Source organism: Exiguobacterium sp. s40 (assembly GCF_018617905.1).
Taxonomy (GTDB): domain Bacteria; phylum Bacillota; class Bacilli; order Exiguobacteriales; family Exiguobacteriaceae; genus Exiguobacterium; species Exiguobacterium mexicanum_A.
The window spans coordinates 1-115,343 of record NZ_JACSLC010000002.1 but is presented as its reverse complement, the minus strand read 5'-3'; the positions used below and the strand labels follow the sequence as shown (position 1 = coordinate 115,343).

The window sequence follows — 115,343 nt, the reverse complement described above, 5'->3', positions numbered from 1 at the left end:
CCCCGTTCAATCTCGGTGTCGCGTCACGGAAATCACACGCCTCGGTCGTGCAGCCCGGCGTCGCGTCCTTCGGGTAGAAATAAAGGACGACTTTCTGACCACGATAGTCCTCGAGCGAGATCATGTCCCCGTTTTGGTTCGGTAATGTGAATGTCGGTGCTAACATGTTATTTCCTCCTTATCCGAACGACGGGTCGACGAGATTCTCGTCATAACCGTCGATCGCTTGTTCTAATTTTTGTTTGAGCGGTTCGAGCACTTCGAGATACTCGACCGGATCTTCTGTTGCAGCGGCCTTTTTAAGTGCCGCCTCATTGTCGGTATACCACGTCCGGTACGCCTCGAAGTAGTTGGCCATCGTGTCTTGGTTCTCTGGTACGGTGAGTGTCTCAGACATGAGCAAGAAGACGTTATTGTCGGCCTCGAGCGCGACGTAGTCGGTTTGGGCGTTCACTTGGTCATAAATCGGGCCAGCCTCGTCTTCCGGCACTTCGGCGAGACGGGCGTTCGCTTCTGCATTCACGCCGTACTCGTTCGCCTCGATTCCCGTCAACATGTCGCCAACTTCCCCAATCACGTCGGCCGGGATAAGAGCCGGGGTGACGACGAGTTTCCAGTCCTCCCCTTCTTTGATAGCGACTTTCGAGAGTCGGTTCGGCAGTTCATTGCCGTCCGCGTCCTCCATCTCATGGACGATGAACGCGACGTCCCCGTCCTCGTTCACCCAGCTCTCGTACATATCGCCTGGTGTGAGCTCGCGCGTCTTCGCGCCCGTTGCCGGGATGTCAGTCAACTCGCCCGCATAGTCGATGGCTTTGAGTGCCGCCGCATCACCGTTTTCGAGCGCTTGTTGGTATGACGTATACAAGGTCTCGACCGCTTCCGGGAGCGGCGTTTTCGTCTCTTCGGCCGCCTCTTCCGTCGGCGTTTCGTCTGCCGTCCCGCATCCCGCGAGCAACACGGTCAGCGCGAGCGGCATCATCCACTTGTTCATTCAATCATTCCCTTCGCAAGTCGTCCTGTACCCTCATCCTACCACGACTCGATTTCGAGCGAAAACGACACGCTTTTCTGGAAAATTGTTTCACTAGGATTTCACCAAGATTTTCGATACAATACAGACGTAAGCGCTTAACTGCTTGATCACTTTTTAAGGGGGAACGAGAATGATTCCATACAAACATGAACCATTCACAGACTTTACAAACAAAGAGAACGCCGCAGCCATCCAAGCGGCAATCGAGAAGGTGAACGGTGAGCTCGGGAAAGACTATCCGCTCGTAATCGGTGGGGAAAAAGTTACGACGGAAAGCAAAATCACGTCTTACAACCCAGCTAACAAAGAAGAAGTCATCGGACACGTCTCGAAAGCGAACCAAGAGCTCGCGGAGCGTGCGATGCAAGAAGCGCTCACTGCGTTCGACTCATGGCGTCACGTCGACCCGGCCGTCCGTGCCGACGTCTTGTTCAAAGCGGCGAACATCGTCCGCAAGCGCAAGCACGAGTTCTCAGCTTACCTTGTCAAAGAGGCAGGCAAGCCGTGGAACGAAGCAGACGCGGATACAGCGGAAGCGATCGACTTCATGGAGTACTACGCACGTCAAATGCTCGAGCTCAAACCAGGTAAAAAAGTCGAGAGCCGTCCGGGCGAATACAACCGCTATGACTACATCCCACTCGGGGTCGGGATTGTCATCAGCCCTTGGAACTTCCCGTTCGCGATCATGGCAGGGACGGCCGTCGCGGCCATCGTCGCCGGTAACACGATCCTCTTGAAACCAGCTTCGACGACACCGATCGTCGCTGCGAAATTCGTCGAGGTCATGGAAGAGGCAGGCTTGCCGAAAGGCGTCCTCAACTTCATCCCGGGACCAGGCGCTGAAGTCGGTGACTACCTCGTCGACCATCCGAAGACACGCTTCATCAGCTTCACAGGTTCACGTGATGTGGGCTTGCGCATCAACGAGCGTGCCTCGAAATTGAACGACGGCCAAATCTGGCTCAAACGCGTCATCGCTGAGATGGGCGGAAAAGACACGATCGTCGTCGACGAATCAGCGGACCTCGAACTCGCGGCCCAATCGATCGTCAAATCAGCATTCGGTTTCTCAGGTCAAAAATGTTCGGCTTGTTCGCGCGCCGTCATCGTCGACAGCGTGTATGACACGGTGCTCGATCGCGTCGTCGAATTGACGAACGAACTCTCGGTCGGCAACACGGAGCAGAACGAACATTTCATGGGACCGGTCATCGATGCGGCCGCGTTCAAGAAGATCACATCATACTTCGACGTCGCCAAAGAAGAAGGCAAAATCGTCGCCGGTGGTAAAGCCGACGACTCGACAGGCTACTTCATCGAGCCGACGGTCGTCGCTGACGTCGCGCCGAAAGCACGTCTCATGCAAGAAGAGATCTTTGGACCGATCGTCGCCTTCACGAAAGCGAAAGATTTCAAAGAAGCAATCGACATCGCCAACAACACGGAATACGGCTTGACGGGTGCCGTCCTCACGCGTGACCGCTCGAACCAAGAGTACGCGCGTCAGAACTTCCACGTCGGCAACTTGTATTTCAACCGTGGTTGCACAGGCGCCATCGTCGGCTATCAGCCGTTCGGCGGGTTCAACATGTCAGGCACAGACTCAAAAGCAGGCGGACCGGATTATATCCAACTCCACATGCAAGCAAAAACGACGTCTGAGACGTTTTAATCCAAAAGCCCGGCTCATTTGAGCCGGGCTTTTCACTACATAAAGGAGCGCCGACGCAACCGTCAGCGCTCCTTTTGTCATGCCCTCACCCGAGCGCTACATCTAAAATCATCATGATCGTGAAGCCGAGCATCAATGCCATCGATGCCATATCTTTATGCCCGTTCTCTTGCGACCCAGGGATGACCTCTTCGACGACGACGAAAATCATCGCCCCGGCGGCAAAGCTGAGCGCGAACGGCAACAGCGGCTCCATGACGAGCACGGCCCAGACACCGACCAAGGCAGCCGCCGGTTCGACCATGCCCGATAACTGACCGTAGAAAAAACTTCGGCGCCGGGAGAGCCCGTCTCGCCTGAGCGGGAGCGACACGGCGGCACCTTCCGGAAAGTTTTGAATGCCGATCCCGATGGGCAACGCGATGGCACCCGTCAGCGAAGCGGACGGGAAATCGGCCGCGACCACCCCGAAGGCGACGCCGACGGCCAGTCCTTCCGGAATGTTGTGCAGCGTGATCGCCAAGACGAGCAACGTGCTCCGCTTTCGTTTTTGCGGGCGGATACCTTCCGCGTCCTCAATCGGAGATGTCGGATGCACGTGCGGGATCAGTTTATCGACGACCGCCAAAAACAGACCGCCCGCTAAAAAGCCGACGGTGGCCGGCAACCAAGCCGGCATCGCGTCTTGCTCCGCCATCTCGATGGCTGGCGCAAGGAGTGACCAAAAACTAGCGGCGATCATGACCCCGCCGGCAAACCCGAGCATACTGTCCATCAACCGCGCGTTGATCGACTTCGTCATAAAGACGATGGCCGCCCCAAGCGCGGTCATCCCCCACGTGAACATCGTCCCGAGCAGTGCCTGCATGGCCGGGCTCAGTTGAGCCACCCATTCCCACATCACCGTCGCCCCCTTTTCACCTTATTCTTTTCCCGGGACACACGCGTTGCTAACGACAAAAAAAGAGGAGAGCCGATTCGCTCTCCTCCATACTATTAAAACGCGCGCATCAAGTTCGCCATCTCGATGGCCGCCGTTGCCGCTTCCCAGCCTTTGTTCCCGGCTTTCGTGCCGGCGCGCTCAATGGCCTGCTCGATCGTCTCGGTCGTCAAGACGCCGAAGATGACCGGTACTTCTGACTGATAACTTGCTTGGGCGACACCTTTCGCCGCTTCGCTGCAGACGTAGTCGAAGTGTGGCGTCGCCCCGCGGATGACGGCACCGAGTGTGATGACGGCGTCATATTTCTTGCTCATCGCCATCTTTTTGGCGACGAGGGGGAGTTCGAACGCTCCCGGGACGAATGCGATCTCGACGTCATCTTGTTCGACGCCGTGGCGCTTGAGCGCATCTTTCGCCCCGTCCAGCAAGCGCATCGTGATGAGATCATTGAACCGTCCGACGACGATTCCGACTTTCAAGCCTTTTCCGACCAAGTTTCCTTCAAATGTATGCATCATGATTCTTCTCCTCCAAAGTGGTTCATTTTTTGTTGTTTCGTCATTCGGTACTTCTCGTTCGCCGCATGGGCGCCGACGATAATCGGGACACGTTCGATGACCGTGATCCCGCACGCTTCCAAGGCTTCGACTTTTTCCGGGTTGTTCGTCATGAGCCGGACTTTCGTGATCCCGAAGTCACGAAGCATCGCCGCGCTGACCCGGTAATCGCGTAAATCGGCGTGCAGACCGAGCGCGACGTTCGCCTCGACCGTATCAAGCCCTTGTTCTTGTAGTTCGTACGCCTTCAACTTGTTGAGCAGACCGATGCCGCGCCCTTCTTGTCGCATGTACAAGATGACACCGCCTTCGGCTTCCACTTTCGCCATCGCTGTGTCGAGTTGTGGCCCGCAATCGCAACGATAGGAGCCGAACACGTCGCCGGTCAGACACTCGGAATGGATGCGGACGAGCGGCGCATGTTCGAGTTCACCTTTCAGGAGTGCGACGTGCTCTTCCCGGTCGAGGACGTTCCGATACCCGATCAATCGGAAGTCCCCTTTCACCGAGGGGAGCGATACGTCCGCCTCTCGACTGACGAGGTCCGTCTCCATATAGCGGACGAGCGCCTCGATCGTGATGAATTTTAAATCATGCTCTTCCGCGACGCGTGCGAGGTCCGGCACCCGGGCCATCTCGCCATCCGGGCGGATAATCTCACAGATGACGGCGACCGGTTCACTTCCGGCGAGTCGCGCCAAATCGACCGACGCTTCCGTATGTCCACGTCGTACCGAGACGCCACCTTTTTTCGCGATGAGCGGGAAGATATGTCCCGGACGTTGAAAATCAGCCGGACGGGCGTTGATGTTCGCGAGTTCGCGCACTGTATGCGCCCGTTCGCTCGCCGAGATGCCCGTCGTCGAATCGATGTGATCGACGCTGACCGTGAACGCCGTCCCGTGTGGATCGGTGCTGTTTGCGACCATCGGCTGCAAATCGAGCCGGACGGCCACTTCTTCGGCGAGGGAGGCGCAGACGAGCCCTTTCCCTTCCGTGATGAGGAAGTTCATCGTCTCAGCCGTCATTTTGTCCGCGAGGACGACGAAGTCCCCTTCGTCCTCGCGGTCCTCATCGTCGACGACGATAATCGGTCGTCCCATCTTCAAGTCTTCGACTGCTTCTTCAATCGTGTGGAACATTACCATCCCGCCTTTCCATACCCTTGCGACGCCAGCGATTCGAGCGTCATCGGTTTTTGACTTACGAGTTTTTCCATATATTTAGCTAACATGTCACATTCCAAATTGACCGCGTCTCCGGCCTGTTTCATCCCGAGTACCGTCTCACTGTACGTGTGCGGGATGAGCGACAACGTGAACCCGCGTTCGGTGACATCAAACACCGTCAAGCTCGTCCCGTCGACCGAGATCGAACCTTTCGGGACGATGTAGCGGAGGAGCGACGGTTCGCAGCTGATGTCGACATAGACGGCGTTCGCGAGCGACCGTTTTTTGACGATACGTCCGACGCCATCGACGTGACCCGAGACGAAATGGCCGCCGAAGCGTCCGTTCGCGGGCATGGCCCGCTCCAAGTTGACGTTCGTGCCGGGGCGGACCCCGTCAAAACTCGACGCCTTGAGCGTCTCCGGCATGACGTCGACCGAGAAACTGTCGCGATCGAACGTCGTCACGGTGAGACAGATGCCGTTGACGGAGATGCTGTCGCCGAGCTTCACATCCTCGAGGACGACCTTCCCGCTCAGCGTGAGCCGAAGTGACGGACCGTTCCGTTTCACTGCCTTGACACTGCCGATCTCTTCAACGATTCCCGTGAACATCGGACCCCTCCTTTCGCATGATCAGTTTGATGTCGGTACCGACCGTCTCCACCGTTTGAACGTCGAACCGCTCAACTGCATCGAGCGGACCGTCATGATGCGAGCGGTAGAAACCGCCCTTGCCGCCGAATACGCGTGGCGACTGGTACATGACCCACTCGTCGACGAACTGTCCGTCCAAGAGTGAAGTGACGAGTGTCGGTCCCGCTTCGACGAGCATACGACCGACGCCGCGTGCGTAGACGTCTTGCAGGACAGCTTCGAGCGATGTGTAGTCGGGGATTTCGACGCCATTCGCTGTCAGCGCGTCACGTTTTGTTTGGTCGTCCGAAGTCGTGTACAGAAGCACCGGTACGTCGGTCGCCGTTCGGACGAGCTGACTCGAGAGCGGCGTACGCAACTCACGGTCGAGCACGATTCGGAGCGGTTGTGTCGTCTCACGGTCGAGCCTGACAGTCAGGGCCGGATCGTCGACGAGGACGGTGCCGACACCGGTCAAGACGGCGTCGACCGTCGCCCGCAGTTCATGGACGTCCCGTCTCGCTACTGTCCCGGTCACCCACTTGCTGTCACCGTGATCAAGCGCGACTTTGCCGTCTAGGCTCGTCGCCGTCTTCAAGATGACGTATGGCCGCTTCGTCTCGAGTGAACGCAAGAACGCCGTATTGAGCGCCCGCGCCTCACGCTCGAGCAGCCCGACCTCGACGTCAATCCCGGCCGCTTTCAATCGAGCGATGCCGCGCCCTGAGACGAGCGGATTCGGGTCTTCCATCGCGATGACGGCACGCTTGATCCCGGACTCGACGAGCAGGTCGGCACACGGCGGCGTCTTGCCGTGATGCGAGCACGGTTCGAGCGTGACGTACATCGTCGCGCCATAGGCGGCGGCCCCGGCCATGCGGATGGCGTGCACCTCGGCATGCGCTTCCCCAGCTTTCAGATGAGCGCCGAATCCGACGACCCGGCCGTCTTTGACGACGACGGCGCCGACGCGCGGGTTGATGCCGGTCGATGAGGCGGACTTGGCCAATTGGATGGCTTGTTGCATGTACTGATTCATAATCTCCCTCCTTGTTTCGCACAAACAAAAAGACCTCAAGGAATGATCCTCAAGGTCTCGGTGGGAGGTGTCGGTCGTCATTTGGGCAAGCCAAATAAGCGTTTTCTTTACAGAAAAACGTACGACGAACTACAGGTCGCGCGGACCTGTTCTGTTTCCTTCTCCCATCCAGACTATACTGTCGGCTCTAGAATCGCACTAGATCCACCGTTCGCACACGTGCGCCCGGGTCACGGACTTAAGGCTCGCGCCCATCACCGCCGGTTGGGACTTTCACCCGACCCCGAAGGAATATTTGTTTGTACACCTTCACTTTAGCGCAAAAATAAATCGATGGCAAAACGAAATGCGCAAAAAAGGCGCCGCTCGTATGAGCAACGCCTTGAAAATCAAGCCAAGAATAGGACGACGAGGAGACCGACGATCCAGCAATAGAACGAGAAATACTTGAGCTCGCCTTTTGCCATGATGTGTTGGAACCATTTGAGCGAGATGGCCGTGAGCGCGTACGAGGCGATGAACGCCAAGATGAGCGGTCCGAACAGTTCGCGCGTTTCCGGATTCGTGAACAAGGCGGGCCCATCTAAAATCATCGTCCCGAGACTGACCGGGATGAATAAGAAGAACGAGAAGCGGAGGGCCGACTCTTGCTTGATGCCGAGGAGCATCGCCATGACGATTGTGGCGCCGGAGCGGCTGATCCCTGGAATGAGTGCGACCGCTTGAGCAAGTCCAATCAAAATCGCGTCGCGGAGCGTGATGCCGCCGTCGCCTTTGTTCCCGCGCATGTTGCGGATGAACCAGAGCGCAAGCCCAGTCAAGATGAGCGTGTAACCGACCGTGGCGACTCCACCGAGCGTCTCCCCGATCCAATCACCAAACAAGACACCGAGCAAACCAGCCGGGACGGTCGCGATGAGCAAGAGCCCGATGAACTTAACATCAATCATCGTTTCGTCACTGCGATCTTTCTTAAATAAGAACGTCCACAGACTGACGACGAGACGGACGACGTCTTTCCGATAAATCGTCAAGACGGCGAGGAGCGAGGCAAAGTTCACGAATATCTCGAACGAGAGTCCCGGCAGTTCGATATCGAACAGCTCTTGGAAGATGACCAAGTGACCGCTTGACGAAATCGGGATCGGCTCCGTGAAGCCTTGAATCAAACCGAGCAGTAAGTAGAACAACCATATTGTCATATCGTAATATCCTCTTTTCTTTTTTACATCAATTCCATTATTTTAGCAGACCGCCTATTCCACTGACCACCCTTTCAAAAAAAATCGTTATTTTCAAAACTTTCATTGATTAGTCTGAAAATTAAATTTATTATAGAAGAGTACTCAACTGGTGCAACGGTGATGACCCCATTGGCCAGTTGGGTACTTTTTCGTACAGAATATGACATTTCAGCCACCATAAAACTTTTTGTTTACAATTGAACCCATTTAATATTAAATTTTTAATAGAACTGTTACCATTTTTTCTAATTTCATACCAGACCTTAGACCTATCCCATTTCAAATTTGGTATGAAAAACTTGAAAAATGCACTTATAAATTGTAAAAACTGGCCGATAGTATGATTGTAGAAGCAATTTCGTAATCTTTGTCGGTTCAGATATGAGTCCATGGAAGGAGGAACCATCATTGAGTCAAACGCTATCCACTAAATCCCACCACTTGTCCACCGAGCAACAGAGGATGATTCACTGTATCCGTCTACTCGGCGACTTGTTGAAGGAACGTCCACGTCGCTCTGTGTATCGTCGCTTCGCGATGGAACAAAGCTGGCCATCTCCCGAGTCGATTATCCGACAGTTCGGGTCATGGGCCGAGGCGCTCGCCATCGCCGGCTACGAATGGCATGGAGAGGCGACCGTCGACCTCCCGGATAAAATGCCGAAGTACACGCGCGAAGATATCATCGAGACGCTTGCCCTCTACTCGCGTGACATGGGATCGATTATCACGCTCAAAAAATATCAGGAATGGCGCAAGCTTCATCCGAAAGCACCGAGCCATTACCATATCGTCAAGACGTTCGGCTCATGGCACGATGCGTGTGCCGAGGCCGGACTTGAAGCGAGTGTGACCTACTCCAAATCCGAGCTCTCGAACGCACTTCGTGAAGCGATTCACGAGATGGGCTTCTCTCTTTCCTTTGAAGCGTATCGCGAATGGGCAAAACGAAACAACAAACCATCCACGAAAGCCATCCTTCATCGTTACGGCTCGTGGTCGGCTGCGATTCACGCGGTCGAGTCAGAAATCTTCAATCAGAAATTATAATCTTTCATTCATAAGGAGGACGCCGGGTATCCGGTGTCCTCCTTTATTTTGTAGGTGTACCGTTGTCGCTCGTCCTTTCGGCGCCCACGCTTTCTGCAGGCAATCCCGGAGCCGCATCGCTTACGCTGCTGGGTCTCCGTCGGATTGCTGTTCTGCAAGAGTCGGGGCGCCGAGGGACGAGCGAATCGAATTCGATTTAACATTCGTTCAACGGCGCCTAGGCCGGTGCCCGAACTCCTAGGGGAGGGCGATGCAAGGATGACCCCGTAAAGCGCGGCACGCGCTGCGGAGGCATCCGCATCGCCCCAGGAACGGAGGGCATCGGCCCAAGCATCGTTCATGTTGATCAGACAAAAAAGGAGAACACCGATGAGCCGGTGTTCTCCTTCATCATTGAATCCGTTCCGTCGACGTGTCGCGGTAATGGGCGACCCGGTCCCGTCCATTGAATTTCGCACCGACGTACATGGCCCGGTCGGCGTGGCGGAGCAATGTATCGAGATCCTCGTACTCGTGGATCGTCTCGATGCCGATGCTCGCCGTCACCTGGACGCGAATCCCTTCCAATCCGAACGGATGGTTGCGGAGCGCTTGACGAATCTTCTCCCCTGTCACGATGGCCGCGGCCTCATCCATCCGTGGGAAGACGAAGACGAACTCTTCGCCGCCGTAACGGGTGACGAGGTCCCCGCTTCGGATGAGACGCGTAAACAACACGCCGGCCTCAATCAACACCTCATCCCCGAACGCGTGACCGTACGTGTCGTTGATCGCCTTGAAATGATCGAGGTCGACCAAGAACACCGACAACGGATACGATGCGACATCGTTCAACCGCTCTTTCGTCCACCGCTTGAGCGCCCGCTGGTTCGGGAGTCCCGTCATCGGATCGGTCAAACTTTCATGTTGGAGACGGTTCCGTTCGTCGATCCGTTCGAGCGACCAGGACAGTGTCTTCAACAGGCGATGGAGCTCGACGGCGATCGCCCCGTCGTAAGCCCCGTTCGCCGTCGTCGAGATCATACAGCTGACCGCGTTCGTCGTGCTCGACACCGGTTGGATGACGAGTGCCGAATGATGGAGCTCGGTTTGATGTGCCTGCAGGTCGGGATGCCACTCATGAAGCGAATCATACACAAAGTACGGTTCTTCCGCGTCGCGGTGCCGTTCGAGTGTGGAGGCGTCGGCGACGGGGGTGGACGTACGGCCGCTGATATCATAAAACGTCCGGTGCCCGTCCCGATTGACTTGAAGCCAGCCGCGCTCGAGCTCGACGACTTCCCGGAGCCCGTTCCAAAACTTCTCGATGAGCAGTTGCTCGTTGTCGACGCGGTACAGTTGCTCTTTCAACCGTTCGACTTGATCGATTTTCGACTGCGTCTCTTCGGTCTCCGTCGCTTTCGATAACCCCATCTTGAGGAGCGACAGGATGAGGAACGTCGCCATCAGCCCCGTGTATCCGAACAGTTGGAACGCCTCGATGGCGACCATCGTGAACAACAGCTCGAGCGAGATGACGAGCCAGTCAAAACGGAGCAAACGCCACATGATCGGGAGCGGGATCCGTTCCCCAATCAAGAACCGCGATAGCAGGAAACTGAAGCCGAGGACGAGGAACAAGACGGCAAAGAACCCAATCAGCGCCGTACCTTGTTCGAGCAGATGAACGTTCGGTCCAATCTTTCCGCCGAGCCGCAAATAGACGAGCCCCGGCAAGACGAGGAGCATCGCCTCAATCAACGTATTGAGCGGATAGAAATGCAAAAAACGCCGACGTCCGACTTTGTTCGTGAACGTCCGGGCCTGAAACGTGAGTAAGAGGAGCTGTCCCATCAACAAGGCCGGCAACAGGCCGTACAAGAAGAACGTCATGAAGACGAACATCTCATGGAACGTAAAGTGAAGGTGCCGCCGCTTGAGCGGGTTCATGACGAACAGGGCGCCGAGCGTGAAGATGAACCAAAATAACGACCAATCAAACGTACCGATGCCGAGCCACATGTAGGCGAGGATTCCCATGAAGACGAGCGACCACGAGAACCAGCTTCTGATGAGGTACTTCCGAAATCGCATCGTCTCCCCCCTTTTCATTATCATTCCTACATAGTATGAAGGGTTTTGGTGGAAGATTCCAGCCGTTGTTTGAAAGTTGTGACAATGAAAAAAGATCGCGACTCGCGTCACGATCCTGTCATCACTTTGCTTTTAAGAACGAAAAACCGATCGAGCCTGACCCCGTGTGGGCCCCAAGGAGCGGTGCGAGTGTGTCGACCCGAATTTTGGCTTTGTCGCCGAGCTCACGTTTCCACGACTCGGCCAGTTCTGGCACGTTCCCGTGGAAAATCGAGACGTCCGTGCATTCACCCGAATCGATGACTTGACGGAGCGCTTCGAACAACTGGGCTTGCGCCTTCTTATACGTCCGAACCGTTTGATACGGAACGATAAGACCGTCTTCGAAGCGAAGCACCGGCTTCAATTGCAACATATTCCCGATGAGCGCTTTCGACTTCGAGATACGGCCGCCTTTTTGCATTTGTGTCAAGTTTTGCAAAATCAATTCGATGTGGACGTCCTCGGTTCGTTGTTTCATATATGCTTCGACGTCCTCGAGCGTATCTCCACGCTCGACGCGTTCAATCAACTCTTCGAGCATGAGCCCCATCGTGTAGATGCCGGCCCGTGAGTCGATAGCGAGCAGTTTGAACTCGGCGATCTCTGCGCCTTGAACCGATGCCGAATACGTCCCGCTCAAGTCCGACGACAAGTGGACGGCGATGCCCATATCATATTGATCTTTGATGCTCTCATACAAGGTGACGAAGTCGCCGATGGCCGGTTGGCTTGTCGAGACGCGTTCACCTGCGTCGATCCATTCGTATACAGTCTTGGCATCGACCTCGACCCCATCTTTATACGGCTGGTCGCCTTTGACGACGTAGAGCGGAACGATATGGATGTCCGGGTGGTGTTGAATCGAATCAGGAAGGACGACCGTGCTGTCCGTAATATAAGCAATTTTCATAGTAGGATTCTCCTTAAATCAAGATTAGTACCTGGTAATATTATTTTATCACAGGTGAAGCGGTTTCACTATTTTTTCAAAATTGAAATCCTATGAAGTTTCACATATTCCCGTCCGCGATGTGCTCGAAACGGGTAAAAGATAACATCGGACAAAGGAGGAATCGGTATGATTCACATTCAGCACGTCAATAAAGTCTATAAGACCGGGGACATCGAGACCACGGCGTTGAAAGACATCGATTTGACGATCAATGACGGGGCCTTCGTCGTCATCCTCGGCCCGAGCAGGAGCGGCAAGAGTACGCTGTTGAACGTCATCAGCGGCCTCGACACGGTGACGTCCGGGACGATCACGTTCGGTGACACCGTCTTGACGGACTTATCGTCCGAGCAGATGACAGCGTTTCGACGCGACCATCTCGGCTTCATCTTTCAACAATATAATCTACTCCAAAACTTGACCGTCTACGAGAACGTTCAAATCGGGGCCGATTTATCGACCGACCCGCTCCCGATCGAAGAGTTGTTGGATCAAGTCGGGTTAGCGGCTGCCCGCGACAAATACCCGTACCAATTGTCGGGCGGCGAACAACACGCGTCTCGGTCGCCCGGAGTCTCGCCAAAAATCCGTCCATCATCTTCTGCGACGAACCGACGGGCTCGCTCGATGAGGACAATTCAAAACGGGTGCTCGAACTGCTCGAGCGCTTGAACGAGACGTACAACAAGACGGTCGTCGTCATCACGCATAACACGGGCATCAGTGAGATGGCCGATGACGTCATCAAAATGAACTCGGGACGGATCGTGGAGTACACGCACAACCCGGTCCGAAAAGCCGCTTGCGACATCCACTGGGGGTGAGACAGATGCTGTATAAAAACGTATGGAAGACGCTCGCCGGCAAATGGATGCAGCTTCTTGCCATCGCCGTCATCATCGTCATGAGCTCGCTCACGTATACGATGATGTTTTATGGCATCAGCGGCATCGAAGTGCCGACCGAGGAGTATCTCGCCTCATCGAATCAAGAGGATTTTGCCGTCGAGATGCTGAACCGGGTCACGGAAGAAGAGGCGGCCTTGCCTGAGTTGGCGGACTTCATCGCCTTCGGCCGCTACACGCTCTCGGACTTGCGACGTGTCGACGAGGCGGCGTTCGATGACTTGATCGCGGCACGCATCGACGCCGTCGAGGGCGAGATGGACGGCGCGACGCTTGAGCTCCGCGCCTCGAAGCTTTTGACCTACCCGTTCGGCTCGAGCGAACACCGCGGACTCGTCTTGAAAGAAGCGGACACGATCAACGTGTCTTATCTCGAGGCTGGCAAGCGGCCTGAGCAAAACGATGAGATCACCATCAATGCGAAATACGCCGAGAAGAACGGGATTGAAATCGGTGATTCGCTCGACCTCGGTACCCCTTTCACGGTGAGCGGATTCGTCTTGTTCCCGGACTACACGCTCCCGCTGTTTGATGAGAACTTCTTCAATTTGGATCCCGGCACGCAGACACTCCTTTTGATGACGGACGCCGCCTACGACGAGGTGATTGGAACCGAATCGTTCCGCCTTGCCGGTGTCACTGACGGGACGGTCGTGACCGACGTCGAGCTCCCGTTCGTCATCTCGGTCATGGAAACGGAAAACATCATGCGCAGCGGCGCCATCTATAGCGAGATCTCATCTGGTAAAGCGATGGCGCTCGGCTTGAGCCTGTTCATCGTCTCGATTGCCGTCATCATCGTCGCCATCCTGATTTCGAACATGCTCGAGGCCGAGCGCGGACAAATCGGGCTCTTGAAAGCGATTGGCTACAACCGCCGTCAAATCGCGGTCCCGTACCTAGTCTTCATCTTGTTGTTCGCGACGCTCATGCTCGTCATCGGCTATTTCCTCGGGCTCTACTTCGCCGAGCCGCTCAAAAACCTGTATCTCGATTTCTATCTATTGCCGTCCATCACCATCGCCCAAAGCCCGCTCGTCTTTCTCACGGCCGTCTTCGCCCCGCTCCTGTTCTTCGCGCTCGTGGCGGGAGCCGTCATCTATAAAATCATGGGCGAGAGCGCTCTCGCTTTGCTGTCGCCTCGAGACAACGCCTCACTCAATCGACTGAGCCGCATCGTCAGCCGTCTGCTCCGGAACGCCCGCGGCAAGACGAAATTCAAATATTTATACGCCGTCAAAAGCACGGGCAGCTTCATCATCTTCTTTTTCGGTATCCTATTCTCGACGCTCCTCATCGTCTTCGCCCTCATGATGAACGGGGCGGTCGACCGGATGACGGTCGGCGAGTTGAACGAGGCCGACTATGAATATGAGGCGTACACGACGACGCAACCTGTGCTCGAAGATGGACAAGAGCCGTTCCTCACCTACCCGTTCGCCTTCGCTCAAGACAACCTTGTCACGTTGAAAGGGCTCGATGCGACGAACACACTCTATCCTCTCGAAGACGAAGACGGGAACGAACTGGTACCGAAAGCGGATGAGATCATCGTCAACGCCTCGCTCGCCTTGAAGCTCGGCCTCGAGACCGGGGACACGCTTGACATCGAACTCGACAACGAGACGTTGTCGTACCCGATCGGAGGTATCGCCGACGAATATGCGGGCGATGTCGTCTACCTGCCTCGGGCAACGCTCAGCGAACAATTATCGGGCGGGACGACACGTGATTTGTTCAACGGGATTTACGCGACCGAACGGCCGGACGAGACGGACTATCCGACGGTCATCTCACGAAGCGGTCTGATTGAGCAGTCCCAATCGATCAATGAGTACATGAACTTGATGATGAACGTCATGATCGGCGGATCGGCCTTGATCGCCTTCAGCATCCTGTTCGTCTTGACCGCACTCACGGTCGAGAAAAATTATTACGTCATCTCGCTCTTGAAAGTGATGGGCTACGACCGGCGCGAGGTCCGCTCGATGATTCTCAATAGCTACTTCATCTACGCGCTCATCTCGGCCCTGCTCAGCATCCCGATCGCCCTCGTCATCTTGCGGGTCATCATCGTCGTGTTCGCGGAAGATTATGGACTCGTCTTGCCGCTCGAGTTCGAGTGGATTTATCTGCTTTATACACTCGGTGCGGTGACGCTCCTCTTCTTCGCAAGCACGTTCATCAGCCGTCGCAAGATCGATCAGATTCCGCTCCAAGAAGTATTGAAGACGTATCAAGAATAATTTTTCGCCAAATAGGGCATAATAAGAGAAGAGACCAGGCCTCTCCCTGTGAGAGGCCTGACTATTTGAAGAAGAGGATGATTCTTATATGAACCGTACACAAGTGTTGCTCGCCATTCCAGGAAACTGGTCATCGGCCGAGGCAGTCAGCGAACAAATCAGTTTACATAGCGAAGGCTACACGATGGCTGGCCTACTGCTGTTAGAAGATGAGACCGGAAAAGCGTTCACGGTCGAAGTCGTCGAGCGCGACCCGGCTCTCGCCGAAGCGATGATTCATGCCAGCTCGGGCGGTTTCACGCCGAAAATCGCGAAAGGGCTTACCCGCCACACGCATATCGTCTATTTGATCGTCGACGTCAATGACGTGACGGACATCGCGGCGGCCCGCCGTGCGGCCAATGCCATCTTGAACGCCGGCGGACTCGGCGTCATGGTCGAGACGGCTGGTGTCGCCTACTCGAAAGACGAATGGCAAGAGTCGAAAGAAGAAGACCTCGCCCTCGACTACTCGCTTCTCACAGCCATCACGGAAGAAGAAGACGCCTACGTCTCGTGGGGCATGAAAGCGTTCGGTCACGCCGACGTCGCCGTACCGGCCACGCTCGAAATTGAAGACGCGATTCACGTCGTCCATTCGTTCAACTTCCACCTCATCTCGGGTGGATCGATGTTCGGGGACGGGGACAGCTTCACGTTCGAAGATGGCAAGACGTTCACGGTCGAGATGGGTGAAGACGAGCGGACGTCAATCGACAACTTGCTCCATAACCCGTTCGGCTTGATTTACCTCGTGCCGCAGACAACTGAAGATTGAACATGGCGATCGATTCGGACTCCCGTCCAAATCGATCTTTTTTGATTAATCGATTATAATCGATTATAATTAATCTATACAAATAATAGATTAGAGGTGAATCATATGAAAGAGTCGCCTACGGTTGAGTTCAAGCGAGAACTTACAGACGCTGTCGTTCACGAAGTGATTGCGTTCGCCAACACGCAAGGTGGTGTTCTTTATATCGGTATAGAAGATGATGGTACCGTCCTCGGTGTCCCTAACGCACATAAACAACTCGAAGCAGTATCAAACAAGCTACATGACAACATCCAACCAGATATTCTAGTCCATTTATATTTAGAAGTGGTTGAGCTCGACAAAAAAGAGGTCATAAAGATAGCTGTGGCCCGCGGAACGAGACGCCCTTATCATTTGAAGAGAAAAGGCATGAAATCGTCGGGTGTTTTCATTCGGTACGGTACGTCTGTCACAAATGCCTCTGAAGAAAACATCCGCCAAATGATTATCGAATCAGATGGGACGAACTTTGAAACGATGCGTAGTTTGAAACAGGAACTGACTTTCGAGGAAGCTTCTCACTTTTTTGCTCAAACGAACATCAAATTTGGTGTCGAGCAACAACGTACACTTGGCCTGATGACAGATGATGGCTATTACACAAATTTAGGGCTCCTTCTTTCTGACCAATGCGAACACTCAATCAAATGCGCCCGCTATTTAGGGAACGACAAGCTTGAATTTCAAGATCGTAAAGAATTTAGTGGCTCCATTCTCGCGCAAGTCGAATCCGTCTATGAATACCTTAGTCTGAACAATGCCACGTCAGCACGCTTCGTCGGTCTAAAACGGCTCGAGACCGAAAGTTATCCTAGTCCTGCTTTGCGAGAAGCTCTTGTAAATGCCGTTACACATCGCGATTATAGTTTTAGCGGTAGCATCTTGATTCATTTATTCCAAAACCGAATCGAAATCGTCTCGGTGGGCGGACTCGTGAAGGGCTTAACGATCGAGGATATCAATTTAGGTATTTCTCAGAGCCGTAATCCAAAACTAGCCAATGTATTGTATCGTCTGAAATGGATTGAAAGTTATGGTACCGGGTTACAACGAATCAAAGAAAGCTACAAAGAAAGTCTCGAACGACCATTCTGGACTACGAGTCCGAACGCCTTTGTCGTGACGTTGCCTAAACAACAGCTAACGACACCAGACTCTGACGAAAACGAACTCGAACAATGGCTTAGTCAACAGTCCGAATTTACGACAAGAGAACTCGAAGCCTATTTGAATAAAAGCAAAGGGACTGTCCGAAAACTGATCGAACAGTTGATAGCCGAACGAAAAGTGACCCGTGTCGGAAACGGTCGAACGACGCGCTACCGTACGTTAAACTAAACAAGAGCTCACAGACTTTCGTCTGTGGGCTCTTGTTTTGGTTGCGCCGGCATATCGAGCGGCAAGAAATAATGTGCGCGCCCTTCCCACCCGAGTCGATCACTCAACAGGTCGAACGACGTCCGGAAGAAGGCTTGGATGTCATCTGCCCGACTCACGTTCTCAATCGACAAAAAACATTCGCTCATCTTGGCGTCGTAGTAGGCGTCCACAGGTTGAAGCCGCTCCGAGCCGAGGTCGGTGTATTGAAACGGATACGGCAAGATGAAGAACGTCGGCACGTCGACGGACTCGTCGCCGAGCCAAAAGCCGAACTCGATCATGTGCTCGTCGAACGCCGCCTTCTCGATCACCTTGGCCTCGGGGAACGGCTCGAATTTTCCGTAGACGATGAGCGATGACACGTCGAACGTTCCCCAAAACAAGGCCGGCTTCACTTTCCGGCATCGGAGCGGGGCGAGAAACGCCGCTTCTTCCCGCGCCGCGTACTGGAACAGGCGCACCCCTTTCAGGGCCGTCGATGTGTCATAGGCGAGCGGGGTCTCATCGCGGTCGAGCCACCAGATGTCGTGCATCTCTTGCGATTTCGGGTTAATGGTGACGGTGATGCCGGATGCATGGAGTGCGTCGACCATCGCCTCATAATAGGACTTGATCGGCTTCCCGTCCGTCAGCGGAATCACGGTCGTAGCGGTTTCGACCTGCACCGTGATGACCGAGGCCGTGACGTCGACGTCAATGTCGAACAACGTCTCCCCGCTCCAGAGCGGCCCCGTCGAAAATCCATTCACGGTGAGCGGTAACGTGACGTGGGCCCATTGCGGCTCTTGCGGGGCGAGACCGAGTTTGATTTTGCCTAGAATTTGCGACACGAGATGGAGCGTGAGCTTCGTGTCCGCCCATTCGGAGTGGCGTATGATTTCCATCAGCGTTTCCTCATTTCTTCATTCGAACAAGTGACGCAGCTACTCTCCTGATTCCCCTTCCTCGACGCAAACAACCAAAAAAATCCACAGACGAGTGTCTGTGGATTTAACCGCGCATCTCTTGGAGACGCTCGAGTTGATAGGTCAGCTCGCCGATTGGGACGAACCGGGCCCGGCGGAGCGTCTCTCTGCCGTCGAGGAAAAACAGGACGACCGGGACGGTGAAAATCGAGTAGGCTCCGGCAATCTCCGGCACCTGATCCGAATCGATGGCGACCGCCTCGATATCGGGGAACTCCGTCAACATCTCCTCGACTTGCGGTTTGAGCGAGTGGCAGACGCTACAGGTCGGATGCGAGACGTAGACGAGCAATTGGTCTGTATTCGCGATCCGGTCGTGTAACGCCGAAAGTGTGGTGACAGCTTCCATCGAACTCCCTCCTTTTTTGATTACGCGTCGAGCCAAAGCACCCCGACCGTCTCAAAGCCGGCGTGGACCGCGATCGATGGGCAGAAGTGCGTCTTGACGACTTCAATGTCTGGCAATTTCGCCTGGATGAGCGCGACGAGATTGTCTTGCATCTCCGGAGCGAGTGCCGTCTGGACGAAGACACGGTTGTTGTGAATCCCGTTCGCGGCGTGGCGGCGTTCAAGCTCGGTTACCATCTCAGCGTACGCTTTTTTGAGCGACCGTGCTTTTTTGAACGGGATGACTTTTCCGGTCTCATCGAGCGTGATAATCGGTTTGATGTTCAAGATGTTAGCAAGGAACATCTCACCAGACGAGACGCGACCGCCGCGGCGCATCGTTTCCATGTTCCCGATGATCATGAAGAAGTTTTTCTTGTCACGCCACGCTTCGAGCAAGGCGACAATCTCTTCGACCGACTTACCTTCAGCCTCAGCGGCGAGACCGAGACGGACGAGTTCTTGCTGCGCCTCGAGCGCTGCGTGCGAATCGACCGTATATACTTTGAAGCCGGCCGCTTCGGCCGCTGCACTCGAGTTCTTCACGGTCGAACTCAAGCCGTTCGAGCAATGGACGGCGATGGCGCAATCATATCCTTCTTCTTTCAAACGTTCATAGCGGGCGATGAAGTCGCCGAAAATCGGCTGTGACGTCTTCGCCTCTTTCTTTTGGTCGATCATATAGCGGTGCAAGTCTTCGAGCGACAAGTCGACTTCGCTATAGCCGCTGCCGTCGACAATCAGTTGAATCGGGACGATATCGACACCGAGACGGGCCGCCTCTTCCTTCGAGAAATTGGCCATACTATCGGTAATCCATGCGATTTTGGTCATAACAAAAATCCTCCAATGGTCGTTCAATTTTTTCCTTTCTCATTATACCTTATTTTCCGGATTCGTTCCTTTCCGACTCATTCGCACGAAAAAAGACAGCCCGACTCGTCGTCGCGCTGTCTTCGGCTTCGACTCATCGTGTCGAAATCAGTTTCGTATGAGCAAACTCATCATGCGGCAATTCCATGTTCTTGCCCGACTTGATCTGTTGCAGCGCTTTTAACAGCGGCAGACCGAGCGTGGCCGGATAGACGACGTCTTTATATAGCGTCCGCTTCACGACTTGTTCGAGCGAGAGCGAGCGCCCGTCTTGACTGACGACTTTAATCCCAACGACCTGGTCGCCGATTGTTTGGCCATTTTTATTGAGCAGGAAGTATACTTCCCCGGCCATCGTCACGAGCGTCGGTAAATAGTAACGTTTCACTTCTTTTCCAGGAAGCAACTTCTTCCGAATCGTCTTCTCGACAAGTTTCGCTGGTGTTTGAAGAATGAGTTGGTCGATTTGACTGGCGACGGCACGTTTCCAAATTGGGACTGCCACGTTCATCATCCTCTCGTTTCGGTTCTAGGCTTTAGATTCCTCTTTTGCCTTCGCTTGAAACGCCGAAAACGGACAACCCGAGCGCGCGAACAAGTTCGGCGTCACAATTTTGTCATCATAGTGGCGGTGGAACACGTGCGTCGCGGCCGGAGACAGCGGTGGGATGAGCCAGCTCCATTGCCCGGTCACGTCGCGCCCGGCGTCCTGCTCGTTCTTCTCGAACCGTTTGAACTGTTTCGCCGCCGTATGGTGGTCGACAATCGTCACGCCGGCCCGTTCGAACGACTGCAAGACGGCGACGTTCAATTCGACGAGGGTCCGGTCGCGCCAAAGCGTCCGCTCTTTCGACGTGTCGAGCCCGAGCGATGCGCCGACGAGCGGCAACAGGTCATAACGGTCCGTATCGGCCAAGTTGCGCGCCCCAATCTCGGTCTCCATATACCAGCCGTTGAACGGGACCGAGGTGAAGCGCAGCCCACCAATTTCCAGTTCCATGTCGGCGATGGCCGGAACAGCGTGCCATTTAATCGGCCGTCCGCCGAACAAGTCGTACGCCTCGTGCTGAATGTCGACCTCGAATACCGCATCGTCCGGCAATTCATAGAGCCGAACGTCACTCCCATCCGTGATCAGGAGCGGCAAGATGTCAAACGCAGTCCTAGCCCCGCTCCAACCGAGCCGTTCGGCCTGACGCGTCATCGTCAAAGACAGTGGATCGCCGATGATGCCGTCTTCTGTCTCATATGCCGCATACCGGATGAGTTGCGTGTTCAAGAGACGGAACTCGTTCGGGAGCACCGTCATCGTCGAGCGGATTTTCCCGCCGTTCGTCGCGTAACGCAAGTGGTCGATGAGTGCTTCGAACACATCGTCGAACGTCTCCGCGCCGCGGGCATCCCGGACGGTGAGCGTCTGCCAAAACAGACGGCCGATGCATCGGTTTGAGTTCCGCCAGGCGAGTTTCGCGCCCTCGGTCAACTCGTCGGTCGTGAGCGTATACGTTCCCGTACGGTCGATTTCTTTCGCAATCTCATCGAGCCGGTCCGTCTGATCGCCTTTTAGTTGTGAGAAAAAGTGTCGGGCTGCCTGAATGTCCATCTCATGTATCTCCTCTTTCGTTCTGTCCCTCCCATCTTAAGGGAAACCACACCCGTTTTCTACCCGGACGCGATTAAAAAAAAGCAGGACGATGTGCGGGCTGTTCGATTGAACAAGCATGGGAATGATTTTTCGGAATCGCACATCGAACCGGATGGACATATAAAAAAACCAGAGGTCGTTTGACCTCTGGTGAACTACTTAGCGTTGTTTCACGACGACCGATCCGTAGGCCGGTACATCGACCGTGCCCGAGACGCGTTTAATCGTCTTCGTGCCCGCTTGTTTCCCATCGACGATGAGGTTCCATTGCCCGCTCGGCAATTTCACTTTAACCGTCTTAGCGTTGGCGTTGTGCGTGATGAACAAGTCTTTCTTCTGTCCTGGCGCTTTGTCATCGATCGAGTAGCTGATGACGTTCGCTTCGGCTTTGTAGAATTTCAAGTTTTTCTTCACGTCCACCGCTTTCGTCATGCGAAGACCTGGGTTGTCTTTACGCATCTCGATCAAGCCCTTCATGTACTGGACGTCCGCCTTACGGTCAGCGGCCCGTTTCCAGTCCATTTGGTTGAGGCGATCCGGTGATTTGTACGAGTTGTGGTCGCCTTCTTTCGTGCGCATGAACTCTTGACCGGCATGGATGAACGTCGTTCCTTGGCTCGTCAAGAGAATGCTCGACGCGAGACGGTGCATCTTCGTACGGTCCGCTTCCGACGTTTCTGGGTTCGTGAGTTCAAGCTTGTCCCAGAGCGTGTGGTTGTCGTGCGCTTCGACGTACGTGATCGCTTGCGTCGGTTCTTTCGTGAAGCCTTTGATGTCGGCGCTATAATCGATTTCACCGACGATGCCTGTCTTGATGCGGTTCTCAAGGCCGGCTTTCCCGTTGATGAAGCCGTTGTCCGTGTCGATGAAGACACTGCCTTTCAAGCCGTCGCGGATGTTGTCGTTGAAGTGTGCGACGCCTGGCATCTTGTAGGCGTTCTTCTGGTTCGCTTTTTTCGCCGGGTCGAGTGGCGTGCTGAGGTCCCAACCTTCGCCGAAGACGAGGATGGATGGATCCACTTTGTTCAACGCCGAACGGACTTGGTTCATCGTCTTGACGTCATGGATGCCCATGAGATCGAAACGGAACCCGTCCCAATGGTACTCTTGCGCCCAATAGACGACCGAGTCGACGATGAGCTTCTGCATCATCTTGCGTTCAGACGCAGTGTCGTTGCCGACGCCCGTTCCGTTCGCGAAGTCGCCGCCCTCTGTGTAACGGTAGTAGTAACCTGGGACGATCTTATGCAAGTTCGACGCCTGCGCATCAAACATGTGGTTATAGACGACGTCCATGACGGCGCGCAAGTTGTTGTCATGGAGCCCTTGAATCATTTGTTTCATCTCACGAATCCGGACTTTCGCATCATATGGATTCGTCGAATACGAGCCTTCCGGCGCGTTATAGTTTTTCGGGTCATACCCCCAGTTGTATGATGCATCCGGTTTCGTCTCATCGACCGAGGCCGTGTTATAGTCGTACACCGGAATGAACTGGACGTGTGTGACACCGAGGTCTTTCATATGGTCGAGGCCAGTCTTTGTGGCTGTCTTCTTGCCGTTGACGAGGAGACGTGTGCCTGGCTCGACGACACCGAGATATTTGCCTTTGTTTTTAATCCCTGAATCGTACTTGTCTGACGTGACGTCGAAAATCGACAAGTCGCGGACGTGCGTCTCATAGATGATGGCGTCTGTCCGTTTCGCCAATTTCGGCTTCATCGAGTTCCAACGTTTCGGTTTCGTCTCGTTCAAGTCGACGACGACCCCTTGGTCCCCGTTCACACCGACTGCTGTCGCGTACGGATCGACCGCGCGGACGCTGCCTGACGCGTGCTTGACGTTGTACGTGTAGCCGATGCCGTCCAAATCGCCACGGACGTCCGCGACCCATGTGCCGCGCTCGCCACGCTTCATCGAAATCGTCTTCTTCAAGTCTTTATCTGAAGCTGGACGCGTTTTCGGCATGTTCCATAGTTCGAGCTTCACGTCTTGTGCCGTCGGGGCCCAAAGGACGAATTGTGATTTTGACTGCTTGTAAGTCACGCCGAGTTTGCCGTCATAGGCATACTTCGCATCGAACTCCGGTGACCGAAGGACGTCGCCCGCTTGGAGTACTTTATCTCCGAACGTCGGGTGCTTCGCCGTGATGACCGCCGCCAAATCGATGTCTGCACTGAAACGGACGGTGACCGACTTGTCGCCTGACTTCTCAACCGATTCAACGGTCGCACCTTCGACCGTCAATTCGCTCAAGAACTTATTGTCGATGACGCGGTTGAGCGTGAGCTCCGCTTGACGGAACGTATCCGCCTCGAATGAGACGATTTTCGGTGAACGATCGATTTCTGGTTCTGAATAGTAAATCGTCGAATCCCCTTCGACGAGCCAAATCTCTTTCGCCGTGCTGAGCGCGAAACGGTCTGTGCCGTCTTTTTCGGCCCATTCGCCTTTTTTCGTGACGAGTCCGATGAGTTTCTTCGCGTCCGGGTTGGCAAACTTCACGTTCGCGACACCGCCGAAGGCGTCCGTCTCATCGAAGTTGATGTTTTGACCGTCGCCACCGTCTGGCCATGTCCAAAGACCCCAGTCCGTGTATGTATTGTCGTAACGGAAGTAATGAACTTTCATATCTACGTCCGTTGCTGCCGTCTCCCCGTCTGGGTTCGACGTATAGATTTTCGAGTCCCCTGACTTGATCCATACTTCGGCAACGCCGTCTTTGATCATATCGCTCGTGATGAAGCGGTCGTTCTCCGATCCTTTATCTTTCTCCCAGTTGTCCGTACGGACGACGAGACCGAGCTTTTCAGGTGAATCGACCGGGAATTCGTAGGCCGCCACCTTTCCGAAATCGTCCTCGCCGTTGAAGGCGAAGGCTTTATTCGGGAAATAATCTGGGTTATTCGCCCAAAGCCATAAGTTCCAATCCGTTTGATTGTCCGGGGCCTCTTGATAGTGAACGACGACGAGCGTCGACTTGCCTTTATCGAGAGCGGACGATGACATCGGAAACATTGAGAACACTAGTGCAAACGTTAGCACAACTGCCCATGCCTGTTTCCATCGCTTGTTGACCATGTGGGTCCCTCCTTGTAGCATGATTTTAGGAAAACGCTTACATAAAAATTGTAAACGTTTCCTTTTCGGAATTCAATGTTTTTATATATACACCTAACACCTTCCACTTTGCGCCATCGGTTGGGAAACCCCCTCTATTTTCCATTTGAAAAACGATTGCATTATTGGTCGATTGGACTGTATATAGAAGTTAGGGGAGGAATTTTAAATATATGTCACTTACGAACCTCATTAACAACTTGATCGCCAACGCCAGTCTGTTGCTGGTCGGCCTCTATATCATCTCGCGCCTCACGAAGCTGGGCGTGACGACGAAGCTCCCGCTCCGGCGTCAAGTCACCATCTCCTTCTTACTCGCCGGGCTGTCGATTGTGATCACCCTCCACGGCGTGTTGTGGAACGCGCAAGCCGACTTTCAATACGGGTTTGTCCCCATCATCATGTCGGCGCTCTACTTCGGCCTGCCGGGTGTACGCATCACATATGTCGCGAGCATTCTCGTTTTGCCGTTCATCTTGACCGAGACGCTTTTGTTGATCACGTTTCTCGACTACACTCTCGCCGCATCGGTCGCTGTCGCTTTCCTATGGTTCCGTGAACGAATCAAGCCGGCGCGGGACATCCGAATCGTCAATGCGATCAGCCTCGGATTCATCTCGTTGTTCTCATTGTTAAACGTCAGCAATTATAATCAAATCGAAACGTATGTGATGACGCTCCTCGCCTTCATCACCATCGGGTACTCGGCCGGATTCCTGCTCCATATCGTCTACGGGGGCATCCATAAAATCCAACGCTCGGAACGGCTCATCTCGAAATATAAAGAAGCGGCCTTCACCGACGCATTGACCGGACTTGGCAATCGCCGCCGCTTCGAGGAAGAGATGAAGCGCGTCGACGAAGAAGTGATCAATGGAACGCAAGACGTCGCCTTGCTCTTCCTCGACATCGATCATTTCAAATCGATTAACGATACGTACGGCCATGATGCCGGGGACGCCATCTTAGTCGAATTAGGTACTCGCTTGACGAAGACGGCGCGGACCGATGACATGGTCTGCCGCAACGGCGGCGAAGAATTCTCGGTTTTATTGGCTGACTGCACGTTGTCGCAAGGGTTCGTCATTGGCAAACGCTATTTGCGGCAAATCGCCGAAACGCCGTTCTTATTGCCGGACGGATCCTTCATTGACGTCACCGTCTCGATTGGGATCGCGAGCACGTCAGAAGCGAAAGTTGTCACGTCAAGCCAATTGGTCAAAAAAGCCGATATCGGACTATACGTCGCCAAGCGGAGCGGACGGAACCGACTCGGCAAGTGGAATGAAAAGAAAGCGAACTAGCCCTTGACGCGCAGCATCAAGGGCTAATTATAGTTTGTTCCATTCGTCAAGTGCTTCCAAATACCATCGATAGCTCAGCTTGAACTCTTCATCGGTCACATCCGGCGGCCACAACGCGCGCGGAATCAGCCCCGTGAACTTTGCCGCTCCTGTATGCGCATAAATATAAGAGGCGACTTGGGTCGACATATCTCTCGTCAAAAAGCCTGTCACGAACTTTCCGTCCTTGCTTTCGAATATGATGTCGAGTCGGCGTCCTTCCATCTCGTCGAGGATCAACTGATTGTATCGTCGATGCGCCTCGTCTTTATGTTTGTACACCATCCCACGTCGTGCGTTATCGTCACGTTCCCAACGGTGGTCTTTTTTCTCCTTCGCTGTAAAAATCTTATCGAGTATACGCGGATCATCAATCGTCAAGCAACAGAAGATATGGTCATACGACAACTGGTCGTCGTTCACCAAATCCATGATGTCTGCTTTTGGGATGACGCGTGCCTTATAGCGGACCATCACCCGACGGACGACCTCCTCCTTCTCAAAGATGAGCCACTGCTTTCTCCGTTCGAACTTCTCATGTAACAGCTTATAGTTCATCTGATTCACCTCATGATTCAGCATACCAAAAAACGGCGTCCGAATGGTTCGGACGCCGTCTGTGTTAGTTCCCGTATTTTTTAAAGAGTTGATAATTCTTGTTCCCACCTGACAAGTTGTAAACGTCGGTGAAACCGAAGTTACGGAGCACGTTTTGGGCCGCGTTCCCCGTCACCCCGCCATTGCAGTACACGACGGTCGGCTTGTCTTTGTCCATGTCCTTGGCGGCTTCGCGCAAGTTACCGAGCGGGATATTGACGGCGCAGTCGACGCACGCCTTCTCGAACTGCGAGGCTTTGCGTGTATCGATAATCTGCATGTCTTCACCCGCATCGATCCGCTTCTGCAGTTCGGCTGGTGTGATGAGTCGCGCCGATTGATTCATACTGTTCGCGAGCGCCATGCCCGTGTACATGACCGGGTCTTTCGTCGTCGAGAACGGCGGCGCGTACGCGAGATCGAGATGGAACAAATCATCGACTTTCGCCTTGAACGTGATGGCCGTGACGAATACGTCGATGCGCTTGTCGACACCTTCAAAGCCGACAATTTGAACGCCTAGCAGTTGGCGTGTCGCTCGGTCGCCGATTGCTTTAATCGTCATGTCTTTCCCGCCCATATAAGCCGGCTTGTCCGGCTTCGTGTTATGGAGCACTTCGACGTCATACCCGAGCTCGCGGGCCTCACGTTCCGATAGACCGGTCTGCGCAACCGCTTGGCCGAACACTTTGAAAATGCCCGTCCCGAGGATCCCTCGATGTTCAAGATCGCCTCCTGTGATGAGGTCACCGAGAGCGCGCCCCATCTTGTTCGCCGTCGAACCGAGCGGACGCCAAATCGGTTTACCCGTGACGAGCGAGAAGCTTTCGGCGACATCGCCGGCCGCATAGACGTTTTTCACGTTCGTCTCCATGCGCTCGTTGATGGCGATCGCACCCGTCTCCCCGATTGTCACCCCGATCGACTTCGCGAGTTCCGTGTTCGGACGGACGCCGACCGACAGGATGACGAGGTCGGTGTCGATCGTCTTGCCGCTCTCCGTGACGACACGTTCGACGTGGCCGTCACCGATGAGTTCCGTCACCGTCTCGCCGAGCATGAGCTCGATGCCGTTCTTCTCGAGGTGATCTTCGACGCGGCACGCCATGTCTTTGTCGAGCGGCGGCATCACTTGTGGGAAACGCTCGATAATCGTCACATCGATGCCGCGCAGTTTGAGCTGCTCGGCCATCTCGAGGCCGATGAAGCCGGCGCCGATGATCGTCGCGTGCTTCGGATTCGTTGCGTCGACGAAGTTGCGTGTCGCTTCCGCGTTCTGGATGTTACGGATCGGGAACACGTTGTCCGAGTCGACACCCGGGATTGGCGGGATGATGCTCGAGGCGCCTGTTGCGAGGACCAACGAATCATAGCTGTCCGTGAACGATTCGCCTGTCTCGAGGTTCTCGACCGTGATCGTCTGTGCGTCGGCATCGATTGCCGTCACGTTATGTCGTGTCATGACGTCAAGTTGATAACGTTTTTTGAAGAACGCCGCGTCACGAGGCGTCAAATCGTCGCGCGACTCGACTTCACCGCCGACATAATACGGAATGCCGCAACCTGAGTACGAGATATCGTAGTCGCGGTCGTAAATCGTAATCTGTGCGTCTTCGTTGTTACGACGTGCCTTTGCCGCGACCGACGTACCGGCGGCGACTGAACCGATGATGACCAATTTCATAATAAACACTCCTTAGTAAAGTATTAGGCTGATGTATAGTCCAAGCAAGGTGATGGCGAGCGTCGGAATCGTCAAGATGATCCCGACTTTAAAGTATTGACCCCAACCGATTTTAAGCCCTTTCGTACGGAGCACGTGAAGCCATAGCAGCGTCGCGAGCGACCCAATCGGTGTAATCTTTGGACCGAGATCGGACCCGATGACGTTCGCATAGATGAGCGCTTCCCGAATCTGACCGGTCGTATTCGTCAAATCGATGGCGAGCGCGTCAATCATGACGGTCGGCATATTGTTCATGACTGATGATAAGATGGCGGCCAAGAAGCCCATCCCGAACGTGGCGCTGAAGGCGTTCACGGCGAACCAGTCGATGAAGTTGGCGAGCACTTGCGTCAGTCCCGCGTTTTGCAGACCGTAGACGACGATATACATCCCGAGCGAGAAGAAGACGATTGCCCATGGCGCCCCGCGTAGGACGGACCGGGTCGGCACGGCCGGTGAACGGTTCGCCATGATGAGGAAGAACAACGAGATGACGCCTGCGACGAGCGAGACCGGGATGCCGACGATATCGCTTGTGAAGTATCCGATGACGAGAAGTGCGAGCACGACCCACGACAAACGGAACATTTTGTGGTCTTTGATGACCGAGGCCGGCTCGACGAGTTTCGATAAATCGTACTGCTTCGGAATGTCCTTTTTGAAATACAAATACAAGACAAGTAAACTTCCGCTGACGGCGAAGACGTTGACGAACACCATCCGCGCCGCATATTCGGCGAAACCGATGCCGAAGAAGTCGGCCGAGACGATATTGACGAGGTTCGAGACGACGAACGGCAGACTCGCCGTATCAGCGATGAACCCAGACGCCATGACGTATGCCAAGACGACCGCATCCGGAAGCTTTAGCGCCCGCACCATGGCGAGGACAATCGGCGTCAAGATGAGCGCCGCCCCGTCATTCGCGAACAACGCCGCGACGATCGCACCGAGCAACGTGATATAGACGAACAGCTTGACGCCGCCGCCTTTGGCGATGCGGGCCATATGTAAGGCAGCCCATTCAAAGAATCCAATCTCGTCCAAGATGAGCGAGATAATGATAATCGCGATGAACGTGAACGTTGCGTTCCAAATGATGCCCCAGACAGTACCGACGTCATCCAAATTGACGACCCCAGTGAGAAGGGCGATGACCGCCATCCCCATCGCCGAGTAACCGATGCCGAGGCCTTTCGGTTGCTTGATGATGAGGAAGAGCGTCACCAAAAAGATGATACTAGCAATCCACTGCACAATGAGTTCCTCCAATAATTCTCTATTTTTTTAACAAGTCTGTTGTAAGCCGCGAAGCACGAGGCTGACGCCGTCTTCTGTCGACTCGACGTCGAGCGTAACGTTCTCCGCCATCGCTTCGGCATCTTTCGCGACGGCGAACGTGAGGCCGTCAAAATCTTTCACATCATCTGTCGTTTCCGGAGCCGCGACGACGAGACCGAGTGTCGGGCCACAGCACCCGGCTTCCGTACAGATGCGAACCGATTTTATTTCCTCTTCAATCAGTGCGTCTTTCATAAAATCGATGGCTTCATTCGTAACGTTCATGTAACTTCCTCCTTGAGTAGTTGTGACAGTGCCGGATAACCGACCGGCAGCTGTTCTTGCCACGCGAGTAACGTCGGGCGCGGATAGGCGTTCACACGCTCGAGCCAAGGCGCCTCGCTCGCGACTTTCGCCGTAAGCAGCTTGCTCGTCACATCGAGCGGTGTGAACGATTCGTTGACGACCCAGGCGAACGGTTGAATCTCGGCCCGTTCCAAGTCAGCGACGAGTCGCTCAGCTTCATACACCGGTGTCGCTTCAGGCAGCGTCGTGATGATGACGTGCGTCTGTTTCGGGTCGCGCAGTTTTGGTAACAGGTCGCGAACCGCTTCCGGGACGACCCCTGTCGACCGTTCGAGTTCGCGGTGATAGCTCTCGGTCGCATCCAAGAGGAGAAGCGTGTGACCCGTCGGCGCCGTATCGATGACGACGAAGCGGTCTTTCGCTTTCGCCACTTGATCGGCGAAGGCACGGAAGACGGCAATCTCCTCGGTACACGGCGAACGCAAGTCCTCTTCGAGCATCATGCGCTGCTCCTCGTTCATATCCCCCGCTTCCCGGAACACATCCATCCGGTACTTCTCGATCTCGACTTTCGGGTCAATCGCATCGACGGTGAACGTATCCGGGACGTCCAGACCGATTGTGAAAGCCACATGTGCAGCCGGGTCCGTCGTCGTCAAATGGACGGCGTGCCCGCGCTCACTGAGCGCGACGGCGACGAGCGAGGCGAGCGTCGTCTTGCCGACCCCGCCTTTCCCCATCGTCATGATGACGTTTGGTCCGTCCATCTCGATTTCGTCGACGAGACGATCGATGGATCCGTAACGGTTCGTGTCATGACGTGTGTCCGGGACGGCGACCGTCTCTCCGTTCACAAAACGGCGGAGCGCCGGGACACCGACGAGGTTCTCATAGGCATATGGGAGCGTGAACGTCTCGAGGTCGGCGACGCCGTCTGGAAGTTCGCGGAGCGCTTGTTGTTGACGCTCGATGAACCGTTTCGTATAGCGGTCCGTCCCTTCTTCGACTGCGACGATGCCGTTGATGACGAGTTGCATCTGTTCGATCCCGATCGCGTGAAGTTCGGTCGCGGCTCGCGCCGCCTCGACGAGCGTCGACGTCTCGGGACGGGCGACGAGCAACAACGTCGTTTCCTCGCCATCGGTGAGCGTCTCGACGGCCCGTTTGTATTGCAGTTGCTTATCGGCTAGGCCGGCGAGCGGACCGAGGCACGACGCACCGGTCGTGTTCGTCTCTAAAAATTCGTCCCACGCACTCGGCAACGTCAACAACCGCAGCGTGTGACCGGTCGGCGCCGTGTCAAAGATGACGTGATCGTACGTCTCACGTGCCGACTCGGACGTCAACAGCTCGGTGAACTGGTCGAATGCCGCGATTTCGACCGTACAGGCGCCGGACAGTTGCTCTTCCATCGACTGGATGGCTACGTCCGGCAACACGCCGCGATATGGTCCGACCATGCGTTCCATGTATTGTTGCGCCGCCTCTTCCGGGTCGAAGTTCGCGATGGCGAGACCTGTATCCGGGACGAGGCGCGGTGTCTCGTCAAGTTCCATCTCGAACACGTCTTGAAGGTTGCTCGCCGGATCGGTCGAGACGAGCAAGACACGTTTTCCGCGGTCAGCGAGCGTCAAGGCGAGACTCGACGCCGTCGATGTTTTGCCGACACCGCCTTTCCCGGTCAAAAATACGTAACGGGTCGGCTCGATTGTCGTGAAGTCAAAGCGATTCATGATGACGCGCCTCCTTATTTTTTGAGCGTGATGCGAACTTTTGGTTTCGCGCCGTCTTGTGTGGCGAACGCCTCGACCGGGAGTTCTGTCAATCGGGCGATCTCTTCGTTCGTCATATAGGCGCCCCGTTTGACGATTTCACCGTCGACGACGGTAAGTGGAAGCGTCTCGAGCCCGTTCGCGATTTCAGCTTGGACATGAGCGTTCTCGACGAACCGGTTCGGCTCAGAGGCGAGGTTATAACGGGCCACATCAAAGCCGCGTTGTTTCAATACGTAATGGATGGTCGCAATCCGCGTCAGCTCCGGATCGATTGAAGGACCACACAATCCGGTCGGACAGCACATGGCTGGTTCGAACACTTCAAGTTTCATCGTTGACTCCTCCTTAAATCGCACAGTCCGTTTCGCAGTCACAATTCGCCTCGACCGTCTCGATTTTGTCGAGCAAATCGATGACGATTGAGTAGAATGGGCTCGTCTCATTCAACCGATAGTGAATCCACTGCTTGTCGCGGCGTTCCAACAACAGTCCCGCTTGGCGCATCATCTTCAAATGACGGCTGATGGCCGGCTGCGAGATGTCGAAACAGTCGACAAAACTGCAGGCGCACTGCTCTCCTGCCTGCATTTGCTTGAGCATCGTCAAGCGGGTCGGGTCGGCGAGCACTTTGAGCACTTTACTTAAATCATCTACCGTATGCATCGTCATTCTCCTTCTCTGTATAACAAATCCGTTATATAACCTTTACGTTATGAAATTACCATAGTTTTTCATTCGAGGCAATTGTCATTTCAGAAAAAGTTCGGTATGATGAAACACGTTGTGAAACCATGTGTCGGTCGAACGACTTCTTTCATATAATGCGGCGTTTGATCTTCGTGAGACTCGGAGATCAAAGTCAAAAATATATAGAGAGGTGTGTTCTTTTGGAAAAATTGAATACGATTAAACAAGATTGGCTCGGCAACGTCCGGGCTGACGTCCTAGCTGGCTTCGTCGTCGCGCTCGCACTCATCCCTGAGGCGATCGCGTTCTCACTCATCGCGGGAGTCAACCCGATGGTCGGACTGTATGCCTCATTCATCATCGCCATGGTCATCTCGATCGCGGGCGGTCGTCCGGCCATGATTTCGGCCGCGACCGGTGCGATGGCCCTCGTCATCGTCTCGCTCGTCGCCGACTACGGGTTACAATATTTACTCGCCGCGGGGATTCTCGCCGGAATCATTCAAATTGCGCTCGGCTATTTCGGCATCGCCCGGTTGATGAAATTCATCCCGCGCGCCGTCATGGTCGGCTTCGTCAATGCGCTCGCGATTTTGATTTTCCAAGCGCAATTGTCGAACTTTGAAGGCGAGAGCTGGATCATCTGGGCCATCGTTGCCGCGTCACTCGCGATTATCTTCTTATTCCCGCGTGTCACGAAAATGATCCCGGCCCCGCTCGTCGCCATTGTCGTCATGACGGTGCTCACCATCACGCTCGGTCTCGATACGAAAAACATCGGTGATATGGGAACGATCTCAGCAACGCTACCGGAATTTTTATTCCCGAACGTCCCGTTGACGTTTGACACGTTGATGATCATCCTTCCTTACTCGATTTCCCTCGCCTTCGTCGGATTGATCGAATCGCTGTTGACGGCACAAATCGTCGATGACATGACAGGTACGGACTCGAACAAAAATCGTGAGTCGCGCGGTCAAGGGATCGCCAACATCATCGCTGGTTTCTTCGGCGGGATGCCAGGTTGTGCGATGATTGGCCAATCGGTCATCAACGTCTCGTCAGGTGCTCGCGGCCGACTGTCGACGTTCGTCGCTGGACTCGCGTTATTTATCATGATCATGACGATGAGTGATGTATTGATGCTCATCCCGGTCGGCGCCCTCGTCGGTGTCATGTTCTTCGTCTCGTATGCGACGTTTGACTGGGGCTCGCTTAAGGCGATGCGCACCGCTCAAAAATCAGATACGGTCGTCATGCTCGTGACGGTGCTCGTCACGGTCGTCACCCACGATTTGTCACTCGGTGTATTCGCTGGGATTTTGACGGCAGCGATTCTCTTCGCCGCAAAAATCTCGAAAGTCGAACTCGATCGCAGTGTAGACGCCGATCGTGCCCGTTACATCGTGAACGGTCAGCTCTTCTTCGCCTCGACGTCTGAGTTCGTCAATCAGTTCGATGTGACCGAAGACGCCGAAGCCGGTGTCAAACACGTCACGATCGACTTCTCGAACACCCATCTTTGGGACGACTCGGCCATCGGTGCCATCGATAAAGTCGTCTTCAAGTATCGCGAAGTCGGGATCGAGCCGAAACTATTGAACTTGAACAAAGATTCAGAGAAACTGCTCAATACGCTCGCGCTTCACTTGAAACAACAAGAAGCAAACGCTGGCCATTGATTTGGTCTCTACGGGAGTCGACATTCGCGTTCACTCCCATTTTTTATCCATGGCTCTACAAAATCGCATATACTAAAAATAGATTGTGTGAAAGAGGAGGACGTTTTTATGGGAAAGGTATTTTTAGCGGCAGACGGGTCTGCCCACTCGAAGCGGGCGCTTGAGAAAGCGATTCAGCTCGCCAAGGCATCAGACGCATCGATCGACATCGTTCATGTCGTCAGCGCCAAAGAATCGAAAGAAGCCGCGCTCAACTCGACCGGAAAACTCGATCTCGAAGCGAAGCGAAAATTGATGTTACAACCCCTGTTCGACCAAGTGGTCGCGGCCGGGCTCGAATATGAATATATCGAACTTCGCGGCGAACCCGACGTCGAACTCGTCAAATACGCGAACCATCAGCCGTACGAGTACGTCGTCGTCGGTTCACGCGGACTGAACACGTTCCAAGAGTTCGTGCTTGGCAGCGTCAGCCATAAGCTTGCTAAACGCGCTCTCGCCCCGGTCATCATCGTCAAATGATCGTCACCCTTTCTTTGCGGAGAAAGGGCTTTTTTCTGTTCCATACAGGAAATAAGTCCTATGTGTGGAATGGGATAGTGAACTCATTTATGAAGGAGGAACATACTTGGATATTGCCAATGACTCAAATTTATTGCTCATTTTATTGCCGTTCCTCATCCTACAACTCATCTTGCTCGTCGTCGCCTTGATTGATTTACTGAAGCGACAAGAGACGAACGGACCGAAATGGGTGTGGCTTCTCGTCATCCTGTTCATCAACATCCTCGGCCCAATCATCTACTTCCTATGGGGACGGACGAAGCGATGAACGTCACCAAACTGACGAAACGATTCGGCACGTTCACCGCGCTCGACGACGTCAGCTTCTCGCTCCGACCGGGTTGCACGTCGCTCCTCGGTGAGAACGGGGCCGGAAAGACGACATTGCTCAACATGATTGCCCGCGTGACGACACCAACGTCGGGTCAAATCGTCGGTCATGATGCCATCCGCATCGGCTATCTACCACAGCGTCCGGCGCTCTACCCATCGCTCACACCGGTCGAGACGATTCGTTATGCGGCCGAGTTGACCGGGGTAACGGGTGTCGATCCGGTCCATCTGCTGAAACGGGTCGGGCTCGAGCCCGTCGATCGGCCAGCAGCGCACTTGTCCGGTGGCATGCGGCAACGGCTCGGCATCGCTCAGGCACTCGTACATGATCCGGAGTTGTTACTGCTCGATGAGCCGGTGTCGGCGCTCGACCCGCGCGGCCGCCGGGAAGTGCTCGACTTATTGAGCGACTTGAAGCAGGAGCGGATGATTCTCTATTCGACGCACGTGCTCCCTGACGCCGAGGAAGCGAGCGACTGGGTGCTCTTGCTCCGGCAAGGGCGCCTGCTCATGGAAGGGACCGTGACCGATTTGCTCGGTTCGAAGTCCTCGATCCAAGTCCGTCTGTTCAACGACGTCTTGACGGAAGAGGAATGGCGGACGCTCCCCGGTGTCAGCCACGTCACCCGCTCCGGGACGACGTGGGAACTCGAGACGGATGCGAAAGACGTGACGGAACGGGCGCTGCTCCAATTGCTCCTCGAACGTGGTCTCCGGCTCCAATCGCTCCATGTCGGGCATCCATCGCTCGAGTCACTCTTCTTGGAGGTGAACGACTGATGAAACTGGCCATCTTCAAACAAGAGTGGAAAGAGTCATGGCGCAATAAGCGGATGATTTGGGTACCGATCGCCTTGATGTTGCTTGCGGCGATGCAGCCGCTCACGCTCTATTTCCTCCCGGACATATTAGCCTCAGGCGGCAATTTGCCGGACGGTGCGGTCATCGAGATCCCGACCCCGTCACCGGAAGAAGTACTCATGTCGGCGAGCGAACAGTTGCGGCAAATCGGACTGCTCGTCGTCCTCTTGTCCGCCATGCATACGTTCAGCCACGAACAGTCGCTCGGCACGCTCGCCTGGCTCAAATCACTGAAAATTCCGGCCACGCGGATCGTCCTCAGCAAATGGGGACATTATTCGCTACTCGCCGTGATCGCGATCGGACTTGCCCAACTGAGTGCCGCCTACTACACGATCGTCTTGTTCGATTCGTTCGATATCACCGACTTCTTGCTCGCGACCGGACTGCTCATGCTCCATTTCGTCGTCCAGCTGTCGATTTTCTTCATGCTTGCGGCGTTGCTCGAGAGCGGACTCGTCGCCCTCGTCATCACGCTCGGTCTCCACTTCATCATGTCGTTCCTCCTCGGTTGGCTCGAATGGGATTGGATGCCATGGCGGCTCGGCTCGTTATCGGCCGAAGTGCTCATGGGCGAGAGCTTACTCGTTTGGCCGATTGTCAGCGGCATCTTGTTGATCGCCGCCACGTTGTTCATCGCCTCGAGACGGTTGTTGTTCATCAGCCGTTCGTCCTGATGTAGCACCTTCTCAAAATAGTCCTTTAGCCGTCGAGTCAAGGCGGCTTTTCTCATGTATACTTAATTTACAAAATAATACCAATTTTTCAATTCGATTGTGGAGGAACGACTATGAAGTGGAGTCATGTAGGGGCAGGTTTGGCCATCAGTATGAGCATCATGCTCAGTTACGACCATGTCTATGCCGCGGCCGGGTTTCAAACGACGGCGACGGGAACAGTCTATACGACAGAAGACGGCACGGTGCTGACCGGCTGGCAAGTGATTGATGGCAAGACGTACTATTTCGCAGCAGATGGGACGATGGCCGTCGGTTGGCAGGCCATCGATGGCGCTACATATTATTTTGAAACAGACGGTGCGCTCGTCACCGGACGCTATTCGATTGACGGGGCGACCTACTTGTTCGCCGCCGACGGGAAGCAGCTGAAAGGCTGGCAACAACTCACGGACGGTCTCTATTATTTCAAATCGAACGGCGTCATGGCGACCGGCTTTTTAACCGTGGACGGGAAACGCTACTTGTTCTCTCTTGAAGGGAAACAGTTGAGCGGTTGGCAAACCGTCAACGGCGTGAAGCATTACATATTCGACAACGGGACCATCCAGTCGGGCATGTACACAATCAACGGCAAGAAATACTTGCTCTTGAAAGATGGCCGCGTCGCGACCGGGTGGCAACAAATCGAAACCCGTCATTATTATTTCGGTCCGGACGGTGCGCGTTGGCATGGCTTAAAAAAGATTGGAACGAGTGTGTATGGACTCCATGAAACGTACGGATATCGCCTCTCGGGCGTACAAAAAGTTGCAAATCGCTATTTCTATTTCGCCTCGGATGGGAAGCGCCGGTACGGCCTACAGACGATTGGGGGCAAAGTGTACGGATTCCATCCCGTCTACGGCTCCCGGTTACATGGGAAAAATAAAATCGGAAGCTATTATTATCATTTCAGCTCAACTGGCCTCCGTGAGACCGGTTGGAAATATACGACCCAATACGAGTATTACGCGCCAACTTTGAAGAAAAAAACGGACTGGCAGGTCATCAACGGCAAATGGTATTACTTCAATCCATCGGGCGTCATGTATAAGAACAAACGCATCGGCAACGCTGCATTCGACGCGCGCGGTGTCTATAGCAATCCGCTGTCCTCTTATAAGATGAGCGTACCACTCTATCGTCAATTCCAGATGGGCTATCCTTCCGGCTGTGAATTCTTCTCGCTCAAAATGGCACTCGAGAAAAAAGGACGCGTCGTCAGCGCCGGGACGCTGTATCGGGAGATGCCGAAAAGCATGTGGAACGCTCGCTATGAGAACCGGCTCTATCGCTGGGTCGACCCGAACGTCATGTTCACGGGCGATCCGAAAGGCAAGCTCAGCAAATATCGCAACTATGGGATTTATCCGAAAGGCATGATTACCTTCTCGAGCAAGTACCGGCCTGTGAAAGACTTGTCCGGCCAAGGGCTCGGGTCGATCGAGCGCGAGCTGTCACTCGGCAACCCGGTCATCGTCTGGGCGAGCGTCGACTTCAAACAGCCGTACGGTCACTTCAATTGGTATACCGCGTCGAACCAAAAGTTCACCGGTTTCGCCAACTATCATGTCATGCTCGCGACGGGCTATGACAAGAATAACCTCTACATTAACGACCCGTATCGCGGTCGCCTCGTCATCCCGAAAAGCCAAGTCAGCTCTGTCATGGGCGCGACGGGATGGAAAGCACTCGCGGTACGCTAAGCATCTAGCCATCAGAGAAATCTGATGGCTTTTTAGGTACAATGAATCAAATATAGAAATAAAATTTCCTATTTCAGTTACTTTATCTGGTATAAAGTACGCGTCGGCACGAAGACGGGTTATATTTTAGCGAAGCACGTCACATTTAGAGCACCGGCGAGCGGCGTCTTGGGTGAGACGAATGAAGAGCGCCAGGCGGCCGGTTTGTCAGCGCTCTCCGCGTCGAGCGAGGCGAACCGCGTCGCCCAGGTCCGGGCCGACGAGATGGCACGGACGGGACAGTTCTCCCACCAGCTCCGTGAGAACGGAAGCCCAGGGAATACGCTCGACGCCTATAACGTCAGCTATCGCGGTTGGGGTGAAAACATCTACATGGGGTCGAGCGACCCCACGCAAGCCGTCAGTGCCTGGATGAACTCGACAGGTCATCGCGCCAACATCTTGAACGGAAACTTCACCCACCTCGGTGTCGGCGACGCCAAGAACGCACAAGGGTCGACGATTCACGTCCAAGTCTTTTTGACGAAATGAAAAACCGGGAAGTCGCATTGATCGCGATTTCCCGGTTTTTTTAGCGGCGTTCGTCTTTCAGGCTTTCAAGGTTTTGTTGGGCCTGGCCGGTCTTCTCTTTGGCCGTCCCTTTCACTTGGTCTTTTTGTCCTTCACGTTTGAGCGATTGATTGTCCGACGCTTTGCCGACCGCTTCTTTCGCTTTGCCTGCCGCCTTATCGATTAAGCCATCGACTTTTTTGTTAAGTCCGTCTTTCATGTGAATCTCCTCCTCGTGATATCATGTCTAATTCATATACCACTGTGAGAAAAACTCAAACATAGTGCTCTTTGACGAGCACCCGGAAACGCGGTCGGACGGTAAGCTCGATCGTCGTCACCGTGCGGTTACGATCCTCGTTCATGACGATCAACAGCTCACCATGGTCGCGCCGATCTTCGAGCACCTCGACTTTCCCGACCGTGCGGAGAAGCTGATAATACAGCAACTCCCCCGTCGCGTCTTTCACGTTCACCTCGAACTCGTGATAACTTGGTGAGATTTTGAAGTAGAACGACTCTGCCCCGTTCGAGAAACGGAACACCGACTCGTCGTAATAAAACGGGAGTGTCGTGTCCATCCGTTTCGGCTCGACCGTACAAAACAACGCCCACGCCATCTCATCTGGAAACTTCTCACTCGACTCTTCTTTATTAAACTGCCACTTTTTCATCGCGATCCCCCACTTCGACTTCCATTAATTGTCTGAATAATTCGACTATTATATTTCATTCGGCAACGGGTTCGGAAATTCCTGCAAACGGGAACAAAACCTTGTACGCTATTTCACGTTCTGGAGTTGAAAGGAGTTGCGTCCACGTGTCCATCATCGCCCTCGATCACGTCACAAAACGGTTCGGTGAGACGATTGCCTTGAACGACTTTTCACTTCACGTCGAGGCCGGCGAACTGTTCGGCCTGCTCGGACCGAACGGGGCCGGCAAGACGACCGCCATCTCGGTCATGCTCAACCTATATCCGGCCGACAGCGGTTCAATCAAAATCTTCGATCACGCGATGCCGAAGGACGAACTGACGATCAAACGGCGCGTCGGCATCGTGCCGCAGCACGTCTCCGTGTACGATCAGCTGACCGTCTTTGAAAACATCCAATTTTTCGCTGAGCTATATGGCTTCAAGCCGTCTGAAGCGAAACAAAAGACCGAGGCTGCCCTCGACTTCGTCGAACTCACCGCGCACCAAAAGAAACGTCCGCCGGAACTGTCCGGGGGGCTCCTTCGTCGTCTCAACATCGCCTGCGGCATCGTGCACGAGCCCGAACTCATCTTCATGGATGAACCGACCGTCGCCATCGATCCACAGTCTCGCAACACCATCCTCGAGAACATCCGCGAGTTGAATCGACGCGGGGCGACGATCATCTATACGTCCCACTACATGGAAGAAGTCGAGATGCTCTGCGACCGCGTCGCCATCGTCGATGAGGGACGGATTATCGCCGAAGGGACGCAAGATGAACTGAAAGACCAAGTCATGACGCTCGAGACGGCCCGCATCAAAGTCGACGCTCTCACCCCTGGCCTCCTCGAACGGCTCGAATCGCTCGAGCGAGTGAAGAAAGTCGATTACGAGGAACCGTTCCTCGAAGTATCGCTCGAGAAAGACACCCCGCTCGCCCCGCTCCTTGACGTGCTCCATGACGAACGGGTCCGTTTCACCTCGATTACCGTCGACCGTCCGTCCTTGAATACCGTCTTTCTGGCTCTGACCGGCAAGACACTTAGGGAGTGAGTCCGATGAAACTATGGACGTTCATCAAATACGATGTCAAACAGCAACTGCGGGACCGCTCGACCTTGTTTTGGATGCTCATCTTCCCAATCATTCTCATCTTCGGGCTCGGCACGATGCTGTCGGCCATCTTCAACAGCAACTTCTCGCTCCCGGTCACGGACGTCGCCTACGTGGAACAGTCGACCGACGACTATCGGGTACCGCTCGAGACGTTCCTCGCCGACGATGACATAAAAGAGTTTATCCGTCTCGTCCCGTATGACAGCCTGGCCGCGGCCGAGACCGGCGTGAATGACGGTGATGCCGACGTCATTCTCCACTTGGACGGTCCTGACGTGCGCTTACTGTACGAGGAACCGTCGACGATCGAGTTCGATGTGCTCGAGGCCGTGCTCCGGCAATATACGGACGTCGCCAATCAGCAAATCACACTCGCTGAGGCGGGCGTCTCCGCCCCGTTTACGCCTGAGTCGTTCATCGACAGCGAGAGCGTCGATTTGTCGGGGCGGACCCCGACGTCACTCGAATATTTCACCGTCACGATTTCCATCATGACAGCGCTGTTCGGTGCGTTCTACATCACCGGCATGCTCAGTGAGGAGCAACCGATGACCGGAAGCTACCTTCGGATCCAAGCCGCTCCCGTCAAACGAATCGAATATCGCCTGGCCCGCAGCTTGAGCCGATACACGCTCATCTTCCTGCAACTTGTGCTCGTGTTTTGGTTCAGTCACTTCGTCTATCGCAGCTTCTCGCTCGACTACGTTCACTTCAGTCTATTGTTCGTCTCTTGGCTCGCCCTCGCTTTATACGGTACGGCGTTCGGTTTCTTCATCTCAAGCTTACCCCGTCTCTCGCGCGCGACGAAAGACGCGATCGTCAACGGGTTCGTCGCTATCATCATGATTCTCTCTGGCGGCTATGTCCCTGGTTTCGACCAAGTGACGCTGAGCGTCGTGCCGTGGGCTAAGTACGTCTTCATGCCGATCTTCATGCGGGAAGGGATGCTTCAGGTACTCCTGCGCGGCGGGGACACGTTCGTGTTTTGGCAAAGTCTCGGTTGGCTCGCCATCCATCTATTCGTCTTTGCCGGAATCAGCCTGCTGTTATGGAAAGGGGTGAACCGCCGTGGTGCTATTTAGACATGTCGCCAAACGTATGCTCCGGAAAAAAGGGCTATGGGTGTTCACGTTCGTCTCCGTGTTCGGGTTCGCCCTCATCCTGTCGTTCCTCAGTTCGACGTCCGCCTTGAACGCCTCGATTGGCATTCTTGACCGCGACGGCGGAACACTCGCCGGTCGCGTGATTGAAGAAGCGGGACGGTTCGGAGCGGTGACACCGCTTGAGACGGATGAGACCGATGAAGCGTTGCTACAAGGACAAGATATCGTCTTAGTGATTCCGGACGGATTCAGCGAGGCGCTCTTGAATGGTGAGACGCCGCGATTGTCGTTCAGTGCGACCGAAGGGAGTGATGCCGCATTGATTGAACAAGCGCTCAATTCACATTTGTCCCGTGAGCGACAACTATTGATCGCAAGTGAGTTTGACGAGGAACGGTTCACCGAGCTCGCCGAACGTGAGACGGAAAACGGCTATACCCTCTCGAGCGAGCCGTTCCAACAGAGCGTGGCGACGACGGCGCGGACGCAGGCGTTCCTCGGCCTCTTGTCGTTCGTCATGATGTCGGCGTTCCTTCAGTTCATTCCGTTGTTCGTCGCCGACGACCGGGACGAGAAGATTTATTCACGCCTATTTGCGGCCCCAGTCACGCCCCGGCGTTACATCGGTTCGCTGTTCGTGTCGTTTTGCGCGGTCGGACTGCTCTACGTGCTCATGTTGCTCGCCTTCAGCGCTGTCCTCTATCGACAGGATGTACTCGCGCACCTACCCGTCCTCACGCTGTTGTTCATCGTCTATTTGTTCGTCTGTCTCGCCATCGGGTCGCTCATCGCCATCCTAGCGACGAACCGGGAGAAGGCGAATATTTGGCAGACGTCCATCACGATGGCCGCTGCCATCACCGGCGGCGCCTTCATCAGTCTGACATGGCTACCTGATACGCTCCAGGTCGTCGGACGCTTCTTGCCGACGTACTGGTTCAATTACGGGGTCGCCCAAATGTACGAGGACCATTTCCCACTCCAATCTGTCTTCATCATGCTCGGGATGGCGCTCGCTGTCTTTCTCCTCAGCGCCTGGGCGTTGAAGAAACGGCCGCTCATATAAAAAGGAGAGCCATCGCGGGCTCTCCTTTTTATATGAGTCGATTAACGTTGCAACGTCGGCACGACTTTCTTGAAAAACACCTCGACGAGTTCCGGGTCGAACTGCCGCCCCGCTTCTTCTGCGATGACCGCGAGCGCTTCGTCGAGCGTCTTCGCTTTCCGATACGGGCGTCCCGTCATGATGACGTCGAACGTGTCCGCAATCGAGATGATGCGTGACGCGAGCGGGATCTGCTTTCCGCTGATCCCTTTCGGATAACCGTTCCCGTCCCATCGTTCATGGTGGGCGAGCACGATTTCGGACAGCGGTCCATACTCCGGCACCGTGCTCAAGATGTTGTAGCTCACTTCGGGATGACGTTTGATTTCACGCCATTCGGACTCGGTCAACGTGCCCGGCTTGTCTAAAATCTCATTGCTGATTGCAACCTTGCCGATATCATGCAGTGTCGCCGCCGTGACGAGTTCGTTCACATCAGCACTCGTGAACCCCATCGCCTGTCCGAGTTGCCGCGACAGCTCGGCGACGCGTTGCGAATGTGCTTCTTCGCGCGGGATTTTCTCGTAGAGCGTTCGCATGATGAGCTGAATCGAATGATGGCGTCGGCTTTGTTTCTCCGACACTTTATGGTGATACATCCGGTCCTCGGCCAAATTGAACACTTCCGCGATGGAGAGCGCGTCATCGTCCTTCACCGCTTCGCCGAACGATGCCGAAATTGGCAGCCCTTCGATCGATTTGGCGAGGAACAGTTGACTCAGGCGATCGGACAAGCGGTTCGCCTCTTCAAGTGACGTATTCGGCATGATGATGACAAACTCATCCCCACCGATTCGAGCGACCGTATCCTTCCCTCGAATCTCACGTTTGAGCGTCATCGTCGCCTCAATCAACAAGCGATCCCCGACGAGATGACCGAACGCGTCGTTCGTCAGCTTCAACCCGTTGACGTCGACGACGATTAAGGCGAGCGGATAATAGTCCGGCTCGTCGTACGTGATGAGCGCCTCATCGAAGTAACGGCGATTCCTCACCCCGGTCAACTGGTCGTGATAACTCAAATACTCGATTTCCATCTCATATTTCTTCTTCTCGGTCACGTCACCGATATAGCCGTGCCAAAGGACATGCCCTTCATCAAGCTTCTCTGGACGCGACGATCCTAAAATCCACGTCGTCCGGCCGTCGGGCGTCAGGACACGAAACTCCGCATCCCAAATCGTCAAGTTCTCGTACGACGTCTCAATGCTCGCCATCACGTTCGGATAATCTTCGGGATGGATTTTTGAGAACACGAGACCCGGGTCTTGTTTCATCTCCTCGAACGTAATACCAGTCAGCACCTCGAATCCTCGGCTAAAGAATGGGAAGTGGAAGCTGCCGTCCGGGCGCCGCTCGAACTGATAGATGGCACCGGGCACTTGATCGGACAGCTTCGTGAGCAATCGGTCCCGCTCGGCGAGTTCTTCCTCGAGTTGGACGCGTTCCGTCACGTCTTTGGCGACGGCGTAAATATAGTTGCCGTGGACTTTTGAATGCCACTCGATTGATCGATAGTCTCCATCGATCGTCCGGTATCGGTTGACGAAACGGAAGATGTCCTTCCCTTCTTCGAGCAAGGCGAACGCTTCATTCGTCTTCCCGACGTCATCGGGATGAATCAGGCTCGTGAAGTCCATGTTCTCGAGTTCTTCGAGCGGAAACCCGAGCACACGCTCCCACGCCACGTTCAAATGGAAAATCTCATGATTGGTCAGGGACATGATGCACTCCAAGTCGACGGTCGCGAACCCTTCGAACATCGACTCTTTCGCATCCCCGATTTGCCGGTCCGCTTTCGTCATCTGTTCGAGGATGTGCACGATATACAATTCGACGAGCCCAAGGCGGCTCGCCTCTTTATTTCCTTGCATGACAATCGTCAAATCCCCGTAAAAGACACCGTCCTTCTCGATTTTAAACAAGACGACTTGGCCAAGGTCAAAAATCCGTAAAATATTTTTGATCAGTCGTTTCGGCAACACCCCGTCGACGAGCGGTAAAATGTCGTCGAACACGATTGGGCTCGGTGCCTCGAGTAACTTGGACCGTTTCGGGCTCATCGGCCATTTGCGGCCGACCGGATGGAAGCCTAGCACATCGAGACTGCGCTCGAGCAGTTCATCAATGCCCGAGAGCGCCACGGTCGAGTACGTCTGTCCATCATCGTCGACTAAATTGAGCGTCACGGCCTTGGCACCGGTGAACCCTCGAATCTGGTCTAGGAAATGTTGGTTCATCAACAATTCTCGTCCGGTCGTCACGAAGCGGTGCGACACGTTGACGAGTTGTTTCAGCGCATTGTTCTCTTGGACGTGCGGTGTGATGTCGTGGAACAGCGTCGACACATGACCCGGACGCTCGCTAAAGACAGACAGTTCATACCAGGCCTTGTTGCGACGTGAGAAATGTTCGAACGTGATGGTTTCGCCACTACTGACAGCACGCGCGACTTGGACGATCCATTCCCGTTCGCTGTATTCAAAATCTTTCAACTTGTCGGTGATCCGTCCACCGAGAAACTGTTCGCGCTTTGCTTTCATGATGCGCTCGAACGCTTCGTTCACTTCATGAAATTCGTAATCGACGGGCTCCCCCGCCTCATCGTAGAGCACTTTAAACTCGACGTAGCCTTGGGGCATATGGCGCAACAAGGATTGAAATTTGGTCTGGTCTAAGTCTGCCACGTCGGTCCCTCCTCCGTTCAATTCTACTTTTCAGTTTACCTCATTTCTTACAAATTCCCTATATTTTCCGAATCGATTCTCGCCAATATGCGCACATTAAGTTTTTGTAAATGACACCTCTCGGCTTGCACCTCCCCATCTCGATTGTTAGTATGATTACGAAAACCGATATCGAAAACCGATTTTAAGGAGATGATGCACGTGGAAGACCGCGTTCTTCGAAAACTGTTTCTCGGTTTTATCCATATCCATATTTTGCACCACGCCTCTGAACACCCGGTGTACGGAGCATGGATGGTCGAGGAGCTCCGCGAGCACGGCTACTCGATCAGCGCCGGCACGCTCTATCCGATTTTGCACTCGATGGAACAAGACGGTCTGCTCGTCCGGACGAACGAGCTCGTCGAGGGTCATATCCGGAAGAATTACACGACGACCGAAAAAGGCCTCGTCGTCTTGGCGGAAGCCCGTCAAAAAGCGTATGAACTATTCAAAGAAATTAAGGAGTGAAGCACATGTCCAACCAACGCGTAACGTTCAAAACGTTACTTGAGATTTTATTCGTATCAACCCGGCTCGGCCTGACCTCGTTCGGCGGACCGGTCGCCCACCTCGGCTATTTCCATGAGGAGTACGTCCGCCGTCGCAAATGGATGGACGAACGCGCCTATGCCGACCTCGTCGCCCTCTGTCAGTTCTTGCCGGGTCCGGCGAGCAGCCAGGTCGGTATCGGCATCGGTATCGTCCGTGGCGGCATCCTCGGCGGGATCACGTCGTTCATCGGGTTCACGGCCCCGTCCGTCATTGCCCTCATCTTATTCGCCTTGCTCGTCTCAGGACTCGACGTCTCCGATGCCGGCTGGCTTTATGGATTGAAAGTCGTCGCCGTCGCCATCGTCGCCCACGCCATTCTCGGAATGGCCGGTAAATTGACGCCGGACGCGAAGACGCGGACAATCGCGTTCTTCGCACTCGCCGGAGTCCTGTTATGGCAGACGACCTATAGCCAAGTGCTCGTCATCTTGCTCGCCGGACTTGCCGGGTTCTTGCTGTTCAAACCGCAAAACCTCGACGTCAAGTCGGCTTCGTTCCCGCTCTCGAAACGACTCGGGGCGACGCTCCTCGGCCTGTTCGGGGCGCTCCTCGTCATCTTGCCGATCTTACGGGAGACGATCGAGAGTCAATCGGTCGCCATGTTCGATAGCTTTTACCGCGCGGGGGCCCTCGTCTTCGGCGGCGGCCACGTCGTCTTGCCGCTACTCGAGCGTGAACTCGTACCGGCCGGTTTCTTAAGTGAAGAGGCGTTCCTCGCCGGTTACGGGGCCGCCCAAGCTGTACCGGGACCGCTCTTCACATTCGCGTCTTATCTCGGGACGGTCATCAATGGCGTCCCGGGCGGACTGCTCGCCACGCTTGCCATCTTCTTGCCGGCGTTCCTGTTGATCCTCGGTGCCTTGCCGTTTTGGGATGCGCTCCGTCGTAACCCGAAAGTCGCCGGCGCACTCATCGGCGTCAACGCTGCCGTCGTCGGGATTTTGATCGCCGCCTTCTATCAGCCGATCTTCACGAGCACGGTGAACGGTGCGGTCGACTTCGTCTTCGCTGCTTTCTTGTTCGCCATGATCGCATATTGGAAGATGCCGCCTTGGACGCTCGTCATCGTCGGGGTCATCGGTGGGATGATCATCGGCACGTTATAACACGAAAAAGGGACTTCATTGCGAAGTCCCTTTTGTCATGGCCGCCATTTCCAGCGCATATAATTGATGAATAGTTTCACGTACGCCAGCTGCTCGCGGACGACGTACTTCAGTTTTGTGGCCGTCGGCGTTCTCGCATACAGTGCGTCGGTCGAGAGCCCAAAGTACAGGCGTCCGACGAGCCGGGCCCGCCTCACATGAAAGTCGTTCGTGACGACGGTCAGACCAGACTCCCCACTCCAAATCGGACGGCTGAACAGAAAGTTCTCGTACGTCGACGTCGACTCCGCCTCGATATGGATTCGCGCCGCGTCAACGCCACGTGCCATCAACTCCCGGGCAATGACGCGCGCTTCCGCCATCCCTTCGTCGGGTCCTTGTCCGCCGGAGGCGATCAGCTCGATGTGTGGATATATGCTTGCATATGCGGCCGCCGCTTCAATCCGGTGCATCAAGGCCTGGGACGGTTGAATCCCGTTCACTTTCGCACCGAGGACGAGAACGTATCGATACGTTCCATCTGCAGTTTTTCTCATTGTAGGCTCCTTTATGCTTGAACATGAGGAAAGGACCTAACTATACTTTCCTTAGTCAGGTCCCTTCCTCATCCTATAATTACTTCAGGTTTACTGCTTGATGTCGACAATTCGCCCTTCAACAGTCGGTGTGACCGTTTGAAGTTTCACGAGATAATCACGCATGATTTCCCAGTCAATAATCCCCAAATCATTCACACGACCCTCTTCATATGCCTTTTTAAACTCAAGGTAGTTGTCCCCACCTTTTGCAGCAAAGAAGTTCGTTGCAATCTTATAATTCTCATTTGTTACGACGTCCACATATTGTCCATTACGAAGCACTTGCGCCTTCACAATTCGGTTATTTGCTGCTTTCGAACTATCAAACTCAATCTTCATACCTGACATATGCAAGAAACCGCCACTCTCAATTGGGTAGACGCTCACGCTACGCTCAAGGGCTGATAACAGTTCGCTTCCTTGCAACGTCATGACCGCTAACGTATTTCCGAACGGAAGTGTTGTCAATACTTCACCTGCCGTCACTGGGCCTGCATTGATTGACGCACGGATACCACCAGCGTTTTGAATCGCTGCGACAACTTCGCCGTCGACTTGTTTTGCACGATCCAACATGCCGTCCGTAATCAAGTTCCCTAACGCCGTCTCATTTTTACGAACGCTCGGTTTGTTGACATCCCCAGCATCACGCGGGTTGTCAAATGCCGCAGTCGTCGTCGCACCAATCTCGGCGTTACGGATGCTTTCAATTTCTTTTGCAAATGGAGCAAGTAAGCTGACCGCCGTCGGATCAGCGGCATAGCCTTTGATGTCAATCAACTTACCTTGGTGTGCAACAACTTTCCCCGTGTGGTCAAACTCGACATCGAGCGTACCGAGGAATTCCCCATATTGATACGCTTGTACAATTACAGTTGGCTCTTCTCCATCAACCACCACGACTGGTGCGTCTAAACGAGAATGCGAGTGACCACCAATAATGACATCAATTCCTTCTACGCGTTTCGCGAGTTCTAAATCATTATCGATTGCCGGATTGTCGTCGAACCCTAGGTGCGAGACGGCTACGATTTGATCGACACCGCGCTGTTTAAACGCTTTGACGGCTTTCTCGGCTTCTTCAACATAGTGTTGGAATTTGATTGGTCCTGGACTAGCGATGTTCGCCGTGTCTTCCGTCGTCAATCCGAAGAATCCAACTTTCTTCCCGTCCACCACTTTGATGACGCCTTCGTATAATTTTCCATCGTACGGCTTTCGCTCAATCTCATCCGAGTAAAGACTGCTCAAATATTGATCAGCACTATAATCCACGTTCGAACTGACGAACGGGAATTTGGCGTTTTGAATAAAAGTTGCAAATTCTTGGTGCCCCGCCTCTGTGCCAAGGTCAAATTCATGGTTGCCCGGTACCATCAAGTCATAGTTCATGTAGTTCATGAGTGTCAAATCAGCTAGTCCTTTGAACTCGTTGAAGTAAAGCGATCCTGAAAAGACATCCCCGGCATCAATCAACAAACGTTCGGCATTTTCTTGTCTAAGTTGATTAATCGCCGTAGCACGCTTAGGTGCGCTATCAAGCGAGGCATGTGTGTCGTTTGTGTGCATCACAGCCAACTTGAACCCCTCTACTTGATAAGGGATGTCCACAGTCACGCGCTCTCCCTTGTGGGTATACGTCGCTCGCGCCGTAAATTCACCGATTTTCGCGGTTGACAGGTTCGACAAATTCACAGGCTGTTTTCTCACTTGCTGACCAATTTTTACGTTGAAAATACGATGTTTTCCTGTAATTTTTTCTCCCTGCTTGAACACAAGCGGTGACTCAGGCAACAAGATTTCAATCACCTCAGACTTCTTCGCCTCGTATGTATTCTTAGAGCCCTGCTTCGCTTCAACTGAAACAGCTGGTGCGATTGCTGATACGGCCAATGCCGCAGCAATCATACCGGTGAATAAATGTTCCGACTTAGATGAAAACATGTACTTTTCCCCTTTCGAATTTCCCCAAATTCAGCAACAGGACAACTTGCATGGCCGAGAGCCTATTAAAAAAATCTCTCTCCTTTAAAATATAGGACAACACCGTCAGAAACAATCTTTTTTTGTAAATATTGTTTGAATTTTGCGCATTGCTAGGAATCCGATAAAAACAAAAACCGGATGTGGTGCGTCACACCCATCCGGTACGTTCATTCTTTATCTAGTGGATTCTTTATAAAAATATTCAATGACTCGCGAAGTCGCGAACCCAGGTTCCTCATCATACCATTGCGAAGCCCAGTTCAAATCACCATGGGAATCCCGTTCAATACAATCGACCAAAGCATCTATAGTTTTCACAATCGGCGCATCGATGAGTGTCTCATAGTCTTTGACGACTCCAGGAACAATAGCGTACGCTTCAAAATCAGGGACGAATAGCGCCACCTTCGTACGAAACAGACAGGCCTCGAACGGAATAGACGAATAGTCCGTGATGACCCATTCCGCCTTGATCAAATACGGCATGATTGACTCATGCGATTCAATGAAGTGTACGCCTTCACAAGGGACCGATATCTTTACCGCGGGGTGAAGCTTCACCATAAATTGAAAACCTCGCTCAGTCAACGCTTCTTGCATGTCCTGAATATAAGAAATCACATCAAAATCGGTGTTCTCACGATACGTCGGTGCATAAATGACGAGACGGTCTTTTTTCATCGGTTGCAAGTGATACCAATGATCGGTCCGCGGCATCCCTAACGAGACAAAGCGGTCAAGAGGTAAGGCATGTGCTTCGGAAAATTGTTCCGCGCATTTCATACCAGGAACGACGAACTGTCCATAGTGTTGGTAGACACTACGAAATCGTCGGTTCGCGCACTCGCCTCGTACTTGGTTTTGTGTAGCATGAAGTCCAAACGACTTTAGCGCCCCTGCTGCATGCCACACTTGAAATCGTTTTGTACCGCGACGAATCGGGAAAGCTGCCAACTCCACGACATAGTTGTCCATTATCGCGTGAGAAGAAGTCGCCATAAGGAAAGGCAACCGAAGCAAGCGATTAAACAAGTTCATCGGTCGATAGATGATATGCTGATGGCTCGGCGCCTCCTTCAGCATTGCTTTTTGCTGATCATAAAGGATATATACGCGATTCCCCTCACTGCCTAACTGATTGGCAATCGGCCAAACGTTATCTCCATATGTTACGATGCAGGTTGTTTGCGATTTAGGAGTAAATAGTAAGCAGGCGGCGTAAATCGTGCGGAGAAGAAACAAGTAACAAGAAATGACATAGTCCTTCATCATCTTATTTCCTTAGCGAGCATCTCCACTACGTTTGCGGCAGCATGCCCATCATCAAATTCACAGAACCGGTGATGGAACTGCTCCATCTTGCCTTGGTACATTGCTTCAATCGACTCCAACTCTTCCAACGTCTGGTACAACTCTTCTTCGGTCCGGACTAATGGCCCTGGTGCCTCTTCGGTGAAGTTCATATAAAAGCCACGAATATCGTCACGGTACTCCTCTAAGTCGTACACGTAAAAGAGCATCGGTCGCTTCAAATGAGCGAAATCAAACATGACGGATGAATAGTCCGTGATCAATACATCGCTGATTGTATAGAGTTCTGCAATATCAGGATAATGCGACACGTCAAGCACATGAGGCGAGACGTTGCTCAAGTCAAGGTTCTCCGAGACGAGATAATGGAAGCGAACGAGCAGGACATAGTCGTCTCCAAGCCTTGACACAAAGTTTTCAAAATCTAATGGAAGCGTTAAGCGGTATTGTCCTCTTCCTTCGTTTTGTTGGTCACGCCAAGTCGGCGCGTACAAGATGATTTTTTTATCATTCGGCAACTCCAACTTGTCTTTGACGCGCTTTGTCACTTCTCGTAATCGGGTTTGGTGATAAAATAGATCATTGCGCGGGTAACCAACCTCTAACATCGTTCGATGAAAGGCGAACGCACGTTTAAAAATATTTGACGAGTAACTATTCGGAGAGATTAAATAGTCCCATTTACTCGACTCTCGCGTGAAGGACGACTTATATCGCTCCGTGTCTGTACCCGGCATATGGACTGTATTCATATCCAATGCCAATTTTTTGAGCGGTGTCCCGTGCCACGTTTGTAAATAAATCGTGTTCTCGTCCTTCGGGATCCAGTTGGGAAGACGACTATTTGAAACCCACACGCGAGCTCGTGCCATGTAGTACACCCATTGGAATGAGAGACGTCGAACCGTTTTCACACCTGCCGGAAGTTCAATCGACGTCCGAGAATCGAGACTCCACACTAATTCATCATGCGGATACTTCCGACGCCATTCTTCAAAAATAGCTTTTGGACTGTCACTGTATTGTTTACCTAAAAAACTTTCAAACATTACAATTTTCTTTTTAGGAAAATGATATAACAATTTAAATATAATAATGTAAACCTTTTCACCTATCCAAATTTTTATATTCATGAAAAACCTCTTCTTATAAGTGACATATTCGGGTATTTTTTTGTTGAAAACCAGGATATATTTTAATCTTTAAAAGAACTTTCAATTAATTCATCCCAAAGATGCTTTATATTTTCATATGCATATGTTGAAACCGTTTTTTGGCTATTCAATACCATTTGCATTCTTAAGTCTTTACTTTGCATCAGTTTTTTCAATTTCTCAATATATTCTTCTTCTTGATCTTGTTCAATTATAAATCCATTTTGACCATTTTCTATTAATAGATTCGGTCCTTTAGAAGCGTAACTAATACACGGTAATCCGGCTGCCATAGATTCTACAATAACCATTCCAAAAGATTCATATTTTGATGTTAAAGCGAAAATTGATGCTTTTGTCATTTCTAATTCCAATTCCTTGGTTGGCGGTAGTAGCTTAATATGTGAACCCATCCCTAAATTATTTATTAACGTTATTATTTTTTTCCTTTCTTCACCGTTACCAAATATCTTTAACTTCCATTCAGGAAATTCCGGATGAACTTCAGCAAAAATCTTCACTAATTTGTCAAATGCTTTATCTTCTGTAAGTCTACCTGCAGTAATTATATATGGATTTTCTAAAGTTGACCTTTCTTCATTTACTAAGGCCGCATTTGGAATAATTTTCACGTTAATTTTTTCAACTACCTCTTTATAACGATCAGCCTCTTCTTGAGATAGACAAGTGAGAATATCTAACTTCGAATATTCTTTTTTTATTTTTGATTGTAAAGCGTCAGAATAGACATCGTATTGTGAGTGTTCTTGCCCGATTTTAAAACATTTTTTTGGCACATATTTTATATTTAATAAATTTATAGATGGGAACGTAGAAATTACTACATCCGAATCTATCTTTTTTAAGGCTCTGTATAATTTTAAATCGATGAACAAATTAAATTGTTTGTATAAGTCCTCACTCTTATCAATTAATATACTAGGGACTTTCAGTAGTAACCTCTTGAACAATTTAAAAATCTTGTTTGACTTTGGATGAAATACTTTTCCTCGTCTAGAATCAAACAATGGAATCAATTTTACAGACGGCAAAAGGGGGAATGTCGGTACTGCAGAAGTTCTTTTAACAGAGTAAATTTCAACTTCGTGTCCTAATTCGCTTAACATATTAGCCGAATGCACGGTGGTACGTACCGTACCACCGACCCCGTAAATATTATATACGATGAAAGCAATCTTCATATTCTTCTCTCCTCAATTGTCCGACAATGACATAATGGACTCAAAGACTCTCTCAGAGTTGTTTTTGTCTCGATAAGAAATATACTTTTCAATTTTCTTTTCACTAATCATATCAATTGAAAAGTTATTTTTAATACAATCTGTTATCCCCAGAATTAAGTCACTTGGATTATTATATGACTTACCGAATATGTCATCCTGTAGGTCAATGTATGAACCACGTTTAGACAAATAGTCATTTAAATCGAAGTGGAAAAATAATACTGGCTTATTTAAATAGGCGTAATCAAAAGCAACACTAGAATAATCGGTAATAAGTGCGTTACTTTTTCGAATCATGTCTCCTATAGAAACTTCCATCGGATTGACCATTACAATATTGGATTGAGTTTCAAATTCAAATAAGTCTGAGTATTGTTTTTGTATTTCGAAATGAGGTAGGAATAAAAGTTTAGTATTATTGTCTTTAAGTACGTCATTTAATTTGTTATTCGTTAGTAATTCTACATAGTTTTTATAAAATGAAGACTTTTTAAAAAGTTCTCGGTCATTCGATAACCATTCTCTCCATGTCGGCATAACAAAAATAATTCTTTCCTGAGAGCTTTCCGAACTCAAATCGTTCAATTTGTCATATCTTGCTAATCCAGTTACAGAAATTTGATTTTCTTCAAATCCCATTTTCTCAGTCATGATACTTTTCTCATGATCTGAAGATACAATAAATCGCTTTATTTGATTATTATAAGAATTTTTTTTGAAGAATAGTCGCTTCATAGCAATGATTCCATGTTGAAGATAAATTACAGGAAGAGGGTTGCTTGAAAATTTATTGTGCATATAGCTTGGTATGACATCTCTAAGACCATGTGCTACTATTGCGTACTCAGCTTTATGATACAGATAAATATGCTTAAAAGAATCGTAATATAACAAGTTTTTCTCGTAAGGAAATAATTGATTCATATTTTTATTGTCACGTTTTGTAATGTAATAAGTATAAGGTTTCTTTCGTTCATTTAAACAGTATTCAAAAAACGCAAATCCGTTGTCCTGCGCGACTTCTCCTAAATTTTCTCCAATGAGCCATATATGTTTATTAGAGAAAATTAGATTAGAAACTTTAGCTAAATATTTCGCGATATGAAACTTATATTTATATATTTTTTTTTCGGTTTCTTTTAATTTTCTTTGTTCAATACAAATATCATTATGCTTTACATCCACAAAAAGTGAAGATTTCACCCCATTATCTTCACTATAAAATATTCCTTCTTTAAATGACGTAGCAAGTTGATGGGGTGCCATAACTTTGATATTTCTATAAATCGATTGATTATGTTGATTACGAAACTCTAAGACCAATCTATTTGTAGCGACAATATTAACGTGTAACAAGTTACTTAGTTTAATCAGAATATTGATTTCTCCATTGTTATATAAATAATCACATTTAATTTTATTTTCTCCAATGACAAGAAAAACGTTATTAACATATGAACCATTTTTAACATTTAAATCGTCCGATTTAAAACTAATGAATAATGTATCATTTTTTAAATGAACATCATATCCTAAAATGTTATTCAAAATTCTTGTATATAAAAAAACATCCCCATTTTTTCTGATACCTACTCCTAAAGTATGTTCTTCTTCATTGACAAAAAACTCCTTTTTAGGGTAAAGGTTAGCGGAATTGATATCTATTAAAGAGTTAAGCTTCAGTTTAAAATGTTGATGATTGAATTTATTTTTCAAACACAAATTCAATCCAAAAGATTTTCCAACCATATTTATTTGATGAATATTTTCAACAAGATCTTGTCCAATTTCAAACTGAATGATCCCGTGCCCATTAGTTGTTATTTTTGATGAAAATATGACGGGAATCTCTCTATTATAAAACTCATTAAACAATTCTATACTCACCGGAATATTTTTTTCTAAAATCATCGAGTCTACAATATAATCAATACACAACTTCGATTCACTCGTCAGTACTTGATGAATATTACCGTCCACTCTTTCTTTAGAGAAATGAAACCCATATTGAAATTCTTTAGTTCGATACGGATTGATTTTATACAGTTCCTCATTTATTTTTATGGTAGCTGGATTTTGCATTAAATATGTTTCGTTAATTTCATGAAATTGAGTTACACTACTCATTTTAATTAATGTTGTACCTAATGAAGTACTTTCTCCGAATAAATGCCAATAGCCTTCCGGAACAACTGTAGCTTCCCCAAAATTAAATCTTATTAATTTCGCTCCATCTGCTTGATTTCTAATTTGATCAGCACTTATTTTTAAACCGCTTTTTGTATGTCTCAAGTAAATATTGCTAAATTCCCCAATCGAATTATCAAATTTCAATGACAGACTTAAATAGTTTGATAATCCTTCATCATTGTGATTTAAAGACAATTCGCTTATTTTGTTTTCATTGCTTAATGCACTAGTATTGATACGGTACAATAAAAATCGTTTAGATGTGCCATGCAAAACAAAGGACTCATCATTCACTTCAAAAACTCTTAATTTCTCGTCTAATTTTTTTTTATCCTTTAAGAGGCTACCTAATGTTGATTTTTCGTTCAGTACAGAGAATAGTAGCGCATTAAAGTGTCTTCTTTCTCCTTTGAATTTTATATAATCATGTATAGATAACTTAAATTCTACTCTATTTAGCTCCTTAATTAATCTTCCCTTATATACTTTTACATCTTTATTTGAATAGATTTTGAGCTCGTACTCATTTAATCTCGCTGACAAGTCAATAATTTCATAGGTAAGTAAAATTTCACTTTCATCTGAATCAAAGTCGACGGCATTTAATTTATATTCAAACATCGATTTTTCGCTCCTTCTCTATGCCAAGTAAAAACTCCACCCATAATTCCCCAATTGAATGAATAGAGAATTCTTGAACACTTTCTTTAGAATGTTCACTCATAGACTTTAATAATTCTGGGTTCTCGATTACGTGTAAAAGTCCCGATTCCCAATCTTCGATTGAATTCCCATCCAGCAATACTCCATTTTCGTATTGCCTAACTATTGCTTTAGGACCAGTAGACGCAAAAGCAATTACAGGGGTCCCAACTGCTAAAGACTCAACAAGCACCATACCAAAGGATTCATGATGAGAGGGTAGTGCAAAGAGTTTAACTTCAGCTAATTTTTCTTGAATATTGTCTGTTGCTTCTTTCAAACTAATAAAATTTTCAGCATTTAGTTTTCGAATTAAGTCATCTAATTCATCTCGCGCTTTTCCTTTTCCGTATATCTTCAAGTTCCAATTCGGATGAAGATTGTGGACTTTCACAAACGCTTTTATTAATGTATCATAATTTTTTTGTTCAACTAGCCTACCTGCTGATATTATAGTATTCTCTTTAATTGAAACTCTAGGTAGTTTATCGCCCTCGTGAAATACTGGATTTGCAATAGTTTTTATTGTTACATTAGGAATATTTAATTTTTTATAATTATTCTTTTCTTCATTTGTCAAACAAACTAGATAATCTAATTTTTTATAATTGTTCTTTATTTTCAATACTAATTTTGGACTGTATTTTTTGATTGACCTGTGCTCTTGACCTATTTTTATTATTTTTTCATCACAATATTTAGCAGATAATATATTGAGTGAAGGAAGAGTTGTAATAAGAATGTCTGTTTTTAATTTTTTCAGAAATTTAATTACTCTCAAATCAATTAATATATTTAATGAAGGCCAAAATTCTTCATCTCTATGAAATAAAATGCTTGGAAAACTTCTTAAAATTTTTAGTGAAACTCTTTTTATCAATGTGAGTTTTCTGCTTCTATTTTCATACAAATAATTTACTTGAATTTTAGGATTGATATAAAAAAAAGATTTTGCTCGAGTTTTTTTTATTGACACAATTGAAACGTCGAATCCATTTAGCACTAAAAAATTCGCAAGATTCAATGTTGTTTTAACAGTTCCACCCATTCCAAAAATGTTAAATACTAAAAATGTTACCTTCATAATCTACACTCCTAATAAAATAGCAAGGATTCAAATCCATTTTTACGAATTTAAACCCTTGCCACTTTTGTATAAAAATTAGACAACCCAAGAACCTAGTATAATCGTCAATACGAGAAGCGTCATAGGGAAGATTGAATCAATGAGCTTAAATGAATTTTCAGATTTCACTTTCTGTTTCAAAATTTCAGTATGTTTTTCCTTTTTGGCTTGACTGTATTTTCTTTGTTCATCTATTGACATCGATTTATATTGATCTAAAAAAAGTTTATATTTTTTTAAAACATCAGTAACAGGACCGTCGTTGATTATTTTCCCGTACTCCAACCATATAACTCGTTCACAAAAACTTTCGACTTGTGACAAGTTATGACTAACAAATATAATTGTTTTACCTTCTTCTTTAAAAATATTCATCTGATCAATACACTTACTATAAAATGTTTGATCACCCACCGAAAGTGCTTCATCAATTACTAAAATATCTGCGTCCGTATTAATAGCAATTGCAAAACCTAATCTTGACTTCATACCACTCGAATATTTCTTTATTGGTTGGTCTATGAAATCACCAATGTCCGCAAAATCGATAATGTCTTCAATCCGGTTATCAATTTCTTGCTCAGTCATTCCCAACATTAGGCATTTCAATCGTATATTTTCTCGCCCGGTAAGAACTGATTTTAACCCTTGAGATACTGCAATAATCGCAACATCTCCATCCACTGAAATTACTCCCGAAGAAGGGAATAGTATGCCTGAAATTATATTAGATAATGTTGATTTTCCCGATCCATTAATTCCTAATAAACCGACTACTTCGCCTGGTTTTATAGTCAAAGTAACGTCGTTAAGTGCTAGGAACTTTTTGCTATTTTTTTTAGGAGAGAGTAGCATTGTTAATTTATCTTTTGTAGTAGTAACCATATCAAATGTTTTATAAACATTACTAAGCTTTATCACACCCATAATTATCCCTCTCTTTATACAAGTTCGCTAAATGAATTACGGAACTTAATATGAATCTTTGCTCCAATTACAAAAATAAAACTTGTAACTGCCCAAAAATATGCGGTATAGATCAAGTTCTCATAAAAGAACGTACCATTGATTAGTGAATCTCGGTATCCTTCTACCAGATACATTATAGGATTAAGCATTAACCATCCATGCAGATAAGCAGGAAAAGAATCTACAGTCCATAAAATTGGAGTGACATAAAATAGCATCCTTAATACAGACTGCAATAAAGGATGTATATCTTTGACAAGAGTGATTAAACTCGACAAAAATAATGATACGCTGTAAACAAAAATAACGGTTGCAAAGAGAAAGTACGGCAATTGAATGACCGCAATAGGTAATGTCTTTACAGATAACACTGTTAGCAGAATAGTAATACCAACCATCGCAAAGTGCTGATATAACCTTGAGGCTATAACGTAGGATGGAATAACACTAAGCGGAAATTTCATTTTCATCAACATTCCTAAACGAGTATTTATTGAATTCGAGCCTCTTAAAATTGAATCATTTATAAAAAACCAAGGTGTTAACCCAACTATCAACCAAATAATAAAAGGTACTTCATTAACTTCTGAGTTTCCTCTTAATCCCACACCGAATACAAACCAATATATTAGTACTTGCAAAGTTGGATTTATCAATTCCCACAGTATTCCTAATTTTTTTTCAGCATTACTAGATTTCACTTCATATCTTGCAAGCCTACGTATTAAAGTGAATTGCTCCACCTGTTCTTTAATAATAGTACTAACACCATTTAACATAGGGAACTTCCTTCCAAATAATTATTCATATTTATTGAGCAGTGATATATTAAAAGCACAGATTAGATTATACCACTTCTATTTTTTTCGCAACATACATTGAGGTAACAATTTATAAACAATGTTAAAAGTATATATTATATTTCTTTACTGAATGCTATTATCACAATAAAAAAAGGTGGAATTCAATTATGAAGAAAGTCATTACTTATGGTACGTTCGATTTATTGCACTGGGGCCACATTAACTTATTAAAAAGAGCAAAATCTTTAGGAGATTATTTAATTGTGGCTGTCTCTACAGACGAGTTTAATGCAATAAAACACAAACAAGCTTTTCATAATTACGAAAACAGAAAACTAATTCTAGAAGCGATTCGCTATGTCGACGAAGTGATTCCTGAAAATGACTGGAATCAAAAAGTGACAGATGTTCAAGAACATGATATTTCAATTTTTGTGATGGGTAATGATTGGGAGGGAGAATTTGATTTCTTGAAACCTCACTGCGAAGTCGTATATTTACCCAGAACCACAGGAATATCAACTTCAGCCATTAAAGAACAACTTAAACATAATGAAGAGGAGAACTAACTATGTTCAAAGTCATGACTGTTTTCGGAACACGTCCAGAAGCAATAAAAATGGCGCCGCTCATTAACGAATTAAAGAAGTATAAGGATATCCAAACAATTGTTGTAGTTACGGCTCAACACCGTGAAATGCTGGATCAAGTACTAGAATTATTCAGTATTTCTCCTGACTATGACTTGAATATTATGAAAGAAAATCAGACCCTGAGCGAAATTACAGCACGCGTTGTGAATGGATTAGACAATATAATTAAGAAAGAAAAACCTCAATTAATCTTAGTTCATGGTGACACAACGACAACGTTTGTTTCATCACTGGTTGGTTTCTATAACCAGATTCCTATCGGCCATGTTGAAGCTGGGTTACGAACAAACAATAAATTTTCACCGTTCCCTGAGGAAATGAACCGTCAGCTCACAGGCTGTTTAGTAGATCTTCATTTTGCACCAACCAATAGAGCAAAAAGCAATCTTTTAAAGGAAAACAAACCTTTAGATACAATATTTGTAACTGGAAATACTGCGATTGATGCACTAAAAACAACAGTTTCCTCTGACTTTCAAAATGATTTACTCAATCAAATTGCAAGCAAAAAAAATAAAATGATTCTACTTACTACCCATCGTCGTGAAAACCTCGGTGAACCCATGCAGAATATTTTTATGGCTATTAAACAAATTGTTGACACACATAAAGATATAGAAGTCGTATTTCCCGTCCATATGAATCCGTATATTAAGGAACTATCTTCTGCCTTATTATCTGATGTAGAAAGAATACATTTGATTCCACCTTTAGACGTTCTTAGCTTTCATAATTTTATAGCTCGGGCTCATATCATTCTTACTGACTCTGGAGGTATCCAAGAAGAAGCCCCATCTTTAGGGAAACCCGTTCTAGTTTTAAGAGAAACAACAGAACGTTCTGAAGGCGTTGACGCCGGCACTTTAAAATTAGTAGGGTGGGATCAAATTCATATTGTTGAAGAAACGAGGCATCTATTAACTAATCAAAAAGCCTATAATCAAATGTCACGTGCCTCTAACCCGTTCGGGGATGGGGATGCTTCTGTTAAAATTGTAGAAGTAATTCGAAAACGATTTTTCTTAGATTAAAAATGAATATGCAATAATTTCTTTCTATAACTCTTGAAAACAAAAAATAAAATCTTAGGGGCATTTTCTCTCTAATTTGTAGAAAGTTAAAATTCAAAAAATCCGTCTGTCAATCGAAGGTACTAAAAACCTCCACTCTATCCGAGCGTGAAATGAAAATAGGCGATTAGACCGGTTCCTGTCGATACAATCGCCCTTTTTCAATGCTTTTAACCTGTTTTTTCTTCTTGAAGGGTAGATGATCTGCTTCAGTTGCCCCGGCTTGAATAGGACCCGGCGCCCACGATATGGCCGAACTCCCCCCTACTAGCTAATCTTTCTCGACAAGCTTTTTCAGCTGACGTCCTCCGACGCCTCGCTAGACGTGATGACAACAGCCATGATGATACCCCTTCCCCGTCATTACGACATGATGTTTTTGCCAAAAAATGATGATTCTGCGTTTTTATACGCGGTCTGCACATCAAGACCTTGGAGACTTGATGCTCGACTTGCGTATCTTCCGCAAACTCACGGTCACGGTGATGAATAGGAAAACGAAGCCTCACTATCACCTCTGTAACCTATTTGCGGGTTAGCATCGATGCGATTCGAAATATTTATATCCATCATCAAACAGATTAAAACAATTAAACGTTCAACTCATGGCCGAATTGAGCTCAAACTATTGAGAATTAAAATTTTAAGCGCTACTTATAGCTTGTTATTTTTATGAATTTTAAATTCTTACGTTCATAATTAAAATCGACTTGCTTTATTAAAATTGAAGAAGAGCTATTCTCTACCCATTGTTGAAATTAAAGGAAACTACAATTACCGTTTTGAACTGAATCCCGAATGATAGATGCTTGTAAAAAGTGTTCCATTTGAACTGAACCAAAAAAATTAGACACTAAATAATTTTGTTAGGCGACTTTTAGAACCTGCGTCCGGTATTCAACCGGGCTCAGGTTTTTTAGTCGTTTCTTGATGCGACGATGATTGTAATACTCGATGTAGCGCACGAGCTCCTGTTTGAAATGAGGCATGTCCTTAAACTTCCTGAGATAAAGGAGCTCGGACTTGAGCACGGCGAAGAAGCTCTCGATGGCCGCGTTGTCGAGGCAGTTGCCCTTTCGGGACATACTTTGGGTGATGCCGTGTTCGTGTAGCTTGGCCGTGAACGCCCGGAATTGATATTACCAACCCTAGTCAGAATGGAGGATTGGACTTCTATCACTGTCGAGTCTTGTGATGGCTTGGTCCAACATCTCGCTGATGAAGGGATACCTAGGCTTATCGGACATCGAATAGGCAATGATTTCCATGTTTGCCAGGTCCATCATCAGTGAGAGATAGAGTTTCTCCCCGAAAAGATGGAACTCGGTGACATCGGTCACCCACTTCTGGTTTAGGCCTGTGGCCTGGAAATCTCGTCCGAGGAGATTCGGTGCGATCGTTCCGACCTCTCCCTTGTAGGACCGATATTGGATGGGCTACACTCAATTGGACATAAATGAAGAGGTCGATTAGACTGAAACAAATTATGAACATGAGGAGAACATCAAACATGACAAAGAGAGCGCCCCGCGTTTACACAGATGAATTCAAAGAACAAGTCGTCCAGCTCTATCTTAACGGGAAGCCGAGGATCGATATCGTTCGCGAGTACGATTTGACACCATCAACACTGGGACGTTGGATCAACCAGAGCCGTGCGACCGGTTCGTTCAAGGCAGAGGACAACCTGAGCGACGAGGCCCGTGAACTCCGTGACCTGCGCAAGCAAGTGAGGCAACTCGAGATGGAGAATGACATTTTAAAGCAAGCCACGCTGATCATAGGACGAAAGTAACTGTCATCAAGAACAATATGCACAAATACTCGGTATCAGCAATGTGTAAAGTCCTGAAACTGTCAAGAAGTACCTTCTACTACGAATCCAAGAGGCGACCGGCGGTCGACGACGTGACCGGTGATGTCATCGAGATCTTCCGTCGCAGTCGTGACAATTATGGGATGCGCAAGATCAAAGTCGAGCTACAGCGTCTAGGGAAGCGTGTCTCACGCCGACGCATCGGACGCATCATGAATGAGCAGGGACTCGTGTCCTCCTACATCGTCGCACAATTCAAACCGAAACGAAGCAATCCTAACGAGTCCACGGTGAAAAACGAGCTGAATCGTGAGTCCCGTCAGGAAAAGGAACTGTCGGTCATCGTGAGTGATTTGACGTACGTCAGGGTCCAAAACAAATGGAACTATGTATGTGTATTTGTCGACCTGTTCAATCAGGAAATCATCGGACATAGCGTCGGCGAACGCAAGGATGCGGACCTGGTGGCCCGGGCGATCGCAACAATTCCAGCTGATCTCCGTCGGGTGGCATGTTTCACACCGACCGTGGGAGCGAGTTCAACAACAAACTCGTGAGCGACACGTTGCGCAGCTTCGGGATCCGTCGTTCGCTCAGTGACAAGGGCTGTCTTACGACAACGCAGTGTCAGAGGCAACGTACAAGGTCCTCAAAATCGAGTTCGCAAGAAGCAGACTTTCCCGAATCTGACAGTTCTCGACCGTGAATTAAGTGATTACATACATTTGGTCCAATCACATCAGAATCCATGGGACATTAGGTTACCTGACACCGAAAGAATATAAAAAAAGAGACCTCTTAAAAAATGTCTAGTTAAGTGTTGACAATCCATCATCCATTCGGACCAAGGAAGTGTCTATACCTCATATGCCTTTCAAGATTTCGTTAAGAGGAGCCATCTGACGAGCAGCATGTCTCGAAGAGGCAACTGTTGGGACAATGCGGTGATCGAATTATTCCATTCGAACTTGAAGTCTGAGGGCTTCCAGTACGTCAAGTTCAACTCGTTAAGCGACCAGGAAGTGCATGAACGGGTGAACCATTACTTGACCTACTACAACGAAGACGTATCCAAGAAAAATTAGGCTACCTCACACCGATAAAATACGGTGGGATGGCAGCCTAATTAGGTGTGTTTATTAGTGTCTCATTTCGCTAGGTCAGTCTAAAGTTGGATTTTTATGTCCAACTTTTATGGGGCAGTTCACATTCAGGGTTTTTCGCATGTGTACGAATCACTGTGATGAACCTATTCATTCAGACGAGAGAAACAACCATGAGTAAAATCATCTTCAATATCCATCAAATTGATCAGCTTGAGTCGAATCCCAACGTCGCATCGGTTTCAGAACGCTCGATTCAATATACGGGTGAATTTAAAGTAAAGGACGTGCTTGAAAACATGGATGGCAAGAGATCCCAACAGATTTTCACGGCTGTAGGATTCGACCTGGCGTTGATCTGCAACAGCAAGGCGAAGGCAGCATTGAAACGATGGCGAAACATATCGAAAAGATGGAGAAGAGGGTCTCCCGAACGACAAACGTGGAAAGACTCCGGGTAGTGGACGTCCTAAAAAAGACGAGTCGATGGAGAAACGGTTAGCGAAGGCAGAGGCACGGATCAAATACCTGGCGGCAGAGAATGAGCTTTTTTAACTAGAGAAGTTAGAAGGGCAAACGAAACACACTAACTGACACCAGCAGCGAAATATCAGGCCATCAACACCATCATCCGCACAGCTGAAGAACCTCGTCCGTCCACTATGTGAAATCGTGGCGCACAAGCTATCCGCAAGCCTTCACATGGACTTCGTCTTTCATAAGATAGAAAGGAAATCACCTCCAAGGAAATCTAGATTCCGAGGCAATGATCCATTCTGATCAAGGCTTCCACTATACAACTTCAGGACTACCAACAACTCGTTCGCAGCCTTGGACTGGTCTAGTCCATGTCACCAAGCAATCGTGTGGATCGATCGAGCAGGTCCGAGAAATGGTCGGGGACTATATCCTCGCCATCTGATTGCCGTATAGGACGTACGGGCTTTTTATTAAACTGTCCATTTTACGGAGCTCAGGTCATTTGTAACCTACCCACCCTTCACAATTTCATATCACCGAACGTTTCCTAAACATTCAGGCGGCTTGAGTCCTTTCGAATTCAGGACTCCACCCGCCTAGGTCGGTCTTTATTGTTTATCTTGTCTAGTCGATAGGGAACAAACCACATTTATTGCGCACTCTTTGCTATCAATAACCGTTTCATCTAAATATATTACAAAAAAACTTTTTATGTGAAAAATTAGTTTAAAAGTCATTTTCACAAATTTAACTGTCAGAACCATAGAATATTTGATTACCCATAAAATCAAAAGACCATTAGCCTACATTTTTTACTGGTAAATCTGATTCTTTTTTCAGAACTTTAGGAACAGATCTTAACTTCCCAATAACATAGCTACTGCCCGGTACTAAAGAAAGTAACTTTACAATTAACATTGATATAATAATCGAAGTTACAAATAATACAATAATAAAAGTTATAGCAGATAAAGTGGTGTTTGCTTCGATTATCGGTGCAATTATCCTTTGGACTTGCCAGTGTAACAAGAATATACCAAACGAATAATTACTTATATAATCTACAAGCTTAAAGTTAGATACTGATGATCCGATACTTAAAATAGCAAGTGTCATAAATATAGTCAACGGGAACATATCTAGCCTTCTCGAAGAAACGTCCGTGTATCCCGCTTGATATGAAGCGAATATTAACATTACTGAGAAAAATAAGCCCACCATTACTAAACTTTTATATTTAATTAAATAGGGTTTCAACTGATCGTAGTGCTTGCCTAAAAGAAATGCTACCGTAAAATATCCAATCCAAGTTGGAAAACTAATCATCTGAATATTTAAAGAGTCTTCAAACAAATTTAAATCCTCTTTCAACAACCAAAGTGAGCAGAACATAATTAAAACACTTAAAAAAATCCACTTCTCAAGTTTAATTCGATATTTCACTACAACATAATGCAAAATATAAAATTGAAAAATTCCTAATAAAAAATATCCTAAATAATGCCCTTCAAGATTTCTAGAAAACTTTTCAAACACATCTACTGGATTTGAACTTATATAATTTACAACGAGTGCGTCAATCAAGGCAAAGGAGACGAAAGGACCTAAAATCCATTTAATCCTCTTCTTAAAAACTCGTTTGGTATTGAATTCGAATATTTGTTGGCAAGTACTATCTCTGAAAGCACAATAAATGTTGGAGTTGCCTTACACAATAAAATACGAAAAAAATGTAAGTCAGCTATCTCACTATAGCCAATCGACCTCCCGACATTTGTAGTACTGTGTAAAAAGACTATACTTAAACATGCAATTGCTCTTAAAAAATTCCATTCTTTGACCAATACTTTTTCTCCTTTTTCGCTTTTGAATATATATATATCAACAATAATAACATTACTTTCCCTTTCCCTTTCCTAATATTACAATTCAATAAAAAATCATCATATAAATATAAACAAGCGTAAATACTCTTAAAATTAAATCACTGTATAATACGTATAGGTATTACATTTAGCTCGAGCATCATTAGTAATGACTTTTACATTTTTCATAGAGCAATTTTTATAAATACCTGAAATTCTTATTAAATATTCGACAACTTAAACCTATGGTAAACTATGATAACCAGTTAAGTTATCACACAAGGAGGACTAAAAAATGAACAAGAAAAAAATAACAAAAGCAATCATCCCTGCAGCAGGATTAGGAACTAGGTTTTTACCTGCCACAAAAGCCTTACCAAAAGAGATGCTTCCCATCTTAACAAAACCAACAATTCAATATATCGTGGAAGAAGCGGTCGCCTCAGGAATCGAACAAATCATTATCGTCTCTGGTCGCAACAAACGGGCAATCGAAGATCACTTTGATAGAGCTCCTGAACTTGAACAAAACCTTGAAGCGAAGCAAAAGCATGAATTGCTGGAGCTTGTCAATGCGTCTACAAACATGGCTGAAATCCACTATATTCGTCAGAAAGAACCTAAAGGACTAGGACATGCTATTTGGAGCGCACGTCATTTCATTGGTGACGAACCGTTCGCAGTCTTATTAGGAGACGACATTTTTGTTTCTGAAAAGCCAGGATTAAGCCAATTAATTAATGAATACGAGAAAATCTATTCTTCAGTTATCGGTGTACAAGAAGTTCCTGATTCAGAAACTCATCGCTATGGCATAATCGATCCTCTGTTTAACGAAGGTCGATTATATCAAGTAAAACGTTTCGTTGAAAAACCTGCTCCAGGAACTGCCCCTTCAAACAAAGCTATTATAGGTCGCTATGTATTGACTCCTGAAATTTTTGATTTTCTTGAAAAACAAGAACTGGGTGCAGGTGGGGAAATTCAATTAACCGATGCAATTGAAAAATTGAACTCGATTCAGAGAGTATTTGCTTACGATTTAGAAGGTGATCGATTTGATGTGGGTGAAAAACTTGGTTATGTCGAAACCACGTTGGCATTTGCACTAAAAGATCCGGAAATCAGTGACCAAATCACTGAATTGATGAAATCTTATTTAGAAAACGTAGACAATTGATTCTTAGTATTTTCAACACATGGAAAGTAACTTTTTAAGATTTTAAAAGAGAGCTTAGTATACTCGGTATCGAGTAATACTAAGCTCTCTTTTTATGCAGACATACATATTTAATTCTTAATAACAATATTTTTTCGCGCGGCGACCATCTTTAACGTGTACAAGCCCTGCTGCATAAAATCATTGGTCGAGACGAATTTATTTAACTCACTCTGACTATAATGAACAGGAACTAATTGCTTAATTTCAAGTGCACGGTCTTTTGAATATACATGTTTGATGGTTTCTTCAAATGATTCTTCAAGTTCTACAGATGCCGTTATCCCTATCTCGAAATAATTCTTCTCTAAAAATACATCATAGATTCGCTTCTTGTTTCTAGTGTGTTGAATCCCAATTTCCTCTTCTATGGCCCTGTCAATTACATTACTCACATGTATAAGATCTTTTTCACCTACTCGATCGTGGAGCGTAATGCCTTCCATGGCAGTTGAATTATATTTCTCTGCATTTTCCCCATGCGCACTTCGGTGAGATCGTTGCGATAAGACGACACTTTGTCCATCATCCATTATTAAAATAACATTTACTCCAATTGAAGTTAGAAACGGTCTAAGGTTCCTTAATTCTTGAGCGTCAAAGGAACGCTCTTTTGTGAAATAGATTTCTTTCTCTACTAATTCTTTATACACTGCTTTCATGATGCGATGTGTATAGTAATCTGTATGATATAAAAAAATATGTATCGCATTGTTTTCATTTTGTCCTACACCAAACTCTTCTCGAATTTGATACACACCTAACTTGTTGCCGTTAAAATGAAAACCATTCCTTCGATGAATAAAATCGTCCGCGATTGACTCCCGATATTTCTCAATCAGAGGAACCACATACTCTCTCAGTTCAGATGGAAATAGTTCAGATAAATCCGTATTATCAGTGCCTTGTTTAGAAAAATAGGTTACTTTATGAAAATTAAAGTTCTCATATTGTGTATTGATTTGATCGATTTTATGATCAGGAAACGCTAGGTAAAAAGAATGATCTGTAAGTTGTAATTGTAAATCTGAATTTTTATATTCCGGATCAGCCGATTGAATGGTATCAATGTTTAATTTTGTTGATTGCCCAATAGATTTGATTGCTAGTTTTTGATTTCTAGATCTCCAATATTGTTTTAAGCCATCATAAACAAATGGCAATCCAGCTCCAACTAAAAGTAATACCATGTCCCACCACACACCTAGCGCATTCTTAATTGTTTCAAGCAAAATAAGACCCCCTTTAATTTCGTTTACGTATTGGGACTAACCTTTTCAGTAGTCATACACTAATTATATAGAAAACCACACCTAAAAAAAACATCTAATTCCAGGGAAAATATTCTCTCTGAAAATAAGATGTTTTTCATTCAACACATGTGGATGCTAGTTTTCGTTAATCATCGTCGCTTGACCACCTTGCCACAGCCACGTATCGCCCTCTCTTATATAAAGATGCAATGCCCAAAAGCGCCCTTCGTACGCGTTCGTCCCAAGGATAAAACGTTCTTCTAACAACACGTGGACGATAGCCAGTTCGCCTTTTATCGTCTCATTAAACGTGACAGTTTCTTGAGCAATCCATTGAATCGATTCAGGATTAACAAACTGATCTAAAAACGTTTCTTTATCAAACTGACGCCCACTCGAATCAACATAGCGGAACGAATCATGCATCATTACCTCTAATGCTTTCATATCACCATTGATTTGATGAGTTGAACGACTATCGGAAATTTGTTTCATAGTAATTGTTTCCATAAATGCATCTTCCTTTCCTCGCGTATCATACCATACACCTCAAACGTCCGACATAATACACATCTGAAATGATTTAAAAATCAATTTGCCTCCTCATTAAAAATCAAATCAATTAATTGCTTCGACTAGCTATACTAATAAAGAATGCATTTCCAAATCTTATTCCATAACAGAGGTGTACACAGTGAAACGAGTCCTTAGTTTATTATTCATGGTTTTATTAATTACTATTTCCCCTGCACATGCAGAACAAACGAAAGTTCTTCTATTGGCTGGAACGACGATTTTTACCGACCAACAAGAAACATCTGAACTACAACTAACAGAGCGCCATCAGATTGTCTTGCTCGAGACGTCGACTGATACCCACTCAAAAATCAAGACAGACGACATCGAAGGCTACGTTCGGAACAGTGACATTCGTCATGCTTCCGCCATGTATCTGACTAATGAGACAACTACCAAAAACGACAAGGGTGAGAGCGTCACCTCGTTAGCGTTTGGAGCCGTCGTTCACGGGTTCGATATAGACGCCCAGCCGCTTCTTCTCACAGCGGAAGGTACATGGATCGAGCGTTCGGCTGTATCCACCACTCCGATTCAACCTAAACCCTATTATACCAAAGGAAAGGTAATCGTTTACGCATCACCAAATGGAGAAGTATCGAGCAAAACGACGATGGGTCAATCACTAGTCGGGTATGGCATCATGGATGGATTTTTAAGAGTCCAGCAAGGCGATCGATACGGCTTCATCCGAATCAGCGATGTCAGTGAACAGCCTGTCAAAACCGGGCAAGTCTACGCGCTGACGACTTCAGTCTACTATCAAGATTTAGGCATAACAAAGTTAGGAACACTTCCAAGGGGACAACTGCTTCACGTCTATGGGATCGAAGGGAAATATACTCGAGTTCTTGTAAATAGACGTTTTGTTTTTGTCAATAGTACTTCACTTGCGAATCAAATGCCTTCATATGGCAAATCCGGCTCTCGCTTTGCCCAACAAAACGCTCCAATTTACCGGGATGTCGATAAAAAAGAAATCGTTGGCTCACTGAAACGATCACAACAAATCAACGTCTACGGGACGCAAGGCCGCTTTACCCGTGTTTACGTAAATAAGCAGTTTTTCTTTGTCGAGACAAAATTGCTCGGATCAAAACTTCCGCCCTATTTATCAACCGGAAAGCGGTACATGTTAAAGAATACGCCTCTTTATTCAAAAGCTACAACTCAATCGAAAACGACATTGTCATTTAAGCGCGGCCAATATGTACACGTCTACGGGACATCTGGTGCATTCACACGTGTTCTCGTAAACGGAAACTATTACTTCGTTTCTACAAACATGACCGGCACGAAAAAACCACCGCTTTATGATTCAACGGGGAAACAATACGTCCGCTACAATCATGTAAGTATCTATTCGGCGCCATCGACGTCAACACGTGTCACGCGCCTGAAGCGTGGACAAGTCGTCGAGACGTTCGGGACATCAGGGTACTATTCGCGTATTCTCGTAGGCGGCTCGTATCGCTACATCGCGACGAACTATTTAACATTGAACAAACCGACAGCCAAACTGAAAGCAGGCACCGTCTTTTATGTTCAATTGAACGACACACCGTACTTTCATACCGATGTCACGTATACGAAACCTGCCGGCACGCTGAAGCGAGGGACAAAATTAATTGGCCTCCGGTCAATCGATGACGACTTTTGGTATGCGAAGCTTCCTTCTGGAAAGAAAGTCTACGTATTAAATCCTTACATTGCTCAGACCAAACCAAAATCAATCAAGGTGCAACGTGTGAAGCCAGCGTTACATTACGCCACAACTAAACGTACCGCATTCTATGCGAACGCGAACGACAAAACACCTATCGGATACCTCGATGCAAATATTCGGGTCTACCCTCGCGGAAAAAGTGGAGACTCTTACTTGATTCAATACGATTGGCGTCCGGTATACGTAAAAACAACAACCATCCGGGTCAAACAAGACCCTCTTACAATTAAGCGTGGCAATTCACAAAAAGAGCGATTCATCGCAGCAGCTGTCAACCAGTTAGGGACGCCTTACACATGGGGTTCGCAATCACCTCGAAACGGCGGCTTTGATTGTTCAGGACTCATACACTATGCTGCGAATCAGGCTGGGAAGATTGGCGGTCGTGCCAATGTGTCGGGATACTGGTACGGGAACCATTTCAAACAACGGAGAACAAGTTTCACAAGTGGTAAACGGGGCGATATAATTTTCTTCGCGGGCACATATCGGAACGGCCCATCACACATCGGAATCATGCTCAGTAATGAGTTCTTTATTCACGCCGGTGGTGAAACGTTGCAAATCAACTCAATCCATGACCCGCAATGGCGTCCGTATTTCCTAGGCTACAAATCACTTTAAGTTCGCATCTTGACATTCTTGCTTCATCCCGTTAAAGTAACGATAACATTCATACGAACTCGCGACGAGAAAGAAGAGTAGCGTGAAGATACGTCTCCAGAAAGCCGGTGGTCGATGCGAACCGGTGACGTGTCTCACGTGAATGGGCTTTTGAGCGTTCAGACCGATACGTAGGCTCTGACGGGTCCTCCCGTTACCGAGGACAGCGAATGATGGTTCGCGATGAGAGGGGAGGCGCGAAGTCTCTCAACGAAGGTGGCAACACGGGGAAATCTCCTCGTCCTTCATGTCCGATCGGGCATGAGGGGCGGGGAGATTTTTTGTTTGATTGCTTGGAGGTGTTCGGGTGATGTCCCGCGGATATAGGCACCACGGTCATCATAAACAAATAGTATATGTCCTGCTTCCTGATGAATGAACTGAACGGCAGGATACGACATGGCCCAGCCACGCAGTTGTGGTCTCAATGCTTGAAAGTCTTGGTGACAAATCGCCTCCAACAAACGAGACATCCTGATCTGGTCTCGATCAGCAATCGGCACGATATACGTCCAGAGCGTCTCCTCCTCTTCTTCGGAACGAATCAACGCTGTCTGAAAGCGGAGCGATTTGTCGCGAATCAATCGAAACATACCGGTGTTGCCCGGGTGATCACCATAAACATGATACACGAGCGTGAAGCCCTCACCGTTCGGAAACAAGGTGTCGAACAACCCCTTCGCTTTTCGTATCACGGCATCGAAATACGCTTGATTCAACTCATCCGATTGATCGAGAAACGGACTTAATTCTTCTTCTAGCTCGATGTGCTCAGTGAGCGCATCTCCTGAGAACTGATTCGGTTTTAAGATGTGCACCATAGTTTCCCCTTTTCTCTCAAATTATAAGGAGGTTATCGATATGAAACAACTCATCATCAATGGCGACGAACTGACACCGGTGGCCATTTTTCATCGATTAACAGGCGAACGGAAAGTGTTGCTCGAGAGCCGCGCCGAAGGCAAGCACGGCCGCTACTCGATTATCGCTTCGAACCCGGTCGAGACGATTCGCGCCAACGGCAACGAAGTGACCGACGCATCCGGCACGATGCATACGGACGACCCCCTCGCCTTGTTATCGGAACTGGTTGCGCGAGACACACCGGACGCCCCCTATCCGTTCATCGGCGGTGCCGTCGGCTATATCGGCTATGACATGCAGCGGGTTTACGAGCCGATTCCGAATACCCCGAGTGAGACGCGTGGTTTGCCGGACGCCTTGTTCCAACGATATGAGACGGTCGTTCTCTATGATCACGTCGAAGAGCAGGTCATCGTGATTGACACTGGAAATGATGATGCTGAGAAGCGACTCCACCACGCCAAACGGTCGCTCGAGACGGCGAAGACACACGAACTCGCACCCGTCGTCCGTACGAGTGAACGCGTGTTGACCGGCAAAGATGAGTTCGTTGAACGCGTCTTAAAGGCGAAAGAAGCCATCCTCGCCGGTGAAGTGTTCCAACTCGTCTTGTCCCAACGCATCGACGCGACGTTCACCGGCGATCCGTTCCACTTCTACCGAACGCTCCGGAAACAGAACCCGAGTCCGTACTTATTCTATATCGATCTCGGCGAGGCGATCATCCTCGGGGCGTCCCCGGAGAGTCTCGTTCGCGTCGAGGGAAATCGCGTCTCGACGAACCCGATCGCCGGCACCCGCCCCCGTGGCAAGACAATCGAAGAAGACGTGCGTCACGCTGCTGATCTGATTCAAGACGAGAAAGAACTCGCCGAGCACCGGATGCTCCTCGACCTCGGTCGCAACGACATCGGCCGGGTCGCCAAAGTCGGCTCGGTCACGATTCCGAAACAGATGGAAATCGAGCACTTCAAAAACGTCATGCATCTCGTCTCCGAGGTCGAAGGTGAACTGCGCGACGACTTGAATCCGATTGACGCGCTGCGGGCCTGTCTCCCGGCCGGTACCGTCTCGGGCGCCCCAAAGATTCGAGCGATGCAGCTGATTGACGAATTGGAAACGGTGAAGCGCGAAGTATATGCCGGGGCCGTCGGCTATCTCGACGTCCGGGGCGGCTATGATTTCGCCCTCGCCATTCGGACGATGGTCGTTCAAGGTGACACGGCCTATGTCCAAGCCGGTGCCGGCATCGTCTACGACTCGGACCCGGTGTCAGAATATGAAGAGACGTTGCATAAAGCCAAATCACTCTTGGAGGTGTTCGCATGATTCTACTCATCGATAACTACGACTCGTTCACGTATAACGTGTATCAAGATGTCGCCCGGTTCAGCGACATCTTGGTCGTCCGCAATGACGAACTGACAATCGACGCGATTCGCGACCTCAATCCGGCTGGAATTATCATCTCTCCGGGTCCAGGTGGCCCGCTGGATGCCGGTGTCTCGCTCGATGTCGTCCGCACCTTGTCCAGCACCATCCCCATCCTTGGCGTCTGTCTCGGACATCAAGTCATCGCCGAGGCGTTCGGTGGCACGGTCGGTCGGGCCGAACAGGTCATGCATGGGAAGACGTCCGTGATCGAGACGACCCCGGGCGTCTTGTTCGACGGGAGTCCGAGTGAGGTCATGCGCTACCATTCGCTCGTCGTCTTGGAGACAGACCTCGTCGTGACCGCTCGCACGCATGACGAGGTCATCATGGCGCTCGAACATCCCGAGCACCCGACATATGGTGTCCAGTTCCATCCCGAATCGATTGGAACGCCAAACGGACGTGACGTGTTCAAGCGCTTCGTCGACTTGTGCCATGCAAAAAGACCGAGGAACACGTCCTCGGTCTGAGCGTCAGGCCTTCAAGAAATCTTCCATTTGGAAGTCATGTTTGTCGAGCATGATTTGGTCCGGCGTCACGCCATTTTGACGCAATTTGGCAATCGTCTCATGCAAGAAGTCATCGCTGCCGACAAGGTAAAACAGTCCGTCTTTGTCTGCGGCGAGCGTCTCGACCAGCTGGTAATAGTCCGGACGATTGTCGACGAACTCGGCCGTGAATCCATTCGTTGACGCGAACACATCGTTAAACAAATATTCTTTCGACGAGTCGACGTTCAACGAGTGGAGGTGCGGCACACCTTCCCCGTTCGCCAAATACGCGAGTACGAGCGGGCGGAACGTCGCAATGCCGACCCCGCACGATAACAGATAGACGTTCTTCCCTTCCCGCTTCAATGGCACGTTCGAATGCGTCTTGAAGATGGCGACCTTGTCCCCGATGTTCATGTCACGCAAGATTGATTTGAACGTCGAACATTCCGGTTTGACCCGGGTCGTGATGCCGATCGCACCTTCATGCGGCAACGTCGAGATCGACATATGACGAATCAACGTCCGGTTCGGTCTATCTTCTTGATTGAAGCCCTCGAGCGCGAAGTGCGTGTGCGCGCCTTCTTCCCATGTGAAGCCAGCCGGTAGCTCAAGCTTGAACGTGTAAGTGTCTTTTGCTTCCTCTACGACTTGTTGAATCGGTGTCCAGTAAATCAGCATCGAATCCCGTCCTTTCTTTAATAGACTGCGATCGGTCCATACGGCCCTTGAATGATCTCCAGTTTCGTCTCAAAAATGTCAGATAGGATGTCTGCGTCCATAATCTCTTCGACCGTACCAAAGGCGGCGATGTTCCCGTCTTTCATCGCACAGATGCGGTCCGAATATTTCGCCGCGAAGTTGATGTCATGGAGCACCGTGACAATCGTCCGTCCAAACTCGTCGGCGACGTGCCGCAAGTATTCCATCATCTGGACCGAGCGAGCGATATCGAGGTTGTTGAGCGGCTCGTCGAGGAGCACGTAATCCGTTTCCTGACAGAGCACCATCGCGACGTACGCCCGTTGGCGCTGCCCGCCCGACAGTTCATCGAGATAGCGATGCTCGAGCGACGTCAGATCGAGGAAGTCGATATATTTCGAGATGATCCGTTCGTCCTCTTGCGTCAACCGCCCCTTCGAGTATGGGAAACGTCCGAATCCCGCGAGCTGACGGACGGTGAGACGCGTCACGAAATGATTCTCTTGCCGTAAAATCGTGACGATTTTCGCCAAGTCTTTCGATTTCGTGCTTGACACGTCCATGCCGGCGACTTGGATTTGACCCGCGTCTAAATCGAGCAAACGGCCGATCATCATGAGCGTCGTCGATTTCCCAGCCCCGTTCGGTCCGATCAACGACGTGAACCCAGCCTTCGGGATGTCGAGATTGATTGGTCCGATTTGGACATTATCCGAATACGATTTTTGTACTTGTTCTAATTGAATCATAGCGACCTCTTTCGTGAACTAAACTGAATCATAGTGACCTCTTCCGTGAACTACTTACCACTTGTTTGCTTCGCAACTTGAGTGGGAGCTTCTTGGGAAGACCGTGCTTTTGTTAGCCACGGTTGTTGACCAAGCTCGTCGGACAGTCCCTGCCCTGATTTTTTTCAGTCAGCGAGATGCAACAGGTTGAGACTCGCGTTGACGTCACGGTCGTGGTGCGCGAAGCACGCGGCGCATGTCCACTCGCGGATGTCTAGCTCCTTCTTGCCGCCGTTCTCGCCGCAGGCCGAACAGACTTGAGTCGAGGCAAACCATTGGTCGACAAGGATCAACGTGCGTCCATAGAACCTGCATTTGTAGGCGAGCTGGCGGGCGAACTCGCCCCACGCGGCGTCCCCGATTGATTTTGACAGGCGACAATCCTTCATCATCTCCATCGGTTTCAGCGTCTCGATCACGACGACTTGGTTCTCGTCGACGATGCGTCGCGACAGCTTGTGGAGGAAGTCGTTGCGCCGATTGGCAACCTTCTCGTGTTTCTTCGCGAGGAGGAGCCGGGCCTTCTCGCGGTTCCTGCTGCCTGACTTCTTGCGGGAGAGCGCACGCTGCGCCCGTTTGAGCCGCGTCTCGGCCTCGCGCAGGTTGCGCGGGTTCGGGACCTTCTCCGTGACAAGCTCGTCGTTCGTCATGACTGCGAAGTGTCCGAGGCCGAGGTCGATCCCGATTTTGTGCTCGGCCGGGACCCATGGCTCGTCGTCCTGCTCGACGAGGAGCGACACGAAGAACTTGCCCGTTTTCGTCATCGACACGGTCGCCGACCGGATTTCTCCTTGGAAGCCTCGGTGCTGTGTGAAGCGGACGAACCCGACCTTCGGCAGACGGACTTTTCCCGCCTCGATGCGGATCGTGCCGTGCTGGTTGTTCGTCGTGTAGGAGGCACGCGCCTTCCGTCTCGACTTGAACACCGGGAAACCGGCCGTCCCGGCGAAGAAGCTCGCGAACGCCGCGTCGAGGTGCAGCTTCGCGTTGGCGAGCGCGAGGCTGTCCGCCTCACACAGGAACGGGAATAACGGTTTGTAGGAGGCCGGTGTCGGCGGTTTTCGCTTCGGTCCGTCTCCGAGCTTCGCCTCCTCGTAGATGGTGATGCGGTCCTCGAGCAGTTTGTTGTAGACGAACCGGGCGCAGCCGATCGTTCGAATCAGGAATTCGGCTTGCGCAGCCGTCGGATGGAGCCGGTATTTGTAGCCCTTCAGCACGTCTATCCCTCCCCTCGGCAGAAAATCGTGATGTGCGTCTTCCTCATTTCATACCCGCGGAGGAGGAGAGGAAATCTGACAGAAATACGAACTTTCGTTCGTTATATCTGTCACAGGTTGGCTGAAGGATTCAAGGCTAATCGATTCATCTCCTACCTACGCTAGACTGCGCCTTGGACGCTTAGAGGAGAGAGAATTCTCGTTTGATTTTGTTATAATCAGTGCTAAGAAAACCATGCCGCCGAACAGTTCAATGATGACGGACACGACACTCGGTGTATTGAGAATGTGATACATAAAGAAATACGCGCTCGTCAGAACGAAGAAGCCAAGCGCGAACGCCATCGGAAACACGTATTTATGATCGTATGTCGCCGCGACTTGATAGCTGAGCGTCGCCACCAAGAATCCAAAGAACGTCAACGGTCCAATCAGCGCCGTCGATACCGACATGAGAAGCGAGATTAAGACGAGCGTAAAGATGACGCTCCGGCGATGGTTCACCCCGAACGATGTCGCCACGTCTTTCCCGAGTGCGACGACGTTCAAGCGATTGGAGAAGCTATACAACAAGATTCCGACGACAATCACGATCGGGATAACAATCGGGAAGTAGGCGGCATCGGCATGCATGACCGAACCGAACAGACGGGCCTGCAGGACGTCGAACTCGGATGGCGCGAGCATGCGTCGCATGAACGAGGACACCGAATTCAATCCCGTCCCGATGATAATCCCGACGAGAAGCATCAGTTGCAGGTTTCCGTATTTCCCGGACAAGAGCCAGCCGTACAAGAGCAGACTCATGAGCACCATGAGGCCAACTTGGGTCAAAAAGGCACCGGTTCCCGAAAAACCGATTAATGCCCCTGCACCGAAGAAGAAGATCATGCTCGTCTGAATCGTCGAGTAGAGCGCGTCGAACCCGAGCAACGAGGGTGTGATAATGCGGTTGTTCGTCACCGAATGAAACGCGACCGTCGCCAAACTCTGACAGAGCGCGGCAATCGCCATCGTGATGACGGCGACGACCCGACGTTCGACGACCGGGATGAACGACGGTGAATCAAACGGGACCGGATTGTTATAGACGAGCAACCCCAACGCACAGAGCAATCCCCCGACAATGAAGAAGGCCAGGAACAACCAATAGCTGCACTGTTCTCGTTTGGAACGAAACGCCGTCGCACACCGATCGTCTGTATGCACGGACCGACCATCAACATCGTATGCTTCCCGATGCTTCGTCTTATTTTCAATAAGTGTGCTCATCGTACCCCTCCCGTCTTCCGCTGTCTCAAGAGAATTACGATAAATACGATTGACCCGACCGTACCGAGAATGAGCGATACCGGCAATTCAAACGGCATGATGATCGTCCGCGAAATCAAATCGCTGACGAGGACCGTTCCCATCCCAATGACGCATACCCACGGCAAGTTGCTGCGGAGGTCATCCCCGCGAAACATCGAGACGATGTTCGGGACGATCAGCCCGAGAAACGGCAGATTGCCGATGACCGTCGCCACGACCCCGACCGCGAGCGCGATCAATCCCGTCGCAATCAAAATCAAACGGCTGTAGTTGACGCCGAGGCTCGTCGCGATGTCTTCTCCGAGTCCAGCGAGCGTCAAGCGGTTCGCGAGGATGAAGATGAAGAACGTGACGAGGATGATGAGCCACAGATATTCATACCGTCCGACCTGCACCGATGCGAACGACCCGACGAACCAACCTTCGATCGTCTGGCTGGCTTGAAAGAATAGACCGAGAAACGTCGATACGGCCGAGACGACCGCCCCGAGCATGAGTCCGATAATCGGGACAATCAACGACGAGCGGAGTTTGACCGAACGCAGAAACCAGAAGAAGACCATCGTTCCGATGAATGAAAAGACGATTGCCCCCGTCATCCGCATCATGAGCGTCGGAGCCGGGACGAGCAGATACACAGCGAGCAGGCCGAGCCCCGCCCATTCGAGTGTACCTGTCGTCGTCGGTTCGACGAGACGGTTCTGTGTGATCAGTTGCATGACTAGCCCCGACATCGCCATGGCGGCACCGGTCAACATAATGGCGACCGTGCGCGGGACGCGGGTGATCCAAAACATGTCCGACCCGCCTTCTTGACGAATGTCATAGACGCCGGTCACGAGCGAAAGGCCCGCCAATATGAACACCACGAACATTGCTACGATAAAGGACTTCGTCCATATGTTAGAAAAGGAGGGCTGAGACAATGTCTCAACCCTTGCTGTCATTGGTTTTTGCACAACGTGACTCCCTTATTTCGAAAGCGCGGCTGCGATATCGTTGAATAGTTCAGAATAAGTTTGAATCGATTCGTTGATGTACGTATCGTTCGGCGCATATACGATTTTTTCGTCTGTCACGGCTTTCGTTTTTTGGAGCGCCGGTGCGTTATCGATCACGTCCGCTGCAGGCACTGCGTCTTCCATGCTTGAAATGGCCGCATCACGGTCGAGGACGAACAACCAGTCCGGGTCACTCTCGGCAATCGCTTCGACCGAGACCTCATCCCCTTGATGGTCCCCTGTCGTTTTCGCTACTTCGAGGGCTGGTGTCCAGTCAAAGATGTCATACATCGGTCCGAAGACACGTCCTGTGTTCGGTGCCGAGAAGCCGATATTTCCGCCTGAGACGATGACTGACATGACCGTGTCTTCACTGTCGTATGCCTCTTTCACACTTTCAATCGATGCTTCGAAGCTCGCGATGAGCTCATCTGCTTCCGTTTCTTTTTCAAAGATTTGTCCGAGTGAGCGCGTCGTTGTCTCAAAGCCTTCGACCAAGATTTCACCTGGCGTGCCCGCATCTTCCGGGAGCTCGATGTTCAAATCGATGACGGCCGCTTCCGGAACCAACTTTTTAATGTCGTCGTAGTAGTCGGCGAATCGTTGACCGACGATGACGACATCCGGATCCACACCGGCAATCGCTTCTAAGTTCGGTTCATTGTGCATCCCGACGTCAACGATGTCTTTGTCGTTTTTATAAGGCAAGTCCGCTGGAATTAATCCGATTGGTGCGGCGACCAAGTCGATTTCCCAATCTGAGAGCGTCTCGAACGTTCGGTTGTCGAGCGCGACGACCTTCTCCGGGTTTACAGGCACATCGATTGTTCCATGTGCGTCCGTGATTTCAACTGTCTTCGGTGCCGTCTCCGCTTCCGCGCTTCCTGCGTCTTTCGTCTCATCCGTGCTACCGCATGCGGCTAGCGTGAAGACGAGTGATGTGAGCATGACTGCTGCTTTCCATTTCCCCATTCTTTCCATCTCCCTGTGTATCTGTTTTTGAATGACGACCTTCTCAGTGAGTCCGCAACCGTTTCACGATTCTGCTCTATGTATGGATACTGACGCTTTCTAACTGATAATGATTATCATTGTCGTTTTCATTGAGAAGCATAACAAACAAAAAAAGGTTGTGCAATGCCAAATTTTCAAATTGGAAATGGAAATATTATTCTCTCTATCTAATGCGAACAAAAAAAGAAAGCAGCTTGTGTGGCTACTTTCCAGATTATACGGCTATTCTTTTTCTCGTTTTCTTTTTCGACCCCAAATGCTGTAGGTGATAAATAAAACAAGTGTGTATGTGAATGAGAAGACGATGATTTGCAAAATACCGTTCGGAAGAATTTTTGAGATGAACATGAGTGAGAACAAGATAGACATAATCATATGGGGACCGCGCCTATCTTCTGGCAAATCGCGCCAATAAATCAAGACAAGCGCTAATGCGAGCGGTCCGCACAATGCGAGCAAGATGAAAAACGGAACAGGACGCATCAAAAATGGCACGTTTGATTTATCACCCCTCATGCTTCCGAAATCCCGTTAGCGAGCACCAACAAAAAAATCCAAATCGATAGCGGCACGATCAACCCAAGATTCCCAACGAGGCTGAACACGCGTACCATCTTCTCTTTCGAGAATAGGCCCCAAATCAATGTGGCGATCAAGGCGATATCTAAAGCGATATACGCCCAGATGGCCGTCATCAAGTCCAAATTCGGAAAAAAACGAGCGTTCACAGTGAACAGCGCCACGATTGTCAGGATCGAAAGTCCAAACGTTACGTAGAGCGGCGCATAGCGGCGTTGTGTCATGTGGTCACCTCACTTTTCTGTTGAACCATCTGGCGGCAACGAAGGATGCACGTCTCGACGTAACCATCGAGCTGGTGTGGCAAAAACATCGTATACGTCCCTTCCTCTGTTGCCTCCGCATCCCGCTCGACTTTCACGACGAGTTCACGTAGTTCATTCGTCGCATGATTTTTCAACGAAGTGAAATCGAAGACACCTAGTCGTTGAGCTAGGCGTGCATTATACGCATCAAAATCGGCATAATACATCGCCTGCTTTTCCGGGTCATTCGTGATAACTTGCTTGAGCCATCCCTTGTAGAAACCTTGTAGCCAAATCTCGTCCGCGACGAGATGGCAATAATAGCCGAGGCGGAACGATTGATTCTCGTCCACACTGTCCACCCAATATTGATTAAGGTCGAGCCGTCTTGTCATATCCTCATGCCGCCCCGCGTAATAGTGGGTGTTTTGTTTAGAAGTCGTCGCATCGGGCGCAAGATTCCCCAACAAAAAAGCCGTGCGATCGACATCTGTCAAATACGCCCACACCTCATTCGCGATGACGAGATGCATCAAATGTGAACCCATCCTCTTTCCCCCCTTTTCCTAATTATCCCATTCAAGTATTCATCTCGACACCCCACCTCTAGTCTGACACGCTCACTATACTGACCGTTCAGTATAGTGGGGAGGAAACACATGAATAAAAAACAACTGTTACTGCGGACCGCCGCACAAATCATTCAAACCGAGGGCATTCAACAACTGTCGATGGACCACTTAGCCAAACGCGCCGGTATCACGAAAGGCGGCGTCTTATACCACTTTGAAAGCAAGGCTAACCTGTTGCAGCAGATGAATAGAATGGCGCTCGATGAATTTGAAAATCGAATCGTCCATCATCAAACGGGGTTGGATGGTCCTTATCCGTTCACACGCGCCTACGCCCTCGCGACGCTCGATTATAGCGAAGGTGATGCTGACTTGATTGCCGTCTTCATCTCATCCCAAGAAGATGCGAGTGGAAAGCTTTGGAATGACGCCGCCAAACGTTGGGATGAACAGTTCGCCGTGGATGGTCCTGACGCTGATCGCGTGCTCGAGCTTCGACTGCTCTGTGACGGGTTTTGGTTCGCGTTGACATATGGCTATAGCGCTGCGTTCAAAGACCGTGCCGCCCGCATCATCCGACAAAAGTGCGACGCGCTGTCAAAAGGAGAATCGTAACATGGGCTTCGTCTATCTCGTCGGTGCCATCGTCTCTGAACTGTTCGGTTCGAGCATGTTGAAGCTGAACGCGACGACAACGAGCCGCCTGCCCGTTCTCGGTGTCGCCTTCGGTTACGTGACGGCATTTTACTTGTTGTCGCTCGCCCTCCTCTCGATCCCGCTCAGTTTCGCCTATGCGTTCTGGAGCGGGGTCGGCACGGCCGCGACGGCGCTGATCGGCTTCCTCGTCTTCAAGGAACAAGTCCGGATTCAGACCGTTGTCGGCATCGGGCTTGTCATCATCGGGCTCGTCTTGATGAAACTATGAGGAGGGAAATCATGAAATCATATGGAATCTTACTCGTATCGATTGCGTTCGAAGTGCTCGGGACGTCGATGTTGAAGCTGTCGGACGGATTCACCAATCCGTTCCCGAGTCTCGTTCTCTTAATCAGCTTCGCCATCTCGTTCACGTTGATGGGCATCGTCTTGAAGACCATTCCCCTCAGCATTGCCTATAGCGTCTGGGCGGGGCTCGGCACGGTCGCGACCGGGCTGATCGGGGTGTTCGTGTATGGGGAAATGCTGTCGACCTTGAACAGCATCGGCCTGATCGTTATCGTACTCGGCGTCATTGTCATGAATCTTGGAAAACAGGAGGAGCAACCACATGCTGGCTGACTTGATCGAACAACAGGAACGGGCGTTACTGACGACCGAAGTGCGCACATCGCCTGAGCACTTGCACCGTCTACTCACGGATGATTTTTTTGAAATCGGCAGTTCGGGGCGCATGTTATATCGGACGGCATCTGCCGCCACGATGGACCTCGGCGAGATTCACATCACCTTATCCGACTTCTCACTGGAGAACGTTCAAGACGACGTCGTCCTGGCCACGTATCGGACCGAAGACCACTCCACCGGACGCATCGCCTTGCGCAGTTCGATTTGGGTGAACGTTGATGGCCAATGGAAGATGCGGTTCCATCAAGGAACAATCGTTCCGCCTTCTCGACACTAAATACGTCACCTCAAAAGGGAGTGTCCCAATCGACACTCCCTTTCATCGTACCTGGTTCATTTTTGTACATACCCATCATGTTCATTTTGCTTATAATCAAGCCATCCGATGAGGTGAAAGGAAGATGAACATGAGTCAACACACAAAAAAGCAATGGTTTCAATCCGTTCGTCCGAGGCGTTCCGTAGAAGAACAGCTGGCCCTCAAAAGGTCGCGCGAAGCGAAATTGACGTTCGAGCCGACCATCCCGCTCGATGCCATCCGTAAAAAGAAACCGACCGTCACCGCCACGTTCACGGTCGGCGGCTTCGGCGTCCATAACGAGTCCAGTTTCTCATTTTTTGAAGATGGCGCGGTCAAACGAGAAGTCATCTGGCGTGAAGAGTTCGATTTATGCACGGCGATTCCCCGTTCCGGTTGGTACAACGAAACAGATGCCTTCCGCGTCCATGAGCGATTCGTGTCGCTCGTCTCCCATCGCTGGCCTGACGTATTCGAGGAAAAAGGGTGTTTCACGATGGACGGGACGCAATGGAACTTCACCGTGAACCGTCACGGCAAACTGTTGCACCAGCATAGTGGCAGCAACGCCTATCCTTCCAATTGGAAAGCTGTCGTCGAACTGTTCGGCATCTCTTGAACGAAAAAAAGAGCACCCACTGTGGGCACTCTCCATTTAGAGGGCTTGAATCATCTCGACTCGATTGCCGAACGGGTCGCGGAACTCGAACCGGTCGAATCCGGGAATCGGGATACCCGTGAGCCGCTCGATGCCTTCCGCCTCAAGTTTCTGTCCCCATTCCGCTAAATCGGTCACAGCATAGGCGACATGTCCTTTCGTCGACAGTCGGTCAAACCCGTCCTCGGTGCCGACGTGGACGCTACGGTCGCCGACCTCGAGCCAAAACCCGCCCCGTCCTTGAAGTGACGCCGGTTTCTCGATTTCTGGAAGACCGAGCACGCCACAATAGAACGCACGGGCTCGTGTTTCCTCTCCTTTCGGAATCGTGATTTGCACGTGATGGATGCCTTGAATCATGTCGTTTTCCCCTTTCGATACGTCAAGCCGACGAACTGAAGTTTTTGGTTGAACAGGCGCGGATACGCCAGATAGCCGACCATGACCGCCGAAATCGATGCGGTCGTCAAGATCAGGAATAAGATGAGCAACTGATACAACACCGCCTCCATCGGGTCGGCCCCGCCGATGATGAGTCCGCTCATCATACCCGGTAGTTGGACGAGCCCCATCGTCTTCTGCGCCTCGACGGTCGGAATCATGCTCGTGCGGATGGCGCTCTTCAAACTGCGCTCAATCGCTGCTTTCGGTGTGCCGCCGAACGACAAGATGAGCTCAATCACTTCATCGCTCCGCTCGACCTCGTCTTTGAACTTGTTCAAGAACAGGAGCGACAACACCATACAGTTCCCGATGACCATGCCGCTGATTGGGATGACTTTCTCCGGCTCAAACGGGATGATGCCTAGCCCGAGCATGAGACCCATCGTCAACGTCTCGACCGTGACGAGCGTGAGCAGAATCATCCATGTGATGCCGGGGATGCCGTCCCCTTTTTTGATGATGTTCTGTGTCGCCGCCCCAATCATGAGCAGGATCATGAGCAACATGAACACCGGGCTGTCGCTCTCGAAGACGAACGTCAAAATATAGCCGATGATGAGCAACTGAACAATCGACCGCACCGTCGCAATCAAGATGTCGCGTTCGAGCCCAAGTTTTAAGAACAGCGCCAAACCGAGCGGGATGGCGACGAAAACCAACGAGGTCATCAGTTCGATGAACGTCATAGTTCTTCCCCCCTCACGAAACGACCGATCATCGGGTTGTCCGACTCGTCGATGAACGTCGCGTCGCCGAACTCAATCAGTTCCCCGTTTCGCAAGAACCACATGTCATCACTGACACGACGGGCTTGATCGAGGTCGTGCGTAATCCAGACGACGGTGACCCCGAAGTCTTTTTGCAGTCTCACAATCAACCGCTCGATTTCTTTCACGGTCCGATAGTCGAGGCTCGCCGTAATCTCGTCCAATAACAGCACGTCCGGCTTGTTGACGAGCGTCCGGGCAATGGCGACACGACTCCGTTCCCCGCCCGACAACGTCTTGATCGGTTGGTCGAGCGAGATCCCGCCCAAGTCGACTTTCTGCAACAGGTCCGCCGCCCGTTCCCGTTCGAGCGTCTCGCCGAAGATGGCTTTGGGCAGGTTCATGTTGTCGTACACCGTCCCGTCAATCATCGGCGCGCTTTGGAACGCCATGCCGATTCGTTGGCGCAGTTCGATGACGTCGATCGAATCGATATTCTCCCCTTTGAAATAAATCGCGCCGGTGTCCGGCGATAACAGGCCGTTGATGTGCTTCAGGCACGTCGTCTTACCGGCACCGCTCGGACCGACGAACGTCGTGATCCGTCCTTCCCGAAAATAACCCGTCACGTTATGTAAAATGTCTCCATGACTCACGTTTTTGAATTCGATAATCTGCATCGGTGTCGTCCTCCATCATGTCATGCTGTCTGTCTCAAGCAATGAATACATATATAAATCGTCGTACTTACCACGTGTGAACTCATACCCCCGCAGCAACCCTTCTCGCGTAAATCCGACCCGCTCGAGGAGCTGTTGTGACGCGGTATTCGCCGGCTCGACGAGCGCCTCGATACGATGGAACCCGAGTTGGCTGAACCCATGATGAACGACCGCGCGGAGCGCCTCACCGGCAATACCTCTTCCCCAATAATCCGAGCTGAGCTCAAACCCAATTTCGGCTCGCTGGTGCTTCGCTGACACGTTCAAAAATCCGCAACTGCCGATGACCTCGTTTTGCCCGGTCAACGTGATTCCCCAGCGGACACCTGTCCCTTCCTCGAGAATCGAATCGTACCAGGCAATCTCTTCTAACGCATCCTCTAACGACGTGAACGGGTCGAGTCCCATATGGCGGACGACCTCAGGTTTCGATAAATATGCCAACAGGTGTGGTGCATCGTCCGCTGTCACCCGCCGTAACGTCAGCCGATTGGTGCTGAGTGACATCACGATCGGTACCCTTCCTCGACCACAACATCACCATTCGCATCGAGTAGCGGAGTGATGCCTCCACCTGTCCCGACCCACGTCTGGATATAGTTCACGCCGGTGTCCGTATCGACGAGGATGGTGATTTGTCCAAGTTCCGGCAGTTGTTCCGTCAACTTGACGTGAAACCGTTTCGATCCTGCCGCTTCTTCTGCTATTTTCTTTTTGAATAACATCCTACCCCCACCTTTCTACTTCTTTTGGAATTACTATCTAAAATCCTCTCTTGTGACATCCTGCCGTAGATTTATAGAATCCTTCTTCCTTTATTCTGACACTCTAAGCACTAGGTGGTAAGGGTCTAAAGTACAAGGGCTTCCAACGACACTCGAAAGTATAGGAGACTAACCCTTTTCCATTAGACTTTCACCATCAAACCTCTGAGCAGGGTTTTGTAATGGCATAGGACGCATGTCAACATCCTGTTATTACTTATTAGATAATATTCATTTTTTTACAACGTTTAATCTCAATGTGATGTTTCGAAAGGAATTCTTCAAAACGGCTGATACATTTCTCTTCATTGTAAGTCTGTAAATCATCATTAATATTCATGATTAGGAAGGCCGAATACAAGTCTCTTTGGACTTGGACGCCGTTAAAATCATTCCACCGTTGTGATAATTCTTTTTTCGTAAAGGTTTTATTCAAATGATTATACTGACTTGCTTTTACCAAATGGGTATGAATTTTGATTAGGGAGTTTCCATGGTATTGTAGTTTGCGATTGATGATTTCTAACAACATAGCCGGCAATCTGTTGGCAATAGACTTGCCGAAGCGTTTCTTTTTATTGAAACTGTCGGTTCGTTCATTAACAGTAGTGTTTTTTTCCGTTTTGCTAAATCTAAAAAATTCATGGTCTCAACATAAATTTTATCACCCATTGCGACAATTTCGTTTGCCAGACATTCGTGTTGATATTTGCGAACTGCTGCCTGTTTTCGATAGATTTCTCGAACTTTTCCTTGATAGGATAAGTAATGCTTGGATTTTTGCCATTCTTTGTTCCGAATAGACTTAACGGTTCCATCGGGATTGAAATACGACGGGTTCATTGCACGTCTGGAACGATTCATTTTCCGTAGAAGCAGCCGTTTTTCACCTTCAAAAGAACGGACTCGATCGGCCAACACCAGCAGTTTCACTTTTTTCTCACTGACAATTGCAAGTGTGCTCAGACCAATGTCCAATCCAACGTCACCCGAACCAGTAGTTCGTTTGAAGTGTCCCGTTTCTTTATTCCGTTTAGCTGGCGGTATCCCTTTAAAAACAATTTGGACATAAAATTTATACTTTTTACGAACCCACTTTCTCACAACCCTGCAATAAGCAATATCATTTTGAAAAGCCTCGAGTTCGTAAGAATTGTTTTGATCACAAATGACTTGAAGTGATAAACCATTCCATAACAAATACCCATCCTTGTATCGGATGCCTGCTTTATTCGTCTTTCCTTCTAAGGAATTAAATTCACCGAATTTCTTGAAGTGAATTTGTTTCCCATTACCATACAATAACTCATCAAAAGCTTTCCATAATCGAGTAGCAATCTTCTGAGAAGTGTTGGAGTCGATATTTTTTTAAAGTGATGTTGCATAGGCTTAACATCTTTGTGGAACTCATATTCTGAAAGACGATATTCCTCACACAATTCTTTAAAGGCTTCATTCGCTTCACGTTTATTAGCCTTATGCAGCTCTAGTGCCTGTCGATAACGTTGGGTTTTAATCATTTCCTTGTAACGCTTGAGGGTTATATTGGCAAGGCTGTTGTAGATGTTACGCCCAATTTCGAAACGGTTATTTAACACATTATTTTTATATATTTCTGATATCGTTGGAAATTCCACAACTAAATATGTCAACGTGAACCCTCCTCTTTTTTATAAATAACAATCGAATCCTAATTCATGAATATGTGTTTAATCCATTCCTATCACCATTAGAATAGCAAACTACTTAGTCTTAAATTCGGTAATTGCATTGAACTACCCACATCTACACTTTCTAGGTATTTATACCCAAAAAAAGGTCGTGGCGATTCATTACCCACTTACGCCAGGTCCTCGTCCAAACCGTTTAGAAACGGGCGTAGTTTCGTCGTTTTTTGATAAAAAGAGATTTTTTGAGGTTAAGCCGAAAAAAAGAAAGAAAAGTGAAAATCATTCTATTCATGGCAATGATTCTCACTCGTCTTTCCTAATAGACTCGTTTTCGTCATAGCTGGAAATGTTGTTTGATTCGTTCGGCGACCGTCGCCGCATCGAGATATGTGTTGTTGATGCGCAAGTAGTTGTCGACGTCGAGTTCCCCGTCCTGTGAGTTCAATCGGTATAGCGTCGCCGTCTGCTTCAACTCACCTTCCGACCAGGCGATGTCCCGCTTCGTCGGCTTATGGGTCAACCGGTTCTCCGTTTGGTTGCGAATGAGGCGCTCTTCGATGTCCGCTTCGAGCTCGACATAATAGATGTCGGCCCCGTTCGACTCGAACAGGTCGGTCACTTGTTTGATATACGCCCAGTCCTCTTCTAAATCGAACGCCCAGACGAACGTGAAGATCATCCCGTCCAAATCACTTTTCGCGACCGCGCCGAACAGCTCATGGCGGAACAGCTGGACGAGGCGACGCCCTTCCGGTGTCCCGTAACTGAAGAACGGACTGACGAGATCAATCGTCATATGGTTATGGAACAGCTTTAAGTCGGTAATACTGGCGAGTTCTTGCCCGACCGTCATTTTGCCGACGGCTTGTGGACCAAATAATACGACGAACTTCATGTCTAATCCCATCCCTACTGTCATTTTCAATACCATATCATATCGCTCGACTCGTCCAATAGGAACTTGTTCATATCCGCAATGGCTACATCTCACAATCAAGGAAAGTCACCTCATATCCATAGATTTGGATTCATCCTAGTCATCTCAAAAAAGCACTCATCATTCAATTCCCTATTTCCACTTCTAAACCTGGTCAATTATTGTTTACCCCTTCCTCATATGAGGAATAGACATATCATCTATGTTTATAAAGGAAGGTGTCATCCCGTGACTTGTCCACACTGCGGAGCGAAGACCCGCTCGAAAACCACTGTTTGTCCGACGTGTGGCCATCGCCCACGTCGCTTGAAATGGATTGCTGTCCCTATCGTCATCGCACTCATCGCGTTCGTCTCGTTTTTGACGAACGCCTATCTCACCGACACTCCGCGCTCGAGTGAATCGCTCGCCGACAAAGTCGATTTGAACATCACCGAAGATACGGTCTCGGCTAACGGGGCTAACACCGTCGACCTCGAGACGTTGCAAGATAGCTTATATACGATTGGAACGGGCTCCGGCTTTTTGATTAGCCCGCAAGACGTGTTGACGGCGGCCCATAACGTCGCCGGCATCACTCGCGTCACATTGAAACAAGGTGACGAGACCGTGAACGGTACCGTCGTCGGGCGGACCGACGCCATCGCCGTCATCCGCATCGAGAAAGTGAAGGCGACCCCGTTCTCGTTCAGCCACGCGATTGTCGGACCCGACGAGCCGGTGTTAACGCTCGCGCCAGATGAACAGATCGAAGGAACGCTCACGTTCGAAGAAGACAGCTATAAGCGGGAATTCGATTTACCAAATCGCGCCGTCGGTAGCCCGATCGTCACGGCCAATGGACGAGTGCTCGGCATCCACTTGGTGACGAAGACGCTCCCGGTCGCCTTGTTCGAACAAGACGTGTTGTCGTTCCTCGAGTCTGACACGCCGGCACCGCCACCGACGAAAAAACGCAGTACGCCGGCCGCTGAACTGGCACCGGTCGCACCGATCACACCGGTCCCAAAACGAGAAGAGCCGGCAGAACCCGCTCCAGCTCCAGAACCGGAACCGACACCGGAACCAGAAGCTGCTCCCGAAGCTCCAACTGAAACCGAGGAGCCAGCAGAAGAACCGGTACCGGTTGAAGAGGAAGCACCAGCCGAGCCGGAACAACCGGCCGAAGAACCTGAGACGCCTCCCGTCACGGAACAACCGACCGAGCCTGACGTCCCTGTGACCGAACCGGCGGAACCGGTCGAGCCAGAGAAGCCAGCCGTTCAGGAGAAAGAAGCGGAAGCACCGGCACCGGTCAAAAAGCAAGACAAACCGAACACAAAACCAAAGGCAGATCAGCCCGACACAAAACCGAAACAAGACAAGAAAGACAAACCGGCACCACCGCCCGTCACCGAGGAGAAACCGGACGCAACTGACGCGACCGAGGATGTCCCGGACGAGCCGTCAGAAGACGAAGAAAGCACGCCATCTGAATGATGACGTGCTTTTTCATGTGTCTTTTCGAGAGCGCCGCTGCACGTTGCCGACCGCGGCCCCGAACAACAGCAGGATGATCGACAACATCCAAAACGGCATCACGTCCTGCAACAACCAGACGATCAGCGCACTGATGGCGATGACGACGCCCATCCATAAGAAATTCGACTGTCCCATTCAATTCACCTCGACACCATCATAGCACATCGATTCGATACGCCGTCGCCTGGGGCGGCAGCGAACGGGTCATCTTCTCATCATGCTCGACGCGCACCTGTTGCCCGACGGCGAGCGGTGTCTCGTCCTCTCGCAACGGCTCCTCCCAGTGAAATACGATCCCATCGAACGGCTCGGCATCCAAGTTCGGCGCGACTCGAATCCGCGTTGGCTCGAGCTCGACGATATACCCTGTGAACGTGACCATCTCCATTCCTCCCTTTCCTCGGAAATCCTTCCCTTTTCTTTTCCCATTTCTTGAAAAAAATCTACTCGTCCGTCCAATTGCTCGGTATAATGAAGCCACACTCATGAACTTGGGAGGGACCCTCATGAAACACACCATCGATTTACACCATCCAGACTTTCAACGCACCTTCCTCGAGATGATGCTCCTTGAAGAACTGATTGACGATTATAACGCCGAGTCCATCGAGTCGCTCATCGTCCGCGGCGAGACGCACTTTCCCGAGGACCCGTTCTTCCCGGCGATGCGGGCGTATCCGCTCATCCGCGAAGGCGAGTTCGGCCGGGCCCGCGCCGCGCTCGAAGCAGCGGGCGAAAAAGGTGACCATTACATGATCCACTGCCTCCATGGCCTCTTGAGCGATGATACGAATTTCACGTTCGAGGCCGAGCAGCATTTCCTCCGTGCCGTCGAACGCTATCCGGACGTGCCGATGGTCCAGCGCGCGATTGCCGTCCATTACTTCAACCGCAAGTTTTACGGGGAGGCCGGCCTCCACTTGATGCATTACGTCCGGCTCGCCGGGTTCAACGAAGAGACCGTGCCGATGCTGCTCGAATTCTTCCAAGCGTTCGATGAGATTCCGCTCGAGATGAATGATGAACTGCTCAAGGTGGCCATCGGGTACTTGAACGCGAACCCGCACAACCCGCGCGCCCACTCGCTCTATGCGTCGATTTGCAGCCATCGGGTCGAGATGCTCGTCAAGCGGTTGCCGGAAGACAATCATCAGCTCGATGACGAGACGATTGCGATGCTGCTCGAGGTCGAAGAGCACGGCATGTGGAGTGCGACATATGACGACAGTGAGGACCATATGTTCCGCGCCATGTTCGCCGATTATATCGACAACGTCGTCTTGCCGAACACGTCCAGACTGTATGTATATCGCTTACGTCTTCGCTACTGGTACCATCGGCTCACGCACCGCTTGACCGGGGGTTACGGGGACTCGATGCGTTCGTCGTAAACGTAAACAAACAGCCCGAACTTTTTGAAAGAGTTCGGGCTGTTTGCTGTCGTCAAATTAATCAAAGTGGTGATGAGTTAATTTCTATATTATTGGCCAACTGTTGAATATCCATTTGCTCTGTCGCTACTCGAACACATAATTCGATTGCAAGAGACGACTCTAATACGAGCGCAAATCCGTTACGGGCTAAAAACAATTGAAGTGCTCCATAAGCAGTGCGTTTGTTGGCATTAATAAAACAATAGTTGTTAATCAATGAGTGGAATAAGGCAGCCGCCTTTTCAAATACAGTAATATAAGCATCTTCACCAAACGCAGAGTGGTTCATTCTTTGAACAGACGAGCTTAATAAACCTCTGTCTTTTATACCAATTGGTTCTTCAGGTGAATACCTCAGTATCATTAAACGATTGATAGCAATCACTTCTGTTTCCGTTACATACTGAATCAACGATCTACTAATCCTTTAAATGTCTCATCGTGCTGACTCATAATTTGCTCCATTTCTTTAAAGAAGTTCGGAGCGATATCCATGTTAGGAGGAATTTCAATCTTATTAGTCGGTTTGATTAAAATGCCCTCATCTGTCGTAGTTACGGAAACTGTATCGCCCACTTCTAAATTCAGATGCCGCAATTCACTTATAGGAATTGAGACATGAACAGAATTTCCGTGTTTCACTAACTTTCTTTCACTACTTTTTAGTTTTTGCACAAAAACACCTCCACATTAAATACTTACAATACATACAGTATGTATTAAATGTAACAGATTTAACTCGTTTTTGCACTCAAACCTAACCAATCATTTATTACATATACGGATGAATCGGTCCGCGCAACTCGAACGAGTAGTCCTCGTGGTTGACGATGCCAACGACTTGATCGCTCTCGAGCAACTGCAGCAAAAACTCGGCCATCTCTTTGGCCGTATGATACTTCTCGACGTTTTGGCTATAATCAAAGTCCTCTTCTTCGCGGGCACGGCTCGCAAAGCCGGTCTCCGTCGCGGCCGGTGCGAGCACTTTCGCCCGCAGTTTGTCCCCGTCGTTCATGAGCTCTCGGGCGAGCCCTTCCGTGTACGCACTGACAAAGAATTTCGACGCGCTGTACGTGACACCTTTTTTGGCGATGTGATAGCCGACGACGGACGCGACGTTCACAAGCGTCGCCCCTTCAACGTTGTGATAGTCCCGGACGTACAGGCTCGACAGCACCGTCAACGCCTCGACGTTCAAGCGGATCATGTTCTCCATCTTCCCGACCTTGACGTCTTTCACGAGATTCGAATCCCCGAACCCGGCGTTATTGACCCACGTCTCGATGTCGAGATCGGCGAGTGATTCATAGAGCGCATACACGTTCTCGCTATATGACAAGTCGTTTGCCTTGATGATGACGTCGCTCTTCGGTGAAATTGATTTGATCTCACTCCGTAGCTTCTCGAGTTCGTCGTGACGACGCGCCACGAGCACGAGCGACTTCCCTTGTTTGGCGAACTGTTTCGCCGCTTCATAGCCAATACCTGAACTTGCCCCGGTGATGACGGTATATTTCATAATTGTGTCCCCTTTTCACTGTAATCGAGATCGATATCTCTCTTCGGCAATTCCCCTAACCCTGCCCCCTCAATCCTTGGAACACGCAAAAACCGTCCTCCCCTGAACGGGAAAGGACGGTCCGTCTTACGTTTGGAAGCGACCGATGAGCGTCTGTAAGTCTCCGGTCATATTGCCGAGCGACTCGGCAACTCCGTTCAACTCTTGAATCATCGCGAGCTGGGCGTCGGCTGTCTCACCGACGCTACGCATCGTCTCGGCCGTGCCTTCACTGTCACTCGCCATATGGATTGCCGCTGTCGCGACTTGTTTCGTCGTCGTCGCGATCTCGCTCGAGGCGACCCGGATTTGTTCCGTGTTCTCGACCGAGGCGTGCAATTGCCCGACGATTTGTTGGAACGACTCCGTCGCTTCTTCGAGCAGCGCCGTGTTCGTCTCGACGCGGCGGGCACTGATGGCGTGACGTTCGAGCACCGCGTTCGATTGCGTTTGAATCGATTCGATCAAGCCGGCGATTTGCGACGCCGATTGTTTCGACTGTTCTGCGAGTTTCCGCACTTCTTCGGCGACGACGGCGAAGCCTTTCCCTTGTTCCCCGGCCCGGGCCGCTTCGATGGCCGCGTTCAAGGCGAGCAGGTTCGTCTGGTCGGCGATCGACTGGATGACCTCGGTGATGAGGGCGATCTCGTCTGACTGTTGTTTCAACGCCGTGATCGACTGGCCGGTCACGACCGTCTCCGATTCGAGCGCGAGCACTTCTTGCTTCGCTTGTTGAATCGTCTGTTCCCCGCGTTCGGCGAGCTTCAGACTCGTCTGGACGTCTTGGCTGATCGTCCCGATTGACGTGGCGATTCGTTCGACGCCCTCATCGGCCGCTGCGACCGCTTGTCCGCTCTTCGAGGCAGCTGCCGCTTGGTTGATCGTCTCACCGACGACTTGTTCAATCATCCGCGTCGTCTCCTCTGTCTGCGACGACATCTCTTCCGTGCTCGCGTACAGTTCTTCCGACTGCGCCGTGATTTCTTGGGCGTTCCGGCTCACTTCGTCGATGAGTTCACGGAGGTTGCCTTTCATCTGGTTGAAGCCAAGCATCAATTCGCCGATTTCATCGCGCGTGAGCGCCTGGAGGTCGGCGCGTGTCAAATCACCGTCAGCGACGATGCCGACCTCGTCCGATAGTTGACGGAGCGGGACCGTGACCATGCGTTGGAGAAAGTAGCCGGCGCCAAGCGTGAGTACGAAAATGATGACGGCAATCACTGCAGAGTATATCAATGCACTTTGACCTCGGCTCTCAAGCTGCGCTTGCTTCGCCAACATCGCGGCTTCCGATTCGGCTTGCATCGTCTCGCCTGACTCAATGATCGATGCCGTCACATCCGGCATCAACCGGAGCGCGAGTCGGTCCACCGTCTCTTGATCATCCGCGTCGATTGCTTGAATCAACTGTTGTGCTAAGTCATCGTAACCTAACGCGTATGACATCAAGTTCTCTAGTTCTTTCGTCTCTTCTGTCGAAGGCGAGAGTTCTAACAGGGCGTTGATTGCTTCTTTTTTCTCTTCTGACCCTTGCTGCTCTGCTTCAAGCCGGGCCGGCTCTTGTTCAAGAATATAACCACGCAGGCCATACGCCTGACGGACCATCCCTAACGATAGTTCATCGGCCGCCTTCATCCGCATGACATCTGATGAAATCATTTCTTCACATCGGCTCGTCGCATCGTTCAGCGCCATCAGATTGTAACCCATCCCGATTACGACGAGTAAAAGAATCATTCCAATCCCGCCAAACAGTTTCTGCGTCAATGTGAGTTGATTTAGCCTTTTTTCATCTTCTCGAGGAACGCGTCCTCTCACACCTCTATTTCTATCAAATTTTGGAATCACATGATTTCTATCGGTTTGTGCAAACGGTTTCCACATTTGTTTCCAATTCTTTTATCGATTGACCTTATTTACGAGTCTTGTGTTCCATTTTTTGTCACAAAAAAACCGCAGCTCCTAACGGCTGCGGCCTCGTTTCATAACTTGAACTGTGACACGCGATTCGAAAGTTCGATCGCTTGTTGTTCGGTTTCGTGCATCCGAGTTTGGACGTCGTTGAACCGCTCGACGGACAGTTGGACTTTCTCCGAAATCGATTGCGTCCCGTCCGCCCCTTCCGTCACGGTCGTCGCGACTTCTTGGATGACGTGGAGGATGCTGTCGGTCATATGGCGGAGTTGGAGCGCGTTCGTCTCGAACGTCTGTGCCGTCTCCCCAAATACGGTCGCATCCGCTTCATATTGCGTGGCCGACTCCTCGAGCCGGTCGTAATCGGCGAGCACTTTCGTATCGAGGAACGTCAACATATCAGCCGAGCTCGTGTTGAGCCGGGCGACCGAGTCGATGACCGTATGCGATACCGCTTGAATCTCGTTCACCGTCTGGCGCGAGTTCTCGGCGAGCTTACGAATCTCCGAGGCGACGACGGCGAAGCCGCGACCGGCATCCCCGGCCCGGGCCGCCTCGATCGATGCGTTCAAGGCGAGCAAGTTCGTCTGGTCGGCGATGGTCAAGATGGCGCTCGTCAACACGCGAATCTGTTCGACCGACTGCGCCCCTTTGATGGCGTCGTCGAGCTCGATGCGCTTCTTGTCGATGATGGCGTTCGCTTCCGTCTTCGAGGCGACGGCTTGCTCACGGAGCGCATGGGCCCGACGCTCGACATCGCTCGCTGTCTTGGCGCTCTCGTTCGACAAGTCGACGATCGTATCGATGGAACTACCCATCTCGGTCGTCGACGCGCTCATCTCTTGCGACGACGCGGCCGTCTCTTCCATACCGGCCGTCAATTCTTCGACCGTGCCTGACGTCTCTTCCATATAACGGCTCAATTGTGTCACTTCCGTCGCCACTTCTTTCGACGACACGAGGACGACTTTCGCCGTCTTGTCGACATCGACCATGATGTCACGCAACGTGGCGAGGAACGTGTTGAACGAGCGGCTCACTTGAGCGATCTCATCGTTCGACGTGACCGGGATGGCCATCGTCAAATCGCCGCCTTGCGAGGCCAATTCGTCAAATTTCTCTTGGAGCACCCGCATCGGTTTGATGATTGAGCGCAATAAGCTCAGTCCGAGGAACAAGAGAAGGACGAACGCTCCGATCGTCACGACGAGCAGTGCGATGAGCGACTGCCCGAACTCACGTTCCATGTCGGCGCCGACACGTTGTGAGCCTTCCGAGTTGTAGTCGACGAGTTCGGTTAAGCGTTGCGTGAAGTTGTCGTATGTCGATTGTGACTGGGCGTCATAATACGAGCGGGCCATGCCGTTATTGCCGGACGTGCTGAAGATGAGCATGTTGTCCGACACGCGCTGATACATCTCCCACTGTCGACTGAAGTTGGCGAACAGCTCTTTGTCCGTCTCGCCCGTCGCCGTCTGTTCGTATTTCGGGGCGATCTCATTGATGCGCGTCCGAATGTCTTTCATCGCGGTCATCAATTCTTCTTTCGCGGCCGCGTCGTCGGTCACGATGTGTTCGAGTTCGAGCGCGCGATAGTTTGCTGCGAGCGTGTTCAGCTCGTGGGCGTAGTCGAGCCCTTTGCTCCAGTTGTTGACGATATCATCGCCTTGCCGGTTCGCATCGGCGAGCGACAAGAGCGAATAGCCGCCGACCCCTGCGACCATGAGGAGCGCGAGGATGACGAGTCCCCACAGTTTTTGACGGATGGTCAGGTTCTTGCCGGTCACTCGCTGTTTTGGGCGTGTGCTCGACTTTCGCCACTTCGGTTTCCATTGAAAGCGCCGGACGTTCAAACGGTTCCGCAATGCCTTCCACTTCTGTTTCACTGACATATGTATTTTCCCCTCTCGCGTGCAACGTTTCTTCCTATATCGTCTTGACGTCGAGGAATCTAAAGGAAATTGACCAAAATAAAAAAAGATGACTGAAAACTCAGTCATCTCTTGACTCGTTATTGGACGTTCAACACGGTTTGCGTGCCTTCGATCATCTTGATTTCTGTCCATTTGACGACGCTCTTGCCGAGTGGGTCGTTGGCGACCATGAAGTCGGCGAGTGCTTGGACTTTTAACGGATCGACCGGTTGTTTCACGTTATTCAAACGGAAGCGTGATACTTTATTGAACATATCCAAAAATGCGATTTCTACTTTAGTCTCAGTCATGGGTTAGTCCTCCTTGGATGTGGGTGTGATTAGACGAGATCGTATTCGCGAACGACCGACACGGTGAAATCTTCTTGCTCGGTCACGTCGAGCATGAGGTGGCCGAACGCCTCGGCGTTGTCAGCCGTGAGCGCCGCCCGGATCGGACCGAAGCGCTGCGTTTTCTTCGTCGGTTTCAAGCTGTTCAAATCATGGTGCGTCGTCAAGACGAGCGTCGCTTTCTTTTCAGTCAATACGGCCATGGGGGATGGCTCCTTTCAGGGATGGATTACGATTCGGATGGATAGGTCGAGTCGAGACGCTCGAGCAATTGAATCATGCGCTCAAGGCGCGTCTCAATCCGGTGGAGCAGATAGAGCGAGACGACGATCGGGAAGCCGAGGTTCGAGATGAGTTCGGGCCAGCTCATGGGCCCACCCGCTCATCGGACAAGGCTCCGGCGGAACGCATTAGTACACGCATCAGGGGTTCCTCCAATTAGAACGTCACGTGGAACTCACGCGACACGACGTATGCGGCGGATTCGACCGCGAGAAGCGGAATCAACAGATCACCGAACTGCTTGATCTCCTCGGTCTCCATTCGCGCACCGAGTGGACCGAACCGGACGAGCTGACGCTTTTCTTTGCCGTCAACGAGCCGCTTCGTGTCGAGATAAAAGACGCTTGCGTATTCTCGATACACTGCCATATGTCTCACCTCCTTCGCCCCTATTAACCGAAATTGGTGAATGTTTGCTCATATTTCCTTGTTACCTTTTTGTAACGACTATAGACCCATTCTGAATGAAGGCGTATTCATCGCCTCGAATCGGCTTTATTCCTTGAATTTACATACCAATTAGGGTATCTTAATAGGCGTCAACCGAATTTTGAAAACACGCCTAAAGTCCCACGAATTCATTTCCCCACTTTGAAAAAACTGACAGTTAATTACTTGAAAATGGGGTACTATACGGAGGAGGGCATTTTCGAAATGACCAGTTTGACTTGAAGAAGGAGATACTCTAGATGAACAGCTTAGACTTCGCACTCAACACCCCTATTCCTTCCGCTCAACTCGACTTCGACCAAACCGACCTGACGTTTTACGCGACTGACTGGGATGACTATCGCCCCGAAAACGCGAAGCCGCTCCTGTACAACGAACGCCCATTGACCGTCTATCCACTAAAAGAACTGAGCCGTGCGTTTCATGTCGCCGGGATTCCCCGTAGCCAGCAACAGCTGATCAAATGGGAAACCGACGGCGTCTTGCCACCGACCCCGTTCACGATGGGACGCAAGCGCTTCTATACGGAAAATCAGATTCGGACTATCGTCGACATCGCATTGGAATGCGGACTACGGCCCCGGACACACGTCAAAAAGACGAACTTCTCCGAGTTGGCCCATAAAGAATTGGCGTACATACTCCAGTTAGAATTAAAAACCAAACTGCCGCATGAATGAGCGGACATGAGACAGCCCTTCCTGACGATTCAGGAAGGGCTGTTTTTGGATGGACGAGGGGCGATGGCGCTCAAATATAAATCAAGCGATGTTTCGACCTCTGTAGCGACCAGATTGATAAAGTCGTTGTACATTTCTATCGTATGCGTCCGATCTAGCGCATTGTAATAACTCAGGCGATTTTCGACTTTGATGACGACAGGCGGATAACCCGACTTCATCAACTCCAAATTGAGCAATAACCGAGACGTACGACCATTTCCATCAATGAACGGATGAATCCCCACGAACTTAGCATGCAATAAAGTACCCCGTTCAACTGGATGCATCGTATTCGTCTCTGTTTCATACCAATTTATCAGCTGCTCCATCTGTTCTTGAATGAGATAAGGAGGCGGCGGCACATGAGCGGCTCCGGCAATAAACACTTGCTGATCCCGATAGACGCCTGCATACGAATCGTCAATGCCTTTCAAGACGAGAAGGTGCAAATTTTTGATTTGCCACTCCGTCAGCGGCTCTTCACGTCGGACAATCTCTTCGACGTAGGAAATGGCATCCTGATGGTTAATCACTTCTAGATGTTCTCGCATCGTCTTCCCGCCAACCGTTATACCTTCCAACACCACTTTGGTCTCGTTGATTGTCAACGTATTTCCTTCAATGGCATTCGAGTTATATGTCCATTCTAAAAAGAGTTTTGCTCTCAAACTTTGAAGCGTATACGTCGGCAGCGGTCGGTTTTGATCCAGTTGTTCTTTTTTCATCGTCAGTTGCTCAAACATATAACCCGCTTCCTTTCTCTCAAGTGTTCGTGATTTAATTATACGCTTGTTACCCAGAGCAAGTCGATTTCGATGGGACGCCCCAATTCATGACACATGCGAAAAAGCACGATACCTCAATTCCCACAGACGGGTTATGCATCGTACTTTATTTTTTATAACTTCTCTCGTGCCGCTTCGGGAACGTCCGCGACCGACACTTCGTCGTATGACGTGACCTCATCCTTGTTTTTGACGTACAACTTCAAGTACGCCCCGTTCCGAAGCTCTTTCGCCGCCGTGAACGTGACCGTTTGCGAGTCCCCATCCTTCGTCAGCGCTTCCGTCGAGTAGACATAGCGGCGGACGACGTCACCCGAGTCGAGCGTCGTCTCTTCCACTTCCGTGACCTCCCCGACTTGCACGTAGACATGATCCTTCCCAATCCGTTGCCAATCGATATTGACGAGCCCAATGATGACGACGATGAGCGCGAGGCTCGCGACGATTCCTTTTTTCATGATGTTCTCTCCTTCATATCACTTGTTTCGTGAACCGACGTACGGTCAACACGTAGTAGAGCGCATAAATCGCGCTGTATACACCCATCCAGACGAGCACCGGCACCGTGAAATCCATCACCAGCAATCGTGAGAATGCGACGAGGGCGACCGAGGCGTGCACGATCCCGAGTGAGAACGGCGCCAGGAACACAACGGCAATCTGTTGACGGATCGTCCGTTTCACATCCCGCTTCGAGATGCTGACTTTCCGCAGCACCGCGTATTTGGCCCGGTCCTCTTCGGCCTCGGTCATCGTCTTGAAATAGATGATGCTGCCGGTGGCGACGAGGAAGATGAGTCCGAGGAAACTGCCGACGAACAACAGCGCGCCGTGCACGGTCATCGCCTCGCTATACAACGCTGTCGCGCTCGAGAAGTTCGCCTCAATCGACAACGACTCGGATAAGGCGGTCTGCTCTTTATAATCGGCGACCGAGACAGCCTGATACGCCAACGCCTCTCCCGGCAGTGCCGTGAACACGTCGTCTGGCGTAACGAGGAGCAAACCGTCAAATGTCATGACGTTGAGCGGTGTCTTCTCATAACGGGAGGCGACTTCATGTGTCACGCCATCAAGCTCGACCGCGGTCACGTTTTCTGAGAACCACTCATCATAGAACGGATCGATCAAGTAGACCTGGTCGGAGGCTAGCGTTTCAGGTGTATCCCAGCCCATGTCGGACGCGACGTCACGGAACGTCGACTCGTCGATGACGCCATATTCGCGTTCTCCCATCTCTCCAGCGACACGGATCGACTTCTAGGGGATTAGCAAGCAAAGGGAGACCCAGCAGCGACAAAGTCGCGGTGCGGCCCCCTGATTGCCCCAGAAAAGCGAGTCGTGTCTGGGCGGACAAACAAAAACCGCAGACATTTGATATGTCTACGGTCCAGTCAAAAGGATCCGCTCAACGGAGCGAATCCTTCTTTGTCGTTTCATAATCTTCGATCCACATCTCGAGTTCGTCGATCGGGAGCGGACGCGAGAAATAATACCCTTGCATCTCGTCACAACCGAGCGAACGGAGCGTGTCGAGCTGTTCCGGTGTCTCGATGCCTTCGCACACCGTCTTCAATTCGAGCCCACGAGCGAGCTCGATGATTGACTGGACGATGACGTTTCCGGTCGGGTCGTTGTCCGTCACTTGGATGAACTGACGATCAATTTTGATCTCGTGGATCGGATAGTGCTTCAAATAGACGAACGCCGAGAAGCCGGTCCCGAAGTCGTCAATCGAGATCGAGAAACCTTGTTCCCGGAAGGCGATGAAGCGTTCGATGACGTGCTGTTGATTCTCCATCCCGACGCTCTCGGTGATCTCGAACGTCAAGTAGTTCGGACAGACGTCCATCTCTTTGACGATTTGGCCCAACTTCTCGACGACCCCGTCCGATAGAAAATGACGAGCCGACAAGTTCAGTGCGAGTTGATACATCCGTCCCGAGGCGTGCCACGTTTTCAACTGACGGCATGCCTCGGCGAGTGCCCATTCCTCGAGGGCGATGATGACGCCCGTCGACTCGGCGATCGGGATGAAGTCGAGCGGCGGGATCAACCCGTGTTTCGGATGAATCCAACGCATCAATCCTTCAAACCCATTCAGTTTTCCGGTCGCCGCTTCGATTTTCGGCTGATAATAGAGTGTGAACTCGTTCAAGGCGAGCCCTTTTCGCAAATTCATCTCGAGTGTCAGACGGGCCGTCGCCTTCTCACCCATCTCTTCCTCGTAGAAGGCGATACCCCCGCGCTGCACGTGACGCTCATTGGCCGTGATCCGAGTCGTGTCCATCATCTCGAGCGTCGAACGTGACTTGTCCTCGATCGAGATAAATGCGCTCATCGTCAAGACGACGTCGAGTTCCCCGACCGCGAACGGCTCGCTCGTCACCGTCTCACAAATCAAATCGGCATATCCTTTGACTTTGATTCGGTCCCCGTAAGGCGTCCATAGCAGGAAGCCAGACTGGGAGATGCGCGCGAGTAATGTCGGATCGACGACTTGCTGGATTCGTTCTGACAGTTCGAGGACAATCTCGTCTGCCCGTTGGATACCGATCGCCGTCTCAACCGAGCGGAACTCGTCCGCCCGCAAATAAATCATTGACCCGAGCTGATGCGGCGTCTGTTCCCGGAGCGCGTCCACCCGTTCGATGAAGCCGTTCAAGTTCATGAGCCCGGTCTGTTCATCCGTATAGGCGAGCTTGGCGAGATGGTCGTCGATTTCTTGACGGTCGAGCCGGAGATAGAGGATGGCGATAAAATCGGATAGCGTGCTGACAATCAATTCCTCGATGAACGTCCACTGGCGCGGGGCAAACGTCTCGCAACAGATGACCCCTTTGGCCCGATTGTTCGCATAGATCGGCGCGTCGAGCATCGAGTACACCCGCTGCCCTTCCACGAAATGTTGCTGGTACAAGTCCTTCACCCACTCATGGGTCCGGACGTTCTCAAACGGCAACACCCGGTTCGTCCGCAGGGCGTCGAAGTAGACAGGTGCGTCCCCACGCATGACCGTCAATGCCGGTTCAATCGGGCCACTCTCTTTCGAATAGGCGACTTGGCAACTGATCGATGCGTACGTCTCGTCAAAGTGCCAAATCGAGACCGTATCGACGTTGAGCATATCGGAGACGACTTCGCACATGTAATGAAGCGTCTGTCGCACCGCTTCCTCCGTCACGTCGGGCATCCGGACGAGTTCGAACAGTTTCTCTTGATGTTGTCGGTATGTTTGTGATGAATTGTTCCCCTCGTTCATAAGTCCCCTACTCTCGTTCAAACGTTTTGCATTCATGATAGCACGAAAAGATATATAAATAGGTTTCCAAAATTCAACAGAAAGTCAATTTTCGATTCCCCTGTTTCTTTAGTACTTATTCTTCGTCCACGCACAAAATTATTGACCTTATTTTCAACGGAATCCACTGATTGAGCCATTTCCACCATTGCTTGCCGCATGTGTAAACCCTACAATAAACTTGTATCGTTTTACCTGTCGATAATTGTCAACTGAAATTGAAGAGAAGGAAGTGACCCCATGTCCCCTAAGTCCGGCCTCATGTACTCATTCGCAGCCATCGCCGCCGTAAGCATCATCGCCCAGGCCGATGAAGCCGCTGCAGCCAGCACACACGTCGTCCGTGCCGGTGACACACTTTGGTCGATCAGCCAAACGCACAACGTGTCGGTCGCCCAGTTGAAAGCAAGCAACAACTTAAGCTCTGACCGTCTCGCCATTGGCCAGACGCTTAAATTGAGTGTGAGCGCGCCAAGCACAGTAAAACCCGCCGCTACGACGGCCACGCCAGGACCAGGTACCGTTACAACGGCCAATTTAAATATGCGCCTCGCCGCAGGTACATCACATAAAGTGCTCGTCACGATTCCAAAAGGCAAGACGCTCAGTCCAATCCAAACAAGCGGCGCTTGGACGAAAGTTAGCTATGGCGGAAAGACCGGCTGGGTACATAACGGCTACTTGACGACCGCATCCGTCAAACCGGCCACACCGACTCCAGCCACACCGTCTACACCGGTCACATCAAGCGATGCTACCGTGACGACAGCCGACTTGAACCTGCGCCGCGCCGCAGGGACTTGGCACGACGTACTCGTCACCATCCCGAAAGGTCAAGCGCTCACGCCGATCAAAACGAGCGGCACTTGGACGAAAGTCAGCTATGCCGGGAAGACCGGGTGGGTACATAACGGCTACTTGACGAATTCATCTGTCAAACCGACTACTCCAACGACGCCGAGCCAACCGGTCGCACCGTCGAAGCCGGCCATCAAAGAAGAGAGCATCAACCAGTCTTACGTCACGACGGCGAATTTGAACGTCCGTCAAGGCCCAGGGATCGGTTACGCCCTCGTCACGAACATCCCGAACGGCACGACCGTCAAAGCGACGAAACAGAGCGGCACGTGGGTGTACGTCACGTATAACGGCAAGAGCGGTTACGTTAGCACCGGTTACTTGAAACAGACGACGACGGCACCGAGCGCGCCGGTCACTCCGAACGCCGGAGATGGCGGTGCGGGCAACGAATCGTTCGACTATGTCGTCAATACGCCATCGCTCAACGTCCGCGCCTCGGCCTCGACGAGCTCTGCCGTCATCGGCAGCGTCACGGCCGGACAGACGCTCCGGGTCGTCCAAACGTCGAACGGATGGCATCAAATTTATATCGGCAACACGACCGGTTTCGTCGCTGCTTCATACGTCAAAGCGGTGCCGAAAGGTTCTACGACGGCACCGTCAGGCTCGTCTGATGGACTAGCGAAGAGTCTTGCCGCCATCGCGGTCGCCAAGAAATATGTCGGCACGCCTTACATCTGGGCGTCCTCGAACCCGGCCAACGGTGGGTTCGACTGCTCTGGACTCATCTATTACGCATACAATCAGGCAGGCTACAGCGTCCCCCGCACGAACGTCGCCACGTATTGGGCCGGGTCTTATTTCGGGACACAGCTCAGCAAGACGTTCGTCCCGAAAGCAGGCGACCTCGTCTTCTTCGAGAACACGTACACGGCCGGCCCGTCACACATGGGCATCATGATCGATTCGGACACGTTCATCCATGCCGGGACGTACGGACTCGGCTACAACACGATCAGCAAAGAGCCATATTGGAAATCACGCGTCATCGGCTACAAACGACCGTGACCTTCGGCGCATTGGAAGACCCGACCTTTGTCGGGTTTTTTTTCGTGGGGCAGGATTTCCCTCGAAAGACTCGAACACGAAAGATAGAATGGGAAGAGAAAGAAGGAGGTGTCCGATGGGAAATAATCGATTCGCTAAAATTCCGTACCGAACTTACACGATGGCCCTCGCCATCGCTTGTCTCATCGGCGTATTGTTATTCGGGCTCGGACTGAGCTATTACTGGAAAGAAAAGCACGTCGCCGTCGATGAAACGGTGCGCGACTTGAATCATGCCTCTGACTTGGCCGGGGTCGAGTCGTACCTCGTCTTGCATCACGCGGCCAAACTGTACGAGGCGAACTCCGAGCAACCGACCGCCCTGTTGTCGGTCCCGTACCGTGAACGGGCGCTCCAATACAATCTCCAATTGCTTGACGACTTCGAGACGGGGGTCGATGAGCGTGAACGGGACGCCCTGCTCCGTTTCTCTGAACAGCTCGAGGACACGTTGAACGAAGACGGGTCGAGCCGATTCGAGTCCGTACCGTTCGACGTCATCGAGTCGATCAATCGGCGCTGGCTCTACCAAGGTCTCGAGCGGACCGCCCAGGCGAACACCGCCTATGAATTGACCGACGCCGTCATGCGGATGCAGATGGCGTTCGTCGAAGGTGTGACGAACCTGCTCGCCGAGACGCCGGACCGAGACCAGCTCGACTTCGAGGTCTCGACGATCGCGAACGAGGCCCGGCTGATCGAAGACATCGTCGCGACCGATCCCTCGCTGAAAACCAAATCGGTCGAAGACTTGATCGAGAGCGCGCTCGCACTCGGACGGGTGACGGCCGCCAATTCGACGCTCGAGGCCCGTTACGTCAACGGGACGAGCTTTTATGAGGACTCACACGCCGCCCTTCAAACCGTGCGGTCGACGGCAGATGACACGCTCATGGCCGAGCGCGCCCGTTACGGTACGCTCGCCATCGCCGCCCTTCTCATCACGATGCTGTTGTCGGCGGGTCTTCTGCTCGCCCTCTGCTACACACGCAAGATGTATGCCCACGACTTGGCACACTTGAAGGCCCGTGCCCTCGCCATCGACCCGAGCACGGAACCGGTCGCGGAATCGTTCCCGCCGAATCATGACTTCCGCGGCATCGAGGACGAACTCCGAGAGATTGCCGTCAGTGTCCACTCGACGGTGCACACGCTCGAGACACAATCGGACGACCTGCTCCGGTATCACGAGCGCTGGTCGTCGCTCTTCTCCGAGACGGGACTCGCCATCGCCTTGATCGATGACACGTACGACTTCATCGAACGAAACGATGTGTTCCGCCAGTTCTTTGGGGAACGCAACTTGTATGAAATCAACCAACTATTCACCGACACGGGACGCCGCCTGTTGCGCGAGGCGCTCGCCGGGGTGACGGAGAACGGGACGAGCGCCCAGTTCATCTTGCACTTGAAAGGTGAGCATGTCCGCTTCTTGAACGTCAAAATCATCCCGCTCAAGCGCGGCGAGACGCTTACGTATTACCTCATCCTCGAAGATGAGACCGAGCGCGTCGAGCGTGAGCGCAAAGTCGACCGGCTCGTCCGCTTCGACCTCGCCACCGAGCTCTATAACGAGTACGGTTTCCTCCGCGCGTGGGAGAAACAAGACATCGACGGCACGTTCCTGCTGATCAAACTGAACGACTTCCATCACCTCGTCGACTGGTACGACCCGACGTATGCCGACCTGCTCATGACCGAGTTCGCCCGACACGTCGAGGACCGGCTCGAGAAGTACGCGCACCACTTGTTCGGCCGCTACCGTGACGATACGCTCATGCTGTATGTGAAAGGGCTCCGTAACGTCGACGAGACCGAGTTGCTGGAGCTCTTCCCGACCGAGCTGTTGATCAACCAGAAACGCCAGACCGTGCATCTTCAAATCGGGGCGACCCATACGACGCCGAACTATAACGACTGCCTGTTCGAGGCGACAAAGGCGCTCCAACACGCCAAAGAGACGCGGACGCCGTTCGTCTGGTACGATTCGAGCATCCTCGCCCAGCTCCAATGGGCCGCCTTGATCGAACAGGCGCTCCCGGAGGCGATCGAACAAGGCCATATCACCGTCGCCTATCAGCCGCAAGTCGAGTTGAAGACGGGCCATGTCGTCGGGGCCGAGGCGCTCGCACGCTGGCAGCACCCGGACATCGGCTACGTGCCCCCGAACGAGTTCGTCCGCATCGCCGAGCGGTCCGATCAAATCCTTTGGTTATCGCATTCGATCCTTGATTTGGTCGTGCAACAGCTCGTTTCCTGGCGCGATACCCCGTTCGCCGACATCTCGTTGTCGTACAACTTGTCGGCCCATTCCGTCGACCCGTCGATCGTCACGAAGCTGCGCGACTTGGTCGAGACGTATCCATGGCTCCCGGATCGGTTGAAGATCGAGCTGACCGAGTCGGCCGACATCATGTCACATACGAACGAGCTCGAGCGGCTCGAAGATATCGCCGACCTCGGCTATTGCCTGTCGATCGACGATTTCGGTACCGGCTACGCCTCGTTCGAAGCGATCTGGCACTTACCGATCCAAGAAGTGAAGATCGACCGCATGTACGTCAGCGGAAAAGCGAAGGACAGCACGTCGTTCCTCCGCGCCGTCTCCCGATTCGCGAGCGAACAAGAACTGACCTCGCTCGCCGAGGGGATCGAGACGAAGCAAGACTTGGATCGCATCCTCGCCGAAGGCGTCGAGCTCGGCCAAGGTTACTACTACGCCCCGGCCCTCGACACGATTGCGTTCGAGGCGTGGGTGAATGAAAAAAGAGGCCGTCTCGCCTAAGCGAGGGCCCCGTTCGACCGGCTGACACATGTCAGCCGGTTTTTCGTTTGAGGAGATTGAAGACGAGCTTCAGCGCGATCAACAGTCCGACAACAGGCAGGATGACGGGCAGCGAACCGCGCGGCAACAGACCGAACACGATGAACATCGTCATCCCGATGGCGAAGAACAGCTTGACGCCCCGCTCGTGTCCCTCGAACTTCTCCCAGCGCCAGACGAGAAGCAGTAACGTCAGCGGCGCGAACAAAAATGTCAAGAAGAAGAACGGCACATGACGTGTGTACCAGGGTTGGGTCATTTCAATCGTACCTCCTCATACAACGCTTCCGTCGCTTCGTTCGACTCCACGTTCACGTAGATCGGCTTGCCGCTCCAGTCGATGCGAACGGCGGCCTCGATATCCCGGTCGAGGAAGACGAGCACATCTTCCCCGCCTGTCGTCCGGAAGTGACCGGTCAAGCGTGAGCCGACGGCGGCACCGTTCGTCCGGCGGTCAAGGCTCGGCCGATACGTCAACGTGACGGTTTCGATTTCATCGTACGGAATCGTCTCGCCGTAACTGCCTTCGATGACGAGCGCCGAGTCGGTGAACGTCACCTCGGTCGGTTGGTTGAACCAGAACAAGAGACCTCCGACAAATCCCAAGATGAGCGTCAAGACGAGGGCGAGCGGGATGAGCCGTTTTTTGCCGCCGGGACGAAGTTTCCCGCGCTCATCAAATATATTCCCGTCATACTTTTGGCTGCGCCAAAGCGTGACAACGACGAGCAAGACGATGAGCAGGAAGAACGGCTCGAGCGGAATGTCGAGACCAGACACGTCGATGGCGGCGATGACGAGAAAGATGCTTGCGATGCCGTAACACATGAAGCCGAGCAATCGTGCCACCGCCTTGATGTTCACGCGCGCCTTGTCCTCACGCTTCATCGTGTTATATCCCGAGATGAGGAAATGCCAGCCCAAGCGATGGACGGAAAATCCGAGCAAGAATAAAATGAGTGCTGCAATGACGAGTCCCCACATAGAGGTGTCCCCTTTCTTCTATAGTGTACGAGAAAAATGGACCAAATGTTTCAAAATCATAAGGCGTGCCAATGACTTGGACGATATCTTATACTGGAATCAGAACGCTCAAGGAGGAATTCGATGTATCGGACAAAAGCAGACTTTCTACAAGATTGGACCAAGTCCTCGACCGGCACGCTCGACGTGCTCCGCGCCGTCACCGACGAGGCGCTCGGCCAGGAGATCGTCCCCGGTCATAACTCACTCGGCTGGATCGGTTGGCACGTGACGACCGCGCTCGGTTATTTCACGAACTTGCTCGGCTTCCGGCTGTCGGCCCTGAAGAGTTTGACACAACCGACCGACGCGGCACTGATTGCCGATCAATATGCGCGTTACGCCGATGAGATCGCGAAGGCGGCCGAACAGTTCTCGGACGAGTACCTGCTCGAAGAAGTCGACGTCCACGGCGCGAAGCAACCGCGCGGTGCCGTCTTGCGCATGATGATCGACCATCAGACGCACCACCGCGGGCAGATGACGGTACTCCTCCGTCAAGCCGGACTCACGGTCCCTGGCGTCATGGGCCCGACGAAAGAACAGATGAAGGCGTGAAAAAAGGCGAGGCCCCGCGGGGTCTCACCTTTCGTCACATCGATGACGGCGTATTCGCCTTGTTTTGCATCCGGCCAATCCCTTCGTATTGGACAGTACCCGGGTCGCGTGCATATTTCCACGCGTTACGAGCGTCGATCAACCGTTTCGTCCGCATCCCGTCGAACGCTTCCGGCTTCAAGTTGACGAGCTCGTCCCATTCCGTGACGAGGATGGCGACGTCCGCTCCTTTGAGCGCCGCCTCGACCGTCATCGCCTGTGGATAGTCCCACTTGGCGAGCGGGTCATAGCCGATGATATCGATTTCACGCAATGCCAAGTGACGAGCGAGCGTGACCGACGGTGCGTCACGCATATCGTCCGTACCCGGTTTGAAGGCGAGACCGAGGAAGGCGACCTTGAGGCCGCTCTTGTGCTCGACTTTCGAGGCGACGTAACCCATCTGGGCGTCGTTCGAGTGCATGGCGGCACTGATGACCGGCAAGTCGAGCTCGTTCTCGTGGGCGACGTTCAAGAGCGCGTGCATGTCTTTCGGGAAGCACGAGCCCCCGTAACCGAGGCCGGCGTTCAAGAACGAACGTCCGATGCGCGGGTCGAGACCCATCCCGTCGGCGATCGTCGTGATGTCCGCCCCCGCCTTGTCGGCGAGACGCGCCAAGTCGTTGATGAAACTGATTTTCGTGGCGAGAAACGCGTTCGAGGCGTACTTGATGAACTCCGCGTCAATCGGCGACGTGCAGACGAGCGGGACACCGAGGCGTCCATAGATGCCCGCGAGTTCCTCGCACATCTCGAAGTTGTCACTGCCGATGACGACACGGTGCGGTTTCAACACGTCGGCGAGCGCGCGCCCTTCTTGGAGAAACTCGGGGACGACGGCGAACGTGTGGGCCGGGTACATGATCGACAGCATGTCGGTCGTCCCCGGTGGCACGGTGCTACGGATGATGATCTTTTGTTTCGACTTCACCTCGGACAAGGCCGCGTCGACGAACGTCAAGTCACAGCTGCCGTCGCTCTTGCTCGGGGTACCGACGGCGAGGATGAGATAGTCGACCGTTTCTGTGTCGGTGATCGAGTCTGTGAACGTGATCGAGCCGGGATAGTCACGTAACACGTCTGCCATGCCCGGCTCGTGGAACGGGACGTCCCCACTCATGAGACGAAGCAGTCTCGGTTGATCTTTCTCGACACCGATGACCTCATGCCCCGCTTTCGCCAGTCCGCACAGGGTGGCCAGTCCGACATAGCCAAGGCCGATGATTCCAAATTTCACGATAGTTCCTCCTTCAATAGTCTTCTCCTAACAGTAACGAAAAGCGGCGAGCAAGGGAAGGCTCTAACACTCTGTGAATATTCTCTGCTATAATGAGTCAAAATGAGGCTAGAAAGGAATAACCGCATGGGATTGCTCGCTTTCTTTTTGATTTCGCTGTTCGTGTTCTACTGGTTTCCTATTCGAGGTGGACTCAAGACTTTCCTGCTTATCTTGATCATGATCAGCGGATGGCTGTCGATTTTCGAGCTCGTTGCGATCATCGAAGCCCGTCCATGGGTCGCTGCCCCGGTCCTCGCGCTCATCGGTTTGTTCGTGTGGAAGTGGCGCAAAGACAGACAACAGAAACAAAACAAGCAACAAAGCATTTGACAGCAACGTCGAGTGCTTTTTTTCAGTTGCCACATAACTTTTTTAAGAATGATGGGAAAGTATTTTTTTGATGCTATCATACTTGCATCGCACCGTTTTTTTGAAAATAAGGGGAGACTATTATGACTTTTTACGGGCTCGACATCGCACCTTGGATCGAACCACTGGCCCAGTTCGTGTTTTGGTATCCGTTCTTCATGGCGCTGTTTTGGATCTCGGGCGCCCTCTTGTTCAGCTTGACGCGAGAGAAAGAGGAAGAACTCGACTTGAACGAGCGAGAATGGCCGCTCATCAGCATCTTGATTCCTTGTTATAACGAAGAAGAGACGATCGCCGAGACGATCGAGTACTTGGACCGGCTCACGTATCCGAATTTTGAGATCATCGCCGTCAACGATGGCAGCCGTGACAAGACCGGTGACATCCTCGTCGGTCTCGCCGATGAGTACGAGCGCTTGCGCGTCATCGACTGTCACGAGAACCGGGGCAAGGCGAACGCGTTACATATGGCCGCCCACGCCGCCCGCTCCGAGTATTTGCTATGCGTCGACTCGGACGCGTTCCTGAGCGAAGAGGCACCGTACTATCTCGTCCGTCACTTCTTGAACCGCGGCGAACGCGTCGGGGCCGTCACCGGAAACCCGCGCATCCGTAACCGCGACACGCTCCTCAGCCGGATGCAGCTCGTCGAATACTCGTCGATCATCGGCTCGATCAAACGCACGCAGCGCGTCATGGGGAAAATCATGACCGTCTCCGGCGTCATCGTCATGTTCCGGAAGAAAGCACTGCTGTCGGTCGGGCTCTGGGACCGCGACATGATCACGGAAGACATCGCCGTCTCGTGGAAGCTCCAGAAAAACTTCTGGGACATCCGCTATGAGCCGCGCGCCCTCTGTTGGATGCTCGTCCCCGAGTCGATCTCCGGCATTTGGAAACAGCGCGTACGCTGGTCGCAAGGCGGGCAGGAAGTCGTCCTACGTCACTTCGACATCTTCAAAGACTGGCGCCAGCGCCGGATTTGGCCCGTCTATATCGAGCAGGTCGTCAGCGTCCTCTGGGCATACGCCTGGCTCATCGTCACGGTGTACTTGTTCGTGACGGCCGACACGATGCAAGATCTATTGATTTGGTTTACCTATAACTCGTTCGCGCTCGTTCTCGTCAGCCACGTCCAGTTGATCATCTCGCTCTGGAACGACGCCCGTTACGATAAAGTGTTCAAATATTACGTTTGGGCCGCTTGGTATCCGGTCATCTACTGGATGCTCAACACGTTCGTCGTCATCGCGGCGACGCCGAAAGCGATCAAGGCCCGTGTGAAAGGAGGTTATGCGACATGGAGTTCACCAGACCGGGGGACACGGAGAAGCAGCCTGTAAGTGAGCTATACGATTATGAGCAAGAGATTCTCGTCAAGACGAAACAGAACGTGTTCCGCAAAGGGATCGAGCTGTTGCTCACGGCCGTGTTCTGGTTGTACACGTTCATCGTCACCTGGTTCTTCTTGAGCGCCGTCCTGAACGTGAACGACCGTTATATCGCCATCCTCAAGACCGCCTTGAACGTCACGAACGCCGACATCCGCGAGCTGCTCTTCTTCGGGCTCGTCTCCTCGTTCGTCGCCGCTCTCCTTCTGTTCATTTGGCGGACGTACAACAAACGGAAATATGGACCGCTCAACCGGCGTCAGATGCCGAAAGATACGACGCTCGACGATTGGCTCGCCCTCGACTTGATGGAGCCCGAGGACATCCATCGCCTCCAGTCCGATAAAGTCATCGTCTTCGAGAAAAACCCGGTGAAAGAGTTGAAATGATGCGCTACTTCAAATGGATATTCGCACTCCTATTGGTTGGGGGCATTGCCTGGAAAGTATATGACGTGTCCTCGACGACACATGAACAAGTACCCGATGCGGCGCTCCTCCCCAAAGACAACGTCTGTCTCGGTCTCAATTACCACCGCGTCAAACAGCCGAACGCATGGAACAAGCTCGTCGAGTCCGTGACCGGTGCCTCCGAACTGGTTCGCTATAATGTCTACGCCGACGAGTTCGAGCAGCAGATGACGTGGCTCCAGGACGAAGGTGTCCATTTCGCGACGCAAACTGACCTATCACGTTACCTTGCCGGCGAACCGATCCCAGACAAATGTGTCTGGCTCTCGTTCGATGACGTCGATCATACCGTCTACGAGAACGCGTTCCCGATTTTACGAGACAAACAAATCCCGTTCACCCTGTTCATCATCACCGGCCACGTCGGCGAGGCGTTCCAAAACTTGGACCTCGCCCCGTGGACCGAGCTGAAGGATATGCAGGACAGTGGACTCGCCGACTTCGGGACGCATACGCACGACATGCATTATGTCGAAGACGGAGGCGCCGTGTTCTTGCCGGAAGACAGGCAAGATGAACTGCGGCAAGATTTGGAGACGAGTGTCGCCGCCATCGAAAAGAATCTCGGGACGCGCGTCACGACGATCGCCTATCCGTTCGGCAACACGAACGATGCGGTCACCGAAACGGTACAAGACCTCGGTTTCGAGCAGGCGTTCATCTTGAGCCCGAACCCGATCACGCCGGACAACGATCCGTTTTACATGAATCGGTATTTGCTCGACGCCGAACTGTTCGAGTTCTTCGTCAAACCGTACTTCGAGAATTGATGATGCAACCCCTCGTCGTCGTGACGAGGGGTTGTTTTACTTCTCGGGTAGTTCGACTTGATCACCGACCTCGATCGTTCCATCCATGACGTGTTTCATCTCGTCTAAGCTGAACGCGTCCACGAGCTGGATGCCGTCGACGTACACCGTCGGCACGTACTTGACACCTAAGTCCCGCGTGAACAGCCGTGAGTTCTGGATGCCGATATCGACGTGGTTCTCAAGCAGTTCGTCCACATTCAGGTTGAACTCAGAGGCGATTTTTTGGACATGAGCTTCCGTCCCGAAGCCGTCCGACCCCGAGTCGTGTCCGATGGCGCGCTGCACTTCATAGTAACGGTCCGGAATGAGCCGTTCCACATTATAATCCACGTTCGCGAGCAGTTGCGACTGTTCGTTCAACAGGACGAGCGGCTGTCCTTTGAACGTCACCTCGCCCGTGTCAATCCAGCGCTCCTCGATCTCCGGTAGTACCTCTTCCATCCACTTCTTGCACCACGGGCAACTGTAGTCGAAGACGAACACGATCTCGTGCTCTCCTTCCCCGAGCGCGACTTTGTCCTCGAGCGGAAGCTCGTACTTCGTGTATGTATGCAGCTTCGTCGACTCGACAGCCTCACTTTGGCTGCAGGCAGAAAGGATCAGGATGAGTCCGACGAATAGTAGATAAAATCGTTTCATGTATAAACCTCCATTTGCTCATTAATTCACATATTTAGTTATACCATGTCTGCCCGACAGACTCGAGTGACGTTATCGTGAAGTTCATCATAAGAAACGACACATAAGAAAACGAGCGGACCCTGTTAAACTGTACCCTGAGTAGTAGACACTAAAAAAAAGTCTACTGCTCAGGGTTTTTGTGTACACTGGACTAAATCATATTGGGAGTGAAT

117 protein-coding genes, 2 pseudogenes, 1 riboswitch and 1 other annotated feature (1 of these 121 running past the window's edge) are annotated in these 115,343 nt (G+C 50.8%); of the genes and pseudogenes, 43 read left to right on the top strand and 76 right to left on the bottom strand.

Annotated features, from left to right (window positions below; genetic code table 11):
• Positions 1-166, bottom strand: partial view of a thioredoxin-dependent thiol peroxidase gene (bcp, locus tag KNP02_RS02170; RefSeq protein WP_034778758.1) — the 5' portion only. 272 nt of this gene lie to the left of the window's left edge; only the first 166 of its 438 coding nucleotides appear in the window; the start codon lies at positions 164-166; its stop codon lies beyond the left edge, outside the window.
• A gap of 12 nt (positions 167-178) precedes the next feature.
• Positions 179-994: a nuclear transport factor 2 family protein gene (locus KNP02_RS02165; protein ID WP_214707008.1), complete on the bottom strand. Its 816-nt coding sequence runs from the start codon at positions 992-994 to the stop codon at positions 179-181.
• A 172-nt stretch (positions 995-1,166) separates the two neighbouring features.
• Between KNP02_RS02165 and pruA the strand changes: the two genes are divergently transcribed.
• Positions 1,167-2,711, top strand: a complete 1,545-nt coding sequence (gene pruA, locus KNP02_RS02160; RefSeq protein ID WP_214707005.1) for an L-glutamate gamma-semialdehyde dehydrogenase — start codon at positions 1,167-1,169, stop codon at positions 2,709-2,711.
• A gap of 85 nt (positions 2,712-2,796) precedes the next feature.
• Here pruA and KNP02_RS02155 read toward each other — a convergent pair whose 3' ends face one another.
• The 6 genes from KNP02_RS02155 to KNP02_RS02130 form a co-directional block, all read right to left on the bottom strand.
• Positions 2,797-3,612 (bottom strand): ZIP family metal transporter, encoded by an 816-nt coding sequence (locus KNP02_RS02155; protein ID WP_214706998.1) that lies wholly within the window; start codon positions 3,610-3,612, stop codon positions 2,797-2,799.
• A gap of 95 nt (positions 3,613-3,707) precedes the next feature.
• Entirely contained in the window at positions 3,708-4,172 is a 465-nt protein-coding gene (gene ribH, locus KNP02_RS02150) for a 6,7-dimethyl-8-ribityllumazine synthase (protein WP_034778766.1), read from the bottom strand.
• Entirely contained in the window at positions 4,169-5,353 is a 1,185-nt protein-coding gene (gene ribB / locus KNP02_RS02145) for a 3,4-dihydroxy-2-butanone-4-phosphate synthase (protein ID WP_214706996.1), read from the bottom strand. Before ribB ends, ribH begins: the two co-directional genes overlap by 4 nt.
• On the bottom strand, positions 5,353-5,994 hold the full coding sequence (gene ribE, locus KNP02_RS02140) for a riboflavin synthase (protein ID WP_214706994.1): 642 nt from the start codon (positions 5,992-5,994) through the stop codon (positions 5,353-5,355). The genes ribB and ribE overlap by 1 nt, the downstream gene beginning before the upstream one ends.
• Positions 5,975-7,054, bottom strand: a complete 1,080-nt coding sequence (gene ribD / locus KNP02_RS02135; protein WP_214706992.1) for a bifunctional diaminohydroxyphosphoribosylaminopyrimidine deaminase/5-amino-6-(5-phosphoribosylamino)uracil reductase RibD — start codon at positions 7,052-7,054, stop codon at positions 5,975-5,977. Before ribD ends, ribE begins: the two co-directional genes overlap by 20 nt.
• A 152-nt stretch (positions 7,055-7,206) precedes the next feature.
• Positions 7,207-7,349: riboswitch (FMN riboswitch) on the bottom strand.
• A gap of 94 nt (positions 7,350-7,443) precedes the next feature.
• Positions 7,444-8,256 (bottom strand): undecaprenyl-diphosphate phosphatase, encoded by an 813-nt coding sequence (locus tag KNP02_RS02130; protein WP_214706990.1) that lies wholly within the window; start codon positions 8,254-8,256, stop codon positions 7,444-7,446.
• A 450-nt stretch (positions 8,257-8,706) separates the two neighbouring features.
• On the opposite strand from KNP02_RS02130, the gene KNP02_RS02125 reads away from it, so the two are divergent.
• Positions 8,707-9,348: a homing endonuclease associated repeat-containing protein gene (locus tag KNP02_RS02125; RefSeq protein ID WP_233004553.1), complete on the top strand. Its 642-nt coding sequence runs from the start codon at positions 8,707-8,709 to the stop codon at positions 9,346-9,348.
• 390 nt (positions 9,349-9,738) lie between these two features.
• Here the strand turns inward: KNP02_RS02125 and KNP02_RS02120 are convergent, their stop codons facing one another.
• Together KNP02_RS02120 and KNP02_RS02115 are read right to left on the bottom strand one after the other, a co-directional pair.
• Positions 9,739-11,421 carry a GGDEF domain-containing protein gene (locus tag KNP02_RS02120; RefSeq protein WP_214706982.1) on the bottom strand — a complete coding sequence of 561 codons (1,683 nt, stop codon included), beginning with the start codon at positions 11,419-11,421 and terminating at the stop codon, positions 9,739-9,741.
• 121 nt (positions 11,422-11,542) lie between these two features.
• Positions 11,543-12,373: a DegV family protein gene (locus KNP02_RS02115; protein ID WP_214706973.1), complete on the bottom strand. Its 831-nt coding sequence runs from the start codon at positions 12,371-12,373 to the stop codon at positions 11,543-11,545.
• A gap of 168 nt (positions 12,374-12,541) precedes the next feature.
• On the opposite strand from KNP02_RS02115, the gene KNP02_RS02110 reads away from it, so the two are divergent.
• From KNP02_RS02110 to KNP02_RS02095, 5 genes are all read left to right on the top strand, one after another.
• A complete protein-coding gene (locus tag KNP02_RS02110; protein ID WP_251129105.1) occupies positions 12,542-13,087 on the top strand; it encodes an ABC transporter ATP-binding protein in 546 nt (181 codons plus the stop codon).
• Positions 13,063-13,239, top strand: a complete 177-nt coding sequence (locus KNP02_RS14790) for a hypothetical protein (RefSeq protein ID WP_251129104.1) — start codon at positions 13,063-13,065, stop codon at positions 13,237-13,239. The genes KNP02_RS02110 and KNP02_RS14790 overlap by 25 nt, the downstream gene beginning before the upstream one ends.
• 5 nt (positions 13,240-13,244) lie before the next feature.
• Positions 13,245-15,566 carry an ABC transporter permease gene (locus KNP02_RS02105; RefSeq protein WP_214706971.1) on the top strand — a complete coding sequence of 774 codons (2,322 nt, stop codon included), beginning with the start codon at positions 13,245-13,247 and terminating at the stop codon, positions 15,564-15,566.
• 88 nt (positions 15,567-15,654) lie between these two features.
• Positions 15,655-16,383, top strand: a complete 729-nt coding sequence (locus tag KNP02_RS02100; RefSeq protein ID WP_214706969.1) for a DUF4261 domain-containing protein — start codon at positions 15,655-15,657, stop codon at positions 16,381-16,383.
• A 105-nt stretch (positions 16,384-16,488) separates the two neighbouring features.
• Positions 16,489-17,763, top strand: a complete 1,275-nt coding sequence (locus KNP02_RS02095) for an RNA-binding domain-containing protein (protein WP_214706966.1) — start codon at positions 16,489-16,491, stop codon at positions 17,761-17,763.
• Between the two features lie 8 nt (positions 17,764-17,771).
• Here the strand turns inward: KNP02_RS02095 and KNP02_RS02090 are convergent, their stop codons facing one another.
• The 6 genes from KNP02_RS02090 to pulA all read right to left on the bottom strand — a co-directional run bounded on the left by KNP02_RS02090 (position 17,772) and on the right by pulA (position 24,756).
• A complete protein-coding gene (locus KNP02_RS02090; RefSeq protein ID WP_214706963.1) occupies positions 17,772-18,689 on the bottom strand; it encodes a DUF5996 family protein in 918 nt (305 codons plus the stop codon).
• Between the two features lie 106 nt (positions 18,690-18,795).
• Positions 18,796-19,119 carry a thioredoxin family protein gene (locus tag KNP02_RS02085; protein ID WP_214706956.1) on the bottom strand — a complete coding sequence of 108 codons (324 nt, stop codon included), beginning with the start codon at positions 19,117-19,119 and terminating at the stop codon, positions 18,796-18,798.
• Between the two features lie 20 nt (positions 19,120-19,139).
• Positions 19,140-19,991, bottom strand: coding sequence for a DegV family protein (locus KNP02_RS02080; RefSeq protein WP_214706951.1), 852 nt, complete (start codon positions 19,989-19,991; stop codon positions 19,140-19,142).
• A gap of 133 nt (positions 19,992-20,124) precedes the next feature.
• Entirely contained in the window at positions 20,125-20,541 is a 417-nt protein-coding gene (locus KNP02_RS02075; RefSeq protein WP_251129103.1) for an RDD family protein, read from the bottom strand.
• An 18-nt stretch (positions 20,542-20,559) separates the two neighbouring features.
• A complete protein-coding gene (locus tag KNP02_RS02070) occupies positions 20,560-21,633 on the bottom strand; it encodes a nitric oxide synthase oxygenase (RefSeq protein WP_214706941.1) in 1,074 nt (357 codons plus the stop codon).
• 201 nt (positions 21,634-21,834) lie between these two features.
• The gene (gene pulA / locus KNP02_RS02065) at positions 21,835-24,756 is read right to left on the bottom strand and encodes a type I pullulanase (protein WP_214706928.1); all 2,922 of its coding nucleotides are present in this window, start codon (positions 24,754-24,756) and stop codon (positions 21,835-21,837) included.
• 212 nt (positions 24,757-24,968) lie between these two features.
• On the opposite strand from pulA, the gene KNP02_RS02060 reads away from it, so the two are divergent.
• Entirely contained in the window at positions 24,969-26,099 is a 1,131-nt protein-coding gene (locus KNP02_RS02060; protein ID WP_214706919.1) for a GGDEF domain-containing protein, read from the top strand.
• A gap of 27 nt (positions 26,100-26,126) precedes the next feature.
• Here KNP02_RS02060 and KNP02_RS02055 read toward each other — a convergent pair whose 3' ends face one another.
• The 7 genes from KNP02_RS02055 to KNP02_RS02025 all read right to left on the bottom strand — a co-directional run bounded on the left by KNP02_RS02055 (position 26,127) and on the right by KNP02_RS02025 (position 32,486).
• A complete protein-coding gene (locus tag KNP02_RS02055; protein ID WP_214706917.1) occupies positions 26,127-26,696 on the bottom strand; it encodes a hypothetical protein in 570 nt (189 codons plus the stop codon).
• Between the two features lie 64 nt (positions 26,697-26,760).
• Entirely contained in the window at positions 26,761-28,419 is a 1,659-nt protein-coding gene (locus KNP02_RS02050; RefSeq protein WP_214706915.1) for an FAD-dependent oxidoreductase, read from the bottom strand.
• 12 nt (positions 28,420-28,431) lie between these two features.
• Entirely contained in the window at positions 28,432-29,718 is a 1,287-nt protein-coding gene (locus KNP02_RS02045; RefSeq protein ID WP_214706913.1) for an arsenic transporter, read from the bottom strand.
• A gap of 30 nt (positions 29,719-29,748) precedes the next feature.
• Positions 29,749-30,027, bottom strand: a complete 279-nt coding sequence (locus tag KNP02_RS02040; RefSeq protein ID WP_214706911.1) for a Fe-S cluster assembly protein HesB — start codon at positions 30,025-30,027, stop codon at positions 29,749-29,751.
• The gene (gene arsA, locus KNP02_RS02035; protein ID WP_214706909.1) at positions 30,024-31,781 is read right to left on the bottom strand and encodes an arsenical pump-driving ATPase; all 1,758 of its coding nucleotides are present in this window, start codon (positions 31,779-31,781) and stop codon (positions 30,024-30,026) included. The genes KNP02_RS02040 and arsA overlap by 4 nt, the downstream gene beginning before the upstream one ends.
• A gap of 14 nt (positions 31,782-31,795) precedes the next feature.
• A complete protein-coding gene (gene arsD / locus KNP02_RS02030; protein WP_214706906.1) occupies positions 31,796-32,155 on the bottom strand; it encodes an arsenite efflux transporter metallochaperone ArsD in 360 nt (119 codons plus the stop codon).
• A gap of 13 nt (positions 32,156-32,168) precedes the next feature.
• A complete protein-coding gene (locus KNP02_RS02025; RefSeq protein ID WP_214706898.1) occupies positions 32,169-32,486 on the bottom strand; it encodes an ArsR/SmtB family transcription factor in 318 nt (105 codons plus the stop codon).
• 224 nt (positions 32,487-32,710) lie between these two features.
• Here KNP02_RS02025 and KNP02_RS02020 point away from each other — a divergent pair, with 224 nt between their 5' ends.
• The 7 genes from KNP02_RS02020 (at position 32,711) to KNP02_RS01990 (ending at position 38,906) form a co-directional block, all read left to right on the top strand.
• Positions 32,711-34,192: a SulP family inorganic anion transporter gene (locus KNP02_RS02020; RefSeq protein ID WP_214706896.1), complete on the top strand. Its 1,482-nt coding sequence runs from the start codon at positions 32,711-32,713 to the stop codon at positions 34,190-34,192.
• 108 nt (positions 34,193-34,300) lie between these two features.
• Positions 34,301-34,714 (top strand): universal stress protein, encoded by a 414-nt coding sequence (locus KNP02_RS02015; RefSeq protein ID WP_058764343.1) that lies wholly within the window; start codon positions 34,301-34,303, stop codon positions 34,712-34,714.
• Between the two features lie 106 nt (positions 34,715-34,820).
• Positions 34,821-35,024: a PLD nuclease N-terminal domain-containing protein gene (locus KNP02_RS02010; protein WP_214706894.1), complete on the top strand. Its 204-nt coding sequence runs from the start codon at positions 34,821-34,823 to the stop codon at positions 35,022-35,024.
• A complete protein-coding gene (locus tag KNP02_RS02005) occupies positions 35,021-35,869 on the top strand; it encodes an ABC transporter ATP-binding protein (protein WP_214706892.1) in 849 nt (282 codons plus the stop codon). Before KNP02_RS02010 ends, KNP02_RS02005 begins: the two co-directional genes overlap by 4 nt.
• The gene (locus KNP02_RS02000; RefSeq protein WP_214706884.1) at positions 35,869-36,627 is read left to right on the top strand and encodes an ABC transporter permease; all 759 of its coding nucleotides are present in this window, start codon (positions 35,869-35,871) and stop codon (positions 36,625-36,627) included. The genes KNP02_RS02005 and KNP02_RS02000 overlap by 1 nt, the downstream gene beginning before the upstream one ends.
• A gap of 113 nt (positions 36,628-36,740) precedes the next feature.
• Complete coding sequence (locus tag KNP02_RS01995) at positions 36,741-38,375, top strand: C39 family peptidase (protein ID WP_214706882.1); 1,635 nt, start codon at positions 36,741-36,743, stop codon at positions 38,373-38,375.
• Between the two features lie 168 nt (positions 38,376-38,543).
• The gene (locus KNP02_RS01990) at positions 38,544-38,906 is read left to right on the top strand and encodes a CAP domain-containing protein (RefSeq protein ID WP_251129101.1); all 363 of its coding nucleotides are present in this window, start codon (positions 38,544-38,546) and stop codon (positions 38,904-38,906) included.
• 40 nt (positions 38,907-38,946) lie between these two features.
• Here KNP02_RS01990 and KNP02_RS01985 read toward each other — a convergent pair whose 3' ends face one another.
• Together KNP02_RS01985 and KNP02_RS01980 are read right to left on the bottom strand one after the other, a co-directional pair.
• Complete coding sequence (locus KNP02_RS01985; protein WP_034778818.1) at positions 38,947-39,144, bottom strand: CsbD family protein; 198 nt, start codon at positions 39,142-39,144, stop codon at positions 38,947-38,949.
• A gap of 55 nt (positions 39,145-39,199) precedes the next feature.
• Positions 39,200-39,598 carry a hypothetical protein gene (locus KNP02_RS01980; RefSeq protein ID WP_058764353.1) on the bottom strand — a complete coding sequence of 133 codons (399 nt, stop codon included), beginning with the start codon at positions 39,596-39,598 and terminating at the stop codon, positions 39,200-39,202.
• 146 nt (positions 39,599-39,744) lie between these two features.
• On the opposite strand from KNP02_RS01980, the gene KNP02_RS01975 reads away from it, so the two are divergent.
• The 3 genes from KNP02_RS01975 to KNP02_RS01965 are packed head-to-tail and all read left to right on the top strand — an operon-like array spanning position 39,745 to position 42,909.
• A complete protein-coding gene (locus KNP02_RS01975; protein WP_034778822.1) occupies positions 39,745-40,677 on the top strand; it encodes an ABC transporter ATP-binding protein in 933 nt (310 codons plus the stop codon).
• A gap of 5 nt (positions 40,678-40,682) precedes the next feature.
• A complete protein-coding gene (locus KNP02_RS01970; RefSeq protein ID WP_251129100.1) occupies positions 40,683-41,822 on the top strand; it encodes an ABC transporter permease in 1,140 nt (379 codons plus the stop codon).
• A complete protein-coding gene (locus KNP02_RS01965; RefSeq protein WP_214706872.1) occupies positions 41,809-42,909 on the top strand; it encodes an ABC transporter permease in 1,101 nt (366 codons plus the stop codon). The genes KNP02_RS01970 and KNP02_RS01965 overlap by 14 nt, the downstream gene beginning before the upstream one ends.
• A 41-nt stretch (positions 42,910-42,950) precedes the next feature.
• Here the strand turns inward: KNP02_RS01965 and KNP02_RS01960 are convergent, their stop codons facing one another.
• The gene (locus KNP02_RS01960) at positions 42,951-45,635 is read right to left on the bottom strand and encodes an HD domain-containing phosphohydrolase (RefSeq protein ID WP_353047332.1); all 2,685 of its coding nucleotides are present in this window, start codon (positions 45,633-45,635) and stop codon (positions 42,951-42,953) included.
• Positions 45,636-45,836: 201 nt separating this feature from the next.
• Between KNP02_RS01960 and KNP02_RS01955 the strand changes: the two genes are divergently transcribed.
• Complete coding sequence (locus KNP02_RS01955; protein WP_058764359.1) at positions 45,837-46,145, top strand: PadR family transcriptional regulator; 309 nt, start codon at positions 45,837-45,839, stop codon at positions 46,143-46,145.
• 5 nt (positions 46,146-46,150) lie between these two features.
• A complete protein-coding gene (chrA, locus tag KNP02_RS01950; protein ID WP_214706864.1) occupies positions 46,151-47,335 on the top strand; it encodes a chromate efflux transporter in 1,185 nt (394 codons plus the stop codon).
• 35 nt (positions 47,336-47,370) lie between these two features.
• Here the strand turns inward: chrA and KNP02_RS01945 are convergent, their stop codons facing one another.
• From KNP02_RS01945 to KNP02_RS01905, 9 genes are all read right to left on the bottom strand, one after another.
• Positions 47,371-47,871, bottom strand: a complete 501-nt coding sequence (locus tag KNP02_RS01945) for a YdcF family protein (RefSeq protein WP_214706862.1) — start codon at positions 47,869-47,871, stop codon at positions 47,371-47,373.
• A gap of 90 nt (positions 47,872-47,961) precedes the next feature.
• Positions 47,962-49,857 (bottom strand): bifunctional metallophosphatase/5'-nucleotidase, encoded by a 1,896-nt coding sequence (locus tag KNP02_RS01940; protein ID WP_214706860.1) that lies wholly within the window; start codon positions 49,855-49,857, stop codon positions 47,962-47,964.
• Between the two features lie 216 nt (positions 49,858-50,073).
• Positions 50,074-51,168 carry a CDP-glycerol glycerophosphotransferase family protein gene (locus tag KNP02_RS01935; RefSeq protein ID WP_214706858.1) on the bottom strand — a complete coding sequence of 365 codons (1,095 nt, stop codon included), beginning with the start codon at positions 51,166-51,168 and terminating at the stop codon, positions 50,074-50,076.
• A complete protein-coding gene (locus tag KNP02_RS01930; RefSeq protein ID WP_251129099.1) occupies positions 51,168-52,259 on the bottom strand; it encodes a CDP-glycerol glycerophosphotransferase family protein in 1,092 nt (363 codons plus the stop codon). Before KNP02_RS01930 ends, KNP02_RS01935 begins: the two co-directional genes overlap by 1 nt.
• Positions 52,260-52,405: 146 nt before the next feature.
• On the bottom strand, positions 52,406-53,566 hold the full coding sequence (locus KNP02_RS01925) for a glycosyltransferase family 4 protein (RefSeq protein WP_214706853.1): 1,161 nt from the start codon (positions 53,564-53,566) through the stop codon (positions 52,406-52,408).
• A 12-nt stretch (positions 53,567-53,578) separates the two neighbouring features.
• On the bottom strand, positions 53,579-56,419 hold the full coding sequence (locus KNP02_RS01920; RefSeq protein WP_214706851.1) for a CDP-glycerol glycerophosphotransferase family protein: 2,841 nt from the start codon (positions 56,417-56,419) through the stop codon (positions 53,579-53,581).
• Entirely contained in the window at positions 56,412-57,584 is a 1,173-nt protein-coding gene (locus KNP02_RS01915) for a glycosyltransferase (protein ID WP_214706849.1), read from the bottom strand. Before KNP02_RS01915 ends, KNP02_RS01920 begins: the two co-directional genes overlap by 8 nt.
• A 78-nt stretch (positions 57,585-57,662) precedes the next feature.
• A complete protein-coding gene (locus KNP02_RS01910; protein WP_214706841.1) occupies positions 57,663-58,553 on the bottom strand; it encodes an ABC transporter ATP-binding protein in 891 nt (296 codons plus the stop codon).
• 14 nt (positions 58,554-58,567) lie between these two features.
• Positions 58,568-59,374, bottom strand: coding sequence for an ABC transporter permease (locus KNP02_RS01905; protein WP_214706840.1), 807 nt, complete (start codon positions 59,372-59,374; stop codon positions 58,568-58,570).
• Between the two features lie 191 nt (positions 59,375-59,565).
• Between KNP02_RS01905 and tagD the strand changes: the two genes are divergently transcribed.
• Together tagD and wecB are read left to right on the top strand one after the other, a co-directional pair.
• Entirely contained in the window at positions 59,566-59,967 is a 402-nt protein-coding gene (gene tagD, locus KNP02_RS01900; RefSeq protein ID WP_214706833.1) for a glycerol-3-phosphate cytidylyltransferase, read from the top strand.
• 2 nt (positions 59,968-59,969) lie between these two features.
• Positions 59,970-61,082 carry a non-hydrolyzing UDP-N-acetylglucosamine 2-epimerase gene (wecB, locus tag KNP02_RS01895; protein ID WP_214706831.1) on the top strand — a complete coding sequence of 371 codons (1,113 nt, stop codon included), beginning with the start codon at positions 59,970-59,972 and terminating at the stop codon, positions 61,080-61,082.
• 905 nt (positions 61,083-61,987) lie between these two features.
• Here the strand turns inward: wecB and KNP02_RS14785 are convergent.
• A pseudogene (locus KNP02_RS14785) lies at positions 61,988-62,551 on the bottom strand (IS3 family transposase); the annotation flags it as partial.
• Positions 62,552-62,631: 80 nt separating this feature from the next.
• Between KNP02_RS14785 and KNP02_RS01885 the strand changes: the two are divergent.
• Positions 62,632-63,750, top strand: a pseudogene (locus KNP02_RS01885) (IS3 family transposase).
• Between the two features lie 463 nt (positions 63,751-64,213).
• A complete protein-coding gene (locus tag KNP02_RS01875) occupies positions 64,214-64,501 on the top strand; it encodes a hypothetical protein (RefSeq protein ID WP_214706822.1) in 288 nt (95 codons plus the stop codon).
• An 817-nt stretch (positions 64,502-65,318) separates the two neighbouring features.
• Here the strand turns inward: KNP02_RS01875 and KNP02_RS01870 are convergent.
• A complete protein-coding gene (locus KNP02_RS01870) occupies positions 65,319-66,179 on the bottom strand; it encodes an acyltransferase family protein (protein WP_353048775.1) in 861 nt (286 codons plus the stop codon).
• Positions 66,180-66,680: 501 nt separating this feature from the next.
• Here KNP02_RS01870 and galU point away from each other — a divergent pair.
• On the top strand, positions 66,681-67,565 hold the full coding sequence (gene galU, locus KNP02_RS01865) for a UTP--glucose-1-phosphate uridylyltransferase GalU (RefSeq protein WP_214706820.1): 885 nt from the start codon (positions 66,681-66,683) through the stop codon (positions 67,563-67,565).
• Positions 67,566-67,675: 110 nt separating this feature from the next.
• Here galU and KNP02_RS01860 read toward each other — a convergent pair whose 3' ends face one another.
• Both KNP02_RS01860 and KNP02_RS01855 read right to left on the bottom strand, forming a co-directional pair.
• Positions 67,676-68,836, bottom strand: coding sequence for a hypothetical protein (locus KNP02_RS01860; protein ID WP_214706818.1), 1,161 nt, complete (start codon positions 68,834-68,836; stop codon positions 67,676-67,678).
• Positions 68,837-68,992: 156 nt separating this feature from the next.
• The gene (locus tag KNP02_RS01855) at positions 68,993-69,367 is read right to left on the bottom strand and encodes a nuclear transport factor 2 family protein (RefSeq protein ID WP_251129097.1); all 375 of its coding nucleotides are present in this window, start codon (positions 69,365-69,367) and stop codon (positions 68,993-68,995) included.
• Between the two features lie 184 nt (positions 69,368-69,551).
• Between KNP02_RS01855 and KNP02_RS15035 the strand changes: the two genes are divergently transcribed.
• A complete protein-coding gene (locus KNP02_RS15035) occupies positions 69,552-71,783 on the top strand; it encodes a C40 family peptidase (RefSeq protein WP_214751413.1) in 2,232 nt (743 codons plus the stop codon).
• Between the two features lie 55 nt (positions 71,784-71,838).
• Positions 71,839-72,071, top strand: a binding site (T-box leader).
• Here the strand turns inward: KNP02_RS15035 and KNP02_RS01845 are convergent.
• Positions 72,068-72,640, bottom strand: a complete 573-nt coding sequence (locus KNP02_RS01845) for a DUF3885 domain-containing protein (RefSeq protein ID WP_214751410.1) — start codon at positions 72,638-72,640, stop codon at positions 72,068-72,070. (Overlaps the previous feature by 4 nt.)
• A 43-nt stretch (positions 72,641-72,683) precedes the next feature.
• Here KNP02_RS01845 and trpE point away from each other — a divergent pair, with 43 nt between their 5' ends.
• A complete protein-coding gene (trpE, locus tag KNP02_RS01840; RefSeq protein WP_214706806.1) occupies positions 72,684-74,015 on the top strand; it encodes an anthranilate synthase component I in 1,332 nt (443 codons plus the stop codon).
• The gene (locus KNP02_RS01835; protein ID WP_214706804.1) at positions 74,012-74,590 is read left to right on the top strand and encodes an anthranilate synthase component II; all 579 of its coding nucleotides are present in this window, start codon (positions 74,012-74,014) and stop codon (positions 74,588-74,590) included. Before trpE ends, KNP02_RS01835 begins: the two co-directional genes overlap by 4 nt.
• Positions 74,591-74,593: 3 nt before the next feature.
• On the opposite strand, the gene KNP02_RS01830 is transcribed toward KNP02_RS01835, so the two are convergent.
• The 9 genes from KNP02_RS01830 to KNP02_RS01790 form a co-directional block, all read right to left on the bottom strand.
• Positions 74,594-75,292: a dihydropteridine reductase gene (locus KNP02_RS01830; RefSeq protein WP_214706802.1), complete on the bottom strand. Its 699-nt coding sequence runs from the start codon at positions 75,290-75,292 to the stop codon at positions 74,594-74,596.
• A gap of 17 nt (positions 75,293-75,309) precedes the next feature.
• The gene (locus KNP02_RS01825) at positions 75,310-76,062 is read right to left on the bottom strand and encodes an iron ABC transporter ATP-binding protein (RefSeq protein WP_214706800.1); all 753 of its coding nucleotides are present in this window, start codon (positions 76,060-76,062) and stop codon (positions 75,310-75,312) included.
• Positions 76,063-76,226: 164 nt separating this feature from the next.
• On the bottom strand, positions 76,227-77,318 hold the full coding sequence (locus tag KNP02_RS01820) for an RNA-guided endonuclease TnpB family protein (protein WP_214706798.1): 1,092 nt from the start codon (positions 77,316-77,318) through the stop codon (positions 76,227-76,229).
• 156 nt (positions 77,319-77,474) lie between these two features.
• Complete coding sequence (locus KNP02_RS01815; RefSeq protein ID WP_214706796.1) at positions 77,475-78,590, bottom strand: iron chelate uptake ABC transporter family permease subunit; 1,116 nt, start codon at positions 78,588-78,590, stop codon at positions 77,475-77,477.
• Positions 78,587-79,579, bottom strand: coding sequence for an ABC transporter permease (locus KNP02_RS01810; RefSeq protein ID WP_251129121.1), 993 nt, complete (start codon positions 79,577-79,579; stop codon positions 78,587-78,589). Before KNP02_RS01810 ends, KNP02_RS01815 begins: the two co-directional genes overlap by 4 nt.
• Positions 79,580-79,603: 24 nt before the next feature.
• Positions 79,604-80,605 (bottom strand): siderophore ABC transporter substrate-binding protein, encoded by a 1,002-nt coding sequence (locus KNP02_RS01805; RefSeq protein WP_214706792.1) that lies wholly within the window; start codon positions 80,603-80,605, stop codon positions 79,604-79,606.
• A gap of 264 nt (positions 80,606-80,869) precedes the next feature.
• Positions 80,870-81,142 carry a hypothetical protein gene (locus KNP02_RS01800; protein WP_353047333.1) on the bottom strand — a complete coding sequence of 91 codons (273 nt, stop codon included), beginning with the start codon at positions 81,140-81,142 and terminating at the stop codon, positions 80,870-80,872.
• A 17-nt stretch (positions 81,143-81,159) separates the two neighbouring features.
• The gene (locus KNP02_RS01795; RefSeq protein ID WP_214706781.1) at positions 81,160-81,450 is read right to left on the bottom strand and encodes a hypothetical protein; all 291 of its coding nucleotides are present in this window, start codon (positions 81,448-81,450) and stop codon (positions 81,160-81,162) included.
• Positions 81,447-82,019: a zinc dependent phospholipase C family protein gene (locus tag KNP02_RS01790; RefSeq protein ID WP_214706779.1), complete on the bottom strand. Its 573-nt coding sequence runs from the start codon at positions 82,017-82,019 to the stop codon at positions 81,447-81,449. Before KNP02_RS01790 ends, KNP02_RS01795 begins: the two co-directional genes overlap by 4 nt.
• A gap of 111 nt (positions 82,020-82,130) precedes the next feature.
• Between KNP02_RS01790 and KNP02_RS01785 the strand changes: the two genes are divergently transcribed.
• The 5 genes from KNP02_RS01785 (at position 82,131) to KNP02_RS01765 (ending at position 84,304) form a co-directional block, all read left to right on the top strand.
• On the top strand, positions 82,131-82,658 hold the full coding sequence (locus tag KNP02_RS01785; RefSeq protein ID WP_138858936.1) for a TetR/AcrR family transcriptional regulator: 528 nt from the start codon (positions 82,131-82,133) through the stop codon (positions 82,656-82,658).
• A gap of 1 nt (position 82,659) precedes the next feature.
• Entirely contained in the window at positions 82,660-82,968 is a 309-nt protein-coding gene (locus KNP02_RS01780; RefSeq protein WP_058764429.1) for a DMT family transporter, read from the top strand.
• An 11-nt stretch (positions 82,969-82,979) separates the two neighbouring features.
• Positions 82,980-83,321 (top strand): DMT family transporter, encoded by a 342-nt coding sequence (locus KNP02_RS01775; protein ID WP_214706773.1) that lies wholly within the window; start codon positions 82,980-82,982, stop codon positions 83,319-83,321.
• Entirely contained in the window at positions 83,311-83,664 is a 354-nt protein-coding gene (locus KNP02_RS01770) for a nuclear transport factor 2 family protein (RefSeq protein ID WP_138858934.1), read from the top strand. The genes KNP02_RS01775 and KNP02_RS01770 overlap by 11 nt, the downstream gene beginning before the upstream one ends.
• A 130-nt stretch (positions 83,665-83,794) precedes the next feature.
• Complete coding sequence (locus KNP02_RS01765; protein ID WP_214706771.1) at positions 83,795-84,304, top strand: hypothetical protein; 510 nt, start codon at positions 83,795-83,797, stop codon at positions 84,302-84,304.
• Positions 84,305-84,340: 36 nt separating this feature from the next.
• Here the strand turns inward: KNP02_RS01765 and KNP02_RS01760 are convergent, their stop codons facing one another.
• The 8 genes from KNP02_RS01760 to KNP02_RS01725 form a co-directional block, all read right to left on the bottom strand.
• Positions 84,341-84,703 (bottom strand): VOC family protein, encoded by a 363-nt coding sequence (locus tag KNP02_RS01760; RefSeq protein WP_214706769.1) that lies wholly within the window; start codon positions 84,701-84,703, stop codon positions 84,341-84,343.
• Complete coding sequence (locus tag KNP02_RS01755) at positions 84,700-85,473, bottom strand: ABC transporter permease (protein ID WP_034778899.1); 774 nt, start codon at positions 85,471-85,473, stop codon at positions 84,700-84,702. The genes KNP02_RS01760 and KNP02_RS01755 overlap by 4 nt, the downstream gene beginning before the upstream one ends.
• Positions 85,470-86,174, bottom strand: coding sequence for an ABC transporter ATP-binding protein (locus KNP02_RS01750; protein WP_214706767.1), 705 nt, complete (start codon positions 86,172-86,174; stop codon positions 85,470-85,472). The genes KNP02_RS01755 and KNP02_RS01750 overlap by 4 nt, the downstream gene beginning before the upstream one ends.
• A 15-nt stretch (positions 86,175-86,189) precedes the next feature.
• The gene (locus KNP02_RS01745; protein WP_214707336.1) at positions 86,190-86,723 is read right to left on the bottom strand and encodes a GNAT family N-acetyltransferase; all 534 of its coding nucleotides are present in this window, start codon (positions 86,721-86,723) and stop codon (positions 86,190-86,192) included.
• Positions 86,723-86,941: a DUF6440 family protein gene (locus tag KNP02_RS01740; protein ID WP_058764442.1), complete on the bottom strand. Its 219-nt coding sequence runs from the start codon at positions 86,939-86,941 to the stop codon at positions 86,723-86,725. Before KNP02_RS01740 ends, KNP02_RS01745 begins: the two co-directional genes overlap by 1 nt.
• 561 nt (positions 86,942-87,502) lie before the next feature.
• The gene (locus KNP02_RS01735; RefSeq protein ID WP_214706766.1) at positions 87,503-88,180 is read right to left on the bottom strand and encodes a hypothetical protein; all 678 of its coding nucleotides are present in this window, start codon (positions 88,178-88,180) and stop codon (positions 87,503-87,505) included.
• 44 nt (positions 88,181-88,224) lie between these two features.
• The gene (locus KNP02_RS01730; RefSeq protein WP_214706764.1) at positions 88,225-88,632 is read right to left on the bottom strand and encodes a hypothetical protein; all 408 of its coding nucleotides are present in this window, start codon (positions 88,630-88,632) and stop codon (positions 88,225-88,227) included.
• 352 nt (positions 88,633-88,984) lie between these two features.
• Entirely contained in the window at positions 88,985-89,545 is a 561-nt protein-coding gene (locus KNP02_RS01725) for an AAA family ATPase (protein ID WP_131471779.1), read from the bottom strand.
• 270 nt (positions 89,546-89,815) lie between these two features.
• Here KNP02_RS01725 and KNP02_RS01720 point away from each other — a divergent pair, with 270 nt between their 5' ends.
• Positions 89,816-91,066: a hypothetical protein gene (locus KNP02_RS01720; RefSeq protein ID WP_214751407.1), complete on the top strand. Its 1,251-nt coding sequence runs from the start codon at positions 89,816-89,818 to the stop codon at positions 91,064-91,066.
• A gap of 12 nt (positions 91,067-91,078) precedes the next feature.
• Here KNP02_RS01720 and KNP02_RS01715 read toward each other — a convergent pair whose 3' ends face one another.
• Both KNP02_RS01715 and KNP02_RS01710 read right to left on the bottom strand, forming a co-directional pair.
• Complete coding sequence (locus tag KNP02_RS01715; protein WP_034778922.1) at positions 91,079-91,243, bottom strand: hypothetical protein; 165 nt, start codon at positions 91,241-91,243, stop codon at positions 91,079-91,081.
• A 19-nt stretch (positions 91,244-91,262) separates the two neighbouring features.
• Positions 91,263-91,490: a DUF3221 domain-containing protein gene (locus KNP02_RS01710; protein WP_034778924.1), complete on the bottom strand. Its 228-nt coding sequence runs from the start codon at positions 91,488-91,490 to the stop codon at positions 91,263-91,265.
• A 124-nt stretch (positions 91,491-91,614) separates the two neighbouring features.
• Here KNP02_RS01710 and KNP02_RS01705 point away from each other — a divergent pair, with 124 nt between their 5' ends.
• Positions 91,615-92,499, top strand: a complete 885-nt coding sequence (locus tag KNP02_RS01705; RefSeq protein ID WP_251129096.1) for a tetratricopeptide repeat protein — start codon at positions 91,615-91,617, stop codon at positions 92,497-92,499.
• A gap of 61 nt (positions 92,500-92,560) precedes the next feature.
• Here the strand turns inward: KNP02_RS01705 and KNP02_RS01700 are convergent, their stop codons facing one another.
• The 9 genes from KNP02_RS01700 to KNP02_RS01660 form a co-directional block, all read right to left on the bottom strand.
• Positions 92,561-92,953, bottom strand: coding sequence for a type II toxin-antitoxin system death-on-curing family toxin (locus tag KNP02_RS01700; protein ID WP_214706760.1), 393 nt, complete (start codon positions 92,951-92,953; stop codon positions 92,561-92,563).
• Positions 92,950-93,216, bottom strand: coding sequence for an AbrB/MazE/SpoVT family DNA-binding domain-containing protein (locus KNP02_RS01695; RefSeq protein WP_214706758.1), 267 nt, complete (start codon positions 93,214-93,216; stop codon positions 92,950-92,952). Before KNP02_RS01695 ends, KNP02_RS01700 begins: the two co-directional genes overlap by 4 nt.
• A gap of 97 nt (positions 93,217-93,313) precedes the next feature.
• Positions 93,314-94,060 (bottom strand): SDR family NAD(P)-dependent oxidoreductase, encoded by a 747-nt coding sequence (locus tag KNP02_RS01690; protein WP_214706756.1) that lies wholly within the window; start codon positions 94,058-94,060, stop codon positions 93,314-93,316.
• Between the two features lie 126 nt (positions 94,061-94,186).
• The gene (locus KNP02_RS01685) at positions 94,187-95,917 is read right to left on the bottom strand and encodes a methyl-accepting chemotaxis protein (RefSeq protein ID WP_353047334.1); all 1,731 of its coding nucleotides are present in this window, start codon (positions 95,915-95,917) and stop codon (positions 94,187-94,189) included.
• 164 nt (positions 95,918-96,081) lie between these two features.
• Positions 96,082-97,905, bottom strand: a complete 1,824-nt coding sequence (locus tag KNP02_RS01680) for a methyl-accepting chemotaxis protein (RefSeq protein ID WP_214706752.1) — start codon at positions 97,903-97,905, stop codon at positions 96,082-96,084.
• A 119-nt stretch (positions 97,906-98,024) separates the two neighbouring features.
• Positions 98,025-98,237 (bottom strand): DUF2922 domain-containing protein, encoded by a 213-nt coding sequence (locus KNP02_RS01675; protein ID WP_034778930.1) that lies wholly within the window; start codon positions 98,235-98,237, stop codon positions 98,025-98,027.
• Between the two features lie 29 nt (positions 98,238-98,266).
• A complete protein-coding gene (locus KNP02_RS01670; RefSeq protein WP_214706750.1) occupies positions 98,267-98,479 on the bottom strand; it encodes a hypothetical protein in 213 nt (70 codons plus the stop codon).
• Between the two features lie 26 nt (positions 98,480-98,505).
• Positions 98,506-98,646, bottom strand: coding sequence for a YvrJ family protein (locus KNP02_RS01665; RefSeq protein ID WP_016510821.1), 141 nt, complete (start codon positions 98,644-98,646; stop codon positions 98,506-98,508).
• Positions 98,647-98,714: 68 nt separating this feature from the next.
• Positions 98,715-98,927, bottom strand: coding sequence for a hypothetical protein (locus KNP02_RS01660; RefSeq protein WP_029594867.1), 213 nt, complete (start codon positions 98,925-98,927; stop codon positions 98,715-98,717).
• A 320-nt stretch (positions 98,928-99,247) separates the two neighbouring features.
• On the opposite strand from KNP02_RS01660, the gene KNP02_RS01655 reads away from it, so the two are divergent.
• Positions 99,248-99,688: a MerR family transcriptional regulator gene (locus tag KNP02_RS01655; protein WP_138858918.1), complete on the top strand. Its 441-nt coding sequence runs from the start codon at positions 99,248-99,250 to the stop codon at positions 99,686-99,688.
• A gap of 29 nt (positions 99,689-99,717) precedes the next feature.
• Here the strand turns inward: KNP02_RS01655 and KNP02_RS01650 are convergent, their stop codons facing one another.
• The 4 genes from KNP02_RS01650 to KNP02_RS01635 all read right to left on the bottom strand — a co-directional run bounded on the left by KNP02_RS01650 (position 99,718) and on the right by KNP02_RS01635 (position 103,777).
• On the bottom strand, positions 99,718-100,473 hold the full coding sequence (locus KNP02_RS01650; RefSeq protein WP_214706748.1) for a Fic family protein: 756 nt from the start codon (positions 100,471-100,473) through the stop codon (positions 99,718-99,720).
• A 155-nt stretch (positions 100,474-100,628) separates the two neighbouring features.
• Positions 100,629-100,973, bottom strand: a complete 345-nt coding sequence (locus KNP02_RS01645; RefSeq protein WP_214706740.1) for a YxeA family protein — start codon at positions 100,971-100,973, stop codon at positions 100,629-100,631.
• Positions 100,974-100,986: 13 nt separating this feature from the next.
• Entirely contained in the window at positions 100,987-101,751 is a 765-nt protein-coding gene (locus KNP02_RS01640; RefSeq protein WP_214706736.1) for a hypothetical protein, read from the bottom strand.
• A 172-nt stretch (positions 101,752-101,923) separates the two neighbouring features.
• Entirely contained in the window at positions 101,924-103,777 is a 1,854-nt protein-coding gene (locus KNP02_RS01635) for a sensor domain-containing phosphodiesterase (RefSeq protein WP_214706729.1), read from the bottom strand.
• Positions 103,778-104,056: 279 nt separating this feature from the next.
• On the opposite strand from KNP02_RS01635, the gene KNP02_RS01630 reads away from it, so the two are divergent.
• The gene (locus tag KNP02_RS01630) at positions 104,057-105,685 is read left to right on the top strand and encodes a C40 family peptidase (RefSeq protein WP_251129094.1); all 1,629 of its coding nucleotides are present in this window, start codon (positions 104,057-104,059) and stop codon (positions 105,683-105,685) included.
• A gap of 115 nt (positions 105,686-105,800) precedes the next feature.
• Positions 105,801-108,509 carry an EAL domain-containing protein gene (locus KNP02_RS01625; protein ID WP_214706712.1) on the top strand — a complete coding sequence of 903 codons (2,709 nt, stop codon included), beginning with the start codon at positions 105,801-105,803 and terminating at the stop codon, positions 108,507-108,509.
• Positions 108,510-108,540: 31 nt separating this feature from the next.
• On the opposite strand, the gene KNP02_RS01620 is transcribed toward KNP02_RS01625, so the two are convergent.
• Together KNP02_RS01620 and KNP02_RS01615 are read right to left on the bottom strand one after the other, a co-directional pair.
• Positions 108,541-108,807, bottom strand: a complete 267-nt coding sequence (locus KNP02_RS01620) for a hypothetical protein (protein ID WP_214706710.1) — start codon at positions 108,805-108,807, stop codon at positions 108,541-108,543.
• Positions 108,804-109,532 carry a DUF3784 domain-containing protein gene (locus KNP02_RS01615; protein WP_214706709.1) on the bottom strand — a complete coding sequence of 243 codons (729 nt, stop codon included), beginning with the start codon at positions 109,530-109,532 and terminating at the stop codon, positions 108,804-108,806. The genes KNP02_RS01620 and KNP02_RS01615 overlap by 4 nt, the downstream gene beginning before the upstream one ends.
• 123 nt (positions 109,533-109,655) lie before the next feature.
• Here KNP02_RS01615 and KNP02_RS01610 point away from each other — a divergent pair, with 123 nt between their 5' ends.
• Positions 109,656-110,129: a DinB family protein gene (locus tag KNP02_RS01610; RefSeq protein ID WP_058764471.1), complete on the top strand. Its 474-nt coding sequence runs from the start codon at positions 109,656-109,658 to the stop codon at positions 110,127-110,129.
• Positions 110,130-110,163: 34 nt separating this feature from the next.
• Here KNP02_RS01610 and KNP02_RS01605 read toward each other — a convergent pair whose 3' ends face one another.
• On the bottom strand, positions 110,164-111,405 hold the full coding sequence (locus tag KNP02_RS01605) for a UDP-glucose dehydrogenase family protein (protein ID WP_214706706.1): 1,242 nt from the start codon (positions 111,403-111,405) through the stop codon (positions 110,164-110,166).
• 126 nt (positions 111,406-111,531) lie between these two features.
• Between KNP02_RS01605 and KNP02_RS01600 the strand changes: the two genes are divergently transcribed.
• The 4 genes from KNP02_RS01600 (at position 111,532) to KNP02_RS01585 (ending at position 114,447) form a co-directional block, all read left to right on the top strand.
• Entirely contained in the window at positions 111,532-111,777 is a 246-nt protein-coding gene (locus KNP02_RS01600) for a hypothetical protein (RefSeq protein WP_138858913.1), read from the top strand.
• A 122-nt stretch (positions 111,778-111,899) separates the two neighbouring features.
• A complete protein-coding gene (pgaC, locus tag KNP02_RS01595; RefSeq protein WP_214706690.1) occupies positions 111,900-113,159 on the top strand; it encodes a poly-beta-1,6-N-acetyl-D-glucosamine synthase in 1,260 nt (419 codons plus the stop codon).
• Entirely contained in the window at positions 113,117-113,596 is a 480-nt protein-coding gene (pgaD, locus tag KNP02_RS01590; protein WP_214706676.1) for a poly-beta-1,6-N-acetyl-D-glucosamine biosynthesis protein PgaD, read from the top strand. The genes pgaC and pgaD overlap by 43 nt, the downstream gene beginning before the upstream one ends.
• On the top strand, positions 113,596-114,447 hold the full coding sequence (locus KNP02_RS01585) for a polysaccharide deacetylase family protein (RefSeq protein ID WP_214706674.1): 852 nt from the start codon (positions 113,596-113,598) through the stop codon (positions 114,445-114,447). Before pgaD ends, KNP02_RS01585 begins: the two co-directional genes overlap by 1 nt.
• A 36-nt stretch (positions 114,448-114,483) precedes the next feature.
• Here KNP02_RS01585 and KNP02_RS01580 read toward each other — a convergent pair whose 3' ends face one another.
• Positions 114,484-115,128: a thioredoxin domain-containing protein gene (locus KNP02_RS01580; protein ID WP_214706672.1), complete on the bottom strand. Its 645-nt coding sequence runs from the start codon at positions 115,126-115,128 to the stop codon at positions 114,484-114,486.
• Between the last annotated feature and the right edge of the window lie 215 nt (positions 115,129-115,343).

What these genes read in the sequence shown, in the direction of transcription:
- KNP02_RS01585 (WP_214706674.1), top strand. Translation starts at nt 113,596, where the DNA reads ATGCGCTACTTCAAATGGATATTCGCACTCCTATTGGTTGGGGGCATT.
- KNP02_RS02050 (WP_214706915.1), bottom strand. Translation starts at nt 28,419, where the DNA reads ATGAAATTGGTCATCATCGGTTCAGTCGCCGCCGGTACGTCGGTCGCG.
- KNP02_RS01775 (WP_214706773.1), top strand. Translation starts at nt 82,980, where the DNA reads ATGAAATCATATGGAATCTTACTCGTATCGATTGCGTTCGAAGTGCTC.
- KNP02_RS01985 (WP_034778818.1), bottom strand. Translation starts at nt 39,144, where the DNA reads ATGAAAGACGGACTTAACAAAAAAGTCGATGGCTTAATCGATAAGGCG.
- pgaC (WP_214706690.1), top strand. Translation starts at nt 111,900, where the DNA reads ATGACTTTTTACGGGCTCGACATCGCACCTTGGATCGAACCACTGGCC.
- KNP02_RS01795 (WP_214706781.1), bottom strand. Translation starts at nt 81,450, where the DNA reads ATGACACAACGCCGCTATGCGCCGCTCTACGTAACGTTTGGACTTTCG.
- KNP02_RS01625 (WP_214706712.1), top strand. Translation starts at nt 105,801, where the DNA reads ATGGGAAATAATCGATTCGCTAAAATTCCGTACCGAACTTACACGATG.
- KNP02_RS01660 (WP_029594867.1), bottom strand. Translation starts at nt 98,927, where the DNA reads ATGGCAGTGTATCGAGAATACGCAAGCGTCTTTTATCTCGACACGAAG.
- KNP02_RS02075 (WP_251129103.1), bottom strand. Translation starts at nt 20,541, where the DNA reads ATGAACGTGGCAGTCCCAATTTGGAAACGTGCCGTCGCCAGTCAAATC.
- KNP02_RS02130 (WP_214706990.1), bottom strand. Translation starts at nt 8,256, where the DNA reads ATGACAATATGGTTGTTCTACTTACTGCTCGGTTTGATTCAAGGCTTC.
- pulA (WP_214706928.1), bottom strand. Translation starts at nt 24,756, where the DNA reads ATGGTCAACAAGCGATGGAAACAGGCATGGGCAGTTGTGCTAACGTTT.
- KNP02_RS01760 (WP_214706769.1), bottom strand. Translation starts at nt 84,703, where the DNA reads ATGATTCAAGGCATCCATCACGTGCAAATCACGATTCCGAAAGGAGAG.
- KNP02_RS02055 (WP_214706917.1), bottom strand. Translation starts at nt 26,696, where the DNA reads ATGAACTATAAGCTGTTACATGAGAAGTTCGAACGGAGAAAGCAGTGG.
- KNP02_RS01940 (WP_214706860.1), bottom strand. Translation starts at nt 49,857, where the DNA reads ATGTTTTCATCTAAGTCGGAACATTTATTCACCGGTATGATTGCTGCG.
- KNP02_RS02165 (WP_214707008.1), bottom strand. Translation starts at nt 994, where the DNA reads ATGAACAAGTGGATGATGCCGCTCGCGCTGACCGTGTTGCTCGCGGGA.
- KNP02_RS01970 (WP_251129100.1), top strand. Translation starts at nt 40,683, where the DNA reads ATGAAACTATGGACGTTCATCAAATACGATGTCAAACAGCAACTGCGG.
- KNP02_RS01745 (WP_214707336.1), bottom strand. Translation starts at nt 86,723, where the DNA reads ATGTCACTCAGCACCAATCGGCTGACGTTACGGCGGGTGACAGCGGAC.
- KNP02_RS02110 (WP_251129105.1), top strand. Translation starts at nt 12,542, where the DNA reads ATGATTCACATTCAGCACGTCAATAAAGTCTATAAGACCGGGGACATC.
- KNP02_RS01680 (WP_214706752.1), bottom strand. Translation starts at nt 97,905, where the DNA reads ATGTCAGTGAAACAGAAGTGGAAGGCATTGCGGAACCGTTTGAACGTC.
- KNP02_RS02040 (WP_214706911.1), bottom strand. Translation starts at nt 30,027, where the DNA reads ATGAACGTTACGAATGAAGCCATCGATTTTATGAAAGACGCACTGATT.
- pruA (WP_214707005.1), top strand. Translation starts at nt 1,167, where the DNA reads ATGATTCCATACAAACATGAACCATTCACAGACTTTACAAACAAAGAG.
- KNP02_RS01875 (WP_214706822.1), top strand. Translation starts at nt 64,214, where the DNA reads ATGAGTAAAATCATCTTCAATATCCATCAAATTGATCAGCTTGAGTCG.
- KNP02_RS01785 (WP_138858936.1), top strand. Translation starts at nt 82,131, where the DNA reads ATGAATAAAAAACAACTGTTACTGCGGACCGCCGCACAAATCATTCAA.
- KNP02_RS01740 (WP_058764442.1), bottom strand. Translation starts at nt 86,941, where the DNA reads ATGTTATTCAAAAAGAAAATAGCAGAAGAAGCGGCAGGATCGAAACGG.
- pgaD (WP_214706676.1), top strand. Translation starts at nt 113,117, where the DNA reads ATGGAGTTCACCAGACCGGGGGACACGGAGAAGCAGCCTGTAAGTGAG.
- KNP02_RS01715 (WP_034778922.1), bottom strand. Translation starts at nt 91,243, where the DNA reads ATGGGACAGTCGAATTTCTTATGGATGGGCGTCGTCATCGCCATCAGT.
- KNP02_RS01755 (WP_034778899.1), bottom strand. Translation starts at nt 85,473, where the DNA reads ATGACGTTCATCGAACTGATGACCTCGTTGGTTTTCGTCGCCATCCCG.
- KNP02_RS01805 (WP_214706792.1), bottom strand. Translation starts at nt 80,605, where the DNA reads ATGGGGAAATGGAAAGCAGCAGTCATGCTCACATCACTCGTCTTCACG.
- KNP02_RS01635 (WP_214706729.1), bottom strand. Translation starts at nt 103,777, where the DNA reads ATGAACGAGGGGAACAATTCATCACAAACATACCGACAACATCAAGAG.
- arsA (WP_214706909.1), bottom strand. Translation starts at nt 31,781, where the DNA reads ATGAATCGCTTTGACTTCACGACAATCGAGCCGACCCGTTACGTATTT.
- KNP02_RS02090 (WP_214706963.1), bottom strand. Translation starts at nt 18,689, where the DNA reads ATGGAAATCATACGCCACTCCGAATGGGCGGACACGAAGCTCACGCTC.
- KNP02_RS01640 (WP_214706736.1), bottom strand. Translation starts at nt 101,751, where the DNA reads ATGGGAGAACGCGAATATGGCGTCATCGACGAGTCGACGTTCCGTGAC.
- KNP02_RS01705 (WP_251129096.1), top strand. Translation starts at nt 91,615, where the DNA reads ATGAAACACACCATCGATTTACACCATCCAGACTTTCAACGCACCTTC.
- KNP02_RS01855 (WP_251129097.1), bottom strand. Translation starts at nt 69,367, where the DNA reads ATGGAAACAATTACTATGAAACAAATTTCCGATAGTCGTTCAACTCAT.
- KNP02_RS01825 (WP_214706800.1), bottom strand. Translation starts at nt 76,062, where the DNA reads ATGATTCAATTAGAACAAGTACAAAAATCGTATTCGGATAATGTCCAA.
- KNP02_RS01810 (WP_251129121.1), bottom strand. Translation starts at nt 79,579, where the DNA reads ATGACAGCAAGGGTTGAGACATTGTCTCAGCCCTCCTTTTCTAACATA.
- KNP02_RS01580 (WP_214706672.1), bottom strand. Translation starts at nt 115,128, where the DNA reads ATGAAACGATTTTATCTACTATTCGTCGGACTCATCCTGATCCTTTCT.
- KNP02_RS02100 (WP_214706969.1), top strand. Translation starts at nt 15,655, where the DNA reads ATGAACCGTACACAAGTGTTGCTCGCCATTCCAGGAAACTGGTCATCG.
- KNP02_RS01935 (WP_214706858.1), bottom strand. Translation starts at nt 51,168, where the DNA reads ATGAAGGACTATGTCATTTCTTGTTACTTGTTTCTTCTCCGCACGATT.
- KNP02_RS01765 (WP_214706771.1), top strand. Translation starts at nt 83,795, where the DNA reads ATGAGTCAACACACAAAAAAGCAATGGTTTCAATCCGTTCGTCCGAGG.
- KNP02_RS01770 (WP_138858934.1), top strand. Translation starts at nt 83,311, where the DNA reads ATGCTGGCTGACTTGATCGAACAACAGGAACGGGCGTTACTGACGACC.
- KNP02_RS01710 (WP_034778924.1), bottom strand. Translation starts at nt 91,490, where the DNA reads ATGGTCACGTTCACAGGGTATATCGTCGAGCTCGAGCCAACGCGGATT.
- KNP02_RS02105 (WP_214706971.1), top strand. Translation starts at nt 13,245, where the DNA reads ATGCTGTATAAAAACGTATGGAAGACGCTCGCCGGCAAATGGATGCAG.
- KNP02_RS01830 (WP_214706802.1), bottom strand. Translation starts at nt 75,292, where the DNA reads ATGCTGATTTACTGGACACCGATTCAACAAGTCGTAGAGGAAGCAAAA.
- KNP02_RS02005 (WP_214706892.1), top strand. Translation starts at nt 35,021, where the DNA reads ATGAACGTCACCAAACTGACGAAACGATTCGGCACGTTCACCGCGCTC.
- KNP02_RS01600 (WP_138858913.1), top strand. Translation starts at nt 111,532, where the DNA reads ATGGGATTGCTCGCTTTCTTTTTGATTTCGCTGTTCGTGTTCTACTGG.
- wecB (WP_214706831.1), top strand. Translation starts at nt 59,970, where the DNA reads ATGTTCAAAGTCATGACTGTTTTCGGAACACGTCCAGAAGCAATAAAA.
- KNP02_RS02095 (WP_214706966.1), top strand. Translation starts at nt 16,489, where the DNA reads ATGAAAGAGTCGCCTACGGTTGAGTTCAAGCGAGAACTTACAGACGCT.
- KNP02_RS01920 (WP_214706851.1), bottom strand. Translation starts at nt 56,419, where the DNA reads ATGTTTGAATATAAATTAAATGCCGTCGACTTTGATTCAGATGAAAGT.
- KNP02_RS02070 (WP_214706941.1), bottom strand. Translation starts at nt 21,633, where the DNA reads ATGGACATTCAGGCAGCCCGACACTTTTTCTCACAACTAAAAGGCGAT.
- KNP02_RS01665 (WP_016510821.1), bottom strand. Translation starts at nt 98,646, where the DNA reads ATGAGCTGGCCCGAACTCATCTCGAACCTCGGCTTCCCGATCGTCGTC.
- ribD (WP_214706992.1), bottom strand. Translation starts at nt 7,054, where the DNA reads ATGAATCAGTACATGCAACAAGCCATCCAATTGGCCAAGTCCGCCTCA.
- KNP02_RS01725 (WP_131471779.1), bottom strand. Translation starts at nt 89,545, where the DNA reads ATGAAGTTCGTCGTATTATTTGGTCCACAAGCCGTCGGCAAAATGACG.
- KNP02_RS02155 (WP_214706998.1), bottom strand. Translation starts at nt 3,612, where the DNA reads ATGTGGGAATGGGTGGCTCAACTGAGCCCGGCCATGCAGGCACTGCTC.
- KNP02_RS01930 (WP_251129099.1), bottom strand. Translation starts at nt 52,259, where the DNA reads ATGTTTGAAAGTTTTTTAGGTAAACAATACAGTGACAGTCCAAAAGCT.
- KNP02_RS02060 (WP_214706919.1), top strand. Translation starts at nt 24,969, where the DNA reads ATGTCACTTACGAACCTCATTAACAACTTGATCGCCAACGCCAGTCTG.
- KNP02_RS01690 (WP_214706756.1), bottom strand. Translation starts at nt 94,060, where the DNA reads ATGAAATATACCGTCATCACCGGGGCAAGTTCAGGTATTGGCTATGAA.
- KNP02_RS01615 (WP_214706709.1), bottom strand. Translation starts at nt 109,532, where the DNA reads ATGTGGGGACTCGTCATTGCAGCACTCATTTTATTCTTGCTCGGATTT.
- chrA (WP_214706864.1), top strand. Translation starts at nt 46,151, where the DNA reads ATGTCCAACCAACGCGTAACGTTCAAAACGTTACTTGAGATTTTATTC.
- galU (WP_214706820.1), top strand. Translation starts at nt 66,681, where the DNA reads ATGAACAAGAAAAAAATAACAAAAGCAATCATCCCTGCAGCAGGATTA.
- KNP02_RS01905 (WP_214706840.1), bottom strand. Translation starts at nt 59,374, where the DNA reads ATGTTAAATGGTGTTAGTACTATTATTAAAGAACAGGTGGAGCAATTC.
- arsD (WP_214706906.1), bottom strand. Translation starts at nt 32,155, where the DNA reads ATGAAACTTGAAGTGTTCGAACCAGCCATGTGCTGTCCGACCGGATTG.
- KNP02_RS02080 (WP_214706951.1), bottom strand. Translation starts at nt 19,991, where the DNA reads ATGACCAAAATCGCATGGATTACCGATAGTATGGCCAATTTCTCGAAG.
- KNP02_RS02085 (WP_214706956.1), bottom strand. Translation starts at nt 19,119, where the DNA reads ATGGAAGCTGTCACCACACTTTCGGCGTTACACGACCGGATCGCGAAT.
- KNP02_RS01915 (WP_214706849.1), bottom strand. Translation starts at nt 57,584, where the DNA reads ATGAAGGTAACATTTTTAGTATTTAACATTTTTGGAATGGGTGGAACT.
- trpE (WP_214706806.1), top strand. Translation starts at nt 72,684, where the DNA reads ATGAAACAACTCATCATCAATGGCGACGAACTGACACCGGTGGCCATT.
- KNP02_RS01645 (WP_214706740.1), bottom strand. Translation starts at nt 100,973, where the DNA reads ATGAAAAAAGGAATCGTCGCGAGCCTCGCGCTCATCGTCGTCATCATT.
- KNP02_RS01980 (WP_058764353.1), bottom strand. Translation starts at nt 39,598, where the DNA reads ATGAAAAAGTGGCAGTTTAATAAAGAAGAGTCGAGTGAGAAGTTTCCA.
- KNP02_RS02000 (WP_214706884.1), top strand. Translation starts at nt 35,869, where the DNA reads ATGAAACTGGCCATCTTCAAACAAGAGTGGAAAGAGTCATGGCGCAAT.
- KNP02_RS01910 (WP_214706841.1), bottom strand. Translation starts at nt 58,553, where the DNA reads ATGGGTGTGATAAAGCTTAGTAATGTTTATAAAACATTTGATATGGTT.
- KNP02_RS01630 (WP_251129094.1), top strand. Translation starts at nt 104,057, where the DNA reads ATGTCCCCTAAGTCCGGCCTCATGTACTCATTCGCAGCCATCGCCGCC.
- KNP02_RS01925 (WP_214706853.1), bottom strand. Translation starts at nt 53,566, where the DNA reads ATGAAGATTGCTTTCATCGTATATAATATTTACGGGGTCGGTGGTACG.
- KNP02_RS01655 (WP_138858918.1), top strand. Translation starts at nt 99,248, where the DNA reads ATGAACAGCTTAGACTTCGCACTCAACACCCCTATTCCTTCCGCTCAA.
- ribB (WP_214706996.1), bottom strand. Translation starts at nt 5,353, where the DNA reads ATGTTCCACACGATTGAAGAAGCAGTCGAAGACTTGAAGATGGGACGA.
- KNP02_RS01790 (WP_214706779.1), bottom strand. Translation starts at nt 82,019, where the DNA reads ATGGGTTCACATTTGATGCATCTCGTCATCGCGAATGAGGTGTGGGCG.
- ribE (WP_214706994.1), bottom strand. Translation starts at nt 5,994, where the DNA reads ATGTTCACGGGAATCGTTGAAGAGATCGGCAGTGTCAAGGCAGTGAAA.
- KNP02_RS02115 (WP_214706973.1), bottom strand. Translation starts at nt 12,373, where the DNA reads ATGAAAATTGCTTATATTACGGACAGCACGGTCGTCCTTCCTGATTCG.
- tagD (WP_214706833.1), top strand. Translation starts at nt 59,566, where the DNA reads ATGAAGAAAGTCATTACTTATGGTACGTTCGATTTATTGCACTGGGGC.
- KNP02_RS01670 (WP_214706750.1), bottom strand. Translation starts at nt 98,479, where the DNA reads ATGGCCGTATTGACTGAAAAGAAAGCGACGCTCGTCTTGACGACGCAC.
- KNP02_RS01675 (WP_034778930.1), bottom strand. Translation starts at nt 98,237, where the DNA reads ATGACTGAGACTAAAGTAGAAATCGCATTTTTGGATATGTTCAATAAA.
- KNP02_RS02015 (WP_058764343.1), top strand. Translation starts at nt 34,301, where the DNA reads ATGGGAAAGGTATTTTTAGCGGCAGACGGGTCTGCCCACTCGAAGCGG.
- KNP02_RS01945 (WP_214706862.1), bottom strand. Translation starts at nt 47,871, where the DNA reads ATGAGAAAAACTGCAGATGGAACGTATCGATACGTTCTCGTCCTCGGT.
- KNP02_RS01650 (WP_214706748.1), bottom strand. Translation starts at nt 100,473, where the DNA reads ATGTTTGAGCAACTGACGATGAAAAAAGAACAACTGGATCAAAACCGA.
- KNP02_RS01610 (WP_058764471.1), top strand. Translation starts at nt 109,656, where the DNA reads ATGTATCGGACAAAAGCAGACTTTCTACAAGATTGGACCAAGTCCTCG.
- KNP02_RS01815 (WP_214706796.1), bottom strand. Translation starts at nt 78,590, where the DNA reads ATGAGCACACTTATTGAAAATAAGACGAAGCATCGGGAAGCATACGAT.
- KNP02_RS02025 (WP_214706898.1), bottom strand. Translation starts at nt 32,486, where the DNA reads ATGCATACGGTAGATGATTTAAGTAAAGTGCTCAAAGTGCTCGCCGAC.
- KNP02_RS01780 (WP_058764429.1), top strand. Translation starts at nt 82,660, where the DNA reads ATGGGCTTCGTCTATCTCGTCGGTGCCATCGTCTCTGAACTGTTCGGT.
- KNP02_RS01750 (WP_214706767.1), bottom strand. Translation starts at nt 86,174, where the DNA reads ATGCAGATTATCGAATTCAAAAACGTGAGTCATGGAGACATTTTACAT.
- KNP02_RS01995 (WP_214706882.1), top strand. Translation starts at nt 36,741, where the DNA reads ATGAAGTGGAGTCATGTAGGGGCAGGTTTGGCCATCAGTATGAGCATC.
- KNP02_RS01620 (WP_214706710.1), bottom strand. Translation starts at nt 108,807, where the DNA reads ATGACCCAACCCTGGTACACACGTCATGTGCCGTTCTTCTTCTTGACA.
- KNP02_RS02120 (WP_214706982.1), bottom strand. Translation starts at nt 11,421, where the DNA reads ATGCGATTTCGGAAGTACCTCATCAGAAGCTGGTTCTCGTGGTCGCTC.
- KNP02_RS01835 (WP_214706804.1), top strand. Translation starts at nt 74,012, where the DNA reads ATGATTCTACTCATCGATAACTACGACTCGTTCACGTATAACGTGTAT.
- ribH (WP_034778766.1), bottom strand. Translation starts at nt 4,172, where the DNA reads ATGATGCATACATTTGAAGGAAACTTGGTCGGAAAAGGCTTGAAAGTC.